This is a genomic window from Nonomuraea sp. 10N515B (genome assembly GCF_052245915.1).
Lineage (GTDB): Bacteria > Actinomycetota > Actinomycetes > Streptosporangiales > Streptosporangiaceae > Nonomuraea.
The window spans coordinates 225202-336599 of sequence record NZ_JBQQBQ010000002.1 but is presented as its reverse complement, the minus strand read 5'-3'; the positions used below and the strand labels follow the sequence as shown (position 1 = coordinate 336599).

Sequence of the window (111398 nt, the reverse complement as noted above, 5' to 3'; positions counted from 1 at the left end):
CCTGCTGGGATTGCCGCTCGCCGTGCTGATCGCGGGCAACGTCGAGGCGGCGCCGGCCCTGCGGGCGGCGGCCAGGACGACCGCGGCGGCGTTGCGCGGAGTCCCCGACCTGCTGTGGGCGCTGCTGTTCGTGGCGATGCTCGGGCCCGGAGCGGCCGCGGGATCGCTGGCTCTCGCCGTCCACGGGGCGGGGCTGCTGGCCAAGCTCTGCGCGGAGCAACTCGAGGCGGTGAACCCCGCGCCCGTCGAGGCGCTTCGCCTCACCGGCTCCGGCCGGATGGCCACGACCACGCTCGCCGTGGTGCCACAGGCGGCGCCCGGCCTGGCCTCGCTGCTGCTCTACCAGGGGGAGTGCAACCTGCGCACCTCGACCGTGCTCGGCTTCGTCGGCGCCGGGGGTATCGGTCAGGAGCTGGCGGTCTCGCTCAAGCTCTTCCGCTACGACGAGCTGTCGACCCTGGTCATCGCCGTTCTCGCGGTGATTCTGCTGGTCGATTTGGCCTCCCGTACGCTCAGGCGCAGGCTAGGAGCGGTCACATGAGAAAGGGGGAAGGAATCGTGCGCGCAACCGCATTGCTCCGTGCCTGGGCCGAGGACCTGGCGGCATGGCGCATTCCCGAGTCGATCCTGTCCGGCGTCACCGAGTCGCCCTGGGTCCTGCCGGACGAGGTCTTCGCCCGCCGCGCCGACCACTATCTGGCCGCGCCCTGCGGACCGTCGTACGAGCGGGCGATGGAGGCCCTCGGGCCCGGCGGCTCGGTGCTCGACGTCGGCGCCGGGGCCGGCGCGGCCAGTCTCCCCCTGGCCTCCCGTACCACCGCTCTCACCGCGGTGGACTCGCACCAGCCGCTCCTCGACGACCTGGTGCGCCGCGCCGCGCCGCTGGGCCTGGCCCCCGTGGTCGTCTGCGGCACCTGGCCCGAGGCCGCCGCCACAGTGCCGGAGGCCGACGTGGTGCTCTGCCACCATGTGATCTACAACGTGGCGGATCTGGCGCCGTTCATCGCGGCGCTGACCGGGCACGCTCGCCGCCTGGTGGTCGCGGAGATCACCGTACGGCACCCGCTGGCCGATCTGAACCCGTACTGGAAGCAGTTCCACGGCCTGGACCGGCCCGAGGGCCCGACGGCCGAGCAGGTGATCGAGATCCTCCAAGCGCTCGGCCTGCAGGTGAAGGCCCAGCAGTGGACCCGCCCGGCGATGGCCGAATACGGCAGCTTCGCGACCCTCGTGGACGTCACCCGCCGCCGCCTCTGCCTGCCACCGGAGCGCCGCGACGACGTCGCCGCAGCGCTGACGAACGCCGGTCTCACCGAGGAGTGCCTGTCCGACCTCGGCTCATCCGGCCGCGAACTGGTCACCCTCTGGTGGCCGGGTGAGGCATAGGTCGCCGGTCAGGATCGATGACCAGGCTGCCCAGCACCACCGCCTCCGCCCCGCTCGTCAATCGAGCCACTCGTGCTCGCTTGGCGCGACTGGCCGGCACCGACGGCACGTACGCCCTGATCCATCAGCCCTTGATCACCTGACGGGCCCGGATCTCGATCAGCTGAGTGGTTCCCGTGGTGTTCTTGGACAAGACCTTCGAGGTGAGGGTAGTGACCGGTGTCAGCCCATAACGCGGCGGAGGCCGAGCCGGAGTCTGCGCCATCGAGGTGAGTGATCATCTGCCGCGAAGTGGCCGGTACGTCGGGAGGCTGCGATGAGAGCGGGCGGCACGTCCACCACTGCGGAGCGTTCCGGAAGACCGACGCTGACGTTGGGCGTCGAGGAGGAGTTCCTCCTGCTGGACCGCTCCGACGGGTGCCCGGTCGACCGGGCACCCGGGATCCTGTCATTGCTCGGCGGCGAGCCGCGGGTCAAGTACGAGTTCCTGCGCTACCAGCTGGAGACCGTCACCCGTGTGTGCACGGATCTGGGGCAGGTGGCGGAGGAGCTCGCGTGGTCGCGACGGATTGCCGCCGGCGCGGCGACGGCGCTGGACTGCCATCTCGTCGCCACCGGCATGGCGCCGCAGCGCGGCTCCACCCTGTGCCCGGTCACGGCCGACCCCCGCTATCTGCGCTTGGTCGCCCGCTATGGCGCCCTGGCCGCGGGCCCCGGCACCTGCGGCTGCCATGTGCACGTCGGCATCCCGTCGCGGGAACTGGGCGTGCGGGTCCTGGCGAGGCTCCGGCCGTACCTGGCCACGCTGCTGGCCCTCAGCGCGAACTCTCCCGTCGCCGACGGTCGCGACACCGGCTGGGCCAGCAGCCGCTACCTGCGGTGGACCCGATGGCCGTCGGCGGTGCCTCCCCGTGTGTGGCGATCCGCAGCAGACTACGACGCCGCCGTACGCCGGCTGATCCTCCGGGGGGATGCGCTGGACGAGCGAGGCGTCTACTTCCACGCCCGCCTGTCACCGCGCTACCCGACCGTGGAGTTGCGCATCATGGACGCCTGCCTCACGGTCGAGGACACCATCCTGGTCGCCGGACTGGCACAGGCGTTGGTCGCGCTGGCGATCAGCGACGAGAGACGCCAGGTACCGATCAAGGCCATCAGCAACCGGCGGATCGCCGACGAGCTACGCGCCGCCGCCCGGCACGGCCTGCTCGCGCATACCGTGGATCCGTACACCGGATCCACGGTGCCGCACCGCCTCCTGCTGGATGGCGTACTCAACCGCCTGCCTGAGCCCCAGCCGATCGCCCGGCTGCTCCACCGGCTCGCCCTGCGCGGTACAGGTGCCGACAGGCAGCGCGCGATGTGGGCCAGCGCCGACACGCCGCAACGCTTCGCCCAGTTCCTCGCCGACGCGACCCTGCGCTGACTCCGGATCTGTGAAGACGTGCTGGCTACCGCCAGCCGTACGGGTGAGGAGAGGTGACGGGACCGGCTCCGTACATCTCCTGGCTGGGCTGCACGCCATAGACGCCGGCCACGGACTGATACGCCGTAAGTCCGGTCGTCTGCTGTGGCAGGAGCCCAGCCAAGATCATCTCGCTGGTGAGCTGGTCCATCATCGCCTGGATCTCGGACGGTTGCGGAATGACGCCGGGCAGCGACGGCGCCAGCGCGCGGACGGCGTCGGGCAGCCCCATGCCCGTGCGGAGCGGGTCACCGAAGTTCAGTGGCGTGCAACTGGACTTGATGATCTGGAAGAGGCGGTCCACGCGTCTGGCGTCGCGGTGCCTGAACCCGTTGGTGAAATCGACGTGGTGGGCCAGGACGAGCGCGGCCAGGCCGGTGACATGGGGGGCGGCCATGGAGGTGCCGTCCCACGCCGCATAACCGTCCGGCGGTATCGCCGACACGACCGCCACACCGGGAGCACAGACGTCGATCTCCGGACCGAAGCAGGTGAACTCGGCCGAGAAATAGCCCTCGCCGGTGGGCGGCTGGCGCATCTGGTCGGCGTGCGTGCTGTCGGCCGGGAACGTGCCGGCCTTGCCGATCGCCGCGACGGTGAGCACGATCGGCAGGTTGCCGGGGAAGCTGACCGGCCCGCCGTCGTTGCCGGCCGCGGCCACGCAGGCGACACCCGCGCTCCGCAGCTCTTCGATCTTGGCCGCCACCAGCGGGGAGGACTCCTTGGTGCCGAGGCTGAGGTTGACGACGTCGATCTCCTGGGCGAGACAATAGTCGAGCGCCTCGATGAGGTCGCTCAGCCGGCCACCCGGGAAGATCTTGCAGGCGTGGACCTCCGCCTCCACAGCGAATCCCACGATGCCCTGGCCATTGTCGGCGCCGGTGATGACTCCGGCGCAATGCGAGCCATGGTGCACCTTGTCGGTCTTCCAGCCGCCTGCCTTGCGAGCGGACAGGTCGCATCCCTCGACGACCTCGCCGGCCAGGTCCGGGTGCGCCACGGCGGCGCCCGAGTCGACCACTGCGATCTTGACCCCCGCCCCCCGGAACGTGGGAGGCAGCCGGTGCAGCTGCATGGCCTGCTGCCCCCAGCCGAACAGCTGCCGGTCAGGGAAGCCGGGCAAGGTGTCGGAAAGCCTCTTGAGCACGATCAGGTTGTCGCGGTCCGGCCTGAGGTCCGGCCGGTCGACGATACGGCTCCAATACCCGCTGCGGGGTTTGACCAGCACACTGGCGATCGACTCCGGCGTCTCACCGGTCATCGTGACCGTGCCTCGCCCGTCGGACCCCGTAATGGTCTGCGCGGGCCAGAGATAGCCGTTGACCATGATGGTGACGTCGGGCACCGGCTTGCCGCCGGGATCGGTGACCAAGAAGGTGAAGGTGGATTCGATACCCAAGGGCTCGACGACCTGGTGACGCGTCTCCCTGCGGGGCATGGCCGACACGTGCGTGTAGGTGAGCAACCGGTCACGCTCGACATGCACCTGAGGCAACTGCCTGCTCAGCGACTCGGCTTTCTCGCGGCTCATCCGCACCACCATCACGCTCGGGAAGGAGACGCCCGGCACGCCCATCAGCCCCACCCCGGCCCTCTGGCGCATCTCCAGATGCCGCAGCACCTCGACCTGGGTGTCGCGCTCCAGCATGTCACGCAGGTCGGCGGCATCCAGGGGGTGCGCGTTCACCCCCATCGTCTCCAAGTACGGCCGCGGCAGGACCGCCGCCATGTACTGCCGCGTGCGTGACTGCACTTCCTGCTGCTGCGCCGGCTTGCCCCGCCCCGACGACCGCGGCCGCGACTCGTTGTTGTTGTTGGAACCAGTGCTGTTGGTCATGACGTCTGTCGCCACTTTCTGTGCTTAAAAGAGCTCAACAGGCAAATCAGGCTCGATCGTGAGGCGGGATCCGTGCTGTTTCTGCAGGGCCTCGGCCCGCGCCACAGGCATGTCCACCGCGATCAGGGTGGGTCGTTCCGGCGGCCCGACGATCCGCCGCACCGTCACCTCGGCATCCCCGCCGAGCGCCCGCGCCAGGTCGGCGAGCACCGCCGGCTCGCCACCGATCATGTACGGCATGCGCCCGGACCGGCCACTGGCCGATCCGGGCTCCTCCGATGGCTTGATCACTGCGATGGCCGGCCCGGCTGACCCGCCCCGCCGACGAGGTTGACCACGTGCTGCACCTGCGCCATGCACGCCTCGAACTGCAGGTTTCGGTACAGGCGGACGGCCTGCACCATCGGCGGGATGGCCTCGGCGAGCTGAGGCGCCTGCGGCAGCGTCGCCTGCAGCCAGCCGTGCAGCTGCATCAGCGCCATCGCGCACTGCTGCTGCGGGTTTTGCGGCGCCAGGGCGACGCCACCGAAGGGCATGCTCGACCAGCGCTCCTGTCCCACCATCGGCTCCATCCGATCCCCGCTTACTGGCCGATGCCCGCGAAGGCCGGCTGCTGCTGGGAGACCATCTGGCCCGGCACGCCGATGGGCTGCATCTGCTGCGGGATCATCTGCCCCTGCAGACCGACGGGCAACTGCTGGCCGAACGGCTGAGGCAGTTGCTGACCGTACTGCTGCTGCGGCAGTTGCTGACCATACTGCTGCGGCACCTGCTGGCCGAACGGCTGTTGCGGCAACTGCTGACCGAACTGCTGCTGCGGCAGTTGCTGACCGAACTGCTGAAGCTGCGGCATCTGCTGGCCAATGGGCTGCTGCATCTGCTGTTGCTCGATGGTCGTGAGGATCTGCCGGACAACGCCCGGCCCGAACCGCAGACCGCAGCGGGCAATTTTGTCCCAAAAAGTCACAGGGCTTGTCTGGTGCTCCTGTGGGAAGATCTGCTCGCCTGCCACCTGGAAGGGCTGCAGTTGTGCACCCTGCATACCACCGGGAACACCCATGGGTGTCATGCCCTGCTGGCCGTACTGCTGCTGAAGGTGCGGCGGGATCTGCTGACCGTACTGCTGCTGCTGAAGGTGCGGCGGGATCTGCTGACCGTACTGCTGCAGTTGGAGGTGCGGCGGAATTTGCTGGCCGTACTGTTGGGTCTGGAACGGTTGGGTTGCGAAAGTCATGGGTCTCTCCTTTGGAAGGGGCGCCTCCGCCCGCCTGCACAGTTGTTGCAGACTTTCGGTTACTTACCGTGCCTGACGATCAATAAATGGGCTCTGCCGTAATAGTCGCGCCAAGCCCAATATCGGCGGTGGAAGAGCGCATGGCGAATCCGGCCTCCCGCAAACACCCAAACGAGCTAAAAAATCGCCTGTATTGAGCAATTCCTGTCCCGCAATCTGCGCGCTCGGCTAGTGCAGGGGACGGCGTTTCGAGGATTCAGCTCGCCTGCTACCACGTACAGGTGATCGACGGGTCAGCCCAGTCCGCGTGGTCGAAATCGGTTCCGTCCCCGCCATCTTCGACAACGAGATCGAGCGTGCTGGCGCCCGTAAGGTCCACCGCGATCTGCTGGGGCGGATCAGCGTGCGTGAGGAGTCCGCTCTCGTGGACCAGCGCGCCGTCGGCCAGCACCTTGAACACCACGGAGCCGCCGCCGCCGGCCACCTCGGCGTCAATGCCGACCGTCGCGGTCAAGGATGTGCAGACTCCGCCGATGTAGTAGCGGACGTGACTGTTGGCGTGCACGCCGAGCCCGTGGGCATGTTCCACACCACCAAGGGTGATCGGTCCGCCGTCGTCGAGTTCGGCGCCGCCCACCGCGGCATTCAGTGCGACGGGGCCAAGACCGTTGGCGATGGAGGTGGAGGGCCAGTCGGAAAGGTAGCCGGTCTGCGCTGACGGCGTTTGAGTGGCCGGAGCCGGACTCGACGGCGCGGCTGTCGCGCCGACGGATGATCCCGGGTCGGCCGAGCCCAGGCGTGTGGCAGCCACCGCGAGTGCCGCGACGAGGGCGAGCATGACGGCCCCGGCTCCGATGACCACACGGCGCGTTCCGTTCCGGGGCGGTGTTGGATCCTCGGGTTCGACAGGCACGACCTCGGTGAGCACGCTCGTCCCCTCAGCGTGCCCGTCCTCGGCACTTTGAGCGGCGGTGACGGCACCTGGACCGGCGACGATCGGAGACGCAGGTGAAGAGCCGTACGTGCCGAGGAGGGAAGCGAGCCGGGCGGCATCCGGCCTGTCCTGCGGGGCCTTGGCGAGGCACCATGTGACGATCGGCCAAAGTTCGTCGGGGAAAGCAGCGGGACGGGCGAGTTCCTGCTCGGCGTGTGCCCGCAACACCGCGAGCGGATGCTCACCCGCGAACGGAGGAGCCCCGGTGACCAACTCATACAGAATGATCCCCAAAGCGTAGACATCCGCCGCCCCCGTTGGCGTACCTCCTGCGATGGTCTCCGGGGCCATGTAGGTCGGGGTTCCCAGGACAGTTCCACTCCTGGTGATCGACGTGCCCTGCAGCAGCCGGGCGATACCGAAGTCGGCCAGCAGGGGTGCGGGGGAAAGGAGCACGTTCTCAGGCTTGATGTCGCGATGGACGATGCCTGCCGCGTGCGCGGCGGACAAGGACTCAGCGATGGCTGCCACCATGTCCGCGGCCTCCGCCGGGGCAAGCGGACCGGCCTGCCGCAGCCGCTCACGCAGCGTCGGGCCCTCCACCAGATCCATGACCAGGGCGAGGGTGTCGCCGTCAACGATCAGATCGTGTACGCGGACCAGCCCGGGATGGTCGACGCCGACGAGTATGGATCGCTCTCTGACAAACCGTGCGACCACCTCGGGATCCGTCGCCGCGCTCGCGTGCACCACCTTGATCGCCACCGAGCCATCGGGCCCTCGTCCACGCCAGACAGTGCCGAAGGCCCCGCGCCCGAGCACCGACTCCGCCGTGTAGCGGCTACCAATCATGCGGGGCAAAGGCTCTCCACCAGCAAGGCCGCAGCGCGGCGTCCTCCATCGCGGCGATAATAACCATACGTCCACTTAGGACCCTAATCTGGCTATACGCGCAGTTTGCAGGCATGCGTCGACTGCCGAGTGATCCGGGACGCGGAAGGTCATGCGCGGACGAGAGTGACGGCATGCCCGGCTGGGCTGGTGACCTGCTCGATGGCGGTGCGTTGCAGGAGGGGCGGCGCGGTGGGGCGTCGGTCGAAGACGACGAGCGTGCCTTGTTTCAGATCGAGGCGGTCGAGGTAGCCGTCGAGTTGCGTCAAGCCGTCGGCGACGGGATCGGGCTGGCGGGGCCGCCGATCTGGAGATCGTCGCGGTCAACGATCTCGGCGACGTGGCGACCATGGCCCACCTGCTGGCCTACGACTCGATCCTGGGCCGTTTCCCCGGCGAGATCGTCGCCGAGCCCGGCGCGATCCGTGCCGGGGACACCACGGTCACGGTGCTGGCCGAGCGCGACCCAGCCGACCTGCCGTGGGGGGATCTGGGGGTGGATGTGGTCATCGAGTCCACCGGCATCTTCACCAGCGCCGCCAAGGCGCACGCGCACGTGGACGGCGGCGCGAAGAAGGTCATCATCGCCGCCCCAGCCAGCGGAGAGGACGTCACGATCGTGCTTGGCGTGAATGACGACGCCTACGACCCGGAACGCCACACGATCATCTCCAACGCCTCGTGCACCACCAACTGCCTCGGAGTGCTGGCGAAGGTACTGCACGACGCGGTCGGCATCGACTCCGGCATGATGACCACCGTTCACGCCTACACCCAGGACCAGAACCTCCAGGACGCGCCGCACAAGGACCTGCGCCGCGCTCGCGCCGCGGCGCTCAACATCGTCCCCACCTCCAGCGGCGCCGCCAAGGCCATCGGCCTGGTCCTGCCCGAGCTCCAGGGCCGGCTCGACGCCTTCGCCCTGCGGGTCCCCGTCCCGACCGGCTCGGTCACCGACCTGACCGTCACCACCCGCCGCCCGACCACCGTGCAGGAGGTCAAGGACGCGTACGCCGAGGCCGCAGTGGGTCCGTACAAGGGCCTGCTGTCCTACACCGAGGCACCCATCGTCAGCAGCGACATCGTCACCGATCCCGCCTCCTGCATCTTCGACGCCCAGCTGACCCGGGTGCTCGGCTCGCAGGTCAAGGTCGTCGGCTGGTACGACAACGAGTGGGGGTACTCCAACCGCCTCATCGACCTGTCCGTCATGGTCGGCGGCACTCTGTAGACGATCAGCGGCAGAAGCGTGGGCGAGGATGCCGACGCTGCGGCTGAGCACGAACAGCCCCCGGGCCAGCGGCGCGGGAAAGCCCAGCTCGGCGTAGCCGACCGCGGTCGCACCGTCGACGTTCATCCGCACCGGCGCGATCAGCTCCTCGGTCTCCAGCGGGGCCCGCATGTGCTCTTCTCCATGCGGGACTTCCGCCAGTAAGGCGACCACTGCCACACACGCAGGTCCGGCGGCGACCCGCCGGCGCTTCGCGATCTTTCATACGATCATGGTCTGCGTGGTGGGGATGGGCTGCTCGAGGTCGAATTGGTCGGGATGAAGCGGTCTCGTGCTGGCGGACTACGACATTCAGGCCGGACGGGTGGGACACCCCAGACGATGTCCTATCCGGGCGAGCTCCTCCATGAAGGCCGCACGCGTGCTGTCGGCGAAACCGACGAACATGCGGTTGGCGAGCGGCACACCCCAGCGCGCCCACTGCGCCACGTTGAAGACGCGATGCACGAGCAGCGTCCCTTCGGGATGCGGTTCGACGCTCCATTCGCCCCGGTACCACCAGCCGCCCTGCAAGGAGATGGTGTGACCGGCCACCTCCACGGTGGAGGTGTGGCCGGGGAAGTCTTCGATGGTGAAGCGGCCGGAGCGCCTGCCGCCGGGCAGTAATTCGTCGGCCATGGCGTCCCAGACCTTGGCGACCGGCGCCTCGATGATCCCGGCAACCTCGGCGAGCAGCTTCTTCTTGGTCACGACGTCACCCTGGTGTTCTGGAAGGAGGCGAAGCGCCAGCCTTCGAGGGTGTGTACGGCGGTGAGGGTGACGATCGAGTCGCGTCGGCGGCCGTCCACGGCGGTGCCGCCCTGGGAGATCAGCAGCGCGGCGCCGTCGGCCAGCGGCTTGACTTTGACGTCGCTGTCGGGGGCGGCCATGGTGGAGCCCTTGAGCGGCCCTTCGAACAGCCATCGGTGCGAGGACTCGATGGCCTGTCGCCCCTGGGCGTGCGTGCCGTCGAAGGAGATGTAGTCGGCGTCTTCGGTGAACCGCGCGGCGTAAGCGGTGGCGTCACCTGCGTTCCACGCCTCGGCAAGACAGGTGAGCATGGTGATGATCTCCGCGGTGGCGGACATGGCGCAACTCCTTGTGGTCGCGGCGCCTATCCTGAGGTTGCGACTCCAGGCAGGGCAGGCGCCTTGTTCGGATGTCCGGCTGTCAGGGTGTTGGCGCACCCTGACAGCCGCTTCTCATGATTCGTCGAGCACGTTTTCCAGCTGGTCGCGGTTGAGGGTGCCCGACCAGTCGAGTTCGCCCGACTCCAGGCGGGCGATGAGCCGCCTGATCCAGGCCAGCTCGGTCTCGGTCAGGGCCCGCTCGTAGTCGAGCTCGATCGTCAAGACGTCGGGCAGGCCACTGTCCCGCAGAGCTCTCAGGTGTCCATTCAGCCCGGCGAGGTTTCCTTCGAGTGCCGCCTCCCTGGTGCGTAGGGACTGCAACGCGTCGGGCACCGGGAGGACGCCGATGAGCGAGACGGCCGCCGTGAAGACGCGGCGCTCGCCACCCGGGTTCTCCAGGAGCGCTCGGAGCCTGGTCGCCAGTTCGTGGCGGCCCTCGTCAGTGATCTCATAGATGGTGCGTTCGGGCCGGCGGCCTTCCCTGCTGGTCTCGACGGGGACGATCAGCTCCTCGCCGGCCAGCTTGTCGACCGCGTGGTAGAGGCTTCTCGGCAGCCCCGTCACGTAGTCCTTGTGCGTGTTGACGATGAAGCGGTGCAGCTCGTACGGGTGGCCGGGACGTACCGACAGCATGGCCAGCACGGTCAGGCCGACCAGGTCGGGACGTCGTGCCATGACTCTCCTTTCTTAGTGCAGTTTGCACTATAGCTCAGGAGTATCGCTATAGTGCAAAACACCATATTGAAGGAGGCACTAGAATGAAGATCATGGTCATCGGCTCTACCGGCCGCACCGGAAAGCACGTCCTGACGCAAGGCGTCAAACGTGGACACGAGATCACCGCCTTCGCCCGCCGGCCGGAACTGCTCGCCGCCCGCACCGGGCTGGCAGGTGTGCACCAGGGCGACGCGCACGACCTCGAGGCCGTATGCCGGGCCGTACAGGGGCAGGACGCCGTCATCGCCGCGGTCGGCGGCAGCCGGATCGCCGCCACCCTCATCACCGCCATGCAGGAGCACGGCGTACGGCGGGTGGTGATGACGAGCAGCCGCTCCGTGACCGCCACCCGGCCCCGCCTCGCGGTCTCCCTGGCATGGCTGTTCCTCCGCGAGGCGTACGCGGACCTCGCACGCGCCGAGGGCATGCTGCAGGTCAGCGGGCTCGACTGGAGCATCGCCCGAGCCACGATGCTCAACGACAAGCCGCCCGCCGGGCGCGTGCACATCGACTTCGAGGCCAACGCCACGGGCGGCGCGATGCAGCTCTCGCGCGCCGACTACGCGATGGCGCTGCTCGACACCGTCGAGGATCCCGCCCTGATCGGCAAGGCCCTCGGTATCTGCGGCCCGCGATAGCCCAGCAGGCGTGCAGGGCCTCGGCCATGGCGGCGATGACCTCCAACGCCTCTCGGCACTCCAGCGTAGCGATTGGTCACTTCACTGCTGGAGACGCGTAACCCCAGGGGTTGACTGGCACATACCGAAGACGGGCTGCCGTCCTCAATGCCCTCGGCGTATCCATTCCTGCATGTGAGGCTGCTCGGCGCCGATCGTGGTGTCGGGTCCGTGGCCGGTGTGCACGATCGTCTCGAGCTGCAGGACGAGCAGTCTGTCGCGGATCGAGGCGATGATCGTCTCGAACGACGAGTATGAGCGCCCGGTGGCACCCGGCCCTCCCTGAAAGAGGGTGTCCCCGGTGAAGACGGCGCCGAGGTCGGGCACGTGGAAGGAGCAGGCGCCGGGAGCGTGGCCCGGTGTGTGGAGCACGCGCACTTCCGTGCCCGCCACCGCGATGATCTGCTCGTCGGCCAGTTTGCCGTCGGGCTCGCGTCCGGGGTGGGTGAGTCGCCACAGGGGCAGGTCGGCGGGATGGAGGAGGATCGGCGCGCCGGTCAGGCGGGCCAGTTCGGGGGCGTGCCGGATGTGGTCGTCGTGGGCGTGGGTGGCCAGCAGGGCGAGCACCCGCCGGCCGGCGACCAGCTTCATGATGGCCTCGGTGTCGTGCGGGGCGTCGATCACCACGCATTCGGTGTCGTCGCCGAGCACCCAGACGTTGTTGTCGACGTCGAACGTCTGGCCGTCCAAGGTGAAGGTGCCGGAGGTGACGGTGTGGTCGATCATCTAGAGGGTCACCACCGAGCGGAGCACGTCGCCGTGGTGCATCTTGTTGAACGCCTCCTCGACCTGGTCCAGCGCGATGGTCTCGGTGACGAACTTGTCCAGCGGCAGCCGGTGCTGCAGGAACAGGTCGATCAGCATGGGGAAGTCGCGGCTGGGCAGGCAGTCGCCGTACCAGGACGATTTCAGCGCACCGCCGCGGCCGAACAGGTCCAGCAGGGGCAGCTCGATCCGCATCCCAGGGGTCGGCACCCCCACCAGGACGACGGTCCCGGCCAGGTCGCGGGCGTAAAACGCCTGCTCGTACGTCTCCGGGCTGCCGACCGCCTCGATGACCACGTCGGCGCCGTGGCCGCCGGTGAGGTCGCGGATCGCCTCGACGGGTTCGGCCGTGCGGGAGTTGACGGTATGGGTGGCGCCGAAGTCTCGCGCCCAGGCGAGCTTCTGGTCGTCCACGTCCACTGCGATGACCTTCGCAGCTCCGGCCAGCGACGCGCCCAGGATCGCGGCGTCGCCGACGCCGCCGCAGCCGATCACGGCCACGCTGTCGCCGCGGGTCACCTCGCCGGTGTTGATCGCCGCGCCGATCCCGGCCATCACGCCGCAGCCCAGCAGGCCCGCCACCTGGGCGGACGCCTCGGCCGGCACCTTGGTGCATTGCCCGGCCGCCACCAGCGTCTTCTCCGCGAACGCGCCGATGCCGAGCGCGGGCGACAACTCGGTGCCGTCTTTGAGCGTCATCTTCTGCGCCGCGTTGTGGGTGTTGAAGCAGTACCAGGGGCGGCCACGCAGGCAAGCGCGGCACTGGCCGCACACCGCGCGCCAGTTGAGGATCACGAAGTCACCGGGTCGCACGTCGGTGACGCCCGCGCCGACCGCCTCGACGACACCCGCGGCCTCGTGGCCGAGCAGGAACGGGAAGTCGTCGTTGATCCCGCCTTCCCGGTAGTGCAGGTCGGTGTGGCAGACCCCGCAGGCCTGGACGTTCACCACCGCCTCGCCCGGTCCCGGGTCGGGAACCAGGATGGTCTCGACGGACACCGGCTCGCCTTTGCCGCGGGCGACGACGGCCTGGACTTCGTAGGTCATGGGATCCCTTTCTCCTCGCTGAACGCGGATGGGAAGCGGCTCCCAGGCCCGCAAGGTGTTGTGCTGATGGCGCCCCCGGCAAGCTCAAGGGCGATGCCACGATCAGATTTCGACGAGGTAGCTGGTGAAGCCGCCATCGCCACTGGCGACACCGGAGATCGCCTCGTTGATCTCGTCGAGTGGCCAGCTCATGGGCTGCAGCACCGAGAGGTCGATCACCCCATGACGGATCATCTCGGCCAGCTCGATCCCTTCGGCGGTGGTGAACCAGACCGAGCCGATCAGCTCCATCTGCTCGTCCATCCACCACTTCACGTCGACGCCGAGCTCGCCGGCCGTCCCGCCGATGTTGACGATCCGGCCGCCGCGCCTCACGCCGTGCATCGCGTCCTTGAACGAGTCGAGTGAGGCGACGGCGCCGAGCGTGTCGACCATGAAGTCCGCACCCCGGCCGGCGGTCGACGACTTCACCCAGGCGGCGGTGCTGCCTTCGACGTTCGAGAACGTCTCGATCCGGTCGGGGGCGAGCGCCTGCAGTCGCTCCAGCAACCGGGTCCCGCGCGCCACGGCGTAGATGCGCGAGACGCCGAGCGCCAGGGCCACGAGGGTGACGCCGACCCCGAGCGTTCCCGTCGCGCCGTTGATGATCAGCGACTTACCCGCCAGGGGTCCCAGCTTCTTGACCGCGGCAAAAGCCGTTCCGAGGTAACCCATCCGGGTCGCCTGCCGGAACTCGATGGTGCCGGGGAGCTTGACGAGGGCGCTCTGCGGGGCGCGCATGTATTCGCAGAAGCCCCCGTGCGGATAACGCCGGAACATCTCGAGGCTGTTGTCGTTGTAGCCGAAGTAGCCGTTCAACGTCCAGAAGTCGCACTGCTGCGGGGCACCGGACGCGCAGGCGTGACACGCACCGCACGAGCGGCCCGGATTCACGTAGACCCGGTCCCCCGGCTTGACGTTGACGACCAGTTCCCCGACCTCGTGCACGATGCCCACGGGATCGAGCCCGAAGATCGCCGGACGTGGCGGGAGCGGCATCTGGGGGTACCACGACTCCCAGTTCGCGAGCACGTTGGCCAGGTTGGGCACCATGCCGCAGCCCTTCACCGCAACCACGACGTCCGTGCCGGCGGCGGTCGGGCGTTCCACGTCCTCGATCACCATCTTGTCGCCGACCGCGTGCAGTCGCGCGGCGCGCATCAGTTGCACCATCATGCCTTTCTTGAACAGAATGTCGCCGTGGCGTTCGTCAGTCCTCGGGCGCGATCGTCACGCGCACGCGGTCGAGCTGAGGGCCGAAGATCAGCTGGCAGGCCAGGCGGGAGTTGTCCGCGAAATAGTCGGACGCATCGAGAAGGTCCTCTTCGTCCCGCGACGTAGGGGGAAGCTCGGCGCCCTCGGGCAGGGCGTCGACGTAGACGTGGCAGGTCGCGCAGGAGAGGCTCCCCCCGCAGATCGCCTGCAACTCCTCGATCCCGGCGTTGCGAATGTTCTGCATCAGCGACATGCCCGCGCGGCCTTCCACCGTGTGGGCGGCACCGTCCCGTGTGGTGACAGTGAAGTGCATGGGTCGTTCCTCCTCCTGGCATATGAGTCTGTGATCGGCGCAGCGGATCAGGCCGCCGCGGTGATTTCCTTCAGTGGCGTCCGTGTGTCGGCCAGACGTGCGGGGTCGATGCGCGCGCCTGCTTCCACGAGCCTGCGTCCCTGCACGTAGTCCCGGGTCGCGTTGATGCAGTCCAGTGCGATGATCGCGCCGTTCTTCAGATAGAAGAGAGAAAAGCCTCGCTCTGCCGGGTCGCCACGGAGGACGGTCTGGTCGTGCCCGAGGCTCAGGCCGATGGTCTGCAGGCGCAGGTCGTACTGGTGCGACCAGAACCACGGAACGAGACGCAACGGCTGGGGGTGCCCGCTGATCGCCTTGCCGGCCGTCTGCGCCTGTTCCGAAGCGTTCTGTCGTGACTCGATGCGGACGCCGGGCCCGCTCCTCATCACCGCGCAGTCGCCGACGCAGTACACGTCCGCGAGCGTCGTGCGGCAGAGGTCGTCGATCAGGACGCCGGTCCCGCCGGGGGCCGCCTCCGCCCCCGCACGCAGGAGCGGCTGGATCGCCGGCTCGATGCCGATCCCCACGATGACCTGATCGGCCGGGATCACCGTGTCGTCCGTGAGGCGCACGCCGCTCACCGCCCCGTCGTGTCCCAGGATCTCGGCGACGCCGGCGCCGAGGCGCAGGTCCACCCCGCGAGATCGGTGCTCGGCCTCGAAAAACCGGGACACCGGTTCCGCGGCGACGCGGGCGAGGACCCGGTCCAGCGTTTCGATGATCGTGACTTCCTTGCCGAACTCACGGAGCACCGCCGCGGCCTCGAGGCCGATGTAGCCGCCGCCGATCACCGCGAAGCGAAGGCTCTGCGGCAGGGCGGCGATGAGCTGATCGCAGTCCGCCTTGTTGCGCAGTGTGCGGACGCCGTCCAGGTCGTTCCCGGGGCAGGCCACCCCACGCGGACGGCCTCCTGCGGCCCACACCAGCACGCCGTAGCCGATCGTGGTGTGATCGTCACATGTGACCGTGTGGGCTTCGGGGTCGACGGCTTCGACGCGCCGGCCGAGGCGCAGCGTCACCACGTGCTCCGTCCAGAACTTCGAGGGACGCAGCAGCAGCTGCTCGAAGTCCTTCTTGCCGGCCAGATAGTCCTTTGAGAGGGCGGGACGCTCGTAGGGCGGCACCAGCTCGTCCCCGAGCAGGCCGATGCGTCCCACGAACCCCGCCTGCCGAAGCGCGATCACGGTCTCCGCGCCCGCGTGTCCGCCGCCGACGACGAGGCAGTCGACGTGCTCGATGGTGGAGTGTGCTGATGTCATCGCAGCAGGGCGCCGATCAGGACGAAGCACATCGTCGCGGTCCGGTCTGTCTTGTTCCGCCAGGCGTGCCGAGTACCGCACTGGACCGCCACGTCGCCGGTCCGCAGATGCGTGGTGGCCCCGTCGTCCAGCTCCAGCCAGATTTCCCCGTCGAGGACGATGTCGTAGTCGACCGTCTCCGTGCGGTGCATCCCTGGCGCGTCCGCCTCGAACCGCTCCGCCAGACCGGGGATGAACTCCCGCTGCTCCGCATCCGCCGCGGCCGGGTCGAACTCCGGCCGCGCCATCGACGTGTCCGGCGGAAAGGTAACGATCATGAGGCGGGTCTCACCGGTTGCCGGTGGCACCACCAGTCCCGCGGGCGCGCACTCGCCGTCGTCCTGCGGCAACGGCGGAGTCGCCGCGGTCGCGTAGACGACCGAGGTCATCATGCCGGGGATCGAGGTGTAGTGGTGGGCGTTCGGGACAGGACCGTCGCTGACGACGACGGACTTCCCGTCCCTGACGCCGGTGACCACACGCCGCGGGACGTCCGGCGGCGCGAACCTACTCATAGACCAGTCCTTTCTCCTGCAACCGGGTCCGCATCTCGTTGACGTCGAGACTGAGCCGGCCGGACGCGTACAGCCGGCGTTTGTCCTCCTCGGCCGCCGCACGGCGGCGGGCCGTCTCGAGCACCGTGGCCGCGGTGCCGCGCGGCACCACGCAGACGCCGTCGTCATCCGCGACGATCACGTCTCCCGGCGTGATCAAAGCGCCGGCGCAGACGATGGGAACCTGTACGTCGGCGAGCGTCTCCTTGACGGTTCCCTGGGCGCTGACGGTCTTGCTCCAGACGGGAAAGCCCATCGTGCGCAACTGCGCGACGTCGCGTACCCCGGCGTCGATCACGAGCCCGCGGATGCCCCGGGCCTGCGCCGACGTGGCGAGGAGATCGCCGAAGTAGCCGTCGTCGCACGGCGAGGTCGGGGTGACGACCACGATGTCGCCCGGTTGCGCCTGCTCGAGCGCGACATGGATCATCCAGTTGTCCCCCGGGGGGACCTCGCAGGTCAGAGCCGTGCCGGCGACGGTCGTCCCGGATTGACGGGGGCGCAGCCAGGAGCCGAGGAGCCCGGTCCGGCCCTGTGCCTCGTGCACGGTCGCCACGCCGAGTGCGGCGAAGCCATCGCAGATCGCCGCATCGGTGCGCGCGATCGCCGTCACCACGCGTGCCATGCTCAACCCACCGGTACGAAGCTCGGGTCAAGGACGCCTGCCGCCTCGGCGCGCCGTTCCGCCGCGACCAGCCCGGTGCGGATCATGACGTCCACGGTGGCTTCCAGGGCTGCCGGCGCGACCTCGAGATTCTTCGGCCACATGCCCATGTCCCGCGTGTAGGACAGACCTCTCGCGGCCAGGTCCGGGTCGTCGGGCGTCGTGATCCGCTGGTAGATCGGCAGCGTGACGGCGTCGTGGGCCGGGTCGTTCACGATGTCGTGGGCCTCGGCCAGTGCGGCCACCAGCTTCGTGACGGTGTCCCGGTTCCGCGACGTCCAGTCCGCATGGGCGATGACCGCGGCGAAGATGATCTCAGGGAGCACGTCGTTCACCTCGCCGATGAGGCGGTATCCCTGCCGTTCGGCCAGGAAGTTCCACGGTGCCGGCTGAGGAGCGCAGTCGATCTCGCCCTTCTGCAGTGCGTCCCACCGGGTGGTGTGGACACCGGCGAGGACGAACTCGTAGTCACCGGGATACGACAGGCCCTCCGGCTGGAGCATCATCTGCGTGTAGATGGCCGTCCCCTCCGTGAGGGATGACGTGCCGATCCGCTTTCCACGCAGCTCGGCGATGCCGCCGATCCCGGGCCGCGCGACGAGCGACATCGGAAGGCGGAGCGCGTTGGCCGCGATGAGGCGCAGATCGCCGCCGGAGAGGAAGTCGGCGACCGCGCCCTCCGGCGGCGTGATCGCCAGATCGGCCGTGCCGTCCCGCACGGCCGAGGTGGCCTTGTCGACCGAGCCCAGCCGCAGGTAGTCGATCGCCAGCCCGTACTTCGCGAACAGGCCCTGGTCCTCCGCGACGAAGACCGGAAGCCAGTTGAAACCTTGGGCGCCGCCGGCGAAACGTACTCGTGTCAGGTCAGTAGCCATCGATGGAACCTCCAATGGTGGGGAGACGAGCGCCTGGTCAGCGCCCTTGCGCCGTGAGAAGCACATCGAGCCGGGGGTAGACGCGTCGCGCGTTGCCCTCGAAGACGGCGTGCCGCGTCTCGTCGTCCAGGCCGAGCGCGTCGATGTAGCGCTTGGTGTCGTCGAAGGGGTGTCCGGTCTCGGGGTCCACCGCGCGCACCGCGCCGAGGAGCTCGGACCCGAAGATCAGGTTCTTCGGGTCGATCACCGTGAACAGGGCCTCGATGCCCGCCTGGTGGTAGACGCAGGTGTCGAAGAACAGGTTGTGCATCAGATGCTCGGACAGCGGAGGCTTGCCGAGCGTGATCGACAGGCCCCGGTAGCGGCCCCAGTGGTACGGAGCCGCACCGCCGCCGTGCGGGATGATCAGCCGCAGCGTGGGATGCCGCTCGAAGAGGTCGCCCTCGATCAACTGCATGAACACGGCGGTGTCGGCGGCGAGGTAGTGCGCCCCCGTCGTGTGCAGGGCGCGTGCGCAGGAGCCGGAGACATGGATCATGGCCGGCACGTCCAGCCGGGTCATGGTCTCCCACAGCGGATCCCACCAGCGGTCGTAGATCGGCGGTGCCGACCAGTGTCCGCCCGAGGGGTCCGGGTTGAGGTTGCACCCGATGAAGCCGTGTCCCACGCAGCGCTCCAGCTCCTCGATCACGGGCTCCAGGTCACCGTCGACCGTCTGGGGCAACTGGCACACGGCGGCGAAGTTCCGCGGGAAGAGCTCGCAGATGCGCCGGACCGTGTCATTCGAGAGCCGGGCCCATTCCGTGGCGATGTCCTGACCCGGGACGTGATGGCCCATGCCCGACGCACGCGGCGACAGGATCGTCAGGTCCGAGCCTCGTTCCTGCTGCACCCGGAGCTGGTTCTGGGCGACGATCCGCTGGAGTTCGTCATCGTCGATCCCGGAGTAGGCGGGTCGTTCCTGTGATCGCCCTTCGGCGAAGGCGATCTGAGCCTTGCGGAAGGCGTGGAACTCCGGGGGTTCGGTCGTGAAGTGGCCATGGCAGTCGATGGCCAGGCTGCTCACGCGTCCCATGTCGCCGGAACATCCGTGACGCCGCGGAAACGCCATCCCTTGGCCTGCAGCTCGCGGCTGTCGTCCAGCCGCAGGTTCGGCAGCTGCCGGAAGACCTCCTCGAGGGCGATCTGGCCCATCGCCCGCGAGAGGGCGTGACCCGAGCAGAAATGCGGCCGGAAGCCGAAGGACAGGTGCGGACGCTTCTTGCGGAACATGTCGAACCGATCGGGATTGTCGAAGCGGCTCGCGTCCCGGTTCGCCGAGGCCATGACGATGGCGACCGAGGCTCCGGCCGGGATGGTCGTGCCGGCCACGACGACGTCCTCGGCGGCGACCCGTGGCGTGACCCCGATCGGGGCGATCCAGCGCAGGCCCTCGTCGAACGCGCGGAGCGCGTGCTCCGCCGGGTCCGCGGCGGCCACCTTCGCCTGGTCGGGGTTCAGCAGCAGGCCCGCGCAGGCGTTCGCGGCGGCGTGGCCGGGCTCCTGGAGACCGCCCAGAATGATCACCTTCATCGTGGGCAGGATCTCGTCGAGACTGCGCACCTGCCCCTCGGGCAGGCCGCCGCGCATCACGTGGCTCATCAGAGTGTGGTCGGGCCTGGCGAGCGCCCGTTCGTAGAGCGCCCCGAGCTGCGTCTCGATCTCGGCCAGGGCTCGGTCGAGCCGATCCCATACGGCCTGGTCGTCGCTCACGTTCTGCAGGCCCGCCGCCATCGCGTGGAACCACTCGACCAGAGTGTCGTTCGGGGTGTCCGTGAGGCCGATGACGTTGCCGATGCAGCGGACCGAGATCGGCTCGAAGAGGTCGGCGGTGAGATTCGCCGCGCCTCTGGGTTTCAACCGGGCGAGATAGTCCTCCACGACCGGGCGCGTGAGCATTTCCACGTAACCCCGGACCGCCTCCTGGGTCAGGTTGTCGTCGATGCCCGCACGCAGCAGTTGATGTTCGTCGCCGCTCATGCTCAGCACGTTCGGCATGCCCATGACGCGCGCCTCCGGCCGGTCGGGGCTGCCGGACGGGCCGAACACGCGATCGTTCGAACCCACCGCGCGACAGTCCTCGAAACGCGTGACGAGGAATTCCTTGGTGCCTTCGAAAAAGGCCACCGGCGATTCCTCGCGCAGGCGGGCGTACACCGGATAGGGATCCCGGTACAGGTTCTCGCCCGTCAGCTCCGATACAGACATGTCCTCTTCCTCAATTCAGTCTTGACGGGAAGGTCGGATTGAGTCGGCGGTCGCGAACCGTCACGGCGAGCCGCACGGCCAATCATTGGGAAACCAGCCAGACTTTGGATACTGGACAGTATGTAACACGCTTTGCGATGTCAATACCTCGTCGCGCCTCGCCCTGAGACCGGCGCCGCGAGGCGTCGAGAGCCGTCCGACCTGCGGTGACGCATCGAGGTGGGCGCTCACCCGGCCGGCACTCCCATGGACATCCCCGGCGACCGCCGCGTGGCAGGCGTGTTTCGCCGGGATGAACGGGTTGTTGACACCCGCCACCAGCAGCAGATACCGTCCGGAATCCAGATCCTGTACAGGATGTCACAGTGCCGTCAGCACAGCCGCCTGTGCCACGGCCCTCGTTACTCCGGACTCGCCCCGGACCGTCCCCCGTCTCACGAAGAAGTGAGACGACAGTGAACGACACCGCCCTCGAAGTGCTCGCGCCTCGGACCCGATGGTCCGTGAGGCCGCGGCGACCGAGGACGCCGTCCACGTCGCGGACGCGAAGGTCGACGAGTCGATGGACAGCGGGCACCACCGGTGCTCGCCCTGATCGGCGACCTCACGCAGACAAGGACGGTGCCGACGATGACCGATCCACCACCCGACATCGCGTTGCGCGTCGGCACCCTGGGAGTCAGCTTCCAGGGGGTCCGAGCGCTCCAGGACGTCTCCTTCTCGATCCCCTCGGGCGGCGTCTCCGCGGTGATCGGACCGAACGGAGCGGGCAAGACCACGCTCCTGAACTGCATCAGCGGGGTCGTCCGCCATGAGGGCACGGTCGAACTCGAAGGTCGTGACCTGAGCCGGCTGCACGCCGACCGGCGCGCGGCGCTCGGCGTTGCGCGCACCTTCCAGACACCGCTGCTCGTGCCGGACCTGACCGCGCTCGACAACGTCATGCTGGGCGCGCACCCGAAGGTACGCGGAGGGCTGATCGGATCGATCCTGCGGCTGCCCGCGATGAGGTCGGACGAGACCTCGATGCGTGCGCGGGCATGCGAGCTGCTGTCGCGCCTCGGTGTCTCCCGAGCGGACGTGCGCCGCGTCAGCAGCCTGGCCCACGGGGACCGGCGACGGGTCGAGGTCGCCAGGGCCCTGCTCGCCGAGCCCCGGCTGCTGCTGCTCGACGAACCGGCCGCGGGACTCGGCGCAGACGAAGCGTCCGAGCTGCTCGACGACGTCGGGGAGTTCGGGGCGGCGGTCGGCATGACGTGCGTCCTCGTCGAGCACGACGTGGGCCTCGTGATGCGGGTGTCGCGCCACGTGGTCGTCCTCGACGCGGGACGTCTTCTGGTCGCCGGGCCCCCCGCCGAGGTAGCGGCCGATCCGCAGGTCGTCGCCGCCTACCTCGGCGATGACTGGGCGGAGGTGGAGGCATGAGTACGGGACTGCTCGAGACCAGGCGGCTCGTCGCGCGCTACGGGTCGGTCGAGGTCCTTCACGGGATCGACCTCGGCATCGCCCCGGGCGAGATCGTCGTGCTTCTGGGGCCCAACGGAGCCGGCAAGACGACGCTGCTGCGGGCCATCTCCCGGGTGGTGTCGACGCGTGGCGAGATCATCCTCAGCGGGATGAGCATCGCCGGCTGGAGCGGCGCACGCACCGCCCGCGCCGGCGTCGGCCACGTACCCGAGGGCCGGGGCACCTTCGCCGACCTCACCGTGGAGGAGAACCTGCGGCTCGGCGGCCTCGCCCGTCCGAAAGGACGGCGTTCGACCGCGCGCGAGGACCTCACCCAGGTGTATGCGACGTTCCCGGTGCTGGCGGACATGCGACGGCGGGCCGCGGGGCTCCTGTCGGGCGGGCAGCAGCAGATGCTCGCGATCGGACGAGCACTGATGGCGCGCCCACAGTTGCTGCTCATCGACGAGCCGTCACTGGGCCTGGCGCCCATGGTGACCCAGCAGCTCTTCGAGACCCTGGCCGGGATCAGGGGCGAGTGGTCCATATCGCTGCTGATCGCCGAGCAGAACGCACGACTCTCCCTGCGCATCGCCGACCGCGCCGTCGTCCTGGCGGGCGGCCGGGTCGCCGCCGCCGGTCCCACGGCGGACTTCAGCGACGGCGACGTGATCAGGCGTGCCTATCTGGGAGATGCGGCCGGCGATCCGGAAGAGGACGAGAAATGACCGAACTGCTCCAGCAGCTGCTGGACGGACTGAGCACAGGGCTCGTGTACGGCATGCTCGCGCTCGCGCTGAGCGTCGTCTTCCAGGGCACGGGGATGCTCAACTTCTCCCAGGGGGAGATGGCCACACTGTCGGCCTACGTGACGTTGATCCTGACCCAAGCGGGCGTGGGCTTCTGGGTGGCCCTCCCCCTCACGGTTGCCCTGTCCGCGGGCGGTGGGGCGCTCATCGAGAGGGTGCTGGTCCGCCGCCTGGAGGGCGCCGGCGAACTCCCTCTGCTCACGCTGAGCGTCGCGCTGCTCCTCGGCCTGAACGCCCTCATGTCGATCATCTGGACGACCGACCCGCGAACCTTCCCCAGCCCGTTCGGGAAAGGGCTGATCGAGTTCGCGGGCCTGCACATGACGGTCCAGCAGGCCGGGTCGCTGATCACGCTGCTCGCCGTCATGGCCGCGACGGCGCTGCTGTTCAACCGGACCAGTGTCGGACTGCGGCTCCGCGCGGTGGCGCAGAATCCCGCCTCGGCCACACTCCTCGGCCAGCACCAGGGCCTGTGGCTCATGGTGGGGTGGGCCGTCGCCGCCGCGGTCGGCGCGTTCGCCGCGGTCGTGGCCGCGCCGGTCCTCACGCTCTCGCCGGGGATGATGACCTTCCCCCTCCTCCTGGCGCTGGCCGCCGGCACGCTCGGCGGGCTGTCCAGCCGCGTGGGGGCGGTCGTCGGGGGCATCCTGATCGGCATCACCGACAACCTGGCCAGCCGGTACGTGCCCGGGCTGGACAGGGATCTCGCGATCATCGCGCCCTTCGCCCTCACCGCCCTCATCGTGATGCTGCGGCCGGCGGGACTCTTCGGCAGGACCAGGACGGTGAGGGTATGACCACGAACCTGCGCTGGGCCGTGCCCCTCGGCTGGACCGCCGCACTCGTGATCGGTGCCGTCCTCCCCTTCCTCGTCTCCGACTACGACCTGCTGGACCTCACACGCATGCTCGCCATCGCGATGGCGGTCGCCGGGCTGAACCTCCTGCTGGGGCATTCCGGCCAGATCAGCGTCGGTCACGGCGCCATCTTCGGGCTGGGCGGTTATGCGGCGATCATTCTCGTGGCCACGTACGGGTGGCCGTGGTGGTCCGCGGTCCTCCTCGGCGGCGCCGTGTGCCTGGCCCTCGGCCTGCTGCTCGGCGTGCTCGGCCTCACCATGGGCGGGGCCAACCTCGGGCTGCTCACGATCGCCGTGGCGGCGATCTTCCCGCTGCTCCTCATCCGGCTCAAGCCGATCACGGGCGGGACCTTCGGCATCTTCATGGCGCACTCCCCGATCGAGCCACCGGCCTGGAGTGGACTCACCGAGGCTCAGTTCGGTTTCCTCGTGTGCCTCGTCGCGCTCGCCCTGACTCTCCTCGTGCTGCGCAACCTGGTCACCGGCCGGCTCGGCCGGGCGTTCGCGGCCGTCCGGACGAGCGCACTCCTGGCGGCCGCGAACGGGGTCAACGTCAACCGCACGAAGCTCATGGCCTTCGCCGTCAGCGCGGCGGTCGCCGGGACAGGGGGCGCGTTCTACGCGCTCGTCGCGGCGATCGCCGTACCGGACAGCTATCTCGTGCCTTTCTCGATCACGCTGCTCGCGGCGAGCGTCGTCGGCGGCAGCAGGACCTGGGCCGGCGCCCTCGTCGGCGCGGCGACCGTGATCTATCTCCCCAAGCTCGCCGAGACCGTCGTCGGCGCCGAGTTCGCGGGCAACTGGTCCCAGCTCGTCTACGCCTGCGCCCTCGTCCTGACCCTCATCGTCGCGCCGTCCGGCCTCGTCGGTGACCTCTCGCGCCTGGCACGTCGCGCCACCGGGTCCCAGGGAGACGTGCCTCCAGTGCGCGGATCCCATACGCGCCGTGCCGACCAGGGAGCGCCCGACAAGCAGATGTCCGACCTCACGTAAGCCCCCCACCGAGAGGATTCCCATGGTGCGCTACAGAAGTAAGAAGGTCATGGCCGTGGCCATGACGATGTTGGCGGTCGTTCTGGCGGGATGCTCCGGGCGCGCGGCATCCTCCCAAGGCGCGGTGGACGGCAGCGGCGACATCGTCATCCGGGCCAGCTACCCGCTCAGCGGCCCTCTGGCGTCGGCGGGCGCCTCGGCCTCCGGGGCCAAGGCGTACTTCGATGCCGTGAACGCCGCCGGAGGCGTCGACGGGCGAAAGATCGACTTCAAGGTCGTCGACGACGCTTTCGACCCCGCACGCATGGTGTCCAACAACAGGCAGTTCGCCGAGCGCGACAAGGCGACGGTCGTCGTCAACTTCGGCGGGATCTCGGTTGCCGCGCGGCCTCCGCTCAACGCGGCGCACGTCGCCCAGATCGTGCAGGGGGGAGAGAAGGAGCTGAGCGACGTCCAGAGCTTCCCCTACACGCGCGCGTTCGTGCCGGACATCGCCTGGGAGGGTGAGCTCCAGGGGCAGTACATCGCGAAGAACCTCCCCAAGGCCGTCGTCGGTTTCCTGGGATTCAACAACGCATTCGCCGAGAGCCAGCTCGCCGGACTCGCCGCGGCCGGCATCACCCCCGTGAAGGCCATACGGATCCCGCCGGGTCAGGGGGACCTGACGTCCCAGGTCACGGAGCTCAAGGCCGCAGGCGTCAACGTGCTGGTCGTGACCCATGGCCCGCCGACCATCGGCGCGCTGCTGTCCCACATGGGCCAGATCAAGTACAAGCCGACGATCTTCATTGGCAGCCCGTACGCCGACTTCGCCAGCACGGTCAATCCCGCCGGCGCGGAGAACGTCGTCAAGGCTCTCTCCTACCAGTGGTTCAAGGATCCCCAGAACCCCGCCCTGAGCGACGACAAGGCGCTGGCACAGTACCGGGCCGACATGGCGAAATACGCGCCGTCCGCGGACGCCGGCCAGACCTTCGCTCTCACCGGCTACGGGCTGGCGGCAGCCATCGTTTCAGCCCTCCGCTCGGCAGAGGAGATCAGCAGCGACGGCTTCCTCTCCGCGTGGGACTCGCTTTCCCAGGAGGAGAACCCCCTGCTCATCAATCAAGCTTCGCTCACCGGCAAAAAGGACGGCCGGCTGGTTCACCAATATCAGCTGCACGAGTTCGACGGGAAGAGCTGGGTGGCGCGCGACTCCGTCATCGATGTCTCCAAGGCCGGCATCGCCGGCTGAATCGAGCTGCGCGTCCGGGCCCACGCTGTGGGCCCGGACGGACGGCAGGAGCGGTTGCCGCAATAGTCTGCCTTCGGTGAAGGAGGAGCGGTACACCCGCGCGCAACACACGAACAACCGAACGGATGTGGAGTACCAATGGCTCGGCTGACGCGAGAGCAGAAGCAGGCACTCACGCGGGAGAAGCTTCTTCTCTCGGCGCTGGACGTCGTCGCACGCGACGGCTATGACGGCGCCTCGGTCGAACGCATTGCCGAAGAGGCCGGCTTCTCGAAGGGCGCCTTCTATTCCAACTTCTCCTCGAAGGAGGAGATCCTGCTGGAGTTGCTCGAAGGGAATGCCGGCCGGGACGTCCACGAGCTCTCCGAGCTGCTTCGCGAGGTCACGGATCCTGACGAGGTGATCGAGATCGTCGCCCGGTGGAGTGACTCCCGTGCGAGCGAGCAGAAGTGGGGCATCATCGCCATCGAGTTCATGCGCCGTGCGCAGCGCGACGGCACCCTGAGCGATCGCCACCGTCAGCTCTTCGTGAGTCAATGGGAGCAGGCCGGCGCGCTCCTGCAGAGCAAGCTCCTGCCCGGCGGCGAGCCGGGCATCAGCGCGCTCGACCTCGGCGGGATCGTCCTGGAGCTCACCTACGGCGGCATCTCGAGCTTCCTCAAGGCCAACACGTCGGGCCGGATGATCCGGCACGTGCTCAACGCGCTCCGGAACGCGGCCCACGTGACGCACTCCGGGTGAGGACCGTACGCATGCGTGACGACGGTCCCTGCCACCGCTCGTCGCGGTGACGTCCGGACACCCGCCACATCCTCTCCCCCTGACATCCAGGCGATGACCGCCTGCGAGTAGTACCCGTTTCCTTCACCCCTTCAGGAGTTCAGCCATGGACATCGCCTTTCGGCTTGCCTGCATCGCAATCGGCCTGCCCTTCGTCTGGCTCGGCTACGAGGCCGTCACCGCACCCGGCGCACGCGTCGCGATGGCGGCCAAGCTCCGCATCCCCCGCCCGGAGATCGCCGTGCGATTCAACGGTGTCGCGATGGTCGCGGGCGGCATCGGCGTCGCCACCGGCGTGCTGTGGCAGGCCGCAGCGGTCGGGCTGGTGATCTCACTGATCCCGACGACGCTCGCCGGTCATGCGTTCTGGGCCGAGACCGATCCTCAGGCACGCAAGGCCAACCGCATCCAGTTCCTCAAGAACCTCGGGCTCATGGGTGGCCTCCTCGCGGTGGCGCTCGCCCCGTACGTCAACGGTTGAGCGGTCGGCGAGGGGAACCGTCCGACGAAGCCCTTGTGGGCTGACGCCTGCCTGCCTCACCGCGCTGCGGGGGCCCACCTGCCGTACGTGCCGACCAGCGTGCCCGAGGCAAGCACCTTCCCCTCGGTCGCGCGCCGGAACTCGGCGGCGGAGGAGCCGTCGGCCAGTCCGGTCGAAGCGGGCATGGCGTAAAGGCGGAAGAAGTAGCGGTGCGGAGCATCGCCGGGCGGCGGGTGCGGACCACCGTACCCCTGCGTGCCGAAGTCGTTGCGGCCGACGGTGAAAGCTTTCAGCTCGTCACCCGCTTCCAGACCGGAGGCGTCCGGCGGGATGCCGGCGACCAGCCAATGGGTGAAGGTGCCGCCCGGGGCGTCGGGGTCCTCGCACACGAGCACCAGCTCGGCCGCCTCGTCCGGCACGCCGGCCCACTCCAGCGCGGGTGAGACGTCGCCGGCTTCGTGGGAGTACTCGCGCGGGATCATCGCGTGATCATTGAATGCGCTGCTACGCAGCGTTATTCCAGCCATGCCCACCCGCTGCCCCACGAGCAAAGTTCGACACCCCCGCAAGCGGGGTGAGCGGACCACGCCCATGGGGCCTCAGCTGCGTGGTTCTTTGGTCCGTCGTTCGAAGCTGGTGTGCCCGTTCGGGCACTTGGGGATCTTGTCCCCTTTCTTCACATGCACCTTCTCGCTGCACTTCGCGCAGTGGAAGTCGCCGGTCTCCGCCGAGCTGCGTCAGGGCAGTTGCCGCAGACCGGCGGCGGAGAGCAGATAGGCCGGGGCCACGGTGGCGGCATCCGCGGTCAGTAGCTCGGCCACGGCGGCGCCGGCGCCCTCGGGGGTCAGCGGCTCTCCCAGCTCCCGGACGTACTCCTCTTCGGGCACGCCGGCACGCGCCGCGTACGCCTGCACGGCGGGCCGGCCCAGTGCGGTCAGCGGCGTGAGCCGGGGCAGCACGGCGGTGAAGGTGATGCCGAGGCCGGCACGCTCGGCCTCGTCCCGCGCGTATGCGGTCATCAGACGCTGAGTGGCCTTGGCTCCGGCGTACCCGCCGCTGAGCGGCGACCCGGCCAGCGCGGCGCCACTGCTGACCACGACCACCCGACTGCCGGGGCTCAAGGGCCGGAGCAGGGCCTCGCGCAACCAGTGGAACGCGATCTGGACGTCGGCGTGCCAGTTGACCGAGAACGTCTCCCACGTCTGCTCGTGCAGCGGACGTATGAGCGGGCCGGCGCCGGCCACCAGGACGACGGCGGCCGGTTCATAGCGGTCGAGGAGACGCTTGGCCGTCGCGGCGTCGGCGGCGTCCGCGACCTCGGTTCGGATGTCCGAACGGGCGGGAAGGTGATCGGACCGGCTGAGCGCGATCACCGGGGAGCCGGCGTCGGCGATCGCGCCGGCGATCCCGCGTCCCAGCCCTCGGCTCGCGCCGACAACAAGAGTGGTCTTACCCGACAAGTCGCTCACGATGCTTCGTCCTCCTTTTCCTCTGTGGTCGTGATCAGCGCGGAGACTCGAGCAACGCCGCGTTCTCGCGCTCGAGCGCCTTGACCGCGCCGACGGGCCAGCTCGGCGCCAAAGACGCCGACATGGGGTCAGGGAAGATCTCCTCCTCGCCGCCGGCCACGCCGTCGAAGATCGCCTGTGCCACCGACTCCGGAGCGGCCTTCGGTACGTCGAAGCCGCGGGACATCTCGGTGTCGACGGGTCCTGCCAGCACGGCGTGCACCCGGACACCCCGCGAAGCGAGCAATGCGCGCAGGGACTGGGTGAGCGAGAACGCCGCGGCCTTGGAGATCGAGTACGCGGGGGTCAGCGGCAGGGATGCGAGGGCCGCGACCGACAACACGTTGGCGACGGCGCCGCGCGAGCGGGTCAACTGCGGCAGGAACGCCTGGGTGACGGCGTACGGACCGAAGAGGTTGACCGCCAAGTGCCGCTCCAGCACCGCCCGGTCACCGAGGTCGTCGTAGGCCGCCAGCCCGGCGTTGTTGACCAGGACGTCGAGCGCATCGACGCGTTCGGCGGCCGCCTGGATCTGCGCGCCGTCGGTCACGTCGAGCATCAGTGGGGTGACGCGTCCGTCGGGATGGGGCGAGGGCTGCCGCATCCCGGCGTAGACCCGCTCGGCGCCTCTGCGCAAGGCCTCATCGACCAGCGCGCGTCCGAGGCCTCGGTTGGCGCCGGTCACGAGGACGGTCCTGTTCGCGATGGTGTTCGACATGGTGGGGTTCTCCGTTCGGTTCTGACGGTGCGGGCTTGCACCACAGACAGACACTGCGGGCCGGCGGAAACTGGGCGGGCCCGTGGCGACCAGTTCAGGCGGCCGGCGGTGTCGGTACCGAGCGGAGAATGACGACGGAGGTGATCCATGTCGGCCGAACTGCTCCAGCGGGCACGGGAGGGTGACCGTGACGCGTTCACGGCGCTGATCGAGCCACATCGCGGCGAGCTGCAGGCGCACTGCTACCGCATGCTCGGGTCGTTGCAGGACGCCGAGGACGCGCTGCAGGACGCGTTGCTCTCGGCGTGGGCCGGCCTGGGCGGGTTCGAAGGGCGATCGTCCATCTGCACGTGGCTGTTTCGCATCGTCACCAACCGATGCCTCAACGTGCTGCGGACGTCAGGGCGTCGGCGGGTGGCGGCTGCGCAGCCCGCGATTCCACCGCCGGAGCCTTCCGGGATGGGCGAGGTGCTGTGGCTGCAGCCGTATCCGGATGTCCTGCTCGACGGCCTGCCCGATCAGGCGCCGGGACCGGAGGCACGGTACGAGTCCCGCGAGGCGATCTCGCTGGCGTTCGTGACCGCCGTTCAACTGCTGCCGCCGAACCAGCGCGCGGTGTTGCTCCTGCGTGACGTGCTCGGCTACCGGGCGAGCGAGACCGCCGAGCTGCTCGGGCTGACCGAGGACGCCGTCACCAGTGCGCTCAAGCGCGCCCGGGCGACGATGGACGCGGCCCGCACCCCCGAGCGGCCGTCACCGCCACCCGTCGGCGGGCCGGAGGAGCAGGCGCTGGTGGACCGCTTCGTCACGGCCTTCACCGAGCACGACGTGGATGCGCTCATCGCGTTGATGACCGATGACGTGTGGGTGCGGATGCCGCCCCTGCCCTTCGAGTACCGGGGCACCGAGGCGGTCCACCGGTTCTTCACCGCGATCGACGCGCACCGGCGAGGGATCGCCAGGATGGTGCCGGTCCGGGCGAACGGCCAGCCTGCGTGGGGCGAGTACGTCCGCGACCCGGTGACCGGTGCCCTGCGCGTCACGGGGGTCCTCGTGGCAGGCTTCGCCGGCGACCGGATCTGCGAGCTCACGCATTTCGAGACGACGATCGCAGCGCACCTCGGCCTGCCCCGGACACTCGACCAGGACTCCGGCCTTCGCGGCTCGAGTGCCGATCCCGGCGGACGCGCCGCACTGTGAAAACGTCATACGATCCGTCCCGGAAAGGAAGGTGATCGAGGGCACATGCGAGCGCCCGGCGCCCCGTTGTGGGGAGTGACCCCTGAGCAGGCCGCGACGCTGAGCGCGGTCGTGGACACGATCGTCCCCGCCGACGAGTACCCGAGCGGCACCGAGGCCGGTGTGCTCGATTATCTGGAGGGGCGGTTCGACCTGCGCGCGTACTATGCGGCGGGCCTCGACGCCGTAGAGGCCGAGGCGCGCGGGAGGTACGGCGCGCGTTTCCCCGTGCTCTCGTACGAGCGTCGCGAGGAGCTGCTGCGGGGCGTGGAATCCGGCGACACTCGCACGCCGTGGCCGTTCGACCCGGTGGTGTTCGTCAACACGGTGGTGGGGCACGTCATGGAGGGCTTCTACGGCGATCCGGACAACGGCGGCAACCGCGACGCCGTCTCCTGGCGGATGATCGGGTTCGAGGTGAGCGATTGATCGGGCGAGAGGGACGCGGCTGATGCGGGCGGACGCGGTCGTGATCGGATCGGGCGCGGGTGGCGGGGTCGCCGCCGCGATCCTCGCCGAGGCCGGCAAGCAGGTGGTCGTGCTGGAACGCGGCCGCGACCTCACGTACGAGCAGATCGGCCGCGACCATCTGCGCAATCACCGCTTCACCCGCTATTCCCACCGCTCCGGCCCGGACTACGAGGACGGCCCGCGGGTCTTCGTCGACGCGGCGGGCGGCGAGCATGTGGTGCGGCCGCACGAGCCGGGTTTCCACGGCAACGCCACGCTGGTCGGCGGCGGTACGCGGCTCTACGGGGCCCAGGCGTGGCGGTTCCTGCCCGCCGACTTCGCCATGGCGGGCACGTACGGCGTCCCCGAGGGGAGCAGTCTCGCCGACTGGCCCATCGGCTACGACGACCTCGCGCCCTTCTACGAACGGGCCGAGTGGGAGATCGGGGTCTGCGGCGACCACCAGGCGAGCAGCCGTCACTGGAAGCGCGCCAGGCCGTACCCCATGCCCCCGCTTCCGGAGGGCCCGCAGGCCAGAGCCCTGCGCGGGGGCGCGGCCGCCCTCGGCTGGGAGGTGCTGCCGGTGCCCCTGCTGATCAACTCGGTGCCGTACGCCGGACGGGCGGCGTGCACCCGCTGCCGGCACTGTGTCGGCTTCGCCTGCCGGGTGGAGGCGAAGAACGGCTCGCACAACACGGTGCTACGCCGCGCGCTCGCCACCGGCCGCGCCCGGCTGCTGCCGGAGGCGGTGGCCGAACGAATCGAATGCGATCCCGCGGGCCGGGTCACCGGCGTCCGCTGGGTGGACCGGTCAGGGGCGCGCCACGTCGTCGAGGCCGAGGTCGTCGTCTGCGCGGCCGGTGCGATCGAGACGGCGCGGCTGCTCCAGAACTCACGGACGCGGCGCGAGCCGTACGGGCTGGGCAACAACCACGATCAGGTGGGGCGGCACGTGCAAGGTCACGCCTACGCCTGGGCTCTGGGCGAGATGCCGGAGCCCGTGTACGACGGGCTCGGGCCCGGCGTCTCGCTGGCGACACTCGACGTCGCGCACCACAACGACGGCGTCATCGGCGGGGCGATGCTCGCCGACGAGTTCACCGTGCTGCCGATCACCTTCTGGGCCGGCAATCTGCCTCCTGACCTGCCCCGCTGGGGCATGGAGAACAAGCGGTACATCCGGGAGAAGTACCGCCACGTCATGCGGGTGGGCGGTCCGGTCCAGGAAATCCCCAGCCCGCACGCGAGGACGCGACTCGACCCCCACGTACGCGACCGGTGGGGCATCCCTGTCGCCCGCCTGTCCGGCACGACACATCCGGAGACCGTGCGTACCGCGGCCTACATTGCCGGCCGGGCCCGTGCCTGGCTGCTCGCCTCGGGCGCGCGGCGGACGTGGACGCAGCCGGCTCCCCTGGCCCTGTACGCGGGTCAGCACCAGTCGGGAACGTGCCGGATGGGCGATGACGAACTGACGTCGGTCGTGGACCGGTGGGGCCGTGTCCACGGCCACGACAACCTCTATGTCATGGACGCCTCCGTGCACGTCACCAACGGCGCCGTCAATCCCGTGCTGACGATCATGGCCCTGGCGTTTCGCGCGGCCGAGCATGTCTGCGCCGAGTGGTGACGCCGAGCACCTCAGATGCTCTGGCGGACGGGGCGCAGCAGACGGGCGATCAGCACCGGCATGGCCACCACGACGGCGAGATGGCGATGCTGGTCCCCAGACCGCCATCAGAGGCACCGCCAGTGTCCGCTGCCGATGGCCGCGTGGTCGTCGTTATTCGCGGTTTCTCTGATCTCGCTCAGGTACCAGCGCAGCTCTGCCAAGGCGGCGCATTGTCGCTCTCCGTAATGAGAGGCGGCACGTCAAACGATCTTCTTCCGAGACCGCACGCTCACCCTGACGGAACAGCGACGGAACAGGACGCTAAATGGTCTCCAAAAACATGCTTCGAAGATCGGACATTTTCAGCGAACCTCCAGGCCGGTGACCGCACGGCCGATGATCAACCGCTGGATCTCTGATGTTCCCTCGAAAATGGTGAAGATCTTGGCGTCTCGGTGGAAACGCTCCACCGGATGGTCTCTCGTATACCCGGCGCCGCCCAGGATCTGGATCGCCTGCTCTGTCACCCACACCGCCGTCTCCCCCGCCACCAGCTTCGACATCGACCCCTCCGCCTGCTCGAACTGCCGGCCCTGGCGGGCCATCCAGGCCGCGCGCCAGGTCAGGAGGCGGGCGACGTCCACGCGGGTGGCCATGTCGGCGAGGAGGAAGGCGATCGCCTGGTTCTCGCCGATCTTGCGGCCGAATTGTTCACGCTCGCGGGCGTAGTCCCTGGCGTACTCGAAGGCCGCCCGGGCGATGCCCACGGCCATGGCGGCGACCGACGGGCGGGTGGTCTCGAACGTCCGCATGGCCGACTGCTCGCCGGCCCGTTCGCCGTTGCGTACGCGGGCCAGCCGGGCGTCGAGCCGGTCCTTGCCGCCGAGCAGGCAGGAGCCGGGGATGCGGACGTCGTCCAGGATCACCTCGGCCGTGTGGGAGGCGCGGATGCCGTGCTTGCGGAACTTCTGGCCCATGGACAGGCCCGGCGTGCCCGGGGGGATGACGAAGGAGGCCTGGCCACGGGTGCCGAGGGACGGCTCGACGGAGGCGACGACCACGTGGACGTCGGCGATGCCGCCGTTCGTGGCCCAGGTCTTGACGCCGTTCAGCACCCAGTCACCCCGGTCGTGGACGGCGCGGGTGCGGATCGAGCCGATGTCGGAGCCGGCGTCGGGCTCGGAGGCGCAGAAGGCGCCCAGCTTGACGTCGTTCTCGGAGCCGAACATCTGCGGGAGCCACTCCCCCATCTGCTCCGGGGTGCCGTTCGAGGACAGGGCGGCGGCGGCCAGGCCGGTGCCGACGATGGACAGGCCGATGCCCGCGTCGCCCCAGAAGATCTCCTCGAACGCCACAGGCAGACCGAGCCCGCTCTCCTCGAACCACTGGGTGGCGAAGAAGTCCAAGGAGTACAGGCCGATCTTGGCGGCTTCCTGGATGACCGGCCAGGGGGTCTCCTCGCGCTCGTCCCATTCGGCGCCGGCGGGGCGGATCACGTCGCGGGCGAACGCGTGCACCCAGTCGCGCACTTGGATCACGTCGTCACTGAGCTCCGGGCAGAACCCGCTCATGCGCTGCACTCCTCACCTCGGCCGCACCGTTACCGCTGGTAACACCTTACCGATCGGTAGCCTCGGCTGGAATGCCTCCCCGCCTGCTGGACCATTCAGGCCGGCAGGGTGATCATGGGGGGGCGTTCCGAGATCCGGACGTCGCGGTTCAGGACGTCGTGCCCGCAACAGCCGCGCCGGAACTGGGCCAGGCGTAGCGACGGTTCGTGAAATGCCTGGATTTTGCCTTGGCGTTGCAGGCGGGACCAGGCGGCCAGCATGATCTGGGACGCCATGCCGCCGAGCGCCTCGGTCGACTGCGGGGCGTGCTCCCGCGACCCCAGGTCCACCTGCGCGAAGGCGTCCAGCCCGGCCAGGTCGAGCAAGTCGATCAGCAGGCCCAGTTCGACGCCGTACCCGGTGAGGAAGGGGACGCGTTCGAGCGCTGAGCGGCGGCCGGCGTACTCACCTGCCAGCGGCTGCACGAAGCCGGCCAGCATCGGCCAGTGCAGGTTGATGAGCGGGCGCGCGACCAGTTCGGTGACGCGGCCGCCGCCGTTCGGCGCGCCGTTCAGCGGGCGGTCGTAGCAGCCCTTGACGTAGCCGACGGTGGGGTCGGCGAGCAGCGGCCCGAGCACCCCGCAGATCAGCGAGGCGCGAAATCCTCTGATGTCGGCGTCGGCGAACACCAGCACGTCACCGCCGGTGACCGCCAGCGACTTCCACAGGGCCTCGCCCTTGCCGTCCAGCGGCTCGAGCTCCGGCAGGATCTCGTCCTGGGCGTGCACCCGGGCTCCGGCACGCGTGGCCACCCGAGCGGTGTCGTCACAGGAGCGCGAGTCGATGACCACGATCTCGTCGACGAGCCCGTCCAGCTCGCGCCGGATGACGCGGACGATGTCGCCGATGGTCTCTCGTTCGTCGCGGGCTGGGAGCACCACGCTGACGGTGGTGTCCCCTTTGGCGGCCACCAGGTCCCGGACCGGCCAGTCCCCGGCAGACGAAGTACGGCGCCGCAACCATCCGGATACTTCTGGAAGCATGCGACACCTCCCCCCGAATCCCCCAACTTGTCCCCATTCCCGTCAGTGGGCAAGTTATGTGCTGGCCGCGTGGCGCTCCAGGAAGGTGTACACGTCCGCCTCGTCAACGCCGGGGAACGACCCGGGCGGCAGCGCGGCCAGGACGTGGGAGTTGGCACGGGCCGACGGCCAGGCGTACCCCTCCCAGCGTTCGGCCAGCTCGGTGGGCGGGCGGCGGCAGCAGTCGCCGCCCGGGCAGTTGGACTTGGTGCGGTTGGTGGTCTCGCGGCCGCGGAACCACCGCGACTCCTTGAACGGCACCCCCAGCGTGATGGCGAAGTCCCGCTCGCGGGACGGATCCACGTGCGCCACGCAGAAGTAGGTCCCGGTGGGCGAGTCGGAGTATTGGTAGTAGACGGAGAACCGGTCCGGAGAGGCGAACACCTGCCGCCCCGACCACTGCAGGCACATCCGCTGGCCCTCGATGGCGCCCTGCTCGTCGGCGGGGAACTCGATGCCGTCGTTCTCGTAGGCCTTGTAGATGGTGCCGCCGGCGTCATTGCGCACGAAGTGGCAGACGAGGCCCAGGTGGTGGGTGGCGAGGTTGGTGAAGCGGTGCGCGGCCATCTCGTACGACACCGCGAACACGTCCCGGAGGTCCTCCACCGACAGCGCCCGGTCGCTCTTGGCCTCCTGCAGGTAGAGCGTGGCGGCCCGCTCGGGGACGAGGACGGCGGCGGCGAAGTAGTTGGCCTCGGTGCGCTGGCGCAGGAAGTCGGCGAAGTCGCGGGGCTTGTCGTGGCCGAGCGCCAGGTGGCCGAGCGTCTGGAGCAGGATCGTGCGCGGGGTGTGCATGCCGAGCTGCTCGTGCTTGACGTAGATGCGACGGTGGCGCAGGTCGGTGATGGAGCGTACGGAGCGGGGAAGGTCCTGCGCGGTGTGCACGGTGTAGCCGAAATGCGTCACCAGACTCTGGACCGTGCTCTGGGACAACGCGCCGGTGCGGTAGCCGACCGCGTCGAGCGCCTTGGCGGCGGCCTCCTCGATCTCGGGGAAGTAGTTGCCCACCTCGCGCTGGCGCCGCCGCAGCTCGGCGTTGGCCGCCCGGGCCTCCTCGGGGGTGGCGGTGCCGCGGGCCTGCCGGGCACGCAGCTCGCCGTAGAGCCCGAGGATGTGCTCCAGCACGTCGTTGGGCACGCGGGCGGAGACCTTCAGCCGCGGCAGCCCGAGCCCGGCGTAAACGGGGTCGCGCTGCGCCTCCTCCAGGGCGATCTCGAGCTGGGCGCGGCGGTTGGGCGGCTGGCGGCGCAGCAGCTCCTCGATGGGCACGCCGAGCGCGGAGGCCAGCGCCTTGAGCAGTGACAGCTTGGGCTCGCGCTTGCCGTTTTCCAGCAGCGACAGCTGGCTCGGCGCCCTGCTCACGCGCGAGCCCAGGTCGGACAGGGTCATGCCGCGCTGTTTGCGCAGGTGGCGCAGGCGCTGGCCAAACGCGATGAGATCCAGCTCTTGCGTCAAAGACAGCGGTTCTTCACCCAGCAAGGACGCCATGGCCCGATCTTAGACAGAAATTCGGTCCATCTTCTAGCCCCCGCGCCACATCGTCCGCCACAGTGCGATTGGTCTAGGCCAACGGTAAAACTCGCGATTTCTTCTCCTTCAAATACCCGTCAGTAATGGACAGGTTCAGAATTTTTGCGAATCTTCTCAGCCGCTCTGCCTATTGGCCGAGCCGTCCCGGGCACGAGACTCGGCGTAAGCACCCAGGGGACGACAAAGGAGTGAACGATGAACGATCGCCTCAAGGGAGCTGCTGAGCAGCTGCGGGACGAGTGGGACAACGACCCTCGATGGGAGGGCGTCGAGCGCACCTACAGCGCCGAAGACGTGATCAGGTTGCGCGGCAGCGTCCAGGAGGAGCACACGCTGGCCCGGCTCGGCGCCGAGCGGCTGTGGAACCTCCTGCACACCGAGGACTACGTCCACGCCCTCGGCGCGCTGACCGGCAACCAGGCCGTGCAGCAGGTGAAGGCCGGCCTGAAGGCGATCTACCTGTCCGGCTGGCAGGTCGCGGCGGACGCGAACCTGGGCGGGCAGACCTACCCGGACCAGAGCCTGTACCCGGCCAACTCCGTGCCGGCCGTCGTGCGCCGCATCAACAACGCGCTGCTGCGCGCCGACCAGATCACCTGGTCGGAAGGCATTGAGGCGCCGCACTGGCTCGCGCCGATCGTGGCCGACGCCGAAGCCGGGTTCGGCGGCGTGCTCAACGCGTTCGAGCTCATGAAGGGCATGATCGCGGCCGGTGCCGCGGGCGTGCACTGGGAGGACCAGCTCGCCTCCGAGAAGAAGTGCGGCCACCTGGGCGGCAAGGTGCTCATCCCGACCGGCCAGCACATCAAGACCCTGAACGCCGCCCGCCTCGCCGCCGACGTCTGCGGCGTCCCTTCACTGATCATCGCGCGGACCGACGCCCAGGCCGCGACGCTCCTGACCAGTGACGTGGACCCGCGCGACCAGCAGTTCACCACCGGCGAGCGCACCGCCGAGGGCTTCTACCGGGTCAGGAACGGCATCCAGGCGTGCGTCGCGCGCGGCCTGGCCTACGCGCCGCACTCCGACCTGCTCTGGATGGAGACCGGCACGCCCGACCTGGACGTGGCGCGCGAGTTCGCCGAGGCGATCAAGGCCGAGTACCCGGACCAGATGCTCGCCTACAACTGCTCGCCCTCGTTCAACTGGAAGAAGCACCTGGACGACTCGACGATCGCCAAGTTCCAGCGGGAGCTCGGGCACATGGGGTACACGTTCCAGTTCATCACCCTCGCCGGGTTCCACTCCCTGAACCACGGCATGTTCGACCTCGCCCAGGGGTACGCGAACGACGGCATGACGGCGTACGTCGAGCTGCAGGAGGCCGAGTTCGCGGCCGAGTCGCGCGGCTACACCGCGACGCGGCACCAGCGCGAGGTCGGCACCGGCTACTTCGACCTGGTCAGCACGGCAGTGGCGCCCGACTCCTCGACCACCGCCCTCAAGGGCTCGACGGAAGAGGAGCAGTTCACGCACTGACCCCCTGATCTCGCCGGCCACCTCCAGGGCATGGGATGGTTCCCCGGCGACGGCCGCGTCAGTCTCCCCCCAGCGACTGGCGCGGCCCCCTTACGCGACGCGGCGGAGTCAGCCGGCGATCGCGGCGGCTTCCTCGGCCTCGACCTGGCTGTTCCAGTCGCGCTTGGCGGCGCGCCACCCCTCGTCGTCCACCCCGGCCCGCCAGTAGCCGGAGATCGACAGGCGATCCATCGAGATCCCCCGCTCCAGGCGCAGGTGGCGACGGAGCTGCTTGACGAAACCGGCCTCGCCGTGCACGAACGCGTGCACGTTCCCGTCCGGGAACTCCAGCTCGCACACGGTCCGCACCAGAACCTCACCCACCGGCCGGTCACCCCGGTACAGCCACGTGATCCTGGCGTCCGCGGCCGTGTCCAGCTTCAGCTCGTCCTCCGGCCCGTCCACCTCCACCAGGACGTGCGCGAGCACCCCGTCGGGCAGCGCCTCGAGCGAGGCCGCGATGGCCGGCAGCGCGCTCTCGTCACCCACCAGCAGATGCCAATCCGCCGCCGGATCCGGCGCGTAGCCGCCGCCGGGCCCCAGCAGGAGCACGACGTCACCCGGCGCGGCACGATCCGCCCACGGCCCGGCCACGCCCTCGTCGCCGTGGACCACGAAGTCAAGGGTCAGCTCGCGGACGTCCGGGTCCCAGGCGCGCACGGTGTAGGTGCGCAGCCGCGGCCACAGCTCGCGCGGCATGGTCTCACGGCAGGCCTTCACGCTGAACGGCTGGGGATAGTCGACATCCTCGTAGGGGAAGACGACCTTCACGTAGTGGTCGGTCAGGCCCGAGGTGGCGAAGTCGGCCAGCCCGTCGCCGCCGACCACGATGCGGACCATATGCGGGGAGAGCCGCTCGGTTCGCAGGACGACACCCCGATGATGGTCCGTGGGCTTTTCAGCCATAGAGAAACATCCCCCTGACAGAGTTAGGCATGCCTAACCTTATACTCTGTCCCGCCGACCCTGCCAGTGGGGGGCCGGATCTCCGTCGCGGTCAGGCGGCCGCCGTGTCGTCCGCCGCCGCGGCGGGGCCCGCTCCCACCGCGGACAAGAACAGCGCCATGTGCTGGAATGCCAGCCGCGCCTCGGGCAACACGTCCGCCAAAATAGGGAACGCATGCGGCATGCGCCGCCATTCCTCATACCTGACGAGCACCCCGCCGCTCCGTGCCCGCTCGGCCACCCGCCGCGCCTCGTCGCGGAGCACCTCGGTGGAGCCGGTCACGATCATGAGCGGCGGCAGTCCGGTGAAGTCGCCGTGCACCGGCGAGACCAGCGGGTCGTGCGGATCCAGCCCGGAGGTCCACCGGCGCGCCAGCCACCCCACCCGGCTGGCCGGCAGCAGCGGGTCCTCCCAGCGATTCGCCCGGCGCGGGATGTCGGTCAGGTCCGCCCACGGCGACAGGCAGATCGCGGCCGCGGGCAACGGTAGCCCCCGGTCACGCAGCGCCAGCAGCGTCACCAGCGTCAGATGGCCGCCGGCGGAGTCGCCCGCGAGGACGATGTCCTCGGGGGCGTAGCCGTGCCGCAGTAGGCAGTCGTAGGCGTCCAGCGCGTCGGCCAGCGAGTCCGCCAGCTTGTGGACCGGGCCCTGGCGATAGTCGAGCGCCAGCACCGGCCGCCTGGACACCACCGACAGCCGCCAGGTGATGGATCGGTGCGTGCGCGGCGAGCCGGAGAAATAGCCGCCCCCGTGGAAGTACAACAAGGCCTTGCTTTCATCCAGGCCCTCGCCGCCGCGTACCCACTCCCCGCCGCAGTCCGGGAAGGCGGCGGACGTGATGGACACGTGCGCCGGGTGCGGCACCTGCACCAGCCGTGCGAGCCTGCCGATGCGGGCCGCCCCCACCAGCGCGAGCGGATGGCGCATCAAGAGACTGGACGCCGGCTTCAACGTTCCGCGCATCAGGCTGATCAGTGCGCGGGCCTGCCAGCTCAAGGGGTATTGAGGAGACACATCCCCGTCGATCCGCATAATGACCCTCCGAAGAGTGTCATTCCCCAAAAAGCCGAATCCTACCAGCCAGTAAGTATCTCATCGCTTACACGGACATTTCGGCAATGTGTCACGCTGGTGGGCATGGCGGGATATTCGGGGACACCGCTGCCGCGCAAGCTCGGCGTCAAGCCCGGGCACCGGGTGCTGGCGATCGCCGCCCCCGACGGCCTCGACCTGGGAGAACCCGGCGCGGACGTGCACCGGTCCGCCGATCGGGACCCCTACGACGTCATCCTCGTCTTCTGCGCCGACTTCGCCGCGCTGCACGAGGCCTTCCCCGGCGCCATGGCCCGCCTGACCAAGAACGGCGGCCTCTGGGTCTGCTGGCCCAAGCGCGCCAGCAAGATCCCGACGGACCTGTCCGAGAATCCCATCCGGGACTACGGCCTGTCCATGGGGCTGGTCGACAACAAGGTCGCCGCCATCGACGCGACCTGGTCGGGCCTGCGCTTCGTTTATCGCGTTGCGGACCGCTGACGCTCCGACGGATAATTCCATGCTTTCCGTCGGCAGACCCGCGCACGGGTCCGGACACGGCGCGTAGCCATGTTCTTACAGATCCGGAGGTGCCAACCATACTCCTCTACGCCCGGCTCGTCCGGTACGGCTTCCGCAAGCACGCCACCTACGTCTGGGCAGCACTCGCCGGCGCGTTCACCAACAGCGTGTTCGGCGTCCTGCGCGCCTACATCCTCATCGCACTCTGGCAAGCCCGCCCCGGGCTGGCCGGTTACGACATCACCGACGCCGTCACCTTCTGCTTCGTCACCCAGGCGTTCATCGGGCCGATGCAGCTGTTCGGCGGCGGCCTCGGCCTGCCCGAGCGCATCCGCAGCGGCGACATCGCGCTCGACCTGGTCCGCCCGGCTTCGCTGCAGCTGTGGTCGCTGGCCGAGGACCTCGGCAGGGCCGCCTACCTGTTCCTCGTCCGCGGCATCCCGCCGATGCTGCTCGGCGCGGCGTTGTTCGGCATCGTCGTGCCCGCCGACCCCGGCCGGTGGGCGGCGTTCCTGTGCGGTTTCGCGATCGCGGTCGTGGTCAGCTTCGGCTGGCGCTACCTGGTCGCGCTGTCGGTCTGCTGGCTGGTCGACGACCGCGGCGTGGCGGTGCTGTCGCTGGTCCTGACGACCTTCTTCTCCGGGCTGATGCTGCCGTTGCGCATCTTCCCCGGCTGGCTCGGTGACCTCGCCGCGTCGCTGCCGTGGGCGGCCATGGTCCAGCTGCCCACCGACCTCTACCTCGGCAAGGCGCCCGTCCTGGAGACGCTGGCCTTCCAGGCGTTCTGGGCGGTGGTCCTGCTCGGGCTCGGCGCGCTCGGCACCCGGGTGATCCGCCACAAGGTGGTGATCCAGGGTGGTTAGGACGTATTTCCTGCTGGCCTGGACGTGGACCCGCGCCGCGGCCGCGTACCCGGCGTCGTTCTGGCTGATGGTCGCGCTCGGCGGCGTCATCGCCGCCCTCGACGTCGCCGTCATCCTGGTCATCTTCGCCAACACCACCTCGCTCGCCGGGTTCTCCCGCGAGGAGGTCCTCTTCCTGTACGGCACCTCCAGCGTGGCCTTCACCGTCTGCGACATGTTCGTCAGCAACCTCGACCGGGTCAGCCAGCACATCAAGGCGGGCACGCTGGACACCTTCCTCATCCGGCCGGTCAGCGCGTGGCTGCAGCTGGCCACCGACCACTTCAACGGCACCAGGGCCGGGCGGGTGGTGCAGGCGGGCGCGGTGCTCGGCTACGCGCTGGCCGTGCTGGACGTCGACTGGCGGCGTGCCTGGCTGATCCCGGTCATGCTGATCACGGGGATGGTCATCTTCACGGCGCTGTGGACGCTGGGCGGGGCGCTGCAGTTCGTGCTGACCGACGCCCCGGAGGTCGTCAGCTCCTTCACCTACGGCAGCCAGCAGCTCAGTCAATACCCGTTCAGCATCTACGGTCGCGACCTGGTCCGGGGCGTGACGTACGCGGTCCCGCTGGCCTTCATCAACTGGCAGCCGGGCCTGTACGTGCTGGGCCGCGACGACCCGTTCGGCACGCCGGAGTTCATGAGGTTCATGGGGCCGGCCGCCGCGCTGGTTCTCGCCCTGCTGGCGGCGCTGGCCTGGCGGCAGGGCATCAAGCACTACCGATCCACGGGGAGTTGAGAATGATCGAGCTCGAGCGGGTGGGACGCTCGTTCAAAGTGAAAAGGACCGTCGTCCACGCCGTACGCGACCTGTCGTTCACCGTGTCGGCCGGGGAGTTCGTCGGCTACCTCGGGCCCAACGGGGCGGGCAAGTCCACCACGATCAAGATGTTGTGCGGCATCCTCACGCCCACCTCAGGACGGGTGCGCGTGGCCGGGCTGGACCCGTCCCGCCGGCGCACCACGCTGGCGCGGCGGATCGGCGTGGTGTTCGGGCAGCGCACGACGCTGTGGTGGGACCTGCCGCTGGCCGACAGCTTCGAGCTGATCCGGCTGCTCTACAAGGTCGAGCGCGCGGCGTTCAGGTCGCGGCTCGACGAGCTGACCGAGACCCTCGACCTCGGCGCGTTCCTGCGCACACCGGTCCGGCAGCTCAGCCTCGGCCAGCGGATGCGCGGCGACCTGGCGGCCGCGCTGCTGCACGCGCCGGACGTGCTGGTGCTCGACGAGCCGACGATCGGGCTCGACGTGGTCAGCAAGGCCGGCATCCGGGAGTTCCTGCGCAAGCTCAACACCGAGGAGGGCACGACCGTGTTGCTGACCACGCACGACCTCGGCGACATCGAACGCCTGTGCCGCCGGGTGATGCTGATCGACCACGGGCGGCTGGCGTTCGACGGGACGCTGGAGGAGCTGATGGCCACCGCCCCCGACCAGTCCACGATCGAGGACGTCGTCACCCGCCTCTACACCGGCACCACTGCTCAGTAGTAGGTGCTCTCGGACGCGGGCTCGTACTCCTCGTCCAGGTCGTCGCGCTGGCGCGACCAGCGCGACGGCATCAGCACCGGGATGAACAGCGCCACGCCGAGCAGGGCGAACACGCCCGTCGTCAGCATGGTCTTGGCGCCGAACCCGGCGTCCCTGATGATCTGGTTCACCGACGGCTCGGACGGGATGAGGGACAGCGCCCTGTTCACGTCGAGCGCGTAGATGACCGTCCACGCCAGCAGGACCATGGACGGCACGAAGGCCGCCAGTGGGGAGACCCTGCCCGCCACCACGAGCCCGAGGACGAGGCCGACCGCGGCCATCGCGCCGAGCGCGATCCACATCTTCTGGCTGTCCGGTGGAGCCGCCGCCGCACTGGCGACGGCTTGCTGCACAGCCCAGCCGCCACCTGCCACCACGGCTGCCGTTACTACAAGCCCGATAAGCAAACCCGCCAAGTGCCGCAACGTTCTCACCTCTGTATCAACGTAAGTCGGCACGACCCTAGCGACAAATGCCGCAAACCGACCAGGCATTGAGCACTTGAGGTCTCAAGACACCCTGCCCCGTGAGACCATGTGGCACACCCATGCGCGCGCAACTTCCCCTCAGGCTCGCGCGGACGGCCGCCTTCTCCGCCGTCTGCGTGATCCTCGCCACGCTCGCACACGTGGTGGGTGGCGGCTCGGGTCCCGAGCCGTGGGCCGCCGGGCTGGGGCTCGCGGCGGTGGCCGGGCTGGGGCTGGCCCTGTGCGGCAGGGAACGCTCTCCCGTGACCGTCAACGGTGTGCTGGCGGTGGCGCAGCTCGGGCTGCACGAGCTGTTCGCCGGCGACGACACCGCCTACGTCTCCGTGCACGTCCACGGAGACGGCCTGGCGGTCAACGCCGGGATGTTGCTCGCCCACCTGACGGCCACGCTGATCACCGGCGTGTGGCTGGCGCGCGGCGAGGCCGCGCTCTGGTCGCTGCTGCGCCGCCTCGGTCGCCGTCTCGTCCTGTTGCGCCCGGTGGCGGTGCCCGCCGTGCGTGCGTGCGTGCCGGTCGTCTTCACCCGGGTCGTCCCGCCCCAGCCGGGGTTCCGGCACTGTCTGACCAGGCGTGGTCCTCCACTTCCCGCCTGACCTTCTGACACCTCTTTTCTCTCAATCAGCTCTCTCAGTCAGCCAAGTGGAGTTTCGCCATGTCCTTCGTACGCCGTGCCGCGACCGTGCTCGCCGCCGCCACCGCTCTCATCGCCGGCCTCGCGCTGCCCGCGCTGGCCCACGTCACCGTCCAGCCGGGCACCGCCGAGCAGGGGTCCTTCACCAAGGTCGCGTTCCGGGTGCCGAACGAGCGTGACGACGCCTCGACCACCAAGGTCGAAGTCAGCTTCCCCGCCGACCACCCGCTGGCGTTCGTGTCGGTCAAGCCCCTGCCCGGATGGGAGGTGAAGGTGACGGAGGGCAAGCTGCCCACGCCGGTCAAGACCGAGTACGGCGACCTGGAGGAGGCCGTCACCACGGTCGTCTGGTCGGGCGGGAAGATCAACCCGGGTGAGTTCCAGGAGTTCGAGGTGTCCATGGGGCAGCTGCCCAAGGACACGGCTCAGCTGCTGTTCCCGACGAAGCAGACGTACTCGAGCGGGGAGGTCGTGGACTGGGCCGAGGCGCCGAAGGCGGACGGCACAGAGGCCGCGCACCCGGCTCCGCTGCTCAAGCTCGTCCCCGCCGCCGCCTCCCCGTCCGCTTCCCCCAGCACCGCCGCGGCGGCCGCCTCGCCGGCCGCGACCTCGGTGGTCTTGAACCCGGCCGGGTCTGACGGCACCGCGCGACTGCTGGGCGGCGCCGGCCTGGCGGTGGGCGTCGTCGGCGTCGTCCTCGCCGCCCTCGGCCTCCGCCGCCGCTCAGCCTGACAAGCGCCGCGCACAGCCCGCCGCGCACAGCCCGCCGCGCGCGGCCCCGCGCGGGCGGCCCGGCGCCGCACAGCCCGCCGCGCGCGGCGGTCGGCTACCGCACTGGGACCTGGGAGGCCGTTGTGCCGCCGCCGGCGGCCTCCCAGCCGGCCACCACCGTCGGCGAGGCGTCCATGGCGCGGGTCAGGGGGACGGTCACGGTCGTCGTGCCTTTGGCGGACACCGTGACAACCCGGCTGCCTGCCGTCCCCCGAGCATCACGGACGAACAGGTGGGCCTTACCGGCGGCGGCCGTGCGCAATGTCACGGCCACTCCGTCCGGCACGCCCGTCGCCGCGGTCACCTGGCCGCTCGCGGACGCCTGCGCCGCGGGCCCGCCGCCCACCGGGACGTGCACGCGGACCGCCTGCTCCAGCGACTGCGGCGAGTCCAGGCTGGACAGAGCGGTGTCGGGGATCACCGGATCGGGCGCCGGCCGGTCCGCAGGCGGCCGGTACCCCGGCAGGGTCGCCACACCCCACCGGTACGGGTCGCCCTGTACGCCGCCCCACGTCGACCAGCCGATCCGAGTCTGGCCGGTCTTGTCCTGCGTGTCGGAGTCGTAGACCAGGATGTTCAGGCCCAGGTGCTCGGGGTCGACGGAGCCGGGCAGGGCCTCCATCGGGATGGACATCTCCACCGTGTACGCGCCGGAGACGACCGAAGAGGCGATCCGCACGCCCGTGGCGGGACCCTGGCGGTTGTCGGCGTCCCGCAGCGCGCACGGCGGCCCTTCGGCGGTCACTGGCAGGATCGCCGCCTTGAAGGTCGTGGAGGTGTTCTCGGACGTGCCGCGCGGATCGAGGGTGACCTCCACCGCGTCGGTACGCCAGTGCCGCTTGCAGTCGGCGGCGGCCAGCCGCGTGCCCAGCACGTCGTCCTTCACCTGCACCACGACGTACAACGTGTCCTCGCGCCAGGCCAGCTTGGCCGTGCCGGAGCAGTCGTCCGCCGACGAGCACGCGGTGCCCTCCCACCGGCGGGAGAGGTCGAGCGCGGGCCCGGTGTACTCGCCGTCGCCCTCGGCGCCGTCCACAGTGGGCCCCGTAGACGCCGCCTGCGGGATCGTGGTGGCCGGGACGAGTTCGAGCGCGGGCCGTCCGGTGACCGCGCCGTCCACGGCGACGGTGTAGGCGTAGTCGCCGCCCTCGTTGGAGGTCTTCAGCGAGGTGTCGGTGTTGGTGACGGTGAACGGCACCGTCACCGACGCCCCCGGGCCCAGGTCGCGGTAGGCGGCCTCGGCGCGGTCGGCGGCGAAGCCGGCGGGCAGGTCCACGCGTACGGTGCCGGACCGGGCAGTGTCGCCCACGTTCGTCACCACGACGCCGATCTGCCGGGAGCCGCCGGACGGGAGGGTGAGCACGGGCGTGACCAGTCCGCGCAGCTGCGGCACACCGACCTCGCTCACCCACGTCTCGTACTGGTCGACCTGGGGAAGCAACTGCTGCTGCCCGCGCGTGGCGGGGCCCGCCTCGACCTGCCGGTCGGTGTAGCCCCGTCCCCTTTCGGTGGTCAGCACGGCTCCGATCCTGGTCCTGCCGGCCGCGCTCTGGGGCGGCGTCACGGTGAAGCGCGCCGAACCGGTGCGTCCGGCGGCGATCCGGCCGAGGTCGCCGGAGCCCGTGACCGTCCAGCCCTCGGGCACCCGGAGCGCCGCGGACGAGCGGCCCAGCGGCTCGCGAGCGGCGCTCGTGGCGACCTCGACGGTGAAGGGGGTGCCGGGGCGGACGTCGAACGTGCTGGTCCGCAGGCCGAGCTGGGTCCCGAGCGGGACGGTCCCCGCCGCCCTGGTCAGCGCCCCGTCGAGGATGGCCGTCGGCGCGGCCGCCGCCGGGGTTCCCGGCTCGGGGAACGGCACCCGCGCGTCCACCTGGGTGAAGAAGTCGCAGCCCAGCTGGGCGGGGTCGGACGGCACGTCGGGGAAGACGGCCCAGCCCTGGGAGGCGTAGGTGCGCTGGGCGTCACGCTCGATCGCGGCCCATGTCCGGCCGCGCTGCGAGGGGCGTCCGCTCCACACGCCGTACACGTTCTGCGCCGGGTTGGCGGGCCGGAACGACGCGGCGCACGAGGGCCCGGTCTGCGAGGTGCCGCGCCCGCCGCCGGTGAGCAGCCGCGCGGGCGCGAAGGGACGCAGCCCTTCGCGGGTGATCTGCTCGGGGAACGCCTTCGGGTCGGCCGCCGCGTAGAACGCCTCGATGGCCAGCCGGGCGGCCTCCTGGTGGTTGCCGTGGTTGCCCGGCGTCGGGGCGGGGTCCATGGTCAGCAGGATCTCCGGCCGGGTCTGCCGGATGGTCCGCACGACCTTCTCGAGGGTGTCGCCGCCCCAGACCTGGTCGGTCAGCGGGGCGCTGACCGTGTAGTAAAAGTCGACGTCGTCGAGGTTGAACACCTCGCCGATGCCGGCCTTGGCGACCGCCGTCCGCTCCTCGGCCTCGCGCAGCAGCCCGAGTGCCGGGCCCTCCTCGGGGCCGACGGCGTTGCCGCCGCCCTCGCCGCGGGTGACGGTGACGACGCCGGTGCGCACGTCGTGGTCTTCGTTCCATTGGCCGAGCGTGGACAGGGTGAACGCCTCGTCGTCGGGGTGCGCGCCGACGAACAACGCGCCCAGGTCCACGGGCGCCTCGGCGGCCTCGGCGTCGGCCGGTAGAGCGGGCAACAGCGCGAAAACGGTGACCAACGCCATCAGCAGTCGTCGCATGGAACCTCCGTGGGGTTATTCGCGGACCGCCCCCTGGAGCAGGCCGCGGACGAAGTGTCGCTGGAGGAACAAGTAGAAGATCACGACCGGGGTCGCCACGATGACCGACCCGGCGGCGAGGAGGGTGAAGCCGGAGGTGTACTGGCCCTGGAAGAACGCCAGCCCGAGGGGCGCGGTCCGCAGCGACTCGCTGGTCACCATGATCAGCGGGATGAGGAACTCGTTCCACGTCCACATGAAGACCAGCACGGTCAGGGTGACGAGGGCGGGCCGGGCCGGCGGGACCAGCACCTGCCACAGGATGCGCCACGTCGAGGCCCCGTCGATGCGGGCGGCCTCGACGATCGCCCGGTTGGATGCGCGGAAGTACGCCCGCATCCAGAACGTGCCGAACGCCACCGACAACGCCACCTGAGGCAGCGCCACCGACCAGAACGTGTCGATCAGTCCAAGGGTGCGCAGGTCGAAGTAGAGCGGCACCGCGACGGCCTCGCTCGGCATCATGATCCCGAGCATGAACAGGTAGAACAGCACCGACTGGCCGCGGAAGCGCATGGTGCCGAACGCGTATCCGCTCATGATCGACAGCAGCACGCTGACGACCACGACGAACGACGACACCATCAGGCTGCTGCGCAGGTACGTGCCGAACCGACCGATCTCCCACGCCGCCGCGAAGTTCCCGAGCCCGGCCGTGCCGCCGCTGTCGGCGGGCCCGAGCGCGGCCGACAGGATGGTCACGATGGGGAAGAGCGCGAACGCGGCGAACACCGACAGGATGACGTAGTTGGCCGCCCGCTCCCCGCGCGAGATCACGTGACCCTCCTGTCCGCGAACCGGTTGATCCCGAACGAGATCACGAAGATGACGACGGTCAGCGTGACGCCGATCGCCGCCGCCGAGCCGACCTGGCTGAGCCCGAAGGCCCGGTGGTAGACCTCGTACGAGGGCACCGACGTCGAGTCGCCTGGCCCGCCCCGCGTCGTGATGTACACCAGGTCGAACGTGCGCAAGGCGGCGATCACCGTCAACGTCAGGGCGACCGCGATCTCCCCGCGCACCGACGGCAGCGTGACCGCGAAGAACTCCCGCACCGCGCCCGCCCCGTCCAGCCGCGCCGCCTCGTACAACTCGGCGGGGATGCGGCTCATCCCGGCCAGCAGCAGCACGGTCACCAGGCCCGTCTCGAACCACGTGCCCACCACGCCGACCGCCGGCAGGGCGAAGGTGTAGTCACCCAGCCAGCCCCGGGTCAGCGCGTCCAGCCCCAGCGCGCCGAGCAGCGTGTTGAGCGTGCCGTCGGGCGCGTACACCCGCCGCCACGCCACGGCCACGACGACCATGGCGACGACCTGCGGCAGGAACACCACGGTGCGGAAGAACCCCAGCCCGCGCACCTTGGCGTGGTTGAGGATCGCGGCCAGCCCCAGCCCGATCACCAGCGGCCCTGCCGCGTAGAAGACGATGAGGACCAGCGCGTGGCCGAAGGCGGCCCGCAATCCTTCGTCGGCGACGATCGCGGCGTAGTTCTCCAGGCCGACCCATCTGCCCAGGGACAGGCCGTCCCAGTCGTACAACGAGAACTGCACCGCGCGGCCGATCGGATAGAGCAGGAACGCCGCGTACACGGCGAAGGCCGGCAGCACGTACAGGTAGGCGACGCGGCGGGGCTCCCCGGGAGGCCGGGTCCCCATCGTCGGCTGGGTCATCCGTTGCTCTCGGCGAAGGTCTTGTAGTCCTTCTCCAGCGTGGCCAGGAACTCCTGCGGCGTCGCCTTCTTGGCCAGCAGGTCCTGCAGCACCGCCCCCAGTGTGTCGGCGAACGTCGGGGTGGCGTAGTCCAGGTACGGCACCAGCCCGTTCTTCGCGGTCACGGTCCCGAACGCGGTGAAGACGTCCTGCTGCGGGCCCTTGGCCACGCTCTGCTGGTCGGTCTCGGCGACCGGCAGGTTCCCTGTCTCGGTGAGCACTTTCATGGCGTCGGCGCTGGTGATGAAGTTGATGTACGCCGCCGCCGCGTCCGGGTTGGGGCTCTTGGCGGTGATCGCGAACGGCAGCCCCGTGCCGCCCGTCGCGACCGGCGGCGCGTCGGCCGTGACGCCCGGCGGCAGCATGAAGCCCAGGTCGTCGCCCAGGGTCTTCTGCAGGTCGGCGAGGAGCCAGGTGCCGGCGATCATGAAGACGCCCTGGCCCTTGCCGAACGCCTGCCAGGCCGGATCGTACCCCTGGCCGTTGAAGCCCTTGGCGAAGTAGCCCTTGTCGACCCAGCCGACGAGCTGCTCGGCGGCGGTGGTGTTCTCGGTCGTGTTCCAGGAGGCGCCCTTGCGGCCGAAGGCGAGCGTGCCGATCTGGCCGGGCGGGACGTGGCGGCCCTGCACGGTGCCGAACACGTGGACGGCCGGCCACTTGTCGAGGTTGCCGAGCTGCAGCGGCACCTCGCCGCCGGCCTTGGCGGTGGCCAGCGCCGTCTCGAAGTCGGCCCACGTCTTCGGCGGCTCCAGGCCGAGCTTGGTGAGCTTGGCCCGGTTGTAGAAGACGCCGACGACCTCGCCGACCTGCGGCAGGCCGTACAGGTTGCCCTCGCCGAACAGCTTGCCGTCGGCGCTGTAGCGCGAGTACCGCAGCACCGACTCCGGGTAGCGCTGCTTCCACCCGTACACGTCGGCGTAGGCGTCCAGCGGGCGCAGCTGACCGGCCTTGACGAACGCGCCCATCGCGGAGCGGCCGTTGTTGGCCTCCACCACGTCCGGCGGCTCGTTGCCGCTCAGCGCCAGGCGCAGGGTGGTGTTGAGGTCGTCGAAGGAGCGGGAGACCCGGTTCAGCTTGATGTTGGGGTATTTGGCCTGGAAGGCGTCGTTGAGCTGCTTCATTTGGGCCGCCTGCCCGCCGCGTACCTCCTGATCCCAGACGGTGAGCGTGACGTTGCCGAGCGCGGCGGCATCGGTGCGCACCGCACTCGGCGACCCTGAAGACGACCCCGCGGGCGAGGCCGGCGACGGCGGGGCCGAGGAGCCGGGCGCGCACGCGGTCAGGACCAGCATGCCCGCGGCGAGCGCGGCGAGTCGCATCGGGGGGGTCATGGTGTTACTCCTTCTGCGCAGGCGCGCGAGGCGCGTCCGGGTCCTCGCCCTCGGCAGGGGGCCTCTGGGAGGCCATGCCGACGTCGGCGTAACGGGCGATGGTGGCGACGGCGCGGCGCACCGCGCCGACCGGGACAGTGGGCACCAGCCGGTCGAGGAAGGCGTAGCGGCGGGCCAGCGAGCTGCCGTAGGCGCCGCTGTGCCCGGCTGCCTCGCGTACCTCGTGCCACCAGTCCGCGATGTCCCCCCAGCCCGGCGCGGCCAGCGACCCGCCGAACTGCTGGACCGCCAGCGCGGCGCACACCTCCGCGAACGCCAGCCGGTCGGCGAGCGGCCAGCGGCACAGGGTGCCGAGCACGAAGCCGGCGCCGAAGACGTCGCCCGCGCCGGTCGGGTCGAGCGCCGTCACCCGCGGCGCGGGCACGAACGCCTCCTCGCCAGTGATCGAGTCGATGGCCATGGCGCCGTTGGCCCCGTCGGTCACCACGGCCAGCGGCACCCGGTCGGCGATCGCGTACAGCGCGTCGCGGGGCGTGTCCGTGCGGGTGTAGGCCATCGCCTCGGTCGCGTTCGGCAGGAACGCGTGGCAGATCGACAGCTGCTCCAGCACCTCGGACGACCAGGCGCCGGACGGGTCCCAGCCCACGTCTGCGAAGATCAGCGCCCCGTCGCGGTGCGCCAGCTCGGCCCAGTTGCACGAGCTGCCCGGCGCGCCGAGCGGCTCTTCGGGGGAGAGCGTCACGATCACGGCCTTGGAGCGGGGCGGCTTGCCGATCATCTCGGACGCCGGCATGGGCGCGGGGTGGCCGTGGGTCACCATGCTGCGGTCGCGGTCCACCGCCATGGACACCGTCACCGGCGAGTGCCAGTGCGCGAAACGCTGCGACCTGGACAGGTCGACCGACTCCTGCTCCTCCAGCGTGCGCCAGCAGAAGTCGCCATAGTCGTCGTCGCCGAACGCGGCCGCCAGCGACGTGCGCAGGCCCAGCCGGCTGGTCGCGATGGCGAGGTTGGCGATGCCGCCCGGGCACGAGCCCATGCCCTCGGCCCAGATCTCGGTGCCGGCCTCGGGCATCGCGGGCAGGCCCGTGAAGATGATGTCCAGGAAGACCGTCCCGGCCAGGAACACGTCGAACTGCGGGCCCTCGGGGGTCCGCTCGTCGGCCAGAGGGTCGTACGCCTGGACAGACACGGGAATGGGTCCTCCTCGACACACCGAGATGTGCGCAATCTTGCATGTTTACTCGGACACTTCAAGTATTTCCACGCAAGTGTTTGGAGCAAGATGCCTACTTCTGCGCGAAATTGGTTGATACACTCGCGCCGTGCTTCAGCGCCTCAGGCATGCCGAGATCATGCGCCGCGTCCGGCTCTCAGGCGCCACGAGCGTTCGCGATCTCGCCAGCCAGCTCGGCGTGAGCCCGTCGACCATCCGCAGGGACCTCGAGGTGCTCGACCGCGACGGGACGCTGCGGCGCGTCCGCGGCGGCGCCCTGGCCAGCGTGGACGCCGACGCCGACCGGCCCTTCGCCGCGGTCGAGGCGGTCGACGAGCAGGACAAGGAGGCGGTGGCCGCGCGGGCCGCGCAGCTGGTGGCCGACGGGGACGTGCTCCTGCTCGACATCGGGACGACCACGATGCGGCTGGCCGAGCGGCTGCGCCGGCGCCGCGTCACGGTGGTCACCTCCAGCCTCGCCGTGCTCGACGTGCTCCGCTCCGACCCGGCGGTCGAGCTGCTGATGCTGGGCGGCATGCTGCGCCGGCCCTACCACTCGCTGGTCGGGGTGCTGACCGAGGCGGCGCTGAGCCAGGTGGTCGCCGACCGCGTGTTCCTGGGTGCCAGCGGCGTGCGGCCGGATGGTCAGCTCGTGGACACCACGCTCGCCGAGGTGCCGCTGAAGCGCGCCATGATCGCGGCGGCGCGGCAGGTGGTGCTGCTCGTGGACCGGCACAAGTTTCCCGGCACCGGCGCGCTGCGCGTGTGCGGCCCCGAGGACATCGACGTCATCGTGACGAACGAGGGCGCCGACGCGGCGACGCTGCGCAACTGCGCCGCCGCGGGCGCCGAGGTCCTGCTCACGTGAAGGGATGCGGATGAGACTGGCCGTCCTCGGAGGCGGGGGCTTCCGGGTGCCGCTCGTGTACGGCGCGCTCCTGCGCGATCGGGCCAAGCCCCGCGTGCAGGAGGTGGTGCTGTACGACGTGTCGGCGCAGCGGCTGGAGACCATCGGGCACGTGCTGCGCCAGCTTGCCGCCGGACACGACGACCCGCCCGTCGTGCGGACCACCACCGACCTGGACACCGCGCTGCGCGAGGCGGACTTCGTCTTCTCGGCCATCCGCGTGGGCGGCCTGGCCGGGCGCACCGCGGATGAGCGGGTCGCACTGGAGCTGGGCCTGCTCGGCCAGGAGACGACCGGTCCCGGCGGCATCGCCTACGGCCTGCGGACCATCCCGGTCGCGCTCCACGTGGCCGAGCGGGTGGCCGCGCTCGCGCCCCGCGCCTGGGTCATCAACTTCACCAACCCGGCAGGGATGATCACCGAGGCCATGCGGCGGGTGCTCGGCGACCGGGTGATCGGCATCTGCGACTCGCCGATCGGGTTGATCCGGCGGGCCGCCGCCGCGCTCGGGCTCGACCCGGCCCGGGTGTCGCCCGACTACGTGGGGCTCAACCACCTCGGCTGGCTGCGTGGGCTCGTCCACCAGGGCCGCGATGTGCTGCCCGGCCTGCTGGCCGACGACGTGGCGCTGGTGAAGGTCGAGGAGGCCCGCATCTTCGGACCCGAGTGGGTGCGCACGCTCGGGGCGCTGCCCAACGAATACCTGTACTACTACTACTTCACCCGCGAGGCCGTCGCCGCGATCTCCGGACCGACCCGGGGCGAGTCCCTGCTGGGCCAGCAGGACGCGTTCTACGCCGCGGTGCGGGCGCGGCCGGACGAGGCGCTCGCCGAGTGGCTGAGCGCACGCAGGCAGCGCGACGCCACCTACATGGCCGAGGCCCGCGACGCCACCGACGCCGGCGAGCGGGAGGCCGCCGACCTCGAAGCGGGCGGGTACGAGGGCATCGCGCTGGCGCTCATGGCCGCCATCGCGCGCGGCGAGCCCGCCACCATGATCCTCAACGTGCGCAACGGCTCGGCGGTGCCGGGCCTGCCCGAGGACGCGGTCGTGGAGATCCCGTGCGCGGTCGGGGGCGCCGGCGTGCGCCCCTTCGCCACCCGCCCGCTCCCCGGGCGGTTCCTGGGTCTTCTCCAGCAGGTGAAGGCGGTCGAGCAGACGGCCATCGAGGCCGCGCTGACCGGATCTTCCGATCTGGCGGTGGCGGCGTTCGCGCTGCATCCGCTGGTCGACTCGGTGACGACGGCACACAGGCTGCTCGACGGCTACCGCGCCCGCATCCCCGAGCTGGCCGCCGTCTTCCCGAGCTGAAAGGCCACGGTCCCACGAACGGCAAAACGCCACTTCAGACCGTTAAATCACTCCCCTTCCTTACTTCGGAGGTATGACCGCCTTACCTCCAATACCCCTTATGTAAGACATGCGGAAAGCCCCCGCGGATCCGGCCACAGTGTGCTTTGCCGTGTCCAGATCAAGAAGAGGCGAGGCCCGGATGGCGCGTGGGGAGAGCGGCATGCCACCTGGCGTGCGACCGCTTACGGTGGGCGACCCGGTCATCATCGGCCGATACCTGCTCCTGGGCCGCCTCGGCACGGGCGGGATGGGAGTGGTGTACCTGGCTGAACACCCTCAGGGTGGCCTGGTCGCCCTCAAGACACCGCATACGGTGCATCTCAACGATGCCACGCTACGGGCGCGGTTCGCTGAGGAAGTGGCATTCTCGCGCAGATTGCTGCCTTTCTGCACGGCGGCGGTCGTGGAGGACGGTACCGACAAGGACCGCCCGTACTTGGTCACCGAGTACATCCCGGGCCCCGCGCTCTCGCAGGTCGTGATGGCCAGGGGGCCGCTCACGCCCGACCTGTCCTACGGCGTGGCGCTCGGCGTCGCCGCCGCGCTGGTGGCGGTGCACGAGGCGGGGCTGGTGCACCGGGACCTCAAGCCCGGCAACGTGCTGCTGTCCACGCAGGGGCCGCGCGTCATCGACTTCGGCATCGCCCGCGACGTCGACACGCTGGCCGCGCACACGCAGGCCGGGCAGGTCATGGGCAGTCCCGGCTGGGTGGCGCCGGAGCGGCTGACGGGCGGTCCCGCGCTGCCCGCCTCCGACGTGTTCGCCTGGGGGTGCCTGGTGGCCTTCGCCGCGTCCGGGCACCATCCGTTCGGCGGGGGTGAGCCGGATGTGCTGACCCGGCGGATCCTGTTCGACCCGCCGCGGCTGGAGGGTGTGCCGGCCCTGCTGCGTCCCGCCGTCGAGGCGGCCCTGGCCAAGGACCCCGCCGACCGCCCGAAGGCCGCCGACCTGCTGCGGGCGCTGCTGGCCGCCGGCGGTGTCGGCGATCCCTGGGATCTGCGGCAGGCCGTGTCGGGCGTGCTCGCGGAGATCTGGACCCCCGTGCCGTATCCGCCCGGCGGAGGCCTGGTGCGTCTCGCCTCGCCGCCCGACGAGCCGGAGCCGGGCACGAAGCCGCGCAGGAAGAGCCGCGCCAAGGCCGGCGCGCATCTGTCCCACGCCACCTTCGCGGCCCTGGCCACCGTGTCGATCGCGGCGGTCACGGTGATCGCGGCCTCCGGTGGCGACGGGACGAGCATGGGAGGCGGCTCTTTGGTGCCCGCCGACCCGGCCATCGTCCAGCCCCGCGGCAGCGCCGACTCCACCGTCCGCCGGTCCACCGGTCCGACCGCCGGCCTGCCGCCCACGCGGGCGACCGTGGCCCCGGTCAACTCGACGCCCACGGTGCCCACCGTCTTCGTCACGCCCACCCGCACGCGCAACCCGGCCGCCGTGCTCAGCCCCCCGCCCGGCAGGAAGGACACCACCCGCCCGGAGAACACCAGCGGCCCCGGCGACCCGGGCGGCGCCGACCCCGGTCCGTGCGCGAGCCCGGCGGGGCGCAGGCGGGGCAACGCCGCAGCCCGGCGGGACTGCCCGCAACCGTCCAGCTCGATCAGCACGATCCCGCAGGAAGGGCCGGGCGAGTCCCCGGACCCCTCCGCGACGGTCTCCGCCACTGCGACGCCGACGGCCACCGGCACGTCCTGAGCGGCCGATGGCCGGTCAGGACGTGATGTCCTTGCCGGAGAAGCGGGCCCAGGCGATCGAGCCGAAGAGCACGATGTACGCCCCGAAGGCCAGCAGCCCGTCCCGCAGGACGGCGGTGTCGATGGGGCTGCGCAGGACCGCGTCGAAGTCGGTGAACCGGCTCGGCAGCAGGTAGGGGACGATCGGGGCGAGGTCCGGGATGGCCCGGAGCACCTGGCAGACGATGATGAACACCATGGTCCCGGCGATGGCCCCGATGGACACCTCGGTGAACGTCGACAGCGCCACCGCGACGGCGGCCAGCGCGGCCATGCCGGCGCCGACGTACCCGACGGTGATGAGGATGCGCAGCAGCCCGTCCGCCACGGAGATGGTGGTGCCCGACAGCAGCGTCACGGACCCGCCGGGGAACAGGATCAGCCCCGTCAGCAGCGCCGACAGAGCCACCACCGCGGTGGCCGCGTAGGCGAAGACGACCGCGTTGAGGTATTTCACCGCCAGCAGCCGCGTGCGCCCGGCCGGTGCGGCCAGCAGGTAGCGCAGCGTCCCCGTGCCCGCCTCCCCCGCGATCGAGTCGCCCGCGACCACGCTGACGACCACCGGCATGAGCAGCAGCACGAGGAAGGAGAACGACAGGAACGTCAGCATGAGGCTATTGCCCGCGACATCCTGGATGATGCCGCTCATCTCGTCGTCGCCGCCGGAGCCGGAGGCGATCCAGAGCCCGATGCCGAGGATGATCGGCACGACGCCGAGCACGGCCAGCAGCGCCAGGTTGCGCGGCCGGCGGAAGGTCAGGCCCAGCTCCGAGCCGAGCAGCCGCCAGAACGCCCACGTCCTTCTGGCCGGAGGCGCTGGAGAGCCGATCTGCTCGGCGGGCTCCGGTGGCCGACGTTCAGTGGTGCGCATGGTCTCCGATACGGGCACCAAGCCCGGTGTGCGGCGGGTCTCGCGGGTCTGCGTCCGGGTGTCAGCCGTCGACATCGAATCCCTCTCCTGTCAGCCCGACGAACACGTCCTCGAGGCTCGGCCGCACGACCGCCAGCCCCCGTACGGCCACGCCGTCCTCCACCAGTGCGGCGTTGATCTTCTCCGGGGCGTGCCCGCCCAGCTCGGCGGTCACCTCCGCGTCGCCGGCCCGCACATCGGCCAGGCCCAGCGTGCCGAGCGTGCGCGCGGCGGCGGCCACGTCCGGCGTCTCCACCTTCACGCGGGCGACCAGGCCGCTGCTCAGCGAGGCGATCGTGCCCTGCGCGACGAGCCTGCCGGTACGCATGATCGCCGCGTGCGTGCACATCTGCTCGATCTCGGCCAGCAGGTGGGAGGAGACGAAGACGGTGGTGCCGTCGGCGGCGATCTCTTTGACCAGCGTCCGCACCTCGCGGGTGCCCTGCGGGTCGAGCCCGTTGGTCGGCTCGTCCAGGATGAGCAGCTCCCGCGGCCCCAGCAGCGCGGCCGCGATGGCCAGCCGCTGGCGCATGCCGAGCGAGTAGTTGCGATAGCGCTTGCCCGCGGCGGCCGACAGGCCCACCCGCTCGAGCGCGTCGGCCACGCGCCGCTTGGCGGTGGCGCGCTCCGCGGTCGGGTCGGCGGCGTCGAACCGCATGAGGTTGGCCGCGCCCGACAGGTAGGGGTAGAAGGCCGGCCCCTCGACCAGCGCCCCCACCAGGGGCAGGGCGTGGGCGACCGGCAGGCCGAGCACGGAGTAGGTCCCCTCCGTGGGCGCGACCAGGCCGAGCAGCATGCGGATCGTGGTGGTCTTGCCCGAGCCGTTGGGCCCGAGGAAGCCGAACACCGACCCGCGCGGCACGGCCAGGTCCAGCGCATCCACGGCGACCTGGCCACCCCGGAAACGCTTGGTCAGGCCGTGCGTCACAATCGCGTCCCCCGAGGGCGGGGCCGCCCCGAAGGGCGACCCCGCTTCCAGCGTGATGGCGGTCACTTGACGCCCGCCGCCTTGATGATCTCCTCGGGGGTGACCGCGCCGGCCAGGAGGCGGCCGTCGTCGGTCAGCAGGGCCGTGACGAGCTTGGTCTTGATCAGCTTGCCCGAGCCCCACGTGCCGCTCACCGGGGTGGCGGACTTGAGCACCGTGTCCAGCATCGCGGCCGCGTTGCCGTCCTCGCCTCCCTGCGCCGTCTGGGCCTGCAGATCCGACAGCTTGAAGGGCACGACCGCGACCCTCGACCAGCCGTCGCCGACCCACTTGGCCTCGCCGGCCACGTCGGCGGCGTGCTCGGCGCGCTCCTCGGCCTGCTTGCCGAAGCCTTCCCCGCCCAGCGTCGCCTCCTCCACCTTCGCGCCCGCGGGCGGGGTGAAGGCGAAGTTCTCCTCCGCCGGTGTGGTGAACGTCACCTGCGTGAAGCCCACCTGGTAGGCCGGCTCCGCCGACCCCTTGGCGAACAGCTGGACCTGGAGCGGCACGTACGTCTCGCCGTCGAGCGCGATGCGTACCTCCTGCACCAGCGAGCCCTCGTCCTTGGGCGCCAGCACGAGCTGGTAGGCCGACCGGCCCGCCACCTCGGCCGTGTTGATCACCCGGACGGACGAGTGCTCGTCGACGCCTTCCAGCATCCGCTGCGCCACCTGAGCCGGCGTCAGGTCGGTCGGCTGCGGCACCGGCGTTTTGTGCTGCTGCTCGCCGCCTGCCTTGACCGTCAACTTGGTCGCGGTGTTGGTGGCGCTGTCCCAGTACCAGCCCTGGTCGCCGTTCACGATCAGGTTGGTCTCGTTCAGCTGGGTCGGCATGGCCACCCGGAACTTCTGGTCGCCGCCGTACCAGACCTTCACCTCGTGCGAGCCCGACAGCAGACTGAGCGGCGAGGTCTCGCCGCCGGTCTGCGGCAGCGCGGGCAGGCCCAGCGACGCCGTCTGCTGCACGGTGCCGGACATCGGCGCGATGCCCTGCTGCTTGCTGGTTGCCGCCGCGGCGTCGGCGAGCAGTTGCTCGGCCGACCTCTCGGGCAGCACTGGATCGCCGCTCACCGCGGCGATGACGGGGCCGGCGCCGATCGCGGCTCCGATCACGGCCGCAGCCGCGATCGGGACTCCCCACCTCACGAACGTGCCTCTGCGCATCTCACTCCTTAACGGTATGTCGATGCTCAGAGCCTGCGTGATGCATCCTGTGGCAGACCTGAGACTGTCTGAGACGGCTCTCAGTCTTCTCAGCGTCGTCTCAGCGCAGGAACAGGAGAATCGCCATATGAGAGTACTTGTCGTCGAGGACGAGCGGCGCATGGCCGCCGCGCTCCAGCGGGGGCTCCAAGCTGAGGGGTTCGCGGTGGACCTCGCCCACGACGGCGAGGAGGGACTGCACGCGGCCAGGCAGGGCGACTACGACGTCGTGGTGCTCGACATCATGCTGCCCCGCCTGTCGGGCTACAACGTGTGCAAGCGGCTGCGTGCCGAGGAGAACTGGGTGCCGATCCTCATGTTGTCCGCCAAGGACGGCGAGTACGACATGGCCGACGGGCTCGACCTGGGGGCCGACGACTACCTGACCAAGCCGTTCTCGTACGTGGTGCTGGTGGCCAGGCTGCGGGCGCTGCTGCGGCGCGACTCGGGACGGCGGCCGGCGGTGCTCATGGCCGGCGACCTGACCCTGGACCCGGCACGGCGCAGGGTGGAGCGCGGCGGGACCTCGGTCGAGCTGACGCCGCGGGAGTTCGCGCTGCTGGAATTCCTGATGCGCAGGCGCGACGAGGTGGTGTCGAAGTCGGAGATCCTGGAGCACGTGTGGGACACCTTCGACACCGACCCGAACGTGGTCGAGGTCTACGTCGGCTACTTGCGCCGCAAGATCGACGCCCCGTTCGGCAGGAACGCGCTGCAGACCGTGCGCGGCGCCGGCTACCGCCTGGCGGGCGATGGTGGCTGATCTCATGACCTCGGGAGGTCCGTTCCCTTCGTCCTCCCCGCTCGGGTGGTGGCGGCGCCAGGGCCTGCGGTTCAGGCTGACCGTGGCGGCCTCCGCGGTGCTCGCGCTGGCGCTCGCGCTGTCGGCCGCGGTACTGCTCACCGTGCTGGACCGGGCCCTGATGGACACCGTGGACGAGAGCACCAGGCGGCAGGCGGACGCGGTGCGCGTGGCGGCCGACGCCGGCACGCTGACCAGCCCGATCACCACCCACGACGGCACGCTCGTGCAGGTCATCGACGCCCAGGGCCGGATCACGCACGTCACGTACGGCACCGACAGGCTCGTGCCGCTGCTGGACGCCCCGGCCAGGGCGCGGGCGCTGCGCGACGGGCAGGCGAAGCTGCTGGACGGGCGGCCGTACGCGATCCCGGGGTTCCTGCGGGTGATCGTGCTCAGCGCGGACCGCGGGCAGACGGTGGTGGCGGCCCGGCCCATCACCGAGATCCAGACCAGCCTCGGAACCGCCGGACGGGTCCTGCTGGTCGGCACGCCCGGGCTGATCGTGCTCCTGGCCGTGGCGAGCTGGCTGATGATCGGCCGGACCCTCCGCCCGATCGCCGCGCTGCGCCGGGGCGCGGCCGACATCACGCACACCGCCAGGTCGCGCCGGCTGCCGGTGCCGCAGTCGCGCGACGAGGTGCACTCGCTGGCCACCACGCTCAACGGCATGCTGGCCCGCCTGGAAGAGGCCGAGCAGCGCCAGCGGGCGCTGGTCTCCGACGCCGCGCACGAGCTGCGCAGCCCTCTCGCCAGCATCCGGCTGCAGCTGGAGGTGGCCCTCGGCCACCCGGACGGCCAGGACTGGCAGGAGACCGCCGAGGGCGTGCTCGAGGACGCGATGCGGCTGTCCAGGCTGGCCGAGGACCTGCTGGCGCTGGCCAGGCTGGACGAGCGCGGCGGCGTGCCGGCCAGGCGCGAGCCTGTCGACCTCGACGAGGTGGTGCGCCAGACCGTCGACAGGTACGCCGAGGCCCGGCTGACCGTCTGCGACCCGGTCGTGGTGCGCGGCGACGCACTCGACCTGAGCCGCGTGCTGACGAACCTCATGGACAACGCCGTACGCCACACCGCCTCCAAGGTGGAGGTGGCGCTGACCGCCGACGGCGTGCTGACCGTGACCGACGACGGTCCCGGCATTCCCGAGCAGGATCGCGAGCGGGTGTTCAACCGCTTCACCAGGCTCGACAGCGGGCGCAGCAGGGACGAGGGCGGCGCCGGGCTGGGGCTGGCGATCGTACGCGAGACCGTGCGGGCGCACGGCGGCACGGTGGCCCTGGAGGACGCCGCGCCTGGGCTCCGCGCCGTGGTGCGGCTTCCCGTGTCCCGCTGACCCAGCGCGTCAGTGCGGTTCGGGGGGTTGGATGGGGGATCGTAGGGGGATCATGGAGCGTTCCGAAAAGTGGTCAGGCGGCTGTCCCCTTTTCGGCGGTGGCCAGGAAGTCCTGGGCGATGAGCGGCAGGCGGCGGCGGGCGTGCACCACGGCGATGACGCGACGCACGGCGGGTTCGAGCGAGCGCACCACGAGACCTGCGCGACCGGCCTGCTCGGCCATGCCGCGATACCACAGCAGGGACGCCTGGCCGGCACGGACCGCGTTGAGCCAGCCGTTGCGCTCGTCGGTTTCGAGCACGACCACCGGGGTGACCGCGTACTTGCCGAACATCGCGTCGAGCTCCCTGCGCCGGGTGCTGCCGCGGGCCGGTAGCGCCAGGCGCATACCGTGCAGTTTGCCCATCGGCACCGGATTGGGCAGTTCGAGCCCTGGTGGGGAGATCAGCACGATCTCCTGGCGTTCGAGCGGATGCGTGATGAGGTCGGCGGGCACGGGGAGATCGGTGAGCCCGAGATCGGCTCGTTGATCCCTTATCGCAGTGACGACGCCCTCTCTGCCGTCGCAACGCACGATCTGGATGCGGACGCCCGGATGCTCGGCCGTGTAGGCGGGCAACAACCGCCCTGCGAGGCCGGGCTCGAGGCTCGGGGTCGAGGCGATGCGGAGCTCGGCCTCGGCGACGCTGCCGTGGTTGGCCAGGCCCTCGATCTCGTGAACGGCGTCGAGTGCCTCCCTTGCCAGCTTGACCACCCGGCGGCCCTGTGCGGTGACGACCACGCCACGGCCGGAACGAGCGAAGAGCGTCATGCCGAGCTCGCGTTCGAGATCGCGGATCGCGCGGGACAGCGCAGGCTGCGCGATGTAGAGCGACCTGGCCGCGTCGGTCATGGTGCGGTGCTCCGCAGTCGCGACCACATAGCGGAGCTGCTGGAGATTCATGCCAAAGAAGCTAGGACACCGCCCGCTCCGCGGATGGGGAGATAACCGAGATCACCTCGAATGATTTCGGACTGTAACCGAGCACTGCTACATCCGTGACGGGTGATACGTCAGTATGCTTTTGCCCCAAATTTGCCAAGGGTCCGTCAAGTCGCGGCGCAGAGCAGGCATTACCGACAACCGGGTGAACGGGGAGACACGGTGACAGGGAACGGGCAATATCCACCCCCACCACAAGGGCCAGGCCAGCCACAGCGGCCACCCTCGTTGCCATGGCCGCCGCCGGGTTACCGTCAGCCGCAGCCTCAGGGCGGCACTCCGTACGGACCGCCCCAGGGACACCCGCCGCAGGGGCCGCCCTATCCCCCGCAGGGCGCTCCTCAGCACGACGGGCTGACGCGCCCGTACACGCAGCAGGTGCCGCCGCCACCGCCGTCGTACGGGCCGCAGTACCGGCAGCCCTTTCCTCCCCCGCCACCGCCGCCTCCACCGCCGCCGATGCCGCCGCGGCAGTGGCATCAGCCGCCGCGCAGGAAGTCCGGCATGGGCGTCGTCGGGGTGCTCGGCATCGTGTTCGGGTCGATGGCGGCGTTGTTCGTGCTGATCGTCATCGGGGCGGCTATGCTCAAGACCTCGTCGCGGTCGGAGACGACAAATCCCATCGCGATCCCGTCCTACGAGCCGCCCTCGCGCGATACCGACGACTCCGAGCCCCTCCCCACGCGCACCCGCGAGAGCGAGGACCCCGACACGCAGGCCACCCCGCCGCCCAAGGTCACGCTCAACACGAGCCTGAAGAACAACACCGTCTACCGGGCGGGCGCGCTGCCCCGGCTCAACTGCCCGGCCGGCAACGCCAGCATCTTCAACCACAGCCAGCTCAAGGCGCTGATTCTCAAAACCGGCAAGTGCATGGACCGGGCGTGGGGACCGATCCTGCAGAAGCAGGGCATCGCGTTCCGCCCGCCGGGTTACGCCATCGCCTCCAGGCGCGGCAGGGGCGCGTGCGGCGACTATCCGCACGCGGGCAACATCGTGCCGTACTACTGCCCGCGCAACAGCACGATCTACGCCTCCACCATGGCCATGGCCAGGGGCAACGGCAACTCCCGCGGCTACGGCGAGATCATCTCCTGGCATGGTGGGATCGTCAGCATGATGGCCCACGAGTACGGCCACCACGTCCAGAACATCACGGGCCTGCTGAACTCGTGGTGGGACAGCACGCTGGACTCCTCCAGCCAGAGCGGCAAGCTGGCGCTGAGCCGGCGGCTGGAGCTGCAGGCCACCTGCTTCGGCGGCATGTGGATGCGGTCGGTGGCGGCGTCGTACCCGGTGAGCATGGCCGACCGCAGGCAGCTGTTCCGGTTCTACGGCCAGGTGGGCGACTATCCGGGTTATCCGCGCGACCACGGCTCGCCGCTGAACAACAACCGCTGGTTCCGGCAGGGGTGGGAGAAGAGCAAGGCATACCAGTGCAATACGTGGCTGGCGCCCTCCTCAACGACCTCCTGACGGCAACGTGGTGTTCATCTCAGGTTGGGCACATGTCTCTGATGTCCAGATATGGGGACTAGAATCCTGGCAATCTTGTGCTCAATGGGGGGCAAGCGAACAGTTTTGCCTGGTAGGCGTGTGAAGGAGCCGGTGTGAGGAAGCGCGATGGGGTCGACGCCGTGCCAGGAGGCAGGAAAGAGCGTCCCCCGCGCCGTCCGCGTCCGGCACCCGGCTCCCGCGCCCCGCGCTTCGCCAAACCGCTGACGACCGCCTCCGTGGTCGGCTGGACCGCTCTGTCCGCCCTCGTGCCCGGTGCCGCACATCTGCGCGCCGGGCATCGTCGTACCGGGCTGGTTCTCGTCAGCCTGTACGCGCTGGTGCTGCTCGGGGTGCTGGGCTTCGCCCTGACCCGGAAGGACCTCCTGACGAGCCTCACCACCTTCACCGACGACGGCATGATGGTCACGGTGATCGTCGTCGCCTCGGTGCTCGCGCTCGCCTGGTTCGCGCTCATGGTCGTCTCGTACGTGGTGCTCGGCCCGAACCGGCTCAACCAGCAGGGCCAGATGGTGACCGGCATCGTGGTGGGCGTGCTGTGCGTGGCCGTCATGTCGCCGTTCGCGCTGGCGGCAAGCTATGTGCAGACCGCCCAGAGCGCGATCAACGACATCTTCCCCTCCTCGCCCGACTCCGACACGCCGCCCGTCGCCCAGAACCCCGAGGACCCGTGGGGCGGCCGGACCCGGGTGAACTTCCTGCTCGTCGGCGGCGACGCGGCGGGCAACCGCACCGGCGTGCGGACCGACAGCATGAACGTCGCCAGCGTGGACATCAAGACCGGCAACACGGTCCTGTTCAGCCTGCCGCGCAACCTCCAGCACGTGCGCTTCCCGCCGTCCTCGCCGCTGCACAAGCAGTTCCCCAACGGCTTCATGGCCGAGCTGCCGAACGGCGGCCTGCTCAACGAGGTCTGGCAGTACGCCAACGACCACCCGGAGATCATGGGCGGCAAGAACAAGGGCTCGCGGGCGCTGATGGACGCCATCGGTCACACGCTGGGCCTGAAGATCGACTACTACGCCCTGATCAATATGTACGGCTTCGCGGCGCTGGTCGACGCCATCGGCGGCCTGAAGATCCGCGTCGAGCAGGACGTCAAGTGGGGCGGCCTGTACGGCACGGCGGGCACGATCAAGGCCGGTACCCGGAAGCTGTCCGGCGAGCAGGCCCTCTGGTACGGCCGCTCCCGCGTGAACAGCGACGACTTCTCCCGCATGGGCCGCCAGCGCTGCGTCATCGGCGCCTTCGCCCAGCAGGCCACGCCGACCGTCATCCTGACGAACTTCAACAAGATCGCCGGCGCCGCGAAGCGCATGGCGTCCACGAACATCCCGCGACCGCTCGTGCAGCCGCTGGTGGAGGTGGCCGTCAAGGTCAAGGACGCCAAGATCACCAGCCTGCAGTTCGTGCCGCCGGACTTCTGGCCGGGCAGCGCGGACTGGGTGAAGATCCGCCAGGCCGCGAAGAAGGCGATCAACGACTCCATGCGCCCGCGCAAGCAGGCTCAGACGGCCGGCGTCAGCGCCTCGCCCGGCGTCACGGGGGCCACGCCGACGAAGACCAGCGCGGCCGCGCCCACGCAGACCCCGACCCGCAACAGCCAGAAGAGCGGCGCCAAGTCCCTCGACGAGCTCTGCGGCCTCTGACCGTCACACGGTCACGGGAAGCCGTTGTGTGCCCCTGACCCCGTCCGGCCCACCGCCGTGGGACGATGCCAGACACCAGGACTGGCGACGCAGGGCGGGCTGGAGTGACCAGACCCAGCCACCACGCACAAGGAGGTGACCTTGGTGGCTACGTTGGACACACGCCGGCAGATCCACTCCGCCGGGCTTCCTCAGCGGCGGTCCGCGCGATCGTGCCCAAAGGCAAGCAAGCATCTGCGGCTGCTCCAGCGAGCCGACGGCTACACGTATACGATCACGAAGGAAGTACACCGGTGCGCACCCTGACGGCGAACCGCCTTTCCCTGCCCCGCTACGCGGGAGTCCGTTTCCTTCCCGGCCTGACGGCCGGAGTATCCACGGAGAAGGTCCGATGACACTCCAGGCGCAGAGGCCGGTCAATGGCGAAGAGAAGGCTCACTGGCTGGCCGTCCGGCCGAGGCTGATCCTCGCCAGCGCCTTCATGCTCTTCCTCGAGCTGGCGCTGATCCGGTGGACCGGGTCCAACATCGTCCACCTGAGCTACTTCACCAACTTCGTGCTGCTCGGCTCGTTCCTCGGCATCGGGCTCGGGTTCCTGCGCGTGGGGCGTTCGCAGCGGCAGCCGTACTATTCGCCGATCGTGCTCGCCGTCCTGGCCGTCGTCGTGCTGACCTTCCCAGTGACCGTCGACAGGGACACCGAGGGCGTCCTGTACTGGACGAGCCTGTCCACCAGCGGACCGCCCGCGTGGCTGATCCTGCCGGTCATCTTCTGCGCCGCCGCCCTGATCCTCATGGGGCCCGCCGAGCTCGTCGGCCGCTGCTTTCCGGAGCTGCCGCGGCTAGAGGCCTACCGCTACGACCTGATCGGCAGCCTGACCGGCATCGCGGCGTTCACGGCGCTGTCGTTCCTGAGCGCGCCGCCGCTCTTCTGGGGGCTGATCGCCGCGATCTGCTACGGCCTGCTGCTGGTCCCGCGGCCGCGCGCGCTCTACGTGGGCCTGGTGACCGTGCCCTCCCTGGTCGTGGTGGGCCTGCTGCTCGCCGAGACCCTGACGGCCGGGGCGATCTGGTCGCCGTACTACAAGGTCACGCATAGGCAGTTCGAGGAGGCCGGCGTCGGCGTCATCGACATCGCCGTCAACGGCATCCCGCACCAGCGGGCCGTGACCGCCGCCGCTCGCCTGCGCTTGGAGCGCCAGTACGGGCTGCCGTACGAGCGGACGACCAAGCCCCCGAAGGACGTGCTCATCGTCGGCGCGGGCAGCGGCACCGACGTGGCGATCGCATTGTCCAAGGGCGCGAGCCACGTCGACGCCGTGGAGATCGACCCCAAGCTGCGCGAGCTCGGCGGCTCACTGCACCCCGACCGCCCCTACGACGACCCTCGCGTCACCACCCACATCACCGACGGCCGTGCCTTCCTGGAGCAGACCGCCCACAAGTACGACCTGATCCTCTTCGCCCTTCCCGACTCGCTCACCCTCGTCTCCGGGGCGAGCGCGCTGCGGCTGGAGAGCTATCTGTTCACCGAGGAGGCCATGCGGGCCGCCCAGGAGCACCTCAATCCCGGCGGCACGTTCTCGATGTACAACTACTACCGCGAGAGCTGGCTCGTCGACCGCCTGGCCTCGACCATGCAGCAGGCCTTCGGGCACAAGCCCTGCGTCGACGTCGTGAGCACCGCGGGCCAGCAGGCCGTGATCACCGCGGGCCTGACCGCGGCCGATCAGCGCTGCGCCGCCGCGTGGCCCGGCGCCGCCCCGGGCACCCCGCAGCCCGCCGACGATGACCGGCCCTTCCTCTACCTCCACGACGCCACGATCCCGCCGATCTACATCATCACGCTCACCCTGATCCTCATCGTCAGCCTGCTGGCCGTCCGCGTCGTCGCGGGGCCATACCAGCGGATGCGGCCCTACGCCGACCTGTTCCTGCTGGGCGTGGCGTTCATGCTGCTGGAGACCAAGAGCGTGACCGGGTTCGCGCTGCTGTTCGGCACCACGTGGGTGGTCAACGCCATCGTGTTCGCCGGCGTGCTGGTCGCCGTGCTCGCCGCCGTCGAGGTGACCCGCCGCTTCCGCACTCCGCCGCTGCCGGTCATGTACGGGATCCTGCTCGCGGGCCTCCTGCTGGCCTGGCTGGTCCCGAACGCGTGGCTGCTGTCCCTGCCGCTGCCCCTGCGCGCGGTGGCGGCCGTGACGGTGGCGTTCCTGCCGATCTTCGCCGCGAACGTCGTCTTCGCCAAACGCTTCGCCGACACGGCCGACGCCACGACCTCCTTCGGGGCGAACCTGCTGGGGGCGATGGTGGGCGGCTGCCTGGAGTACGCGGCGCTGGTGATCGGCTACAAAGGCCTGCTCATCGTCGCCGCCCTTCTCTACATCGGCGCGCTGGCCCTGTTGCCCCGCAAACGCGCGCTGGTGTGAAAAATGTCGTCCACTTCGCGCCGTTTGGGGGTGTTCTCGCAGGTCACATCCCTGAAACCCGCTGGACGCGCATCCCCGGATGAAGGAATGTTGGGAGGTTCCTTCCCTCCAGAAGATCTTCGGTGGTGACACATGCGTGTCCTGATCCAGCTCCGCCCCTCCCCCGATCTCGTCGCGGCCGTGGCCGATCCCGGCCGGACGGCCACGACGGCCGACGTGGCCGACGGCCTGCCCGGGGTCGAGCTCGACACGGCCTTCGTCCCGGTGGCCGTGCCGCGGCCGGTTCCCGTGGCGGGCGGCGATCCCCTCTCGCTCAATCAGCCGCTCGACTTCTCGCTGGCCGCCGAGGACGCGTCCGTGCTCGTACGCGGCACGATCTCGGACGACGAGCTGGCCTCCAGGGTCACACTTCTGCCCACGCTCAGGCCCGACGTGGTGGGGATCTTCTCCGACCCGGTGATCGAGTCCTCTCCCACCTGCGGCGGCGACTCGCCGAACGGTGACTGGCACGACGTCGAGCGGCTGCTCAACGTGGCGGGGCTGCAGGCCGAAGGGCTCGACGGCTCAGGGGTGGCGCTGGCCGTGCTCGACACCGGCGTCAACGCCGCCCACACGGCCAGACAGCTCGGCAGGGCCGTCACGCTCGACGCGCCCCGGTGCTGGAGCCCCTCCGGGGTGACGGGCAAACCGGGCGAGTTCGAGGTGGATCACGGGACGATGTGCGCGTTCGACGCGCTCATCGCCGCCCCGCAGGCCTCGCTCATCGACATCCCGCTGCTGCTGTCCACCCGGCCGGGCGGCTCGGCGCTCGATGGGCTGCTGTCGGACGCGGTGTCGGCGTTCGCGCATCTGCGTACCGTGCTCGACGCCCAGCCGGCCGCGACGCGGGCGCTGGTCGTGAGCAACTCGTGGGGGTCGTTCTCGCCCGAGTGGGACTTCCCCGTCGGACATCCGGGCAACTACTCCGACAGCGCCGCCCATCCGTTCAACCTCATGGTGGCCGCCCTGGACCGGGCGGGGGCCGACGTGCTGTTCGCGGCGGGCAACTGCGGGCAGGAGTGCCCGGACGGCCGGTGCGCCTACCCCAACCGGCCCATCGTGGGCGCCAACTCCCACCCGAAGGCCCTGTCGATCGGCGGCATCGACGTCAACGGCGACCGGGTGGGTTACTCCTCGCAGGGGCCGGGGCGGCTGACCGCCCGTAAGCCCGACGTGTGCGGTTACACGCATTTCCTCGGGTCGGCGGCGTTCGGGAAGGGCGAGCCGGACTCGGGGACGTCCGCGGCGACGCCGGTGGTCGCGGGGCTCGTGGCGGCGGTGCGTACCCGGTGGCCGGCGGCCAAGTTGTCGCCGGCGCAGCTGCGGGCGCTGCTCCGGCGCAGCGCGGAGGACCGCAGCGAGGTCGGGTTCGACTACGACTACGGGTACGGGATCGTGGATCCGGGCGGGATCATGGCCGCGCTCCAGCGACGGGCCAAGAACGCGGCCTGAGCCCATCGCGCCCCGGCCGCCCTTCGGCTGGTTCCTCATCGGGAGCGGGGGCGAATGATCGGGCTAGGCGTTCTCCCGGTTGAACACCCGGGTCCCGATCGTGAGGCTGAGCACGGCGAAGACCGCGGTCACCGCCACGCCGGCGCCCACGGTGCCGGTCAGGTAGCGTCCCTGGAACAGCTCGCGCACCGCCTCGAGCACGTACCGGAACGGGCTGATGTGGGAGATGGCGTCGAGCCAGCCCGGCGCCATCGACATCGGCAGGAACGAGCCGGACAGCAGGATCAGCGGGATCACCGCCGTGGACATCACCGGCGCGAAGAGCTGCTCGTTCATGGTCAGCGCGATGGCGTACGACAGCGCCGCCAGGCTGACACCGAGCACGACCACCAGCACGAAGCCGGCCAGCAGCCCCATCGCCGGAGCGCGCAGGCCCAAGGCGAAGGCCACGGCCAGGAGCAGCAGTGTCTGGATGATCAGCGTGACCGCGTTGTTGAGCACCCGCCCCAGCAGCAGCGCCAGGCGGCTCGCGGGGGTGACGCGCATGCGTTCCAGCACGCCGGAGCGCTTCTCGAAGACCACGCCGATGCCGGCCAAAGCCATGCTCATCAGCCCCAGCTGGATCATGAGGCCGGGCACCAGCGTCTCCCACGTGCCGAAGGTGGTGAAGATCGGCCCGAACAGCACCAGGAACAGCAGTGGCTGGATCAGCCCGAAGACGATGCCGACCCGCTGCTGGAGCGTGACCCGCACGCCGTGGCGGAACAACACCCAGGTGTCGCGCAGCATCAGGCGCCCACCTCCTCGCGCAGCGACCGGCCGGTGATGTCGAGGAACACGTCGTCGAGCGTGCGCCCGCCGGCCTTCAGCTCGGCCGGGGTGCCCTCGGCCACGATGCGGCCGTGGTCGATGATCAGCAGCCGGTCGCAGAGGGCGTCGGCCTCGTCGAGGTAGTGGGTGGTGAGGAAGACCGTCGTGCCCTTCTCCGCCCGCAGTGAGCGGATGTGGTCCCACAGGTTGGCCCGGCTCTGCGGGTCGAGCCCGGTCGTCGGCTCGTCAAGAAAGAGCAGGACGGGCTCGTGCAGTAGCGCGAACGCGATGTCGAAGCGGCGCCGCTGGCCGCCCGACAACGTGGCGGCCGGCCTGGACTCCAGGCCGGTGAGCTCCAGCCGGGCCAGGACTTCCCGCGACCTGGCGGTGGCCTCCTCCCGGCTCAGGCCGTAGAGCATGCCTTGGAGTTCGAGCTCGCCCTTCAGCGGCGTCATGGGCGGGAACCCGCTGCCCTGGGCGACGTACCCGATGCGCTTGCGCACCTCGCGAGCGTCGGCGAGCTGGTCGTGCCCGGCCACCGTGGCGCTGCCGGACGTGGGTTTGAGCAGGGTGGTCAGCATGCGCATGGTCGTGGTCTTGCCCGCGCCGTTGGGGCCGAGGAAGCCGACGATCTCGCCGGGCTCCACCGTGATGTCCACGCCTTTGACGGCCTCCACGCCGCCATCGAAGGTCTTCGTCAGACCTGAAGTCACAATCATTTCATCGCCTCCAAAATTGAGGTAAGCATAATTTTGGTGTCACTGCAAATTTGGTAGCATGAGGGCATGCAAGAAGGGCTGCGGGAGCGGAAGAAGCGCGAAACCAGGGAGCGCATCGCGGACATCGCGATGGGGCTGTTCATGGCGCGGGGGTTCGACAGCGTGACCGTGGCCGAGGTGGCGCGGGCCGCCGACGTGTCGGTCAACACGGTCTTCAACTACTTCAGCACCAAGGAAGACCTGTTCGCCGATCGGCAGCAGATGGCCGTCGACCTGCCGCAGCAGGTGCTGCGGGAGCGCGAGCCGGGGGAAAGTGTGGTGCGGGCGTTCCGGCGCGACTATCTCGACGCGATCGACACCCGCCACTGGCGCCACGGGCTCAACCTGGGCGGCGACGTGTTCGCCAGGATCGTGGGCGCCAGCCCGGCCCTCATCGCCAGGATGCGCCAGATCCACGAGGAGCGCGAGGAGGGCCTGGCACGGCTGCTGGCCGACCAGGTCGACGCCGCGCCGGACGACCTCACGCCGCGGCTGGTGGCGGCGCACCTGCTCAACACGACGCGGATCCTGAGCGGGTCCGCGGTCGGCAGGATGCGCGCCGGCGAGGAATGGGAGAGCATCGAGCCCGATCTCAGGGCGCAGGCGGAGAAGGCCTTCGACCTGCTGGAGTCAGGACTCGGTGACTACGGCCGAGAGCCGCTAGTAGCTGTTGCTGGTGGCGAAGCCGCCGCTGATCAGCGCGATGCCGAAAGCGAAGATCAGAAACGCGAACGTGATGATCATTAGGACGCTGCTGATGATGCCGCAGATGCGCCCCGCCTGGATGTGGCCGCGGTTTTCGTAGGGATAGCCGCTCTGGTCGATCTCGCGCAGCGCCTTGGTGCCCATCGACCACGCGAACGGCCCGAGGAAGCTGCACACCACCAGGCTCAGAATGCCGAGCACCAGGATGGTGGTGCCGTTGGGATGCGTGTGCGGCTGCGGGCCGTAGTAGGAGGGCCCATAGTTCGGATACGACATGATCGCTCGGTGCCCCCTTGTTTGCGGCAGTCAGGTGGGTTTTATACCACAGACGCCGCCTTGATCATCTTGCGTCATCATGGAACGGCACCTGACCGATCCCTCTAGGAGCCTTCCCCCGTGCGTGAACGCACCCAAGCCATCCTCGCCCACCAGAGTTTCCAGCGGTTCATCGTCAGTGTCATCCTGATCAACGCGGCCACGCTGGGCCTGGAGACCTTCCCGGCCGTGGTGGAGCGCCACGGCGCCCTGCTCACCGTGATCGACCACGTCGCGCTTTACATCTTCGCCGCCGAGCTGCTGGCCAAGATCTACGTCGAGCGCCTGTCGTTCGTCCGCGACCCGTGGAACATCTTCGACTTCGCGATCGTGGCCATCGCCTTCGCGCCCTCGTCGGGCGGCCTGTCGGTGCTGCGGGCCCTGCGCATCCTGCGCGCGCTGCGACTGCTGTCGGTGGTGCCGAGCCTGCGCCGGGTGGTGTCGGCGCTGCTGCGGGCCATGCCAGGAATGAGCTCGATCGTCGTGCTGCTTGCTTTGGTGCTGTACGTGGCCGCGGTCATGGCCACCAAGCTCTACGGGCAGACCGATCCCGAGCGTTTCGGCAGCCTGCCGACGTCACTGTTCACGCTCTTCCAGACGATGACGGGCGACGACTGGGGCAACATCGCCAGGGACGTGATGGTCCAGCACCCATCGGCGTGGATCTTCTTCACCGTCTTCATCCTGCTCTGCACGTTCGTGGTGCTGAACCTGTTCATGGCGGTCGTGGTCAACGCCATGGACGAGGAGAACACCGAGGAGCTGGCCGCGATCGAGGACACCACGGCGGCGCACACCGAGCGGATCCTGGAGGAACTGGCCGAGCTGCGCAAGGAGGTCGCCGAGCTGCGCCGGCAGGGGTCCCTGGGCTGAGCCGCGCACACCGTGCTCGGCGCCGAGCACGGTGGAGGCGGCGAAGCCACGGCTAACGAGAGTAGAACTCCACCACGAGCTGCTCGTCGACGGGGACCACGATCTGCTCACGCTCGGGCCGGTGCGTCAAGGTGAAACGCAGGTCGGCGTGGTCGACGGAGAGGTACGCCGCAGTGCGCTCGTCGGCGTAGACGCCCTCGGCGGCGGCCACGAACGGCTGCATCGTGCGGGAGCGCGCTCTGACCGTGACGACCTGACCCGGCTTGACCAGGTAGCTGGGGATGTCCACCTTGCGGCCGTCCACGGCGATGTGCCCGTGATTGATGTACTGCCTGGCGGCGTAGATCGATGGCGCCAGTCCGGCGCGCAGCACGAGCGAGGCCAGGCGGCTCTCCAGGATGGTCACCAGCTCGGCACCCGACGCGCCCGACTTGCGCACCGCGAGGTCCCAGTAGCGGCGCAGCTGCCGCTCCGACACGTCGTAGTACCAGCGCAGCTTCTGCTTCTCCATCAGCCGCAGCCCGTAGTCGCCGGTGCTGCGGCGGTTGGTCTTGCGGCCGTGCTCGCCCGGAGGGTAGGGGCGCTGCTCGAAGTAGCGGACGGCTTTCCTGGTCAGCGGGACGCCCGCGCGACGCGACAGTCGCACCTTGGGACCGGTGTAGCGCACGTTCACCTCAATGTGATTAGGTAGTCCTTACTTAGGTAAGGCTAACCTACCAGAATGTTGGAGTCGTCATGCTGCCCATCCCCGAGCGGGTTCGCACCCTCGCCGCGACCGCGAGCGTCGCGAAGCTCTCCGTCGACGGCGCCCCCTCCCCCGCTCGCGGCGGCGTGGATGAGCGCGGCCGTCCCGTCCTGCTGGTGCTGCCCGGGGAGGCGCTGCACGGCGTGCGCGAGGACGCCGTGGCGGCGGTGAACCTCACGGCGATGCGGCAATTGGGCGATGTCACCCACCCGCGCGGGCTGATCGAGGTGCAGGGCTGGGCGGAGGCGGTGCCGGAGGGTGAGGCGCGGGCCGCGGCCGTGGCGGTGGCCGCGCACAGCGCGGATGAGAGCCTGTTCGAGGCGCTGGAGCGGTTCGGTGAGCCGGACGCGCCCCGGCTGCTGCGGGTGGACGTGGGCCAGGTGGTCTACCTGACCGGGCAGGAATCGGGGCTGCTGGACGCCGATGACTACCTGGGCGCCGCGCCCGACCCGCTGGCCGAGACGGCCGAGCGGGTGCTCGCCCACGTCAACTCCGCGCACCGGCCCCAGCTGACCGCGGGCGTCTCGCGGCAACTCGGGGAGCAGCCCGGCGAGGTGTGGCTGTGGGAGCTGGACCGGTTCGGCGCGACGGTACGGGTGGACGAGGCGCTGGTGCGCTTCCAGTGGCCGAGCCCGGCGAACACCGGCCTCTGCCTGGAAACGGCCCTGCGCGGTCTCCTTTGCAGCTGTTGATCACGGTTCGATGTGCATTAAGCGGACATACCTCCACATAGGCCACGGGAGCGTCCCCACGTCTTTAGCATTTGCTGCGTGAGTGGAAGGCATGCGATATCGAGCACGGCCGGGTTCGCCGACCAGAACGGCCGGCGCAGGCGGGCATTCGTGATCGCGGCGGTGCTGCTCGGCACGCTGATGCTGGCCGCGGCCGCGATTCTGATCGGCGGCGCGTTCGGCACGACCAGGCTGGACGCGGTCGAGTGGCCGGAGCCCGGGAACGGCGCGCCCGAGAAGTCCGGGCCGGCCGCGACCGGGTCGAGCCCGACGCCGGCGGCGACGTTGGAGCGTGCCAGGTCGATCGCGCCCACGGTCTCGGCTTCGCCGGCTCCCCGGCGGACGGCGACCCCGGCACCCACGCGGTCCCGGACCGCGGGCGTGCGGCAGAGCCCGAGCCGGTCCGCCGCGCCGGCCACCTCCCGGGCGGCGACGCCGTCGCGATCCGCCACCGCACCGTCGCAGTCCGCCACCGCACCGACGCCGACCGAGGCCGAGCCGACCGCGCCCGGCAAGACGCGGCAGCCTCCGGGGCGGGACCCGGACAAGACGCCCGGCGGCAAGAAGTAACCCGGCCGGACACCCGCATGGCCTGATTTCTCGGCTCCAAGCTATGGAATGAAGCATTCCGTTCTGTTAGTATCGGAACAGAACAAGCCGTTCCGATACAGGAGGCAGAGATGACCGCCCTCGACATCCGGCCGGTGCAGGCGCCCGTCGAGCCGACGCCCTACAGGTGGCGCTGGCCCGCGCTCGCGGTGGTCCTCGCCGGCTCGGTCATGGAGCTGCTCGACGCCACCGTCACCAACATCGCGGGCCCCACGATGCGCGCCGAGCTCGGCGGCGGTGCCTCGCTCATCCAGTGGCTCGGGGCGGCGTACACGCTGGCCATGACCGCGGGGCTGCTGACCGGCGGACGGCTGGGTGACATCGTCGGCCGCAAGCGCATGTTCCTCATCGGGGTCGCCGGATTCACGGCCGGGTCGCTGATGTGCGCGCTCGCCTTCTCGCCCGAGACCATCATCGCGGCCAGGATCGTGCAGGGGCTGTTCGGGGCGGCCATGATCCCGCAGGGCATGGGGCTGATGAAGGAGATGTTCCCGCCCAAGGAGCTGGCGGCGGCGATGGGGCTGTTCGGGCCGGTCATGGGACTGTCCGCGGTGGGCGGGCCGATCCTGGCGGGCGCGCTCACCAGCGTCGACTGGCGGCTCATCTTCGTGATCAACCTGCCGATCGGCGCGGTGACCGCGCTGGCCGCGCTGCGTTTCCTGCCCGGCTCGCGGCCCGCCGGGGGTGTCCGGCTGGACCTTCCGGGGGCGCTGCTGGCCTCGGCGGGGACCGTGCTGATCGTGTTCCCGCTGGTGCAGGGTGGCGAGCAGGGGTGGCCGGCGTGGTCGTTCGCCATGATGGCGGCCTCGGGCGCGGTGTTCGGGCTCTTCGCCTGGTACGAGCGGCGCAGGGCCGCGCGCGGCGGTGACCCGCTGGTGGCGCCGAGCCTGTTCCGCAAGCGCGCGTTCGTGTCCGGCATGGCGACCGGGACCATCTACTTCGCCGCATTCGCCGGGGTCTTCCTGGTGATCGGGCTCTACACGCAGCTCGGCCTGGGATACTCCCCGCTCAAGGCGGCGCTGACCGGCGTTCCCTCCTCGCTCGGCATGATCGCGGGCATGGGCGTGGCGCAGGCCCTCCAACGGCACGGGCGCCGGGTCCTGCTGGGCGGCGCGGTGGTCATGGCGCTCGGCGTGGCCGGCCTGATCGCCGTCGCCGCGCCCGGCGTCTCCCCGTGGCAGCTGGCGCCCATGCTCGCGGTGACCGGCCTGGGCAGCGGGCTCATCATGACGCCGTACTTCGGCATCGTCATGGCCGCGGTCGAGTCCGGCGAGACCGGCTCGGCGTCCGGCACCCTGACCGCGCTACAGCAGGTCGGCGGGGCGCTGGGGCTGGCGCTGCTGGGGACGGTGTACTTCGGCACGGGCAGCGTGCAGGCCACGCTGGGCGTCGCGGCCGCGATGATCGCCGCCACCTTCGCGGTCGGGCTGCTGCTGCCCAAGCAGGCCAGGGAGGACGCGGACCTCGCGCACTGAGCACCGCGACACCTGGACACCGGCCGGCTCACTCGAGCCGGTCGGTGTCCCTTTTTCCCGCCTGTTCCATGCCGGCAAGCAGGTAGCCCAGGCCCTCGTCGAACGTGGCGTCCCAGTCGAGGGCGAGCCCATGCTCGGCGAGCGCCGGGTAGCGGTCTGCGCGTTCGCGCAGGAACGCGCCGGTGTCCTCGGCGTCGCGGTCCTGCCAGGTGACCTGCATGACGACCGAGCCCATGACGTAGTTGGACAAACTGTAGGCGGCGGCCGTGGGCGCGCCGAAGCCCGCGCCGATCAGGGTCCGGTAGAGGAAATCGGTGCGTTCCAGCGCGTTCGGGCCCATGAGCGGGCGGTCGAGGATGGTGGCCGACCATGGGTGGCGCAGCAGGGCCGCGCGCCAGCCGCCGATCAGCTCGCGTACCGCCGCCTGCCATCCGCCGGCCGGGCCCGGCAGTCGCACCTCGCCGAAGACGGCGTCCAGGGCCAGGTCCAGGACGTCGTCCTTGGTCTTGACGTGCCAGTAGAGGGTGGTCGAACCGGTGTCCAGCCGCTCGGCCAGGCGGCGCATGGTGAGCCGGTCCGCGCCCTCCTCATCGAGCAACGCGACCGCCTCCGCCACGATCCGCTCCAGCGTCAGCGTCTGCCTCGGCGCCTTTCGGGGGCGCGACCACACGTTCTCCACGGCCCCGATAATACGTTGTACGAGTCACCGGATCGATGGTCTAGTAGTAGAACGGGGATCGAGGGGAGGGACCGCCGTGGGGCACATCGAGGTGAGCGGGCTGACGTACCTGTTGCCTGACGGGCGGCCACTGCTGCTGGAGGCGTCGTTCAAGGTGGGCGACGGGGCCAAGGCCGCGCTCGTCGGGCCGAACGGCGCGGGCAAGACCACGCTGTTGCGGCTGATCGCGGGCGAGTTGCCGCCCACCGACGGCCGGATCACGAGCAGCGGGGGCATCGGCGTGATGCGGCAGTTCCTCGGCGAGGGCACCGTGCACGACCTGCTGCTGAACGTGGCCCCCCAGCGGATCCGGGACGCCACGGCGAGGCTCGCCGCGGCCGAGGCGGCGCTCGCGGCACGCGACGACGAGCCCGCCCAGCTGGCCTACGCCCAGGCCATCGCCGACTACGCCGACGTGGGCGGCTACGAGCTGGAGGTCGTGTGGGACGTGTGCGCGACCGAGGCGCTCGGCCTGCCGTATGAGGCGATCAAGGACAGGAGCCTGGCCACGCTGTCGGGCGGCGAGCAGAAGCGGCTCATTCTGGAGGCGCTGCTGCGCGGCCCCGACGAGGTGCTGCTGCTCGACGAGCCGGACAACTACCTGGACGTGCGGGCCAAGCAGTGGCTGGAGCGGGCGATCAGGGGCTCGGCCAAGACCGTGCTGCTCGTCTCGCACGACCGGCAGCTGCTGGCCGAGGCGGCCGACCGGATCGTCACCGTGGAGGGCCGCACAGTGTGGGTGCACGGCGGCGGGTTCGCGAGCTACGCCGAGGCGCGCAGGCGGCGCAGGGAGCGATTGGAGCAGCGGCGGCAGCGCTGGGAGGACGAGCGGGCCAGGTTGCGCCGGCTGGTGCACCTCCTGCGGCAGCGCTCGGCCAACAACGACGCGCTGGCGGGGGCCTACCAGTCGGCGGTGACGCGGCTGGAGCGGTTCGAGCGGGAGGGGCCGCCGCAGCGGGCGCCGAAGGAGCAGAACGTCCGCATGCGGCTGCGCGGCGGGCGCACCGGCAAGCACGCGGTGATCTGCGAGGAGCTGGAGCTGACGGGGCTGCTGCGGCCGTTCTCCACCGAGATCTGGTACGGCGAGCGGGTCGGCGTGCTCGGCCTGAACGGCACCGGCAAGTCACACTTCCTGCGGCTACTGGCCGGCGAGCCGATCGCGCACACCGGCTCGGCCCGCCTGGGCGCCAGGGTCTCGCCCGGCCACTTCGCGCAGACCCACCTGCGGCCCGACCTCAAGGGCCGGGCGGCCGCCGATGTCGTGATGGCCGAGCACGCCATGACCCGCAACGAGGCCATGGCCGCGCTGGCCCGCTACGAGCTGGCGCCGGTCGGCGGGCAGCCGTTCGAGACGTTGTCGGGCGGGCAGCAGGCCCGGCTGCAGATCCTGCTCCTGGAACTGTCGGGGGCCACGTTGCTGCTGCTCGACGAGCCGACGGACAACCTGGACCTGGCCAGCGCGGAGGCATTGCAGCGTGGGCTGGACGGGTATGAGGGGACGGTGCTGGCGGTCACGCACGACCGATGGTTCGCCGCCGATCTCGACCGCTACCTGATCTTCGGCGCGGACGGGCTCGTACGGGAGAGCGCCGAACCCCGGTGGGACCTTTAGCTGGAGACCCGGCGCAGGGCCGAGACCGTCATGGTCTCGTCGACCGCCTCGGGCGACAACACGTGGTCGAGCACCATGACCGCGCACCCGCTGATGCCCGCCGCCGCGCCGAGCCTGCTCGGCTCGATGCGCAGCCGCCGGGTGGCCAGGGCCGTGGAGCGGCGGTAGACGACCTCGCGGATGCTCGACACCAGCGGCCCGAACGCCTCCGCCACATCGCCGCCCAGCACCACCACCGACGGGTTGAGGATGTTGACCGCCCCGGCCAGCACCTCGCCGATCCTGCGCCCGGCCGTGCGCACCATGGCCATCGTCTGGGCGTCACCGGCTCGCACTAACGCCGTCACGTCCGCGATCGTCTTGACGTCCTTGCCGGCCGCGCGCAGGTCGCGCAGCAGGGCGGTGCCGCTGGCCACGGAGTCGACGCAGTCGGTGTTGCCGCAGCGGCACAACACGCCGCCGCCGTCCAGCACGGGGATGTGGCCGATCTCGCCCGCCGCGCCCAGCGCGCCGCGCAGGATGCCGCCGCCGGCGATCACGCCCGCGCCGATGCGGGTGGAGACCTTCACGAACATCAGGTCGTGCAGGTCGGGGTAGGCGCCGCGGTGCTCGCCGATGGCCAGCACGTTCACGTCGTTGTCCACGAGCACGGGGACGGGGAAGCGCTCGGCGACGATCGGCGGGATCACCACGCCGGTCCAGGAGGCCATCACGCGGGCGCTCTCCGTACGGCCCTGCGCGAACTCGACGGTGGCCGGCATGCCCATCCCGACGCCCCTGATCATCGAGCGCGGCCGGTCGCCGAGCAGCTCGTCCCAGGTGTCCATGAGCACCGGCAGCACGACGTCGGGACCCTGCTCCACGTCCATCGCGAACTCGCGCCCGGTCAGCTCCTGCCCGGCGAGGTCGCAGATCGCGACCCGGGTGCGGCTGGCGCCGAGCGCCGCCACCAGCACCACGCCGCCCGCGGCGTTGAACTCCAGCCGGACCGGCGGCCGCCCGCCCGTGGACGGGGCGTCGGTGCGCTCCACGACGAGACCGCGTTCCAGCAGCTCACCGACGCGCAGCTGCACCGCGGGGCGCGACAGGCCGGTCACCCGGCCGAGGTCGGCCCGCGTCACGGCCTCGCCTGAGCGGATGAGGCGAAGCATCTCGCCGCTGGTGGCGAGGGTCGCGGCGGTACGTCGTGGCATCGGCTAAGTGAACCACACGGGGTTAGGTAATGAAAAGTCAGAACTTTTTTATCTCAAATACCAAAACTCCGCTTGTCTACCACCCAAACTCTCGTTAGTGTCCGTTCTGTCCCTGCTTTGGTAGATCATCGGAGCCCCACACCGTGTCCACCCACCCGACAGCCACCCCCGCCCACACCGCCGATCTCGTCGTCTTCGGCGGGACCGGCGACCTGTCCATGCGCAAACTGCTCCCGGCGCTGTATCACAGCGACAGGGAGGGACGGCTCTCTCCGGAGACCCGCGTGATCGCGATGTCCAGGGGCGGCCTGACCGACGCCGACTTCCGTGGCAAGGTGGACGCCGAGGTACGCGCCCAGGTCCCGGTCGACGACCCGGCCGTGTGGGAGCGTTTCGTGGCCCGCCTGCACCACGTGTCGGTCGACGTCGGAGGGGCTGACACGTCCGGCTGGGACGCGTTGTCCGGCATGCTGGCCGGTTTCGAGTCGCGTGACCGGGTGTTCTACCTGGCCAGCCCGCCCCGCACGTTCGGCCCCTTCTGCCGGGAGCTGGCCGAGGCCGGGCTGGTGACGCCGCGCTCGCGTGTGGTGCTGGAGAAGCCCCTGGGCCACGACCTGCCGAGCGCGCAGGCGATCAACGACGAGGTCGGCGCGATCTTCGAGGAGCGCCAGATCTTCCGCATCGACCACTACCTGGGCAAGGAGACCGTCCAGAACCTGCTGGTCCTGCGCTTCGCCAACGCCTTCCTCGAGCCGATCTGGAACTCGCTCTGGATCGACCACGTCCAGATCACCGCCGCCGAGACCGTCGGCACGCCGGGCCGGCGCGGCTACTACGACCACGCGGGCGCGCTGCGCGACATGGTGCAGAACCACCTGCTGCAGCTCCTCACGCTGACCGCGATGGAGCCGCCGGCCCGCAACGACCGTGAGGCCATCCGCGACGAGAAGGTCAAGGTCCTGCAGGCGCTGCGGCCGATCGCGGGCACCGAGGTGGACCGCTTCACCGTGCGTGGCCAGTACGTCGGCGCGGGCGACATGCCGGGCTACCTCGACGAGCCCGGCTCGACGCCGCCGACCGAGGCCTCCGCGCGGGTGGAGACGTTCACCGCGATCCGGGCCGAGATCAAGAACTGGCGATGGGCCGGGGTGCCGTTCTACCTGCGGACCGGCAAGCGGATGCCGTACCGGCGCTCGGAGATCGTGGTGCAGTTCAAGGACGTGCCGCACTCCATCTTCCCCGGCGGCACGCCGAACCGCCTGGTGCTGCGGCTGCAGCCGGAGGAGGGCATCGAGCTGCACATCGTGGCCAAGGAGCCGGGCGCGGGCGAGGTGACGCTGAAGCCGGTGCCGCTGTCGCTGTCGTTCGGCAAGACGTTCACGACGCGGGTGCCCGAGGCGTACGAGCGGCTGCTGAGCGACGTGCTGGCCGGTAACCCGACGTTGTTCATGCGCCGCGACGAGGTGGAGGCGGCCTGGCGGTGGATCGACCCGATCCTGGACGTCTGGAAGACCGACCCCGCCCTGCCTGAGCCCTACCCGGCCGGAACCACCGGCCCCGCCGGAGCCCACGATCTGCTCGGCCGCAGCGGTCGCGCGTGGCACGAGGAGGAACTGTGAACACGGTCATTCAGGACGTTACCGACCGGATCATCGAGCGAAGCGCTGCCAGCCGCGCCACCTACCTGGCGCGGATCCGGCGCGAGGGCGAGGCCGCCAAGGCCAAGGGCCCGGCCCGGGCCCACCTCGGCTGCGCGAACCTGGCGCACGGCTTCGCTTCGGCGAACGCCGAGGACAAGCCGGCTCTGCGCGCTACGGCCAAGCCGGGCGTGGCGATCGTGACGAGCTACAACGACATGCTCTCCGCCCACGCGCCGTACGAGACCTACCCGCCGGAGCTGAAGGCCGCCGTGCGCCGGGCCGGAGGCGTGGCGCAGGTGGCGGGCGGCGTGCCGGCGATGTGCGACGGCATCACCCAGGGGCGGGCCGGCATGGAGTTGTCGCTCTACAGCCGTGACGTGATCGCCATGGCCACCGCCATCGCGCTGTCGCACGACATGTTCGACGTGTCGCTGCTGCTGGGCGTGTGCGACAAGATCGTGCCGGGGCTGTTCATCGGGGCGCTGCACTTCGGGCACCTGCCCGCGATCTTCGTGCCCGCCGGGCCGATGGCCTCCGGGCTGCCGAACAAGGTCAAGGCCCGCACCCGCCAGCTGTTCGCCGAGGGCAAGGTCGGGCGGGAGGAACTGCTCGACGCCGAGGCCAAGTCGTACCACTCCCCCGGCACCTGCACCTTCTACGGCACCGCGAACTCCAACCAGGCGCTCATGGAGGTCATGGGCCTGCACCTGCCCGGCTCGACGTTCGTCAACCCGCACACCGAGCTACGCCACGCGCTCACCGAGGCCGCCGGTCGCCGCGCGGTGGAGATCACCGCGCACGGGGCGGAGTACACGCCGATCGGCGAGCTCGTGGACGAGAAGGCGATCGTGAACGCCTGCGTCGCGCTGCTGGCCACCGGCGGCTCCACGAACCACACGCTGCACCTCGTGGCCATGGCGGCGGCCGCGGGCATCGTGCTGACCTGGGATGACTTCGCCCGCCTGTCGGGGGTCGTGCCGTCACTGACCAAGATCTACCCGAACGGCCAGGCGGATGTGAACCACTTCCGCGACGCCGGCGGCATGCAGGTGCTCATCGGCGACCTGCTCGACGAGGGGCTGCTGCACGGCGACGTCATGACGGTGGCAGGCCCGGGCCTGGACCGCTACCGCGAGGCGCCGTCGCTGGTGGACGGCGAGCTGGTGTGGGCGCCGGTGACCGGCGGCAGCAAGGACCTGGACGTGCTGCGGCCGGTGGCGAAGCCGTTCTCGGCCGACGGCGGGATCCACATGGTCGAGGGCAACCTGGGTTGCGCGGTCAGCAAGGTGTCGGCGGTCAAGCCCGAGCACCTGGTGATCGAGGCGCCGGCCAAGGTCTTCGACGACCAGCTCGATCTGCTGAAGGCGTTCGAGATGGGCGAGCTGGACGGGCAGGACTTCGTGGCGGTCATCCGCTACCAGGGGCCGAGCGCGAACGGCATGCCCGAGCTGCACAAGCTCACGCCGCCGCTGGCGGTGCTGCTCGACCGGGGTCAGCGGGTGGCCATCGTCACCGACGGGCGGATGTCGGGCGCTTCCGGGAAGGTGCCCGCGGCCATCCACCTGTCGCCCGAGGCGGCCGACGGCGGGCCGATCGCGCTGGTCCGCGACGGCGACGTGATCAGGCTCGACTCGGCGGCGGGCACGCTGGAGCTGCTGGTGCCGGCCGAGGAGCTGGCCCTGCGGGCGCCCGAGGGACGGCCGCTGAGCGACGCGCAGTGGGTCGGCACCGGACGCGAGCTGTTCGCGGCGTTCCGCCGGATGGCGGGGCACGCGGAGCAGGGGGCCGGGATCTTCGGGGTGAGCGGCGCCGAGTCGCCGCACCATGGCCCGGGGCTCGGCTTCCCGGCCGAGGCCGGCGCCTCCCACCTGGAGACGGGCACCCCGGTGGGCGCCAGCCCCGCCGGACTCGCCCGGTGACCGTGGTTCACACCCCCTCCTGGGGTGAGGTGAGCGGCCGTGGCATCCTTCGGTGTATGGCGAGCGATCTTGACGCCGCCCTGAGTGCCGGAGGTGTGTGATGAGTGCCTTTGACCTTCCGTGGCTCGTCGCCGACATCGGGGGGACCAACGCCAGGTTCGGCCTGGTCACCTCGCTGGGCGCGCGGCCCTCGCACGTCGCGGTCCTGGCGGGGGCCGACTACCCCACGCTCCCCGAAGCCGTGGCCGCCTACCTCGCGGAACACGCGGGCGGGGTGCGACCGGGGGCGGCCTGCCTCGCCGTGGCCGGGCCGATCGACGGCGACAGTTACCGGCTCACGAACTCCGCGTGGGCGGGGTCCGTACGCGATCTCGACGTGCCGTACGCGCGGCTGCTCAACGACTTCGAGGCGCTGGCCGTCTCGCTTCCGCACCTGGACGGCGACGACCTGGTGTCCCTGGGCGGGCCCGAGCTCGGCCACGGCGTCAAGGCCGTGCTGGGTCCCGGCACCGGGCTCGGCGTGGGCGGGCTGGTGCCGACCGAGCACGGCTGGACGCCGATCCCCGGCGAGGGCGGTCACGTCACAGTGCCGGTAGTGGACCGGCGGGAGCTGGAGATCGTCCGCGTGCTGCAGGCACAGGGCCTGCAGCACGTGGTGGCCGAGCACGTGTTGTCCGGTCCCGGCCTGGTCCGGCTGCACCGAGCGCTGGCCCAGGTGAATGGCGTCGGCGCGCCCGAGCTGACCGCCTCCGACATCGTGGCCAGGCTCGACGACTCGCTGTGCGCGGAGACGATCGAGGTGTTCTGCGGGATGCTGGGCAGCTTCGCGGGCAACGTGGCACTGACCCTCGGCGCGCGGGGTGGGGTGTACCTGGGTGGCGGAGTGCTGCCACGTATCGTGGAACGCGTGAGCACCAGCAGCTTCCGCACGCGGTTCGCCGCCAATCCCGACATGGCCGCATATCTGGCGGCGATCGGGACCGCTCTGATCGTGGCGCCCCAACCGGCGCTGACGGGCGCGGCCGCCTGGCTGAGCCAGCGTGCCCGCAGGGAGCTGGTGGGCTGACAACGACACCGGCCCCGCGCGGCCGGTGTTCGGTACTAGACGGCCTGTGAGAGGCCGATGAGGAGAAAAACCCATGAGCTTGCTCGATCTCGCCCCCGTGATCCCGGTCGTTGTGATCGAGGACGTCGAGACCGCCGTGCCGATGGCCCGGGCGCTGGTCGCCGGAGGGCTGCCGGTCATCGAGGTGACGTTGCGCACGCCGGTGGCGCGCGAGGCCATCGCCAGGATCGCCGACGAGGTGCCCGAGGCGATGGTGGGTGCGGGGACGATCCGCACCCACGACGACATCGCGGCGTCGGTGTCCGCGGGGGCGAGGTTCCTGGTCTCGCCGGGCACGACCCTGTCGCTGGTCGAGGCGATGGACTCGAGCGGGGTGGCATACCTGCCGGGGGCCTCGACCGTGTCGGAGGTGATGGCGCTGGTGGAGCGGGGGATCAAGGAGCTGAAGTTCTTCCCCGCGGAGGCCGCGGGCGGCGTGCCGTATCTGAAGGCGCTGGCGGGCCCCCTGCCGGACGTGCGGTTCTGCCCGACGGGCGGCATCCGGGTGAACACCGCGCCCGACTACCTGGCGCTGCCGAACGTGGGCTGCGTCGGCGGCACCTGGCTGACCCCGGCGGACGCGCTGGCCGCGGGCGACTGGGGGCGTGTGGAGAAGCTCGCCTCGGAGGCCGCCGCGCTCCGCTGAGCCCACCTGTTACGGCGCTGCCCCAACGCCGGCGGGCCGCGGCGTCAGCTCCAGATGGAGACGTGGATCGGGGGACGGAAGCGGTTGCGGGGAACGCCGTCCTCCGGGGCACGCATCACCTGGGTGGCCGCCGGGGTCGTGAGGAAGTCCAGGAACGTGCCCGCCGCCAGGGACCGGTTGGCGGGTTCCAGCGTCGTCGCGTACCAGTAGGCCGCGAACGGGGTGGCCGGGGTGTCGATGGCGACCAGCTCACCCCGGCGCACCTGTGAGGACACCAGGTGCGCGGTGGCGGGCGCGACCCCGGCGCCCTCGGCGGCCGCCTTCCAGGCCGCCGTCTGGTTCGCGAAGACCCGTACCTGCGACTCCGGCACCCGCAGCACCCGCAGCAGCCGGCCGGTGTCGCCGGCCGGGTCGGCGCCCGACGGGCCAACGAGCCAGTGGTCCCTGCGCCCACGCGGCGCGCCGACGACGATGAGCCGGCAGCGCAGCACGGGCCGGCTCACCAGCCCCGCCCCGCTCACCTGGGCGCCGAGCGCGACGTCGGCCAGGCGGCTGGACAGCAGCAGCGGCACCTCGGCCGTGCCCGCCACGCCGGTGGAGGCGTCCACCGACTTGCGCTGCGTGAACAGGCAGATCAGCGGACCGGCGACATATTCGGCCAGCCCGGCGTCCATGACCACGTGCAGCCCGGCGGGACGGCCGGGCCGGACCGCCGCGACCGCCTCCGCGCCCAGTGCGACCATCTGGGCGGCGATTCTCAGCAGCCGCCGCCCGCCCTCGGTCAGCACCATCCGGTCGCCTGACCGGATCAGCAGCGGGTCCCCGAGGTGCTTGCGCAGCTGGGCCAGCGACTGGGAGACCGCCGGCTCGCTCACGCCCAGCGCTCGGGCCGCCGCCTTGACGGATCCCAGCCGGGCGACGAAAACAAAAGCGCCGAGCTGGCCAAGTGTCACGCACCCCTTCATAGTTGGCCGAAGCGCATTAAGGAATCCCTTATTTGTGGATTGTCGCGACAAATCGGTAACAGCACTGTGCTCTCATGCAGGTTCCGGCGAAGTTCGAATACGAGAGAGCCGACAGCGTGCCGCACGCGATCGAGCTCCTGGCGCGGTACGGTCCCGAGGCCAGGGTCGTGGCGGGCGGGCACAGCCTCATCCCGATGATGAAGCTCCGCCTGGCCCAGCCCGAGGCGCTGATCGACATCAACGGGCTGGCCGAGCTGGGGCGGATCGCCGTGGAGGGCGACGAGCTGGCCATCGGCGCACTGGTACGGCACGCAGAGCTGCTCGACAGCACAATCGCAACCGACCTTTTCCCGATATTTCGGGACGCTGAGCGAGTTATTGCCGACCCGATAGTAAGAAATCGGGGGACCGTAGGGGGCTCATTGTGCCAGGGCGATCCTTCTGAGGATTTGTCGGCCGTCTTCTCGGCCTTACGGGCGTCAGCGGTCATCCATGGGCCGGGCGGCACGCGTACGGTGCCGATCCGCGCGTTCCACCGCGGCCCGTACGAGACCGCCGTCGGGGACGGCGAGCTGCTGATCCAGCTGCGCGTGCCGGTCACACCCGGCACCGGCAGCGCGTACGCGAAGGTCGAGCGGCGCGTCGGTGACTGGCCCGTGGCGGCGGCCGGAGCGGTGATCACCGTGCGGGACGGCGTGATCGCGCAGGCGGGCATCGGGCTGACCGCGGTCGGCGCCGAGCACTTCTGCGCCCCTGAGGCCGAAGCCTTCCTCCAGGGCGAGGCGCCGGGCGAGGAGGCGTTCGCCGAGGCGGCCAGGATCGCGGCCGAGCACTGCGAGCCGCACGCCGACCAGCGCGGCCCCGCCGACTACAAGCGCCACCTGGCCGCCGAGCTGACCAAGCGGGCACTGGCCACGGCGCATCTGAATGTCGCCGGGTCCGCGACAGAAGGGAGGATCTGAGATGCGGATCACGGTGACGGTGAACGGGCAGCCGCACACGAGAGAGGTCGAGCCGAGGCTGCTGCTCGTGCACTTCCTGCGCGACGAGCTGAGCCTGACCGGCACCCACTGGGGCTGCGACACCTCCAACTGCGGCGTCTGCACGGTGCAACTGGACGGCGTGCCGGTCAAGTCGTGCACGGTGCTGGCGGTCATGGCCGACGGCCACGAGGTGACCACGGTGGAGGGGCTGGAGCGGGGCGGCGAGCTGGACGCGGTGCAGAAGGGGTTCGTGGAGTGCCACGGGCTGCAGTGCGGGTTCTGCACACCGGGCATGCTGCTGACCGCGCGCGCACTCCTCGACCGCGTGCCCGACCCCGACGAGGCCCAGATCCGCGAGGCCATCTCGGGACAGCTGTGCCGGTGCACCGGCTACGAGAACATCGTCCGATCCATCAGGTGGGCGGCGGAGGCCAAGCAATGAGCTACGGACGCATGCACCGCAAGGAAGACGCCCGGTTCATCCGGGGGCGCGGGAACTACACCGACGACGTGCGGCTGCCCGGCATGCTGTACGGCGCCATCCTGCGCAGCCCGCACGCCCACGCCAGAATCGTCTCCATCGACACGAGCGCCGCCGAGGCCCTCCCGAAGGTCAAGACCGTCATCACCGGGCAGACGCTGGCCGGGCTCAACCTGGCCTGGATGCCCACACTGTCGCAGGACACGCAGGCGGTGCTCGCCACGGACAAAGTGCGCTTCCAGGGCCAAGAGGTCGCGTTCGTGGTGGCCGAGGACCCCTACTCGGCACGGGACGCGCTGGAGCTGATCGACGTCGAGTATGAGCCCCTCGACGCGGTCATCGACGCCAGGAAGGCCCTGGAGCCCGACGCGCCGGTGATCAGGGATGACCTTGAGGGCCGTACCGGCAACCACATCTTCGACTGGGAGGCGGGCGACAAGGCGCGCACCGACGCCCTCTTCGAGCAGGCGGAGGTCACGGTCGCGCAGGACATGCTCTACCCGCGCGTGCACCCCGCGCCGCTGGAGACCTGCGGCGCGGTCGCCGACTTCGACAAGGTCACCGGCAAGCTCACCGTCTGGTGCCCGACGCAGGCTCCGCACGCGCACCGCACGTTGTACGCGATGGTGGCCGGGCTGCCGGAGCACAAGATCCGGGTGATCTCGCCGGACATCGGCGGCGGCTTCGGCGGAAAAGTCGGGATCTATCCGGGGTATGTCTGCGCGATCGTCGGCTCCATCGTCACCGGCCGCCCGGTCAAGTGGATGGAGGACCGCTCCGAGAACCTCATGAGCACCGCCTTCGCCCGCGACTACCACATGCACGGCGAGATCGCCGCGACCCGCGACGGCAGGATCCAGGCGATCCGGGTGAAGGTGCTGGCCGACCACGGCGCGTTCAACGGCACCGCGCAGCCGACCAAGTTCCCCGCCGGGTTCTTCCACGTCTTCTCCGGCTCGTACGACATCGAGGCCGCCCACTGCGAGGTCACCGGCGTCTACACCAACAAGGCCCCCGGCGGTGTGGCCTACGCCTGCTCCTTCCGCGTCACCGAGGCCGTCTACCTGGTCGAGCGCATGGTCGACGTCCTGGCCGACGAGCTGAGCATGGACCCGGCCGACCTGCGGATGCGCAACCTGCTCAGGCCCGAGCAGTTCCCGTACCACTCCCCCACCGGCTGGGAGTACGACTCCGGCGACTACCCCAAGGCGCTGCGCCTGGCCATGGACATGATCGGCTACGACAAGCTCCGCGCCGAGCAGGCCGACAAGCGGGCCAGGGGCGAGCTGATGGGCATCGGCGTCAGCTTCTTCACCGAGGCCGTGGGCGCGGGCCCGCGCAAGCACATGGACATCCTGGGCCTCGGCATGGCCGACGGGGCCGAGCTGCGCGTGCACCCGACGGGCAAGGCCGTGCTGCGGGTGTCGTGCCAGTCGCAGGGCCAGGGCCATGAGACGACGTTCGCGCAGATCGTCGGGCAGGAGCTGGGCATCCCGGCCGACGACGTGGAGGTCGTGCACGGCGACACCGACCAGACGCCGTTCGGCCTCGGCACGTACGGCTCCCGCTCCACCCCGGTCTCCGGCGCGGCGACCGCGATCGTGGCCAGGAAAGTGCGCGATCGGGCCAAGATCGTGGCGGCGGCCATGCTGGAGGCCGCGCCGGACGACCTGGAGTGGGCCGACGGCAAGTGGTCGGTCGTCGGCGACCCGGCCTCCGGCAAGTCGATGGCCGAGATCGCTCTGGCCGCGCACTCGAACCTGGAGCTGCCCGAGGGGGTGGAGGGCCATCTGGACGCGGTGACCGTCTACAACCCGCCGAACCTGACGTATCCGTTCGGGGCGTACATCTGCGTCGTGGACGTCGACCCCGGGACGGGGCAGGTGAAGGTGCGCAGGTTCGTGGCGGTGGACGACTGCGGGGTGCGGATCAACCCCATGATCGTCGAGGGGCAGATCCACGGCGGGCTGGCCGACGGGGTCGGGATGGCGCTCATGCAGGTGATGGCGTTCGACGAGGACGGCAACCACCTCGGAGCGTCGTTCATGGACTACCTGCTGCCGACCTCGATGGAGTGCCCGTCGTGGGAGCTGGGCGAGACCGTGACGCCGTCGCCGACGCACCCGATCGGGGCCAAGGGCGTGGGCGAGTCGGCCACGGTGGGCTCCCCCGCGGCCGTGGTCAACGCCGTGGTGGACGCGCTGGGGCCGTACGGGGTGCGGCACGCGGACATGCCGCTCACTCCGGCGAACGTGTGGCGCGTCATCAACGGCGACCCGTTCCGCACGGACCTGGCCATCCCATGAGCGAATTCCTCGGTATGCCGGCGACCCGCAAGCGGGCGCCGGCCGCCCTGGACGTCCAGGCCAGGGTGGCGGAGCTGCGGTCGGGGCGGGAGCCGTACGTGCTGGCCACCGTCGTGCGCGCGCAGCGGCCGACCAGCGCGAAGGCGGGCGACCGCGCGCTGGTGCTGCCCGACGGCACGATCGAGGGGTTCGTGGGCGGCGTCTGCGCCGCTGACACGGTGCGGGCGCAGGGCTTGCGGCTGCTCGAGCTCCGCCGGCCGCCGGGACGGACCACGCTGCTGCGAATCACCCCGGAAGCCGGCGAGCCGCACGAGGAGGAGGGCCTGGTGGCGGTGGGCCAGCCCTGCCTGTCCGGCGGCACGCTGGAGATCTTCCTCGAGGCGGTGCTCCCGCCCGTCCTGGTCCACGTGTACGGCGACAGCCCCATCGCCCGGGCCTTCGCCGCCGTGGGCAGGGCGATGGGCTACCAGGTGGAGGCGGACGCGGGTGCGGCGATCGCCGACGACACCGCGGCCGTGCTCGTCGCCTCGCACGGCGTGGGCGAGGAGCCGGTGCTGCGTGCCGCGCTGGCCAAGGACGTGCCGTACGTGGCGCTGATCGCCAGCCGCAGGCGCGGCGCGGCGGTGCTGGCGGGTGTGGAGGGAGGTGAGCGGGTGCACGTTCCGGCGGGTCTGGACATAGGGGCCAGAACGCCTGGTGAGGTGGCGGTGTCGGTGTATGCGGAGCTGATCAGCACGCGTTGATCAGGGGTATTCGGAAGCGCGGCGGCCGGGTAGGGCAAGAGATGGAAAAGCCACAGCCTCGGGGACCCCCTCCTGCTCCCGGAGAGCGAAGGGACATTGATGCTCACGCAAACGGCCAGCCAACCACCGCAGCTCATCGACGATCGCCCGGTGTCGCAGCCGGGGAGCCTCGAGAGGGGGATCGACATCCTCCTCGCGCTGAGCGCGGCCTCGAGACCGGTCAGCCTGGCGCAGCTGTGCCGCAGCACGGGCCTGCCCAAGTCGACCGCGCACCGGATCCTGGGCGTGCTGTGCTCGCGCGAGCTGGCCACCCGGGTGGGAAACGGCTACCTGCCCGGCGCGTTGCTGGAGACGATGGCGGGCCTCGCCCGCGCCCGGGTGCCCGGCACCCGGCGGGTCGTGCTGCCGTACCTGCAATATCTGTACGAGACCACGCGGCAGACGGTGAACCTGGCCGTGCCCTCCGGCCTGGAGGCCCGTTACGTCGAACGGCTCTACGGCCACAACCGGGTCTGCTCCCCCTCCGACGGCCTGGACCGGGCGCCGCTGCACTGCACGGCGACCGGCAAGGCGTTGCTCGCGTTCGACCCGAGGCTGCGTGAGGATGTGCTGGCGCGCGGCTCGTTCGAGCGCATGACGCGCCGGACGATCATCAGCCTGGCGGGGCTGGAACGCGAGCTGGCCCAGGTGCGCCGGCACGGCCTGGCGTACGCGCAAGAAGAGTTCGTGGAGGGCGTGGTCTGCGTGGCGGCCCCGGTGTTCGGTCCTGGCGGCCGCATCTGCATGTCCCTGGGGGTGGCCGCGCGCGCCCACGCGGTGCCGCTGGGCAAGCTGGGCATCGCCGTGCGCGGGGCCGCCCAGGCCATCTCCGCCGCCCTCCTCGGCGTGTAGACGTTCCGGTCACTGGAACGCTCCATCGCTCCGCGACCGCAAGCGTTCCAGTGACCGAAACCCGTGATTGCGGGCGCCTCGCCGCAGCGATCACATCAGGGGCATGAATGTCCTTCCCGCCACGGCCATCCAGGAGGCGTCATCGGCCCGCCCCGCCGCAGGCGTCCAGGCGCAGGTCGAGCGGCGGGTCGCGGGTGCCTAGGGGCCTGCCCAGGGCGACCGCGCTGGAGAGCCTGCGCCTCGCGGCCGCCCTCGTGCCCCCGGGCGCGCCACACGTGGCAGCCGGGCGCGACCTGCTGCGCGGCGGACCCCTGCTGGCCGACCTCGAATCCCGGTACGGCGGCCGCCCCGTGCTGGTCCGCGGCCCGAGAGGCCCGGCGCTGCTGGTGCTGTCCCAACGAGACGCGCTGCGCGTGCTGGAGGACGAGCGGGGCGCCTACGCGCCGGCCCGTGACGAGCGCCGGCTGAGCCTGCCGACGGACGTCCTGCGCCCGGCGTTCATCGAGATCGCCCGCGAGGAGGCCGCGGAGCTGGCCGACGGCGTGGTGGGCTACGAGCGGCTCGACGCCCGCTGGCAGCGCGTGGCCAGGCGCTGCGTGTACGGCGACGGCGCGGCCGGCGACGAGGAGCTCACCACCCTGCTGGCGCGGCTGGGCAGGCACCAGGCGGGGCGCCGCCAGGAGATCCTGTCCGGCCGCTACGACGCGCGGATCCTCGACCACCTGCGCCGAGCCGAGCCGGGCAGCGTGGCCGGCCTGATCGCCGAGACCTCCGGCGAGGCGGAGTCGCGCCGGCTCATGCAGGCCGCGTTCTGGCTGATGGGGCTCGGCGTCGCCGCGACGGGCCTCATGCAGACGCTGGCGTTGCTCGCCATCCACCCGAGTCATCGAAAGGCGGCCCGCGCGGACTCCCAGCATTTGCGGGCCTGCCTGCGCGAGGCACTGCGCCTGTGGCCGCCGGTCCCCGCACTGTCCCGGGTCACCACCGTGAGCACCGAGTGGTGCGGCACCACCGTGCCCGCGGGCACCACCGTGCTGGTGCCGCTCGCCGCGCACCAGCGCAGCGCGCGCCTGCCGTACGCGAACACGTTCGCGCCCGAGATCTGGCTCGACGGCACCGCGGCGGGCCATTGGTGGGCCCGGCCGGGCTGCGACGGCGTGCACCTGACGCTCGCGGTCGGCACGGCCTTCCTGGGCGGCATGTTGCGGGCCGCCCGCCCCAAGCCGATCGGGCGGCTGCTCTCGCCGCACCGGCCGCTCCCGTACACGCTCAACGTCTCGCGGCTGCGGGTGAGGATGCGCCCGGCCCGCCGCGGACCCGCTCAGCCCTGAGGGGTCCCTGGTCAAGACCAGTGGCCGACGTAGAGGCCCGTCCTCCGTTAGAGTCTGGGGTACAAACGGGATGCCGGGCGGCGGACGGTTCGGGGTTAGGGGCCGGGGGGAGGAACGGTTCGCGTTGAGACGCGATGACGACGGCGAGAGGACGGCGACATTGGGGCGCTCCGCAGGCACTCCGCTGGAGCCGGAAGACCCGCCGGCGATCGGCCCCTATGAGCTGGTCAGCCGTCTCGGCTCCGGCGGCATGGGGGTGGTCTACCTCGCCAAGTCCGCCGATGGGCCGCGGGTGGCGCTCAAGGCGATCCGCAGGGACTTCACCGCCGACCCGGTCTACCGTGCGCGTTTCCACGAAGAGGTGTCCAACGCGCGCAAGGTGGCCTCGTTCTGCACGGCGCGGGTGCTCGACCACGGCGAGGACCGGGGCGTGCTCTACCTCGTCACCGAATACATCGACGGCATCTCGCTGGAAGATCACCTGATCGAGCACGGGGCGCTGTCGCCGTCCGTGCTGCACGCGGCCGCCGTCGGCGTGGCGGCCGCGCTGACCGCGATTCACGCGGCGGGGCTGGTGCACCGCGATCTCAAACCGGCCAACGTCATGCTGACGCTGGCCGGGCCGCGGGTGATCGACTTCGGGCTGGCCCGGTCGACGCATGTCGACTCCCGGCACACGAACGCCGGCATGGTCATGGGTACACCCGGATGGATCGCTCCCGAGCAGGTCTTCGAGGGGCGGACCAGCCCGGCGGGAGACGTGTTCGCGTGGGGGTCGCTGATCGCGTACGCGGGGCTGGGCGGGCACCCGTTCGGCGAGGGGGACGCCTACGTGATGGCGGCCCGGGCCCGTACGGCGCCGCCCGATCTGCGGGGGTTGCCCACGCCGCTGGACCGGTTGGTAGCGGCGGCGATCCACCCCGACCCGGCGCGCCGGCCTACGGCGAGGCAGCTGCTGCTGGAGCTGGTGGAGGCGGCCGACGAGCCGGCGGCGCAGCTGGCCGCGACCAAGCATCTGACGAACGCGTGGAATCCGTCGGAGTTCGCACCACACCCGGACGCCCGCCCGCCGCACCCGGACGCCCGTGCCGGGCAGGCGCCACCGCATCACGACAGCCGTGTCCCGCAGGCCGCACCGCATCACGACAGCCGCGCGCCGCAGGCCGCACACCATCCTGAAGCGCACAACCCCCAAGGGTCCTCGCACGCAGAGGCGCGCAGCGCTCTGGGGCCTCCGGCCGAGCGCACGGGTCCCACGCCGGTGACCTCCCGCGGGCCGCAACCGTCGCCGGCCGAGCGCACGGGGCCGACGCCGGGCACCGGCCGGGGACCGCAGCCGCCACACGCCGACCGCACCGGACCCGTACCAGGCGCAGTGCCCCAGCCGCCACACGCCGACCGCACCGGACCCGTGCCAGGCGTAGGACCCCAGCCGCCGCATGCCGAGCGCACCGGGCCGCTCCCCGGAACCGGGCGGGGACCGCAGACGCACGGGCGGGGTGGGCAGGCCCGGCATCCCGAGCGGAGCATGCCGCGGCCGGGCGGGCGAGGGCCGCTCCCCCACCACGCCACGACGGGCCAGGGGCCGTTGCCCGGCTACCGGCCCGCCCGCCCGAAGCGGGGCGTGTTCGCGGGCTGCCTCACCGCCCTGGTCATAGCGGCCGTGCTGCTGGTGCTGCTGCTGGCCGCGCTGGCCTGGTTATTCCGCGAAACTCCGGCCGGCGCGGACGGCCCGGTGGAGGATGGCAAGCTGCGGTTCGCGGTGACGAGCACGAAGTGCCCCAAGCCCGCCAAGGCCGCGACGACGCGCACCTGCCAGATCGGGGTGAAGGTCAACAACATCGGCCACGAGGCCAGGGTGCTCTACCCGGGCCAGCAGAAGCTGATCGACGAGGACGACATGCCGCACGGCGGCACCAAGCTGCTCGACAAGAGCGGCAAGGAGATCACGCCGATCCGCATCGAGGCAGGCGGCGCGTTCACCGGCACGCTGGTGTTCGAGGTGCCGAAGAACCTGCAGCCCACGGGCCTGGAGGTGCACGACTCCGGGCTGAGCGCGGGAGCCAGGGTCAACCTGGGTTCCTGACCCCCGCCTGGGCGAGCCTGGCCAGCAAGGCGGTGACGCGCTGGCCGGCGGCTTCGGCGCCGCCGGAGGTCAGCGCGGAGCCCATGCCGCAGGCCACGGCGCCGGCCGCGATCCACTCCGGCGCGTTGTCGAGGGTGACGCCGCCCGTGGGGATGGCGGGAACCTGAGGCAGCGCGGCCCGTACGTCGCGCAGCCAGGACGGCGACACCGCGGACGCCGGGAAGATCTTCACCGCGTCCGCACCTTCCTCCAGAGCACGGACGATCTCGGTCGGGGTGGCCACGCCGGGGAAGACCGGCACACCGTAGCGGTGGCCGGCGCGGATCACCTCGGGATGCAGGTTGGGCGAGACCAGGAAGCGCGCGCCGGACTCCACGGCGGCGCGGGCCGCGGCGGCGTCGAGCACGGTGCCCGCGCCGACGAGCGCCTCGGGCCGCTGCTCGGTGAGCCGGGCGACGGCGGTGAGGGCGCGCGGCGTGGTGAGCGCCACCTCCACGGCCCGCAGCCCGGCGTCCAGCACGGCCTCGGCAGCGGCCACCGCCTCCCCGGGCCCCGCGGCCCTGACGATCCCGAACACCCGCTGCTCGGTGACGGCCTGGACGATCTCCCAGCGGAACATGATTTCCCTTCTCATGGTCTACAGTCCGGCGCCGGCGGCGAGCGCTCTTCCCACCTCGGCGAACCCGCCAACGGTGCACGCTCTCTCCGACTCGGCGAACCCGCGCCAACGGTGCACGGTCTCCCCGCCGCGATGATCGCGCCCTAACGGTGCACGGTCTCCCCCGCCGAGGTGAACGCGGCCAGCGCACGGTCCAGGCCCGTCCGGTCGGGCAGCCCGTCGGTGTCGTTGGCGCACTGCACCACGAGCGCCGCCACGGCCGCCCCCTCGCGCAGGCAGGTCTCGTACGGCATCCCGCGCAGCATCCCCGACAGGAACCCGGCGGCGAACGCGTCGCCCGCCCCCACGGGGTCGGTCACGGGCACCGGGAACGCCTCCTGACGCAGGCCGGCGCAGCTGGCCGACTTGTCGCGGTGCTTGACGACGGCGAGCCCGGGCAGCCCGGCCGGGTCCACCTGGAGCAGCTCCAGCTCGTCCTCACCGGCGAACACCACGTCGGCGCGGCCCATGAGCGGCGCGACCCGCTCCCGCCACCGATCGGGCGGGCCGAGCTTGAGCCGGACGTTCGGGTCGAAGGAGATCGTGGCGCCCGCGTCCCTGGCCAGGTCGAGCAGCCGGAGCGTGGCGAGGTGCGCCGCGTCCGACAACATCGGCGTGATGCCGGTGACGTGGACGAGCCGGGCGCCATCCACCATCTCGGGCGTCAGCTCGCCGGGCGCCAGCCGCGAGGCGGCCGAGCCGGCGCGATAGTACTGGACGTCGATCGCCCTGGACGGGTGGCTGTCGCGCAGCAGCAGCCCGGTGGGGACGTGCGGGTCCACGACGGCGTGGCGCGTGTCGATGCCGTCGGCGCGGAGCATGGCCAGCACCGACGCGCCCGCCGGGTCCGCGCCCACCCGCCCGAGCCAGCGCACCTGGTGGCCCAGCCTGGCCAGGCCGGCGGCCACGTTCGACTCAGCGCCCGCGATCGAGCGGCGGAAGGCGGTGGCCCGCTCGAGCGGGATGCCCGGCTCGGCCAGCATCAGCAGCATCGCCTCACCGCACACCACAACGCTCACGAACGGACTCCTCGCAAATCAATGGATCATGCGTCCCAATAGTTGTATCAAATCACGTTTGTCCTGCGGCGAGAGACTCCCTTGACCGCATGGCGCCCGTGGGGAACGCTGAAGCGGAAACCGTGGGCCGGGGGGCGCCGGGGGGATCGAGCGTGAGGCGTCCATTCATCACCTTGCTGGCCGCCAACGCACTCTCCGTCACCGGGACCATGCTCTCCATGCTGGCCGTGCCGTGGTTCGTGCTGGAGAGCACGGGGAGCGCGGCGCTCACGGGGCTGGCGGCGTTCTCGACCACGTTCCCCATCGTCGTCTCGGCCGCGTTCGGCGGGACACTGGTGGACCGGCTGGGATCGCGCGGCGCGAGCGTGTTGTCCGACGTGGCGAGCGGGCTCGTCGTCCTGGCCATGCCGGTGCTGTCGTGGACGACGGGGCTGTCGTATCCGGCGCTGCTGGGGTTGCTCTTCGTGCGATGGCTGCTGGCCACGCCCGGGGAGACGGCACGCAAGGCCATGGTTCCCGAGCTGGCGGCGCTCGGGCCGGTGCGCATCGAACGGGCGGTGGCGGCGTACGACGGCGTCTACCGGGGCGCGGCGATGGTGGGCGCGCCGCTCGCCGGCGTGCTGATCGTCTGGCTCGGGGCCAGTGCGTTGCTGGTCGTCGACGGGGTCACGTTTCTGCTGTCCGCGGCTCTGATCCGCGGCGGGGTCCCACGATCGGGAGGCGGCGCGGGACAGGGCGGCTATCTGAGCGATCTGCGCGACGGGGTGGCGTTCCTGTGGCGGGACCGGCTGCAGATGAGCGCGACCACGATGATCGTGGTCGTCAACATGCTCGACACGGGCGTGACGCAGGTCCTGCTGGCGTTGTACGCCCGGGACGTGACCCACGATCCTCGCGCGTTCGGCCTGCTCGCCGGCGCGGTCGGAGCGGGCGCGCTGGCCGGGACCGTCGTCTACGGCGCCGCCGGCCGGCGATTACCCCAGAGGCTGACCTTCGGGGCATGCTTCCTGATCGCCGGAGTGCCTCGGGTGCTGATCCTGGCCCTCGGCGCCCCGTTGCCCGTCGCCCTCGGCGTCACCGCGCTGTCCGGCCTCGCCGCGGGCGCGATCAATCCCATTCTCGGCGTGCTGCAGTATGACCGGATCCCGGCCCGCCTGCGGGCGCGGGTGCTCGGCACCATGACGGCCGCCGCCTACGCGGGCATGCCGTTCGGCGGGCTTCTGGCGGGCTCGCTCACGGAGCTGACCGGTCTGACGGCCACCCTGTACGCATTCACCGCCGTCTACGTGCTGGCGTCCATCCCGCCGTTCGCCGGCCGAGCCTGGCGGGAGCTGGACCACGACGGACCGGCCGGCGTCAAGCGGCGGCGGACCGGCTCAGGAGGAGGGACTCCGTGATCGGGGACTCGTGGGTGCCGGCGGCCGTGCAGGCGTGTGCCCCAGCGATCGAGCCCAGCCTGACGCACTCCTCCAGCTTCCTGCCGCGCAGCGTGCCGTACAGGAAGCCGGAGACGAACGCGTCGCCCGCACCGTTGCTGTCGGCCACCGGCCCGGGAAGCGGGGCGGCGGGGAAAGCCCGCAGCCCGGCCTCGCGGGTCAGCACCAGGCATCCGTCCGCGCCGAGCGTGCACACGACGGTGCGGGCTCGGCCGCGGCCAAGGACGTCGCCCATCACGACCGCCGGGTCCTTGAGCGCGGCGGCCGACAGGAACACCAGGTCGGAACGGTAGGCGAAGTCCTTGTGGTAGGTGTTGACGCCGTCCCAGTCGTGCAGGTCCGTGGAGATCGGCACGCCGTCCAGGTCGGGGTAGACGTGGCGGCAGAAGTCCATGATCGACACGTGGACGTGCCTGGCCCGGACGTCCGCGTACAGCTGCCTGGGCAGGCGCTCGCCGGGCGTGACCTTGGCATCGTAGAAGGAGGTGCGGCGGCCGTCGGGACCTACGAGCAGCACGCTCCTGCGCGTGCCCGCCTCGGCCGGCCCCCAGGAGCAGTCGAGGTCGCGCAGCGCGTGGCGGAGCAGCGCGCCCTGCGGGTCGTCGCCGATCAGGTCGGCGAACGCGACGTCCAGCCCGAGCGCGTGGCAGCCGAGCGCCACCCCCGCGCCGGTGTTGCCGATCCTGTCGACGACCGGCGGCACCTGGTAGGTGTCCTTGTACGGCAGCGGCAGCTCGGGCACGTAGACGGTCGTGTCGACTCCGGCACCGCCGAGGACCAGAATGTCCGTGTTCATTGCCTCACTCCGTGAGGCGGGCTCGGTCGCCATACGCCGGTCACCGGTTGACCAGCGGGCCCGAGCCGGTGGAGCCGCGGACCACCAGCTCCGGCTGGAAGATCAGCTCGACGTGCTTGGTGGGTGCGCCGCTGACCTCCTCGAGCAGCGTCTGCACGGCCGCAGAGGCCATGGCGCCGATCGGCTTGCGCACGGTGGTCAGCGGCGGGTCGGTGAACGCGATCAGCGGCGAGTCGTCGAACCCGACCACGGACACCTCCCCCGGCACCGACAACCCCTTTTCCCTGCAGGCGCGGATCGCGCCGAGCGCCATCAGGTCGCTGGCGCACACGATGCCGGTGCAGCCGCGGGTGAGCAGCTGGGCGGCGGCCGCCTGCCCGCCCTCGACCGAGAACAACGAGTGCGCGATCAGGTCGTCCACGTCGGCCGTGCCGAGCAGGTGCGCCATGACCTGCTTGAAGCCCTCGATCTTCCTGATCACCGGCACGAACCTGCGCGGCCCCAGCGCCAGCCCGATGCGCTCGTGACCGAGGTCGACGAGGTGCTGCACGGACAGCCGCACGGCCATGCGGTCATCGGGCGAGATGAAGGGCGCGTCGATGTGCTCGCTGTAGCCGTCGACCAGCACGATCGGCAGCCCGCGGTCGACCAGGCGGGTGTAGCGGTCCATCCGCGCGGTCGTGTCGGCGTGCAGGCCCGACATGAAGACGATGCCGCTCACCCCGCGATCCACGAGCAGCTCGGTGAACTCGTCCTCGGGCGCGCCGCCGGGCAGCTGCGTGCACAACACGGGCGTGTAGCCGTGCTGGGTCAGCGCCTTCTCGATGGCCTGCGCGAACGCCGGGAAGATCGGATTGTCCAGCTCGGGCGTCACCAGGCCGACCAGTCCGTTGCTGCGCTGCCGCAGCCGGGGCGGGCGCTCGTAGCCCATGAGGTCGAGCGCGGTCATCACCGCCTGGCGGGTGCCCGCGGAGACCCCGGGTTTGCCGTTGAGCACCCGGCTGACCGTGGCCTCACTCACCCCGGCCTGGGCGGCGATGTCGGCAAGGCGAGCGTGACCATTCATGGGCCACACTTTACTTTCAACCAGACCGCCGAATCCGCTGCTCCAGGCTCATTCGAGGCCAGCAGCACCTCGCCGTCGAGACCGAAGTCCACGGGTGTCTCCGTGAGGTTGACGGCGCACACCAGATCGCCCCGGGAGAAGACCAGCGTGCCCTCGGGAGAGTCGTGCCAGGTCAGGTCCCCGTCGAAGGAACGCCGCAGCCGCAGCGCGGCCCGGTAAAGCTCGAGCGTCGAGCCGGGGGCGCCCTCCTGGGCCTCCACGCTCAGCTCGGCCCACTCCGCCGGAATCGGCAGCCACGGGTTCGCCCACCCGGCCTCCGGGTCGCGGCGCGTCCAGGGCAGCGGCACCCGGCAGCCGTCGCGGCCGCTGTCGGGATCGCGCAGCCGCTGCGGGTCGAGGCACACCTCGGGCGGCAGGTCGAGCACCTCGGGCAGGCCCAGCTCGTCGCCCTGGTAGACGTAGGCCGAGCCGGGCAGTGCGAGGGTCAGCAACGCGGCCGCGCGGGCCCGGTCCAAGCCGCCGTAGCGGGTGACGTGCCGCTTGACGTCGTGGTTGGACAACACCCAGGTGGTCGGCGCGCCCACGGACGCGGCGGTGGCCAGCGAGGAGTCGATCACCTCGCGCAGCTCGGCGGCGTCCCACGGCGCGAACAGGTAGTGGAAGTTGAACGCCTGGTGCAGCTCGTCCGGGCGGACGTACATGGCCAGCCGCTCGGGCGTGGGCGCCCACGCCTCGGCCACGCCGATCCGCTCGCCGGGATAGGAGTCGAGCACGCGGCGCCAGGCCCGGTGGATCTCGTGCACGCCGTCGTTGTCGAAGAACGGCACCGGCTCCCTGCCGACCATCCTGGCCTGGTTTCCCTTGCCGATGTCGGGCAGGCCGGCCGGCTTGACCATGCCGTGCGCCACGTCCACCCGGAAGCCGTCCACGCCCAGGTCGAGCCAGAAACGCAGGATCGACTCGAACTCGCCGCGCACCTCGTGGTCGTCCCAGTTGAGGTCCGGCTGGGCGGGGTCGAACAGGTGGAGATACCACTGCCCGTCCTCCACCTGAGTCCAGGCCGGGCCGCCGAAGATCGACTCCCAGTCGTTCGGCCGGTCGCGGAAGATGTAGCGATCCCGCCGCTCGCCGCGCAACGCCTGCTGGAACCAGGGATGCGCGGCGGAGGTGTGGTTGGGGACGATGTCCACGATCACCCGCAGCCCCTGCTGGTGCGCCTCGTCGATGAGCGCCTTGGCGTCGGCCAGAGTGCCGAACAGGGGGTCGACGTCGCGGTAGTCGGACACGTCGTAGCCGAAGTCGGCCATCGGCGAGCGGTAGAAGGGCGTCAGCCAGACGGCGTCCACGCCCAGCCCGGCCAGGTACGGCAGGCGATCGCGAATGCCGATCAGGTCACCGACGCCGTCGCCGTCTCCGTCGGCGAAGCTCCGCACGTAGACCTGGTAGATCACGGCGTTCCGCCACCACGCGGTCATGGTCACCCCCGAATGTTTCACCCATGAAAGCGGTTTCCGCAACTTTACGCAACTCCTTCCATCCACCCCCAATACGGAAATTTCGGTCTATGGACGGCCAAAACGCCTGTCCAATAAGCCCTAGAGGGAGATTCTTTATGTCAAGGGTGGACATGCGGCGTTAAGGCGCGATGTACTACCTCTTCAATCAGCCCCGTCACAGGTGACACGTGCGCAAGGTGTGGGCCCCATGAGCTCGGTCGTTCTCGACAAAGTGACCAAGGTGTACCCGGGCGACTACCTCGCAGTCGACCGGCTCAGCCTGCGTGCCGAGGATGGCGAGTTCCTCGTCCTCCTGGGCCCTTCAGGCTGCGGCAAGTCCACGTTGCTCCGGATGATCGCGGGCTTGGAGGAAATCACCCAAGGCGAGCTCTGGCTGGACGGCCAGATGGCCAACCACCTGGCGCCACGCGATCGCGACGTCGCCATGGTGTTCCAGAACGGCGCCCTGTACCCGCACCGGACCGTGCGCGGGAACATCGCGTTCCCCTTGGAGATCGCCAAGTCGGACCCGGCGATGGTGCGTGAGCGGGTCAAGGAACTGTCGAAGGCGTTGCACATCGACGAGACGCTGGACCGCCGCCCGGGCACACTCTCCGGCGGCCAGCGCCAGCGGGTCGCGATGGGCCGGGCGATCGTGCGCCAGCCCAAGCTGTTCCTCATGGACGAGCCGCTGTCGAACCTCGACGCCGGCATGCGCACCGAGTTGCGCATGGAGATCTCCGCGCTGGTCAGGTCGCTCGGCGTCACCACCATCTACGTGACGCACGACCAGGTGGAGGCGCTCACGCTGGCCGACAGGATCGCCATTTTGAATCGCGGCGTCTTGCAGGACGTGGGCACTCCGGCCCAAATTTACAACGATCCAGCCACGGCATTCGTGGCGGCGTTCCTCAACTCGCAGCAGTTGAACCTGTTAGCGGCCGCGGTCAGGACGCCGCAGAACCAGTACGTGCTGCTCGACTTCGGCCCACACCGGCTGACGATCCCGTGGAGCGATCCGCGGGCGTACGCCATCTCGCAGCACACGGGCGGCCACGTGCTGGTGGGGCTGCGGCCCGACGGGCTGGCGCCGGTGCCGGAGACGTACGAGGGGCCGGCGTTCTTCGGGCGGGTGCGGGCGCTGGAGTACCACGGGCACGAGTGGCTGGCGTATCTGGAGTGCGGCATGCCCGCCGTCCCGGTGCCCGAGCCGCCGGACCCGAGAGTGCGGGTCAACGGCGTCAAGAACGGCTCGGGCAAGCTGTCGGGGCTGATGCGGCGGATGTTCTCGCCTCCGAAGGAGGAGCCTCAGGAGCAGGAACGGGTGGGCCAGAACCCGAACAGCGGCATCCACCGCCGCTCTGACCTGATCGTCCGCCTGGGCAACCGGCCGGTCTGGCGGGCCGGCGACGCCTCCAAGGTCGCCGTCGACCTCTCCCGCATCATGATCTTCACGCCGGACGGCGCCCGCATCGATCCACCACGCCGCTAGCGCCGTCGGGGGCCGGCGAGCGTGGCAGGGGCAAAGGAGACGGGGAAGGGCTCGTTGATCGTCAGTATGTCCCCGGCTTTGGCTTCCGCGACCAGCTCGTAACCCTGCGCGCCTAGATTGAAGACTTCCACACGCGGAGCGTCGTCTCCCATGAGCTCGACCCTGATGAAGACCGGAATGCCTGCTGCGGCGTATTTGGGCGGCTTGATCTCATAGTCACGTCGCCGACTCGCCTTGCCTGGGCTGACGACCTCGACCACACACACGACTTCGGCTGCGGTGAGGCTAGCGACTCCTGCCTCTATCGCCTCGGCAGGCCCTACCACGATGTCAGGGATGAGGCCGTCCTCATCGACCACGAGGTTGCCCGTCTCGACCACCTCGTAGTCCTGTGGACACGCGTCGTCCAGGATACGGACCAAGCGCTTCGCCGCGAGTGCATGATCGTATTTGGGCATGGGACTCACTACGAAACTCCCGTCGATCAACTCGATCCTGTCCCCGGTTTCGGGCAGCTTGAGCCAGTCCTCGACGGTGTAGTCATTGCTGATCGGCGGCAGGGCGAAAAGCCTGGTATGCCGCGGTGGCGGATGGGCAACCAGCCACCCATCGTCCGGCAAAGCAGTCATCGCCTCATCGCCTTCCATGAGTCGAGTCTCGCACGCACAGCAAATCGAGCCAACTGTAGCGGAATGAGCACGCCGAGTGACGACGCCACATTACCGTGCCTTTACCAGCTCCGTCAGCCACTTCCGGATCACGGCGCAGGCGTCCATCGGGAGCCTTCCGGGGTGTCCTCCACGACGACGCCTCCCGCGTGCATCGCCGCCCGCAGCGCGTCCGCCACGTCGTAGCGTCCCGCCTCCCGCAACTCCGCGCGCAGCGAGACCAGCGGCTCCACCAGGGACCGGAGACCCGCCGCACGCTGATCGGTCCTCGAGGCGAGCTCGCCGAGCCGGCCGATGAGCAGCCGCATCAGCTCTCTGGCCTGATCCACCCCGCCCGCGTCCTCCTCGGTGTCGGCCGCCCACTTGACGAGCTCGGCCTCGAGGTCGAGCACGGTCTGCGCGGCCGCGACCATGTCCGGCTCGGCCGCGGCCGCCTTGAACCGCTCCTCGCAGGACCGGATCGTCTCCTCCAGCGTGATCTCGGCAGGTGTGGCCTCCTCGTCAACCGGCGTCGACACGGAGGCCATCCCCGCGCCGCCCTCGGCCAGGCGGCGGATCTCCGCGAGGTCGGTACGGGTGCCCGAGGGCAACACCACCACCGACCCCGGCCGCCGGACGGTCAGCCCGCCCCGGCCCGCGACCCGCACCGTCTCGCTCTCCAGGTCGATGACGACCGCCGTGTGCTCGTCGAGCCCCAGGACCGCGGTGCCGGCCGGCAGCTCGCGCTCCATGCGGGACAGCCGGCGTTCGCCCAGGTAGCAGTAGCGGGTGTCGTGCGTGCCGCCCTCGGCGTTGTCGAAGTGGGGGATCAGCACGGCCTGCAGCCCGAGCGGCTCCAGCAGGCCGATGCCTTCCCTCCAATGGGGCTCCGCGCCCACCTTGTAGATCTCGTAGACCGGCACGGTGGCCAGCCCCGCCGTGCAGGCCGCCGCCGAGGCCAGCACGGTCACCCCCTGACGTGCGCGGACGCGGGCCCGCAGGTCGCCCGCCACCCACGAATCGGCCCACCGGTCCAGCGCGTAGGTGGGGCTGCCCGGGCCGGAGAACACCCAGTCGGCGCCGGTGATCCCGGAGGCCACCTCGACATCCAGGCCGACGCTGCGGGCGAAGTATCGGCAGGCGCGGGCGGAGATGTCGGCACGGTTTTCCTGGAAGGCGTAAGGAGTGTCGAGCAGCACGGCCCGCGCTCCGGCGCGCAGGGTCCGCGCCGCGGCGCGGTGGATCTCGACCATGGTCGGGCTCGTCTCGCCCGACCCCATCAGCACCAGCAAACCCGGCATGACTGTCGGCCTCTCTCTCGCACGCCATCGACTACAGCGGGGCTCTCCGCGCTGTTCAAGACCAGGAGACATATGCATCGCAGACGCAGTTGCATAGGTATTGCAGTAAGTTGTTGGCAGTGACAGGGAGACACGTGGTCTCGGTTGAGACGCTCATGCTACGGCTGGGCACCGACAATCGCTGGTCGTACCGGCGTGCCATGACCAGACCGGGACGCGGCGAAAGCCCGGACGCAGCCGCGCGGCGGCTCAGCGGCGTGACGGCCGCCGATCCGGGCACCGTGCTGCATTCCACCAGCTGGCGGTATGAGCCGGACGGCCGGATCGTCCTGACCTACGCGGTCTGTCCTGACCCGTCGCCGTGGCTGCCCGCGATCGAGGTGCCCGTGCTGGAGATCGCCCGCGGCGAAGCCCCCGCCACGCCGTCACCTGACCACGTCGCCCTGGCCAACGTGGTCGCGCACGCCATCAGACACCTTGCCTTCCTCATGGCCGAGGACCCCGTCGTCGCCCGGGTCCTGTCCCGCCACCCCGAGATCGGCGCGGCGCTGGAGCCCGCAGGCGTCCCGGCCTGACAGCCGCCGGCCCAGAGCCTGCCCAGGCCGCTCGATGAAGCGGTAGGCGAGCGCGCTCACGCCCAGCACCACCGCCAGGGCCAGCGCCGCCATGGCCAGCTGGTAGAGCGGATCCGCCTGCCGCAGGTCTCCGGTGATCTGCACGAAGTACTTCAGCAGCGGGTGGTGCACCAGGTAGAGCGAATAGCTGACCAGCCCCAGCCAGACGAGCATCCTGGGGAGCCGCCGTCCGCGCAGCGCCATCGCGCCCGCGAAGGTGGCCCCGGCCAGCGCGATCGTGGTCAGCCACACGTCGGCCTGCACCCACCACCAGCCGCTCTCGATGGCCCATAGGGGCGCGATCGCCACCAGCGCCGTCGTGACCGCCACCGGCCACAGCCCGCCCGTTCCGCGTTCCCAGCGGTGGATGGCCGTGCCCGCGAACATGACCGCCAGCACCGCCGTCCCCAGCCACGGCACCCGGCTGCTCAGCAGCAGCGCCGCGAGCGCCATCAGGCCGAGCACGCAGGCCGCGGCCGTACGCCCCCGCCCCCACATCACGCAGACCAGCCCGGCCGCGAACACCCCGGCCGACACATAGGCGGGCCACCCGCCCGCGAGCACCGCGCCCGACGCCACCAGCCCGACGACCACCGCGCCGGCCGCGAACCCCATGGACAACAGCCCGCTACGGTGATGCGCCCCGGTCAGGAACAGCGCGGTGACCAGCAGGTAGAACACCATCTCGTACGACAGCGTCCACATCGTGTCGGCCACGCCGCCCACGCTCACCACGTCGAGCAGCATGGTCGCGTGCGCCGCCACCGCGCTCCCGTCGCGCGGCACCTCCCCGCGCACCGGCACCCACCACGCCAGGGCGAGCACCAGCGCGATCACGCTCAGGTAGAGCGGGTAGAGGCGGAAGATCCGGCTGATCCAGAAGGCCCGCACGTCGCCGTGCCGCTCCAGGGATGTGGGGATGATGTAGCCGCTGACCAGGAAGAACACCAGGATGCCGTAGACGCCCAGATTGAACCAGTACGGCCTGAGTGCCGGGAGGAACCACGGGAGCAGGTGCTCCGCCACGACGGCGAGCGCCCCGATGCCGCGCAGGGCGTCCAGCCAGGCCAGCCTGGACGTGGAGGACGACGGGGTGGGGGCGGGGACGGCGGCGGACACCCGCACCAACATACCCTTACCGCGCCCGGTGATGCGGCGAGGTCCAGCGAAGCACCCGGCACGGCTTTCACCCGCCGACGACAGGGTCAGGTGGTGCGGTGGGTGGAGAGGGTGGCGTGATGGTCGGCGCCGGCCGGGCCGTGGGGGTCGGTGTGGACGGTGGCGGCTCGCAGGCGGGGCAGCTCGTGGATGAGGCGGTGCTCGGCCTCGACCGCCACCGCGTGGGCGTCTACAACCGACATGTCGTGATCCACGAGGATCTCTACCTCGGCGTGGAGCGCGTGCCCGATCCAGCGCAGCCTGATCGAGCCGACCCGCTGGACGCCCTTCACCCCGGCGATGATGCGTTCGGCGGCGTCCACGAGCGCGGGGTCCACGGCGTCCATGAGCCGGTGGTAGATCTCGCGGGCGGCGTCGCGCAGGACGAAGCAGATGGCGCCGGTGATCAGCAGGCCCACGATCGGGTCGGCGATGGGGAAGCCGAGCCCGGCGCCGCCCGCCCCCAGGAGGACGGCGAGCGAGGTGAAGCCGTCGGTCCTGGCGTGCAGGCCGTCGGCGACCAGCGCGGCCGAGCCGATCTCCCGCCCCACCTTGATGCGGTATCTGGCCACCCACTCGTTGCCGAGGAACCCCACCACGCCCGCGCCGGCCACCCACCAGAGCGCCTGGACGTCCTGGGGGTCGAGCAGCCGCCTGATCGCCTCGTACCCGGCCAAGCCCGCCGAGACGGCGATGAGCAGGACGATGACGATGCCCGCGAGGTCCTCCGCCCGGCCGTACCCGTAGGTGAAGCGGCGGGTGGCCGCGCGGCGGCCCACCGAGAACGCGATGGCCAGCGGCACGGCGGTGAGCGCGTCGGCGAAATTGTGCAGGGTGTCGCCGAGCAGCGCCACCGAGCCGGACGCCACGACGATCACGGCTTGGACGGCGGCGGTGGCCATCAACACCGCGAACGAGATGGCGAGCACGCGCATGCCGCGGCTGCTGGATTCCAGCGCGGCGTCCGTCTTGTCGGCACTGTCATGGCTGTGCGGCGCGATGGCGTGCACCATCCAGCTCAGCGCCGCCTTCGGCCCACGCCGCCCGAACGTCCCCCCGCTCGCGTGCCCGTGCACATGGCCGCCTTCGCGCCCATCCCCGTACCCGTGCGCTTGAGCCTGCCCACCACCGCGCCCATGCCCATGCCCATGCCCATGGCCATCCCCGTGTCCATGGCCATGCGCCTGCCGGTCCGGATGAGCGTCCTGCGGTCTCGAGCCGGAATCCCGCTGATCAGCCATGGCATCCCTCACTTGCGCACTTCATCCCTTTTGACCAGGATATGTAGTCATGTACGCACGCGACAACACCTCAAGTGCCAACCAGTCGCAGGAGCAAGAACAACCCACCTCCGCCCAGGTGAACGCGGCCGTTGACGCCTTCCGCATGCTCAGCGACGCGACGCGGCTCAGACTGATGTGGCTGTTGTCATCCGGCGAGCGGGATGTGAACTCACTTGCCCAATCCATCGGCGCGGCCCGGCCATCGGTGTCCCAGCACCTGGCCAAGCTCCGGCTGGCCGGCCTGGTGGACACCCGGCGAGACGGCCGCCGGGTGCTCTATAGGGCCCGGGACTCCCACGTGCGAGCCCTCATCGCGGAGGCCCTGTTCCACGCCGACCACGAGGTCTCCGGACTCCCCCGCCACGATTAAGCCGGCGCCCGGGCGGCCAGCTTGGCGACCACGTCCACGATGCGGGCGGCACGTTCCAACTCCGCGCGATGGAACACCGGGCCCTCGGCGCGGGCCACGACCACGTGCATGCCATGCGCCACCACCGGCAGCAGCATCAGCCGCAGCTCACGGGCGGCCAGCGAGACGGCCCGCGGCGGCGGCTCCGGCAGGTCGAACTCGGCGGGAGCCGCCAGCGAGGCATGCTGTACGGCGCCGTCGGCCACCGCGAGCGACCACTCCGCCCCGCACAACCCCGGCAGCGCGTCCACCAGCGTGGCGAAGCCCCGGCCCGGCTCGGCCACGACATGCATGAGCAGGTCGTAGTCCAGCGCCGAGCCCGGCACCTCCTTGGTCACCCAGACCCCCTCAACCCGTACGCCGGGCACGGCCGACAGCCGCTCGCGCGCCTCCGACGCGGTCACCGGACCGGGCCAGGAGACGGTGAAGTCGTCCACGGCGCGTCCCGCCTCGCGTTCGAGCACAGTGACCTGCAGGATGTCGGCACCGAGTGTGCCCAGCGCCTTGGCCACCTGCCCCAGCCCGCCTGGCCGATCCGGCAGCGACACCCTCAGTCGCAGCAGCATTGCCGCCCCCTTTCCAGAGGCTCTCACAGTGCCGTGGAAAGGTTTCGAGTTTGTTCCACGGATATGTCGCGCATGCTGCGGTTATATCCCAGGATGAAGGGTTAAGTCCGGATTGTCGAGAATGCTCTACCAACTGAGCGCCACGACTTTTCCCAGGTCACGGTAGGATCGCCCGGCACCGGCGGGCACCATACCGGGGTCAGGCGAACACGTCCTGCTGGTAGCGGCCGGCCGCCTCCAGGCCGGCCAGCCACGCCGCGCCGTCCTCGCCCATCCGCACCCCGTAGATGTCCAGCAGGGCCTGCCGCACGGCGGGCGCCATGCGCAGGCCGTCGCCGCAGACGTACAGGTGAGCGCCCTGCTCCAGCAGCTCCCACAGCTCATCGGCATGCGCGGCGACAGCGTCCTGGACGAACCGATACTGATGCCCGGGAACGGCCGAGAACGCCGTGTGCACCCGCACCTCGTCCCGCTCCGCCCAGGCCCCGAGCTCGTCCCCGTACAGCAGGTCATGCTCGGGGTGACGGCACCCGGCGAACACCTCCGCCCGCCCGGTTGCGCCCACCAGCGCGCGTTCTTCAAGGAAGCCGCGCAGCGGCGCGAACCCCGTGCCGGGGCCCACGAGGATCACGGGCGTGGCGGGGTCGCCGGGAAGCCGGAACGGCGGGGCAGGCACGCGGACGTAGCCGTAGAAGACCTCGCCTTCCTTCAGGCCGGCGAGGTAGGCCGAGCACATGCCCTGGTACGTGCCGGCGCCGGACCAGGCGGGACCCTCGACGAGCCCGACCGTGAGCCGCACCAGCGACGGGTCGGCCAGCGGCGACGACGAAACGGAGTAGTAGCGCGGCTTGATCGGCCCGGCCATCTCCAGGAACACCGGCAGCGGCAGCTCGATCGCGGGGAAACGCTCCAGCAGCGCCAGCGGGGAGACCCGCTTGGCGAGGATCTCGTCGGCGTAGCTCGCGGTCAGCTCGGCGAGCTGACCGCGCGTCCACGGGCAGGCGGTGTGCGCGGCCAGCGCCTCCAGGTCGCCCCGCGTGGCGACCTCCTGCAGCTCGGCGAACTCGGTCAGCAGCAGTCCGGCCGTCACCGGCGTGTCCACCGGCAGGTGCGTGGCTCCAGCGGCACGCAGCCGCACGACCTGCTCCCTGGGGACCCGCAGGCAACGCAGCGCCCATTCGACCAGCTCGGGGTCGTTCTTGGCGAAGACTGCCACGTGGTCGCCGGCCGCGTACGTAACGCCCTCGGGCAGCCTGGCCACGAGGGAGCGCACCCCGGGCCGCGGCGCCTCGAGCGAGAAGTCCCAGAGGCCGGCCGGATCGCCGGTCAGCTCCTCGTTCGAGACGACGGTCAGCGGGAAGGCCCGCTCGGAGACGACGGCCGGCCGGACCTCGGCCTCGGTGAGCACCTCCATCTCGTAGCGCGGTCCCGCCGACTCGGCGCCGGCGCTGTACTCCTCGGCCAGCGCCGCCCACAGCCTGGCCGTCCACGCCGACACGTCGCCGTCGAAGTCGCCGTCGGCGTCGGCCTCGCCCCGCTCGATCAGCGGCTGCGCCCCGGCGGCCGTCAGCTTCTCGTAGGCGCGCCGCGGGAACGCCTGGTACGTGGGCCACTGCGTGTTCCCGCAGCCCAGCATCGCGAGCCGGACGCCGGACAGGTCGGGCAGCGCGTCCAGGGCGTCGAAGCGCTGGGCGTTGTCGGGAGCCTTGCCGTTATAGGAGGAGGCCACCACCACCAGCAGGCCCTCGCCCGGCGGGACCAGCTCGTCGAGCGTGGTCAGCGTGGTGGCGAACCCGGCCCGCCCGGCCCGCTCGGCCAGCCGCTCGGCGATGTCGGCGCTGGTGCCGAGGTTGGAGCCGTACGCGACGGTGAGCGGCACGCCGGTGACGGCGATCTCCTGCTCCTGGGGCTCCTGCGCGGCCTCCTGGACGACGACGGCCCGCTCGTGGGCGCGGCGCTCGCGCACCCTGAGCGTGAATCCGTCCGGCTTGAGCGTGAGCGTCTGCTTGATCTTCATGCGGTAGGCGTCCGGGTCGGACAACGCGAAACGGCGCAGGATCATCGCCAGCGCCAGCCTGGCCTCGGTGAGCGCGAACTGGCGGCCGATGCAGGCCCGCTCGCCGTTGCCGAACGGCTTGTACGCGGCCGGGTGGTGGTGCTGCTTGTTCTCCGGCAGCCAGCGGTCGATGTCGAACTCGCCGGGCCGCTCCCACACCCTGGGGTGGCGGTGCAGCACCGGCAGCAGCACGACGACCCCCTGATCCTTGGGTATGGGGTAGCCGCCGAGCGTGGTGTCCTCGACTGCGCTGACGTTGAACGCCG

Annotated in this window: 106 protein-coding genes and 2 pseudogenes (2 of these 108 only partly in view); 52 read left to right on the top strand and 56 right to left on the bottom strand. The window is 70.6% G+C overall.

The window, feature by feature from the left end; genetic code table 11:
- From phnE to ACTWQA_RS03955, 4 genes are all read left to right on the top strand, one after another.
- Positions 1-541, top strand: the 3' portion of a protein-coding gene (phnE, locus tag ACTWQA_RS03970) for a phosphonate ABC transporter, permease protein PhnE (RefSeq protein WP_327582591.1). It extends 239 nt beyond the left edge of the window; 541 of the gene's 780 nt are visible here — the last part of the coding sequence; its start codon lies beyond the left edge, outside the window; it ends in the stop codon at positions 539-541.
- On the top strand, positions 538-1386 hold the full coding sequence (locus ACTWQA_RS03965) for a class I SAM-dependent methyltransferase (RefSeq protein ID WP_443157926.1): 849 nt from the start codon (positions 538-540) through the stop codon (positions 1384-1386). The genes phnE and ACTWQA_RS03965 overlap by 4 nt, the downstream gene beginning before the upstream one ends.
- A gap of 17 nt (positions 1387-1403) precedes the next feature.
- Positions 1404-1529, top strand: coding sequence for a hypothetical protein (locus tag ACTWQA_RS03960; RefSeq protein ID WP_443157925.1), 126 nt, complete (start codon positions 1404-1406; stop codon positions 1527-1529).
- A 173-nt stretch (positions 1530-1702) separates the two neighbouring features.
- Positions 1703-2812, top strand: coding sequence for a carboxylate-amine ligase (locus tag ACTWQA_RS03955; RefSeq protein ID WP_443157924.1), 1110 nt, complete (start codon positions 1703-1705; stop codon positions 2810-2812).
- A 25-nt stretch (positions 2813-2837) separates the two neighbouring features.
- On the opposite strand, the gene ACTWQA_RS03950 is transcribed toward ACTWQA_RS03955, so the two are convergent.
- The 6 genes from ACTWQA_RS03950 to ACTWQA_RS03925 all read right to left on the bottom strand — a co-directional run bounded on the left by ACTWQA_RS03950 (position 2838) and on the right by ACTWQA_RS03925 (position 8016).
- On the bottom strand, positions 2838-4688 hold the full coding sequence (locus ACTWQA_RS03950) for a S8 family serine peptidase (RefSeq protein WP_443157923.1): 1851 nt from the start codon (positions 4686-4688) through the stop codon (positions 2838-2840).
- Positions 4689-4712: 24 nt separating this feature from the next.
- On the bottom strand, positions 4713-4928 hold the full coding sequence (locus ACTWQA_RS03945) for a hypothetical protein (protein WP_443157922.1): 216 nt from the start codon (positions 4926-4928) through the stop codon (positions 4713-4715).
- 47 nt (positions 4929-4975) lie between these two features.
- Complete coding sequence (locus tag ACTWQA_RS03940; RefSeq protein ID WP_327582596.1) at positions 4976-5251, bottom strand: hypothetical protein; 276 nt, start codon at positions 5249-5251, stop codon at positions 4976-4978.
- A gap of 20 nt (positions 5252-5271) precedes the next feature.
- A complete protein-coding gene (locus ACTWQA_RS03935) occupies positions 5272-5922 on the bottom strand; it encodes a hypothetical protein (protein WP_443157921.1) in 651 nt (216 codons plus the stop codon).
- 268 nt (positions 5923-6190) lie between these two features.
- On the bottom strand, positions 6191-7708 hold the full coding sequence (locus ACTWQA_RS03930; RefSeq protein WP_443158026.1) for a protein kinase domain-containing protein: 1518 nt from the start codon (positions 7706-7708) through the stop codon (positions 6191-6193).
- Positions 7709-7857: 149 nt separating this feature from the next.
- Positions 7858-8016 (bottom strand): hypothetical protein, encoded by a 159-nt coding sequence (locus tag ACTWQA_RS03925; RefSeq protein WP_443157920.1) that lies wholly within the window; start codon positions 8014-8016, stop codon positions 7858-7860.
- Here ACTWQA_RS03925 and gap point away from each other — a divergent pair.
- Positions 7986-8978, top strand: a pseudogene (gap, locus tag ACTWQA_RS03920) (type I glyceraldehyde-3-phosphate dehydrogenase); the annotation flags it as partial. The gene ACTWQA_RS03925 and the pseudogene gap sit on opposite strands and share 31 nt — an antisense overlap.
- 351 nt (positions 8979-9329) lie before the next feature.
- Here the strand turns inward: gap and ACTWQA_RS03915 are convergent.
- From ACTWQA_RS03915 to ACTWQA_RS03905, 3 genes are all read right to left on the bottom strand, one after another.
- Positions 9330-9728, bottom strand: a complete 399-nt coding sequence (locus tag ACTWQA_RS03915; RefSeq protein ID WP_443157919.1) for a hypothetical protein — start codon at positions 9726-9728, stop codon at positions 9330-9332.
- Positions 9725-10105: an SgcJ/EcaC family oxidoreductase gene (locus tag ACTWQA_RS03910; RefSeq protein ID WP_443157918.1), complete on the bottom strand. Its 381-nt coding sequence runs from the start codon at positions 10103-10105 to the stop codon at positions 9725-9727. The genes ACTWQA_RS03915 and ACTWQA_RS03910 overlap by 4 nt, the downstream gene beginning before the upstream one ends.
- A 114-nt stretch (positions 10106-10219) precedes the next feature.
- Positions 10220-10822 (bottom strand): PadR family transcriptional regulator, encoded by a 603-nt coding sequence (locus ACTWQA_RS03905; protein WP_443157917.1) that lies wholly within the window; start codon positions 10820-10822, stop codon positions 10220-10222.
- An 83-nt stretch (positions 10823-10905) separates the two neighbouring features.
- Between ACTWQA_RS03905 and ACTWQA_RS03900 the strand changes: the two genes are divergently transcribed.
- On the top strand, positions 10906-11502 hold the full coding sequence (locus ACTWQA_RS03900) for an NAD(P)-dependent oxidoreductase (RefSeq protein WP_443157916.1): 597 nt from the start codon (positions 10906-10908) through the stop codon (positions 11500-11502).
- 144 nt (positions 11503-11646) lie between these two features.
- On the opposite strand, the gene ACTWQA_RS03895 is transcribed toward ACTWQA_RS03900, so the two are convergent.
- The 10 genes from ACTWQA_RS03895 to ACTWQA_RS03850 all read right to left on the bottom strand — a co-directional run bounded on the left by ACTWQA_RS03895 (position 11647) and on the right by ACTWQA_RS03850 (position 20597).
- Positions 11647-12267 (bottom strand): MBL fold metallo-hydrolase, encoded by a 621-nt coding sequence (locus tag ACTWQA_RS03895; RefSeq protein ID WP_443157915.1) that lies wholly within the window; start codon positions 12265-12267, stop codon positions 11647-11649.
- On the bottom strand, positions 12268-13353 hold the full coding sequence (locus tag ACTWQA_RS03890) for an S-(hydroxymethyl)mycothiol dehydrogenase (protein ID WP_443157914.1): 1086 nt from the start codon (positions 13351-13353) through the stop codon (positions 12268-12270).
- 102 nt (positions 13354-13455) lie between these two features.
- Positions 13456-14553 (bottom strand): alcohol dehydrogenase catalytic domain-containing protein, encoded by a 1098-nt coding sequence (locus ACTWQA_RS03885; protein WP_443157913.1) that lies wholly within the window; start codon positions 14551-14553, stop codon positions 13456-13458.
- A gap of 49 nt (positions 14554-14602) precedes the next feature.
- A complete protein-coding gene (locus ACTWQA_RS03880) occupies positions 14603-14920 on the bottom strand; it encodes a 2Fe-2S iron-sulfur cluster-binding protein (protein ID WP_443157912.1) in 318 nt (105 codons plus the stop codon).
- Positions 14921-14967: 47 nt separating this feature from the next.
- The gene (locus tag ACTWQA_RS03875) at positions 14968-16218 is read right to left on the bottom strand and encodes an NAD(P)/FAD-dependent oxidoreductase (RefSeq protein ID WP_443157911.1); all 1251 of its coding nucleotides are present in this window, start codon (positions 16216-16218) and stop codon (positions 14968-14970) included.
- Entirely contained in the window at positions 16215-16772 is a 558-nt protein-coding gene (locus tag ACTWQA_RS03870) for a cupin domain-containing protein (protein WP_443157910.1), read from the bottom strand. Before ACTWQA_RS03870 ends, ACTWQA_RS03875 begins: the two co-directional genes overlap by 4 nt.
- Positions 16765-17436, bottom strand: a complete 672-nt coding sequence (locus ACTWQA_RS03865) for a 4-carboxy-4-hydroxy-2-oxoadipate aldolase/oxaloacetate decarboxylase (RefSeq protein ID WP_443157909.1) — start codon at positions 17434-17436, stop codon at positions 16765-16767. The genes ACTWQA_RS03870 and ACTWQA_RS03865 overlap by 8 nt, the downstream gene beginning before the upstream one ends.
- A 2-nt stretch (positions 17437-17438) precedes the next feature.
- A complete protein-coding gene (locus ACTWQA_RS03860) occupies positions 17439-18350 on the bottom strand; it encodes an ABC transporter substrate-binding protein (RefSeq protein WP_443157908.1) in 912 nt (303 codons plus the stop codon).
- 37 nt (positions 18351-18387) lie between these two features.
- The gene (locus ACTWQA_RS03855) at positions 18388-19416 is read right to left on the bottom strand and encodes an amidohydrolase family protein (protein WP_443157907.1); all 1029 of its coding nucleotides are present in this window, start codon (positions 19414-19416) and stop codon (positions 18388-18390) included.
- The gene (locus ACTWQA_RS03850; RefSeq protein ID WP_443157906.1) at positions 19413-20597 is read right to left on the bottom strand and encodes a cytochrome P450; all 1185 of its coding nucleotides are present in this window, start codon (positions 20595-20597) and stop codon (positions 19413-19415) included. Before ACTWQA_RS03850 ends, ACTWQA_RS03855 begins: the two co-directional genes overlap by 4 nt.
- 630 nt (positions 20598-21227) lie before the next feature.
- On the opposite strand from ACTWQA_RS03850, the gene ACTWQA_RS03845 reads away from it, so the two are divergent.
- The 7 genes from ACTWQA_RS03845 to ACTWQA_RS03815 all read left to right on the top strand — a co-directional run bounded on the left by ACTWQA_RS03845 (position 21228) and on the right by ACTWQA_RS03815 (position 27199).
- On the top strand, positions 21228-22022 hold the full coding sequence (locus ACTWQA_RS03845; protein WP_443157905.1) for an ABC transporter ATP-binding protein: 795 nt from the start codon (positions 21228-21230) through the stop codon (positions 22020-22022).
- Entirely contained in the window at positions 22019-22771 is a 753-nt protein-coding gene (locus ACTWQA_RS03840) for an ABC transporter ATP-binding protein (protein ID WP_443157904.1), read from the top strand. The genes ACTWQA_RS03845 and ACTWQA_RS03840 overlap by 4 nt, the downstream gene beginning before the upstream one ends.
- Entirely contained in the window at positions 22768-23649 is an 882-nt protein-coding gene (locus ACTWQA_RS03835; RefSeq protein WP_443157903.1) for a branched-chain amino acid ABC transporter permease, read from the top strand. Before ACTWQA_RS03840 ends, ACTWQA_RS03835 begins: the two co-directional genes overlap by 4 nt.
- The gene (locus ACTWQA_RS03830) at positions 23646-24704 is read left to right on the top strand and encodes a branched-chain amino acid ABC transporter permease (protein ID WP_443157902.1); all 1059 of its coding nucleotides are present in this window, start codon (positions 23646-23648) and stop codon (positions 24702-24704) included. The genes ACTWQA_RS03835 and ACTWQA_RS03830 overlap by 4 nt, the downstream gene beginning before the upstream one ends.
- A 22-nt stretch (positions 24705-24726) precedes the next feature.
- The gene (locus ACTWQA_RS03825) at positions 24727-25938 is read left to right on the top strand and encodes an ABC transporter substrate-binding protein (protein WP_443157901.1); all 1212 of its coding nucleotides are present in this window, start codon (positions 24727-24729) and stop codon (positions 25936-25938) included.
- Between the two features lie 138 nt (positions 25939-26076).
- Positions 26077-26679: a TetR/AcrR family transcriptional regulator gene (locus ACTWQA_RS03820; RefSeq protein ID WP_443157900.1), complete on the top strand. Its 603-nt coding sequence runs from the start codon at positions 26077-26079 to the stop codon at positions 26677-26679.
- A 145-nt stretch (positions 26680-26824) separates the two neighbouring features.
- Complete coding sequence (locus tag ACTWQA_RS03815; protein WP_443157899.1) at positions 26825-27199, top strand: DoxX family protein; 375 nt, start codon at positions 26825-26827, stop codon at positions 27197-27199.
- Between the two features lie 56 nt (positions 27200-27255).
- On the opposite strand, the gene ACTWQA_RS03810 is transcribed toward ACTWQA_RS03815, so the two are convergent.
- The 4 genes and pseudogenes from ACTWQA_RS03810 to ACTWQA_RS03795 form a co-directional block, all read right to left on the bottom strand.
- On the bottom strand, positions 27256-27681 hold the full coding sequence (locus tag ACTWQA_RS03810) for a YbhB/YbcL family Raf kinase inhibitor-like protein (RefSeq protein ID WP_443157898.1): 426 nt from the start codon (positions 27679-27681) through the stop codon (positions 27256-27258).
- A 117-nt stretch (positions 27682-27798) separates the two neighbouring features.
- Positions 27799-27912, bottom strand: a pseudogene (locus tag ACTWQA_RS03805) (hypothetical protein); the annotation flags it as partial.
- Between the two features lie 24 nt (positions 27913-27936).
- The gene (locus ACTWQA_RS03800) at positions 27937-28668 is read right to left on the bottom strand and encodes an SDR family oxidoreductase (RefSeq protein ID WP_443157897.1); all 732 of its coding nucleotides are present in this window, start codon (positions 28666-28668) and stop codon (positions 27937-27939) included.
- Positions 28669-28702: 34 nt separating this feature from the next.
- The gene (locus ACTWQA_RS03795; RefSeq protein ID WP_305917858.1) at positions 28703-29425 is read right to left on the bottom strand and encodes an SDR family NAD(P)-dependent oxidoreductase; all 723 of its coding nucleotides are present in this window, start codon (positions 29423-29425) and stop codon (positions 28703-28705) included.
- Positions 29426-29572: 147 nt separating this feature from the next.
- Here ACTWQA_RS03795 and ACTWQA_RS03790 point away from each other — a divergent pair, with 147 nt between their 5' ends.
- From ACTWQA_RS03790 to ACTWQA_RS03780, 3 genes are read left to right on the top strand one after another with little or no spacing between them, the layout of a single operon-like run.
- Positions 29573-30625: an RNA polymerase subunit sigma-70 gene (locus tag ACTWQA_RS03790; RefSeq protein ID WP_443157896.1), complete on the top strand. Its 1053-nt coding sequence runs from the start codon at positions 29573-29575 to the stop codon at positions 30623-30625.
- A 45-nt stretch (positions 30626-30670) separates the two neighbouring features.
- Positions 30671-31093 carry a gluconate 2-dehydrogenase subunit 3 family protein gene (locus tag ACTWQA_RS03785; RefSeq protein ID WP_327582621.1) on the top strand — a complete coding sequence of 141 codons (423 nt, stop codon included), beginning with the start codon at positions 30671-30673 and terminating at the stop codon, positions 31091-31093.
- A gap of 22 nt (positions 31094-31115) precedes the next feature.
- The gene (locus ACTWQA_RS03780) at positions 31116-32744 is read left to right on the top strand and encodes a GMC oxidoreductase (protein ID WP_443157895.1); all 1629 of its coding nucleotides are present in this window, start codon (positions 31116-31118) and stop codon (positions 32742-32744) included.
- 344 nt (positions 32745-33088) lie between these two features.
- Here ACTWQA_RS03780 and ACTWQA_RS03775 read toward each other — a convergent pair whose 3' ends face one another.
- The 3 genes from ACTWQA_RS03775 to ACTWQA_RS03765 form a co-directional block, all read right to left on the bottom strand.
- The gene (locus ACTWQA_RS03775; RefSeq protein WP_443157894.1) at positions 33089-34297 is read right to left on the bottom strand and encodes an acyl-CoA dehydrogenase family protein; all 1209 of its coding nucleotides are present in this window, start codon (positions 34295-34297) and stop codon (positions 33089-33091) included.
- Between the two features lie 95 nt (positions 34298-34392).
- On the bottom strand, positions 34393-35319 hold the full coding sequence (locus ACTWQA_RS03770; RefSeq protein ID WP_443157893.1) for a glucosyl-3-phosphoglycerate synthase: 927 nt from the start codon (positions 35317-35319) through the stop codon (positions 34393-34395).
- Between the two features lie 54 nt (positions 35320-35373).
- Positions 35374-36846, bottom strand: a complete 1473-nt coding sequence (locus ACTWQA_RS03765) for a helix-turn-helix domain-containing protein (protein WP_443157892.1) — start codon at positions 36844-36846, stop codon at positions 35374-35376.
- Positions 36847-37083: 237 nt separating this feature from the next.
- On the opposite strand from ACTWQA_RS03765, the gene aceA reads away from it, so the two are divergent.
- A complete protein-coding gene (aceA, locus tag ACTWQA_RS03760) occupies positions 37084-38367 on the top strand; it encodes an isocitrate lyase (RefSeq protein ID WP_443157891.1) in 1284 nt (427 codons plus the stop codon).
- 108 nt (positions 38368-38475) lie between these two features.
- On the opposite strand, the gene ACTWQA_RS03755 is transcribed toward aceA, so the two are convergent.
- Positions 38476-39312, bottom strand: a complete 837-nt coding sequence (locus ACTWQA_RS03755; protein WP_443157890.1) for a siderophore-interacting protein — start codon at positions 39310-39312, stop codon at positions 38476-38478.
- Between the two features lie 91 nt (positions 39313-39403).
- Complete coding sequence (locus tag ACTWQA_RS03750) at positions 39404-40279, bottom strand: alpha/beta hydrolase (protein ID WP_443157889.1); 876 nt, start codon at positions 40277-40279, stop codon at positions 39404-39406.
- 210 nt (positions 40280-40489) lie between these two features.
- Between ACTWQA_RS03750 and ACTWQA_RS03745 the strand changes: the two genes are divergently transcribed.
- The 4 genes from ACTWQA_RS03745 to ACTWQA_RS03730 all read left to right on the top strand — a co-directional run bounded on the left by ACTWQA_RS03745 (position 40490) and on the right by ACTWQA_RS03730 (position 43302).
- Complete coding sequence (locus ACTWQA_RS03745; protein WP_327582637.1) at positions 40490-40885, top strand: hypothetical protein; 396 nt, start codon at positions 40490-40492, stop codon at positions 40883-40885.
- Between the two features lie 89 nt (positions 40886-40974).
- Positions 40975-41769 carry an ABC transporter permease gene (locus tag ACTWQA_RS03740; protein WP_443157888.1) on the top strand — a complete coding sequence of 265 codons (795 nt, stop codon included), beginning with the start codon at positions 40975-40977 and terminating at the stop codon, positions 41767-41769.
- Complete coding sequence (locus ACTWQA_RS03735; protein ID WP_443157887.1) at positions 41762-42550, top strand: ABC transporter permease; 789 nt, start codon at positions 41762-41764, stop codon at positions 42548-42550. The genes ACTWQA_RS03740 and ACTWQA_RS03735 overlap by 8 nt, the downstream gene beginning before the upstream one ends.
- A gap of 2 nt (positions 42551-42552) precedes the next feature.
- Positions 42553-43302 (top strand): ABC transporter ATP-binding protein, encoded by a 750-nt coding sequence (locus ACTWQA_RS03730; RefSeq protein ID WP_443157886.1) that lies wholly within the window; start codon positions 42553-42555, stop codon positions 43300-43302.
- Here ACTWQA_RS03730 and ACTWQA_RS03725 read toward each other — a convergent pair.
- A complete protein-coding gene (locus ACTWQA_RS03725; protein ID WP_443157885.1) occupies positions 43296-43697 on the bottom strand; it encodes a hypothetical protein in 402 nt (133 codons plus the stop codon). The two genes, ACTWQA_RS03730 and ACTWQA_RS03725, sit on opposite strands and share 7 nt — an antisense overlap.
- A 194-nt stretch (positions 43698-43891) precedes the next feature.
- Here ACTWQA_RS03725 and ACTWQA_RS03720 point away from each other — a divergent pair, with 194 nt between their 5' ends.
- Positions 43892-44425: an MFS transporter gene (locus ACTWQA_RS03720; protein ID WP_443157884.1), complete on the top strand. Its 534-nt coding sequence runs from the start codon at positions 43892-43894 to the stop codon at positions 44423-44425.
- Between the two features lie 59 nt (positions 44426-44484).
- Positions 44485-45195 (top strand): YcnI family copper-binding membrane protein, encoded by a 711-nt coding sequence (locus tag ACTWQA_RS03715; protein ID WP_443157883.1) that lies wholly within the window; start codon positions 44485-44487, stop codon positions 45193-45195.
- Positions 45196-45289: 94 nt separating this feature from the next.
- Here ACTWQA_RS03715 and ACTWQA_RS03710 read toward each other — a convergent pair whose 3' ends face one another.
- The 5 genes from ACTWQA_RS03710 to ACTWQA_RS03690 are packed head-to-tail and all read right to left on the bottom strand — an operon-like array spanning position 45290 to position 52203.
- Positions 45290-47932 (bottom strand): sugar-binding protein, encoded by a 2643-nt coding sequence (locus ACTWQA_RS03710; RefSeq protein ID WP_443157882.1) that lies wholly within the window; start codon positions 47930-47932, stop codon positions 45290-45292.
- 15 nt (positions 47933-47947) lie between these two features.
- The gene (locus tag ACTWQA_RS03705; protein WP_305917879.1) at positions 47948-48748 is read right to left on the bottom strand and encodes a carbohydrate ABC transporter permease; all 801 of its coding nucleotides are present in this window, start codon (positions 48746-48748) and stop codon (positions 47948-47950) included.
- A complete protein-coding gene (locus ACTWQA_RS03700; RefSeq protein ID WP_327582646.1) occupies positions 48745-49641 on the bottom strand; it encodes a carbohydrate ABC transporter permease in 897 nt (298 codons plus the stop codon). Before ACTWQA_RS03700 ends, ACTWQA_RS03705 begins: the two co-directional genes overlap by 4 nt.
- On the bottom strand, positions 49638-51011 hold the full coding sequence (locus ACTWQA_RS03695) for an extracellular solute-binding protein (protein WP_443157881.1): 1374 nt from the start codon (positions 51009-51011) through the stop codon (positions 49638-49640). The genes ACTWQA_RS03700 and ACTWQA_RS03695 overlap by 4 nt, the downstream gene beginning before the upstream one ends.
- Positions 51012-51015: 4 nt before the next feature.
- The gene (locus ACTWQA_RS03690) at positions 51016-52203 is read right to left on the bottom strand and encodes a PfkB family carbohydrate kinase (RefSeq protein WP_443157880.1); all 1188 of its coding nucleotides are present in this window, start codon (positions 52201-52203) and stop codon (positions 51016-51018) included.
- A gap of 133 nt (positions 52204-52336) precedes the next feature.
- Between ACTWQA_RS03690 and ACTWQA_RS03685 the strand changes: the two genes are divergently transcribed.
- The 3 genes from ACTWQA_RS03685 (at position 52337) to ACTWQA_RS03675 (ending at position 56178) form a co-directional block, all read left to right on the top strand.
- Entirely contained in the window at positions 52337-53095 is a 759-nt protein-coding gene (locus ACTWQA_RS03685; RefSeq protein WP_443157879.1) for a DeoR/GlpR family DNA-binding transcription regulator, read from the top strand.
- 10 nt (positions 53096-53105) lie between these two features.
- Positions 53106-54446, top strand: coding sequence for a 6-phospho-beta-glucosidase (locus ACTWQA_RS03680; protein ID WP_443157878.1), 1341 nt, complete (start codon positions 53106-53108; stop codon positions 54444-54446).
- Between the two features lie 214 nt (positions 54447-54660).
- A complete protein-coding gene (locus ACTWQA_RS03675) occupies positions 54661-56178 on the top strand; it encodes a protein kinase domain-containing protein (protein WP_443157877.1) in 1518 nt (505 codons plus the stop codon).
- 15 nt (positions 56179-56193) lie between these two features.
- On the opposite strand, the gene ACTWQA_RS03670 is transcribed toward ACTWQA_RS03675, so the two are convergent.
- From ACTWQA_RS03670 to ACTWQA_RS03660, 3 genes are read right to left on the bottom strand one after another with little or no spacing between them, the layout of a single operon-like run.
- Positions 56194-57162: an ABC transporter permease gene (locus ACTWQA_RS03670; protein WP_443157876.1), complete on the bottom strand. Its 969-nt coding sequence runs from the start codon at positions 57160-57162 to the stop codon at positions 56194-56196.
- Entirely contained in the window at positions 57149-58120 is a 972-nt protein-coding gene (locus tag ACTWQA_RS03665; protein ID WP_443157875.1) for an ATP-binding cassette domain-containing protein, read from the bottom strand. Before ACTWQA_RS03665 ends, ACTWQA_RS03670 begins: the two co-directional genes overlap by 14 nt.
- Positions 58117-59256: a LolA family protein gene (locus ACTWQA_RS03660; protein ID WP_443157874.1), complete on the bottom strand. Its 1140-nt coding sequence runs from the start codon at positions 59254-59256 to the stop codon at positions 58117-58119. The genes ACTWQA_RS03665 and ACTWQA_RS03660 overlap by 4 nt, the downstream gene beginning before the upstream one ends.
- Before the next feature lie 127 nt (positions 59257-59383).
- Between ACTWQA_RS03660 and ACTWQA_RS03655 the strand changes: the two genes are divergently transcribed.
- The gene (locus tag ACTWQA_RS03655; protein ID WP_305917889.1) at positions 59384-60058 is read left to right on the top strand and encodes a response regulator transcription factor; all 675 of its coding nucleotides are present in this window, start codon (positions 59384-59386) and stop codon (positions 60056-60058) included.
- A gap of 4 nt (positions 60059-60062) precedes the next feature.
- Positions 60063-61430, top strand: coding sequence for a sensor histidine kinase (locus tag ACTWQA_RS03650; RefSeq protein ID WP_443157873.1), 1368 nt, complete (start codon positions 60063-60065; stop codon positions 61428-61430).
- Between the two features lie 73 nt (positions 61431-61503).
- Here the strand turns inward: ACTWQA_RS03650 and ACTWQA_RS03645 are convergent, their stop codons facing one another.
- Positions 61504-62373: a LysR family transcriptional regulator gene (locus tag ACTWQA_RS03645; protein WP_443157872.1), complete on the bottom strand. Its 870-nt coding sequence runs from the start codon at positions 62371-62373 to the stop codon at positions 61504-61506.
- A gap of 543 nt (positions 62374-62916) precedes the next feature.
- Between ACTWQA_RS03645 and ACTWQA_RS03640 the strand changes: the two genes are divergently transcribed.
- The 4 genes from ACTWQA_RS03640 (at position 62917) to ACTWQA_RS03625 (ending at position 69495) form a co-directional block, all read left to right on the top strand.
- The gene (locus ACTWQA_RS03640; RefSeq protein WP_443157871.1) at positions 62917-63888 is read left to right on the top strand and encodes a neutral zinc metallopeptidase; all 972 of its coding nucleotides are present in this window, start codon (positions 62917-62919) and stop codon (positions 63886-63888) included.
- Between the two features lie 134 nt (positions 63889-64022).
- Positions 64023-65576 (top strand): LCP family protein, encoded by a 1554-nt coding sequence (locus ACTWQA_RS03635; protein ID WP_443157870.1) that lies wholly within the window; start codon positions 64023-64025, stop codon positions 65574-65576.
- Between the two features lie 391 nt (positions 65577-65967).
- Complete coding sequence (locus tag ACTWQA_RS03630; RefSeq protein ID WP_443157869.1) at positions 65968-68004, top strand: spermidine synthase; 2037 nt, start codon at positions 65968-65970, stop codon at positions 68002-68004.
- 132 nt (positions 68005-68136) lie between these two features.
- On the top strand, positions 68137-69495 hold the full coding sequence (locus ACTWQA_RS03625) for a S8 family peptidase (protein ID WP_443157868.1): 1359 nt from the start codon (positions 68137-68139) through the stop codon (positions 69493-69495).
- A 63-nt stretch (positions 69496-69558) separates the two neighbouring features.
- Here the strand turns inward: ACTWQA_RS03625 and ACTWQA_RS03620 are convergent, their stop codons facing one another.
- Both ACTWQA_RS03620 and ACTWQA_RS03615 read right to left on the bottom strand, forming a co-directional pair.
- Complete coding sequence (locus ACTWQA_RS03620) at positions 69559-70284, bottom strand: ABC transporter permease (protein ID WP_305917896.1); 726 nt, start codon at positions 70282-70284, stop codon at positions 69559-69561.
- Positions 70284-71024, bottom strand: a complete 741-nt coding sequence (locus ACTWQA_RS03615; protein WP_443157867.1) for an ABC transporter ATP-binding protein — start codon at positions 71022-71024, stop codon at positions 70284-70286. The genes ACTWQA_RS03620 and ACTWQA_RS03615 overlap by 1 nt, the downstream gene beginning before the upstream one ends.
- A 66-nt stretch (positions 71025-71090) precedes the next feature.
- Between ACTWQA_RS03615 and ACTWQA_RS03610 the strand changes: the two genes are divergently transcribed.
- Positions 71091-71810 carry a TetR/AcrR family transcriptional regulator gene (locus ACTWQA_RS03610; protein ID WP_443157866.1) on the top strand — a complete coding sequence of 240 codons (720 nt, stop codon included), beginning with the start codon at positions 71091-71093 and terminating at the stop codon, positions 71808-71810.
- Here ACTWQA_RS03610 and ACTWQA_RS03605 read toward each other — a convergent pair.
- Complete coding sequence (locus ACTWQA_RS03605; RefSeq protein WP_443157865.1) at positions 71724-72044, bottom strand: DUF4190 domain-containing protein; 321 nt, start codon at positions 72042-72044, stop codon at positions 71724-71726. The two genes, ACTWQA_RS03610 and ACTWQA_RS03605, sit on opposite strands and share 87 nt — an antisense overlap.
- A 120-nt stretch (positions 72045-72164) precedes the next feature.
- Here ACTWQA_RS03605 and ACTWQA_RS03600 point away from each other — a divergent pair, with 120 nt between their 5' ends.
- Positions 72165-72956 (top strand): ion transporter, encoded by a 792-nt coding sequence (locus ACTWQA_RS03600; protein ID WP_443157864.1) that lies wholly within the window; start codon positions 72165-72167, stop codon positions 72954-72956.
- 52 nt (positions 72957-73008) lie between these two features.
- Here the strand turns inward: ACTWQA_RS03600 and rpsD are convergent, their stop codons facing one another.
- A complete protein-coding gene (gene rpsD / locus ACTWQA_RS03595) occupies positions 73009-73623 on the bottom strand; it encodes a 30S ribosomal protein S4 (RefSeq protein WP_443158025.1) in 615 nt (204 codons plus the stop codon).
- A 68-nt stretch (positions 73624-73691) separates the two neighbouring features.
- Here rpsD and ACTWQA_RS03590 point away from each other — a divergent pair, with 68 nt between their 5' ends.
- The 3 genes from ACTWQA_RS03590 (at position 73692) to ACTWQA_RS03580 (ending at position 76516) form a co-directional block, all read left to right on the top strand.
- Positions 73692-74393 carry a DUF2470 domain-containing protein gene (locus ACTWQA_RS03590; protein WP_443157863.1) on the top strand — a complete coding sequence of 234 codons (702 nt, stop codon included), beginning with the start codon at positions 73692-73694 and terminating at the stop codon, positions 74391-74393.
- A 78-nt stretch (positions 74394-74471) separates the two neighbouring features.
- Positions 74472-75002 (top strand): hypothetical protein, encoded by a 531-nt coding sequence (locus ACTWQA_RS03585; protein ID WP_443157862.1) that lies wholly within the window; start codon positions 74472-74474, stop codon positions 75000-75002.
- Between the two features lie 110 nt (positions 75003-75112).
- A complete protein-coding gene (locus ACTWQA_RS03580) occupies positions 75113-76516 on the top strand; it encodes an MFS transporter (protein WP_443157861.1) in 1404 nt (467 codons plus the stop codon).
- 28 nt (positions 76517-76544) lie between these two features.
- Here ACTWQA_RS03580 and ACTWQA_RS03575 read toward each other — a convergent pair whose 3' ends face one another.
- On the bottom strand, positions 76545-77195 hold the full coding sequence (locus ACTWQA_RS03575) for a TetR/AcrR family transcriptional regulator (protein WP_443157860.1): 651 nt from the start codon (positions 77193-77195) through the stop codon (positions 76545-76547).
- 76 nt (positions 77196-77271) lie between these two features.
- Here ACTWQA_RS03575 and ACTWQA_RS03570 point away from each other — a divergent pair, with 76 nt between their 5' ends.
- On the top strand, positions 77272-78846 hold the full coding sequence (locus ACTWQA_RS03570; RefSeq protein ID WP_443157859.1) for an ATP-binding cassette domain-containing protein: 1575 nt from the start codon (positions 77272-77274) through the stop codon (positions 78844-78846).
- On the opposite strand, the gene ACTWQA_RS03565 is transcribed toward ACTWQA_RS03570, so the two are convergent.
- A complete protein-coding gene (locus ACTWQA_RS03565) occupies positions 78843-80039 on the bottom strand; it encodes an ROK family protein (RefSeq protein ID WP_443157858.1) in 1197 nt (398 codons plus the stop codon). The two genes, ACTWQA_RS03570 and ACTWQA_RS03565, sit on opposite strands and share 4 nt — an antisense overlap.
- 143 nt (positions 80040-80182) lie before the next feature.
- Between ACTWQA_RS03565 and zwf the strand changes: the two genes are divergently transcribed.
- From zwf to ACTWQA_RS03545, 4 genes are all read left to right on the top strand, one after another.
- Positions 80183-81658: a glucose-6-phosphate dehydrogenase gene (gene zwf, locus ACTWQA_RS03560; protein WP_443157857.1), complete on the top strand. Its 1476-nt coding sequence runs from the start codon at positions 80183-80185 to the stop codon at positions 81656-81658.
- On the top strand, positions 81655-83598 hold the full coding sequence (gene edd, locus ACTWQA_RS03555; protein WP_443157856.1) for a phosphogluconate dehydratase: 1944 nt from the start codon (positions 81655-81657) through the stop codon (positions 83596-83598). Before zwf ends, edd begins: the two co-directional genes overlap by 4 nt.
- 100 nt (positions 83599-83698) lie before the next feature.
- On the top strand, positions 83699-84664 hold the full coding sequence (gene glk, locus ACTWQA_RS03550) for a glucokinase (protein ID WP_443157855.1): 966 nt from the start codon (positions 83699-83701) through the stop codon (positions 84662-84664).
- Positions 84665-84737: 73 nt separating this feature from the next.
- Positions 84738-85349, top strand: a complete 612-nt coding sequence (locus ACTWQA_RS03545; RefSeq protein ID WP_443157854.1) for a bifunctional 4-hydroxy-2-oxoglutarate aldolase/2-dehydro-3-deoxy-phosphogluconate aldolase — start codon at positions 84738-84740, stop codon at positions 85347-85349.
- Positions 85350-85393: 44 nt separating this feature from the next.
- Here the strand turns inward: ACTWQA_RS03545 and ACTWQA_RS03540 are convergent, their stop codons facing one another.
- Positions 85394-86302 (bottom strand): LysR family transcriptional regulator, encoded by a 909-nt coding sequence (locus tag ACTWQA_RS03540; protein WP_443157853.1) that lies wholly within the window; start codon positions 86300-86302, stop codon positions 85394-85396.
- An 86-nt stretch (positions 86303-86388) separates the two neighbouring features.
- Between ACTWQA_RS03540 and ACTWQA_RS03535 the strand changes: the two genes are divergently transcribed.
- The 7 genes from ACTWQA_RS03535 to ACTWQA_RS03505 all read left to right on the top strand — a co-directional run bounded on the left by ACTWQA_RS03535 (position 86389) and on the right by ACTWQA_RS03505 (position 95135).
- A complete protein-coding gene (locus tag ACTWQA_RS03535; protein ID WP_443157852.1) occupies positions 86389-87276 on the top strand; it encodes an FAD binding domain-containing protein in 888 nt (295 codons plus the stop codon).
- 1 nt (position 87277) lies between these two features.
- A complete protein-coding gene (locus ACTWQA_RS03530) occupies positions 87278-87739 on the top strand; it encodes a (2Fe-2S)-binding protein (protein ID WP_443157851.1) in 462 nt (153 codons plus the stop codon).
- A complete protein-coding gene (locus tag ACTWQA_RS03525; protein WP_443157850.1) occupies positions 87736-90084 on the top strand; it encodes an aerobic carbon-monoxide dehydrogenase large subunit in 2349 nt (782 codons plus the stop codon). Before ACTWQA_RS03530 ends, ACTWQA_RS03525 begins: the two co-directional genes overlap by 4 nt.
- Positions 90081-90827 carry an XdhC family protein gene (locus ACTWQA_RS03520; RefSeq protein ID WP_443157849.1) on the top strand — a complete coding sequence of 249 codons (747 nt, stop codon included), beginning with the start codon at positions 90081-90083 and terminating at the stop codon, positions 90825-90827. The genes ACTWQA_RS03525 and ACTWQA_RS03520 overlap by 4 nt, the downstream gene beginning before the upstream one ends.
- Positions 90828-90926: 99 nt before the next feature.
- Positions 90927-91718, top strand: a complete 792-nt coding sequence (locus ACTWQA_RS03515; protein WP_443157848.1) for an IclR family transcriptional regulator — start codon at positions 90927-90929, stop codon at positions 91716-91718.
- A gap of 194 nt (positions 91719-91912) precedes the next feature.
- Positions 91913-93049, top strand: coding sequence for a cytochrome P450 (locus ACTWQA_RS03510; protein WP_443157847.1), 1137 nt, complete (start codon positions 91913-91915; stop codon positions 93047-93049).
- 124 nt (positions 93050-93173) lie between these two features.
- Positions 93174-95135, top strand: coding sequence for a protein kinase domain-containing protein (locus ACTWQA_RS03505; protein ID WP_443157846.1), 1962 nt, complete (start codon positions 93174-93176; stop codon positions 95133-95135).
- Here ACTWQA_RS03505 and ACTWQA_RS03500 read toward each other — a convergent pair.
- Together ACTWQA_RS03500 and ACTWQA_RS03495 are read right to left on the bottom strand one after the other, a co-directional pair.
- Positions 95119-95769, bottom strand: a complete 651-nt coding sequence (locus tag ACTWQA_RS03500) for a bifunctional 4-hydroxy-2-oxoglutarate aldolase/2-dehydro-3-deoxy-phosphogluconate aldolase (RefSeq protein WP_443157845.1) — start codon at positions 95767-95769, stop codon at positions 95119-95121. The two genes, ACTWQA_RS03505 and ACTWQA_RS03500, sit on opposite strands and share 17 nt — an antisense overlap.
- A 128-nt stretch (positions 95770-95897) precedes the next feature.
- Positions 95898-96812, bottom strand: a complete 915-nt coding sequence (locus ACTWQA_RS03495; RefSeq protein ID WP_443157844.1) for a sugar kinase — start codon at positions 96810-96812, stop codon at positions 95898-95900.
- A gap of 152 nt (positions 96813-96964) precedes the next feature.
- Here ACTWQA_RS03495 and ACTWQA_RS03490 point away from each other — a divergent pair, with 152 nt between their 5' ends.
- Positions 96965-98209 (top strand): MFS transporter, encoded by a 1245-nt coding sequence (locus ACTWQA_RS03490; protein WP_443157843.1) that lies wholly within the window; start codon positions 96965-96967, stop codon positions 98207-98209.
- On the opposite strand, the gene ACTWQA_RS03485 is transcribed toward ACTWQA_RS03490, so the two are convergent.
- From ACTWQA_RS03485 to ACTWQA_RS03475, 3 genes are read right to left on the bottom strand one after another with little or no spacing between them, the layout of a single operon-like run.
- Positions 98169-99044, bottom strand: coding sequence for a carbohydrate kinase family protein (locus ACTWQA_RS03485; protein ID WP_443157842.1), 876 nt, complete (start codon positions 99042-99044; stop codon positions 98169-98171). The genes ACTWQA_RS03490 and ACTWQA_RS03485 overlap by 41 nt on opposite strands.
- A gap of 40 nt (positions 99045-99084) precedes the next feature.
- Positions 99085-100110 (bottom strand): LacI family DNA-binding transcriptional regulator, encoded by a 1026-nt coding sequence (locus ACTWQA_RS03480; RefSeq protein ID WP_443157841.1) that lies wholly within the window; start codon positions 100108-100110, stop codon positions 99085-99087.
- Positions 100107-101585 (bottom strand): glycoside hydrolase family 13 protein, encoded by a 1479-nt coding sequence (locus ACTWQA_RS03475; protein WP_443158024.1) that lies wholly within the window; start codon positions 101583-101585, stop codon positions 100107-100109. The genes ACTWQA_RS03480 and ACTWQA_RS03475 overlap by 4 nt, the downstream gene beginning before the upstream one ends.
- A gap of 229 nt (positions 101586-101814) precedes the next feature.
- On the opposite strand from ACTWQA_RS03475, the gene ACTWQA_RS03470 reads away from it, so the two are divergent.
- On the top strand, positions 101815-103098 hold the full coding sequence (locus ACTWQA_RS03470) for an ABC transporter ATP-binding protein (RefSeq protein WP_305917929.1): 1284 nt from the start codon (positions 101815-101817) through the stop codon (positions 103096-103098).
- Here the strand turns inward: ACTWQA_RS03470 and ACTWQA_RS03465 are convergent.
- The 4 genes from ACTWQA_RS03465 to ACTWQA_RS03450 form a co-directional block, all read right to left on the bottom strand.
- Positions 103095-103745, bottom strand: a complete 651-nt coding sequence (locus ACTWQA_RS03465; RefSeq protein ID WP_443157840.1) for a Uma2 family endonuclease — start codon at positions 103743-103745, stop codon at positions 103095-103097. The two genes, ACTWQA_RS03470 and ACTWQA_RS03465, sit on opposite strands and share 4 nt — an antisense overlap.
- A 110-nt stretch (positions 103746-103855) precedes the next feature.
- Complete coding sequence (locus ACTWQA_RS03460; protein ID WP_443157839.1) at positions 103856-105046, bottom strand: hypothetical protein; 1191 nt, start codon at positions 105044-105046, stop codon at positions 103856-103858.
- A 425-nt stretch (positions 105047-105471) separates the two neighbouring features.
- Positions 105472-106779: an acyltransferase family protein gene (locus ACTWQA_RS03455; protein ID WP_443157838.1), complete on the bottom strand. Its 1308-nt coding sequence runs from the start codon at positions 106777-106779 to the stop codon at positions 105472-105474.
- Between the two features lie 86 nt (positions 106780-106865).
- Positions 106866-107894, bottom strand: a complete 1029-nt coding sequence (locus ACTWQA_RS03450) for a cation diffusion facilitator family transporter (RefSeq protein WP_443157837.1) — start codon at positions 107892-107894, stop codon at positions 106866-106868.
- A gap of 214 nt (positions 107895-108108) precedes the next feature.
- On the opposite strand from ACTWQA_RS03450, the gene ACTWQA_RS03445 reads away from it, so the two are divergent.
- Positions 108109-108471 carry an ArsR/SmtB family transcription factor gene (locus ACTWQA_RS03445; RefSeq protein ID WP_443157836.1) on the top strand — a complete coding sequence of 121 codons (363 nt, stop codon included), beginning with the start codon at positions 108109-108111 and terminating at the stop codon, positions 108469-108471.
- Here the strand turns inward: ACTWQA_RS03445 and ACTWQA_RS03440 are convergent.
- Entirely contained in the window at positions 108468-109076 is a 609-nt protein-coding gene (locus tag ACTWQA_RS03440; protein ID WP_443157835.1) for an ACT domain-containing protein, read from the bottom strand. The genes ACTWQA_RS03445 and ACTWQA_RS03440 overlap by 4 nt on opposite strands.
- 199 nt (positions 109077-109275) lie before the next feature.
- Positions 109276-111398, bottom strand: partial view of a bifunctional cytochrome P450/NADPH--P450 reductase gene (locus ACTWQA_RS03435; RefSeq protein WP_443157834.1) — the 3' portion only. It continues 991 nt past the right edge of the window; the window shows 2123 of its 3114 coding nt (coding positions 992-3114); the start codon falls outside the window, past its right edge; its stop codon occupies positions 109276-109278.

Coding starts and splice junctions, on each gene's coding strand:
- ACTWQA_RS03965 (WP_443157926.1), top strand. CDS start 538: ATGAGAAAGGGGGAAGGAATCGTGCGCGCAACCGCATTGCTCCGTGCC.
- ACTWQA_RS03960 (WP_443157925.1), top strand. CDS start 1,404: ATGACCAGGCTGCCCAGCACCACCGCCTCCGCCCCGCTCGTCAATCGA.
- ACTWQA_RS03955 (WP_443157924.1), top strand. CDS start 1,703: ATGAGAGCGGGCGGCACGTCCACCACTGCGGAGCGTTCCGGAAGACCG.
- ACTWQA_RS03950 (WP_443157923.1), bottom strand. CDS start 4,688: ATGACCAACAGCACTGGTTCCAACAACAACAACGAGTCGCGGCCGCGG.
- ACTWQA_RS03945 (WP_443157922.1), bottom strand. CDS start 4,928: ATGCCGTACATGATCGGTGGCGAGCCGGCGGTGCTCGCCGACCTGGCG.
- ACTWQA_RS03940 (WP_327582596.1), bottom strand. CDS start 5,251: ATGGTGGGACAGGAGCGCTGGTCGAGCATGCCCTTCGGTGGCGTCGCC.
- ACTWQA_RS03935 (WP_443157921.1), bottom strand. CDS start 5,922: ATGACTTTCGCAACCCAACCGTTCCAGACCCAACAGTACGGCCAGCAA.
- ACTWQA_RS03930 (WP_443158026.1), bottom strand. CDS start 7,708: ATGATTGGTAGCCGCTACACGGCGGAGTCGGTGCTCGGGCGCGGGGCC.
- ACTWQA_RS03910 (WP_443157918.1), bottom strand. CDS start 10,105: ATGTCCGCCACCGCGGAGATCATCACCATGCTCACCTGTCTTGCCGAG.
- ACTWQA_RS03905 (WP_443157917.1), bottom strand. CDS start 10,822: ATGGCACGACGTCCCGACCTGGTCGGCCTGACCGTGCTGGCCATGCTG.
- ACTWQA_RS03900 (WP_443157916.1), top strand. CDS start 10,906: ATGAAGATCATGGTCATCGGCTCTACCGGCCGCACCGGAAAGCACGTC.
- ACTWQA_RS03895 (WP_443157915.1), bottom strand. CDS start 12,267: ATGATCGACCACACCGTCACCTCCGGCACCTTCACCTTGGACGGCCAG.
- ACTWQA_RS03890 (WP_443157914.1), bottom strand. CDS start 13,353: ATGACCTACGAAGTCCAGGCCGTCGTCGCCCGCGGCAAAGGCGAGCCG.
- ACTWQA_RS03885 (WP_443157913.1), bottom strand. CDS start 14,553: ATGCGCGCCGCGCGACTGCACGCGGTCGGCGACAAGATGGTGATCGAG.
- ACTWQA_RS03880 (WP_443157912.1), bottom strand. CDS start 14,920: ATGCACTTCACTGTCACCACACGGGACGGTGCCGCCCACACGGTGGAA.
- ACTWQA_RS03875 (WP_443157911.1), bottom strand. CDS start 16,218: ATGACATCAGCACACTCCACCATCGAGCACGTCGACTGCCTCGTCGTC.
- ACTWQA_RS03870 (WP_443157910.1), bottom strand. CDS start 16,772: ATGAGTAGGTTCGCGCCGCCGGACGTCCCGCGGCGTGTGGTCACCGGC.
- ACTWQA_RS03865 (WP_443157909.1), bottom strand. CDS start 17,436: ATGGCACGCGTGGTGACGGCGATCGCGCGCACCGATGCGGCGATCTGC.
- ACTWQA_RS03860 (WP_443157908.1), bottom strand. CDS start 18,350: ATGGCTACTGACCTGACACGAGTACGTTTCGCCGGCGGCGCCCAAGGT.
- ACTWQA_RS03850 (WP_443157906.1), bottom strand. CDS start 20,597: ATGTCTGTATCGGAGCTGACGGGCGAGAACCTGTACCGGGATCCCTAT.
- ACTWQA_RS03845 (WP_443157905.1), top strand. CDS start 21,228: ATGACCGATCCACCACCCGACATCGCGTTGCGCGTCGGCACCCTGGGA.
- ACTWQA_RS03840 (WP_443157904.1), top strand. CDS start 22,019: ATGAGTACGGGACTGCTCGAGACCAGGCGGCTCGTCGCGCGCTACGGG.
- ACTWQA_RS03835 (WP_443157903.1), top strand. CDS start 22,768: ATGACCGAACTGCTCCAGCAGCTGCTGGACGGACTGAGCACAGGGCTC.
- ACTWQA_RS03830 (WP_443157902.1), top strand. CDS start 23,646: ATGACCACGAACCTGCGCTGGGCCGTGCCCCTCGGCTGGACCGCCGCA.
- ACTWQA_RS03825 (WP_443157901.1), top strand. CDS start 24,727: ATGGTGCGCTACAGAAGTAAGAAGGTCATGGCCGTGGCCATGACGATG.
- ACTWQA_RS03820 (WP_443157900.1), top strand. CDS start 26,077: ATGGCTCGGCTGACGCGAGAGCAGAAGCAGGCACTCACGCGGGAGAAG.
- ACTWQA_RS03815 (WP_443157899.1), top strand. CDS start 26,825: ATGGACATCGCCTTTCGGCTTGCCTGCATCGCAATCGGCCTGCCCTTC.
- ACTWQA_RS03810 (WP_443157898.1), bottom strand. CDS start 27,681: ATGATCCCGCGCGAGTACTCCCACGAAGCCGGCGACGTCTCACCCGCG.
- ACTWQA_RS03795 (WP_305917858.1), bottom strand. CDS start 29,425: ATGTCGAACACCATCGCGAACAGGACCGTCCTCGTGACCGGCGCCAAC.
- ACTWQA_RS03790 (WP_443157896.1), top strand. CDS start 29,573: ATGTCGGCCGAACTGCTCCAGCGGGCACGGGAGGGTGACCGTGACGCG.
- ACTWQA_RS03785 (WP_327582621.1), top strand. CDS start 30,671: ATGCGAGCGCCCGGCGCCCCGTTGTGGGGAGTGACCCCTGAGCAGGCC.
- ACTWQA_RS03780 (WP_443157895.1), top strand. CDS start 31,116: ATGCGGGCGGACGCGGTCGTGATCGGATCGGGCGCGGGTGGCGGGGTC.
- ACTWQA_RS03775 (WP_443157894.1), bottom strand. CDS start 34,297: ATGAGCGGGTTCTGCCCGGAGCTCAGTGACGACGTGATCCAAGTGCGC.
- ACTWQA_RS03770 (WP_443157893.1), bottom strand. CDS start 35,319: ATGCTTCCAGAAGTATCCGGATGGTTGCGGCGCCGTACTTCGTCTGCC.
- ACTWQA_RS03765 (WP_443157892.1), bottom strand. CDS start 36,846: ATGGCGTCCTTGCTGGGTGAAGAACCGCTGTCTTTGACGCAAGAGCTG.
- aceA (WP_443157891.1), top strand. CDS start 37,084: ATGAACGATCGCCTCAAGGGAGCTGCTGAGCAGCTGCGGGACGAGTGG.
- ACTWQA_RS03755 (WP_443157890.1), bottom strand. CDS start 39,312: ATGGCTGAAAAGCCCACGGACCATCATCGGGGTGTCGTCCTGCGAACC.
- ACTWQA_RS03750 (WP_443157889.1), bottom strand. CDS start 40,279: ATGCGCCATCCGCTCGCGCTGGTGGGGGCGGCCCGCATCGGCAGGCTC.
- ACTWQA_RS03745 (WP_327582637.1), top strand. CDS start 40,490: ATGGCGGGATATTCGGGGACACCGCTGCCGCGCAAGCTCGGCGTCAAG.
- ACTWQA_RS03730 (WP_443157886.1), top strand. CDS start 42,553: ATGATCGAGCTCGAGCGGGTGGGACGCTCGTTCAAAGTGAAAAGGACC.
- ACTWQA_RS03720 (WP_443157884.1), top strand. CDS start 43,892: ATGCGCGCGCAACTTCCCCTCAGGCTCGCGCGGACGGCCGCCTTCTCC.
- ACTWQA_RS03715 (WP_443157883.1), top strand. CDS start 44,485: ATGTCCTTCGTACGCCGTGCCGCGACCGTGCTCGCCGCCGCCACCGCT.
- ACTWQA_RS03710 (WP_443157882.1), bottom strand. CDS start 47,932: ATGCGACGACTGCTGATGGCGTTGGTCACCGTTTTCGCGCTGTTGCCC.
- ACTWQA_RS03700 (WP_327582646.1), bottom strand. CDS start 49,641: ATGACCCAGCCGACGATGGGGACCCGGCCTCCCGGGGAGCCCCGCCGC.
- ACTWQA_RS03695 (WP_443157881.1), bottom strand. CDS start 51,011: ATGACCCCCCCGATGCGACTCGCCGCGCTCGCCGCGGGCATGCTGGTC.
- ACTWQA_RS03680 (WP_443157878.1), top strand. CDS start 53,106: ATGAGACTGGCCGTCCTCGGAGGCGGGGGCTTCCGGGTGCCGCTCGTG.
- ACTWQA_RS03670 (WP_443157876.1), bottom strand. CDS start 57,162: ATGTCGACGGCTGACACCCGGACGCAGACCCGCGAGACCCGCCGCACA.
- ACTWQA_RS03660 (WP_443157874.1), bottom strand. CDS start 59,256: ATGCGCAGAGGCACGTTCGTGAGGTGGGGAGTCCCGATCGCGGCTGCG.
- ACTWQA_RS03655 (WP_305917889.1), top strand. CDS start 59,384: ATGAGAGTACTTGTCGTCGAGGACGAGCGGCGCATGGCCGCCGCGCTC.
- ACTWQA_RS03650 (WP_443157873.1), top strand. CDS start 60,063: ATGACCTCGGGAGGTCCGTTCCCTTCGTCCTCCCCGCTCGGGTGGTGG.
- ACTWQA_RS03645 (WP_443157872.1), bottom strand. CDS start 62,373: ATGAATCTCCAGCAGCTCCGCTATGTGGTCGCGACTGCGGAGCACCGC.
- ACTWQA_RS03640 (WP_443157871.1), top strand. CDS start 62,917: ATGGGCGTCGTCGGGGTGCTCGGCATCGTGTTCGGGTCGATGGCGGCG.
- ACTWQA_RS03630 (WP_443157869.1), top strand. CDS start 65,968: ATGACACTCCAGGCGCAGAGGCCGGTCAATGGCGAAGAGAAGGCTCAC.
- ACTWQA_RS03625 (WP_443157868.1), top strand. CDS start 68,137: ATGCGTGTCCTGATCCAGCTCCGCCCCTCCCCCGATCTCGTCGCGGCC.
- ACTWQA_RS03620 (WP_305917896.1), bottom strand. CDS start 70,284: ATGCTGCGCGACACCTGGGTGTTGTTCCGCCACGGCGTGCGGGTCACG.
- ACTWQA_RS03615 (WP_443157867.1), bottom strand. CDS start 71,024: ATGATTGTGACTTCAGGTCTGACGAAGACCTTCGATGGCGGCGTGGAG.
- ACTWQA_RS03610 (WP_443157866.1), top strand. CDS start 71,091: ATGCAAGAAGGGCTGCGGGAGCGGAAGAAGCGCGAAACCAGGGAGCGC.
- ACTWQA_RS03605 (WP_443157865.1), bottom strand. CDS start 72,044: ATGTCGTATCCGAACTATGGGCCCTCCTACTACGGCCCGCAGCCGCAC.
- ACTWQA_RS03590 (WP_443157863.1), top strand. CDS start 73,692: ATGCTGCCCATCCCCGAGCGGGTTCGCACCCTCGCCGCGACCGCGAGC.
- ACTWQA_RS03580 (WP_443157861.1), top strand. CDS start 75,113: ATGACCGCCCTCGACATCCGGCCGGTGCAGGCGCCCGTCGAGCCGACG.
- ACTWQA_RS03565 (WP_443157858.1), bottom strand. CDS start 80,039: ATGCCACGACGTACCGCCGCGACCCTCGCCACCAGCGGCGAGATGCTT.
- glk (WP_443157855.1), top strand. CDS start 83,699: ATGAGTGCCTTTGACCTTCCGTGGCTCGTCGCCGACATCGGGGGGACC.
- ACTWQA_RS03545 (WP_443157854.1), top strand. CDS start 84,738: ATGAGCTTGCTCGATCTCGCCCCCGTGATCCCGGTCGTTGTGATCGAG.
- ACTWQA_RS03535 (WP_443157852.1), top strand. CDS start 86,389: ATGCAGGTTCCGGCGAAGTTCGAATACGAGAGAGCCGACAGCGTGCCG.
- ACTWQA_RS03530 (WP_443157851.1), top strand. CDS start 87,278: ATGCGGATCACGGTGACGGTGAACGGGCAGCCGCACACGAGAGAGGTC.
- ACTWQA_RS03525 (WP_443157850.1), top strand. CDS start 87,736: ATGAGCTACGGACGCATGCACCGCAAGGAAGACGCCCGGTTCATCCGG.
- ACTWQA_RS03520 (WP_443157849.1), top strand. CDS start 90,081: ATGAGCGAATTCCTCGGTATGCCGGCGACCCGCAAGCGGGCGCCGGCC.
- ACTWQA_RS03515 (WP_443157848.1), top strand. CDS start 90,927: ATGCTCACGCAAACGGCCAGCCAACCACCGCAGCTCATCGACGATCGC.
- ACTWQA_RS03500 (WP_443157845.1), bottom strand. CDS start 95,769: ATGAGAAGGGAAATCATGTTCCGCTGGGAGATCGTCCAGGCCGTCACC.
- ACTWQA_RS03485 (WP_443157842.1), bottom strand. CDS start 99,044: ATGAACACGGACATTCTGGTCCTCGGCGGTGCCGGAGTCGACACGACC.
- ACTWQA_RS03480 (WP_443157841.1), bottom strand. CDS start 100,110: ATGAATGGTCACGCTCGCCTTGCCGACATCGCCGCCCAGGCCGGGGTG.
- ACTWQA_RS03475 (WP_443158024.1), bottom strand. CDS start 101,585: ATGACCGCGTGGTGGCGGAACGCCGTGATCTACCAGGTCTACGTGCGG.
- ACTWQA_RS03470 (WP_305917929.1), top strand. CDS start 101,815: ATGAGCTCGGTCGTTCTCGACAAAGTGACCAAGGTGTACCCGGGCGAC.
- ACTWQA_RS03465 (WP_443157840.1), bottom strand. CDS start 103,745: ATGGAAGGCGATGAGGCGATGACTGCTTTGCCGGACGATGGGTGGCTG.
- ACTWQA_RS03460 (WP_443157839.1), bottom strand. CDS start 105,046: ATGCCGGGTTTGCTGGTGCTGATGGGGTCGGGCGAGACGAGCCCGACC.
- ACTWQA_RS03445 (WP_443157836.1), top strand. CDS start 108,109: ATGTACGCACGCGACAACACCTCAAGTGCCAACCAGTCGCAGGAGCAA.
- ACTWQA_RS03440 (WP_443157835.1), bottom strand. CDS start 109,076: ATGCTGCTGCGACTGAGGGTGTCGCTGCCGGATCGGCCAGGCGGGCTG.